This is a genomic window from Thermogemmatispora tikiterensis, from assembly GCF_003268475.1.
Taxonomy (GTDB): Bacteria; Chloroflexota; Ktedonobacteria; order Ktedonobacterales; family Ktedonobacteraceae; genus Thermogemmatispora; species Thermogemmatispora tikiterensis.
Genome location: NZ_MCIF01000002.1, coordinates 1,589,074 through 1,704,416, shown reverse-complemented (window position 1 = coordinate 1,704,416; position 115,343 = coordinate 1,589,074). Strand labels below are relative to the sequence as shown.

Genomic DNA, 115,343 nt, shown 5'->3' with positions numbered 1-115,343 from the left:
TCGATAGACTGAGGCAGATGTTAGGTACTCGCCTGATCGCTAGGGGGGAGGCACGGCTGTTCTATGTCCCGGTGGTCGATTCAACGAATACGCTGGCAATGCTGCGTGCCGTCGAGGCTGTGCCTGGCGAGAGCCTGGAGGGCCTGGTGGTGCTTACAGAAAGTCAGACTGCTGGGCGCGGCAGGCAGGGCCGCCGTTGGGTTGACGTAGCCGGGTGCAATGTCCTCTTGTCGCTGGTGCTCTATCCCCGCTTCCCGCTTCCACTGGTAGCTATGTTCTCCGCACTGGCCGTGCTGGATGCCATCGCTGATACCGCTGGCCTCGTCGCTGGTATCAAGTGGCCCAATGATGTCTTGATTGGCGAACGTAAAGTTGCCGGTATTTTAATCGAGACCAGCTCTGATCGAGCGGGTCGTTTAGTGGCCGTACTAGGCATCGGCGTCAATGTCAATGGACGCAGTGAAGATTTAGCGATTGAGCAGAGTGAGGGCGGATCAGTGCAGTCCTACCCCCAGGCTCCTGCGGCTGCGTCAGCTCCGCTGGTTCAAGCGCCGACGCCGACAACGCTAGAGACCGAGTGCGGTCGCTCATTGAGCCGCGAGGTGTTTATTGCTCAGCTTTTGGAGCATGTAGAGGACTCCTATCTCGCCCTGCAGGAAGAGGTGGGAGCACTCGCTGAACGATCCGCGCTCTTGATGCCCCCTGTCTCGGCGGCGTTCTTCTCGCTGCCGGTAGCCCGGCATATTCGCGAGCGCTGGCGCAGCCGCTTGCAGACGTTAGGGCGCATGGTGCGCATTCAGCAAGGTGCTCGTCAGCTCGAAGGCTGGGCGGAAGAGGTCAATGAGAGCGGAGAGCTGCTGCTGCGCTGCCGCTCGGGCGAGCGGGTGACAGTCACCTGGGGAGATGTAGGGCATCTCTCTCCTGAATGAGCGGCTCTGGCCGTCAGGCCCGCTGCCAGGCGTGAGGAGGCTGTCGTGACATACTTTGTCTGTCTCGCCTGCTCTGCTCCCAAGCGTTTACTCAGGCAAAACCGGCCAGAACACTAGAGACCTGGACCGGCTCTCTCTTGAAGAAGCTGCTTACTCTCTGTTGGCGCTCTCCCCGTATTGTGGCGCGGCAGGTTGTAGGCAGGCTGAGACTCTGGTAGTAGATGAGAGATTTCCTGCAGACAATGGAGGGAAACATAGGATGGAGACACAGGGCGTCTATCTGACCGAGGATGGCCGGCAACGTCTTCTGAATCAACTGGAGTTCCTGCGTACTGTCAAGCGGGCTGAGGTTGCACGCTACCTGCACGATGCCAAGGAGGGGGGCGATGTCAACGACAATGCGGCCTATGAGGAGGCCAAGACGGAGTACGCCCGGCTCGAAGGGAAGATCTATGAGCTAGAGCAGATGCTCGCCACCGCGCGCACGATTCAGAAGGTCCAGAGCGACGAGGTAACGCTGGGATCAGTGGTGCGCGTGCGCAGCAGCGACGGGCGTGAGGCTTGCTATACGATTGTGGGCGCCTATGAGGCGAATCCGAGCGCTGGCCGCATCTCCAACGAGTCTCCGGTCGGGAAAGCCTTACTTGGCCATAAGGTGGGCGATCTGGTCATGGTTTCTACCCCTGGTGGCGTCAAAGAGTACACGGTCCTCGCCATCGAGTGAATGAGCTTCTCCCCCTGCGACGAGAGCATTTCTGCTTCTCCTCCCCGAGTGCTTTCGTCTTCTGATCCAGCCAGGATGGAGTATGCCGCTGTGTCTTTCGGGGCCGCCTTCTCTTGTGCGGCCCTCCTCTTTGCTTGCTCCCAATCAGGGGGAGAGCTGTCACCAGGTCTTTCTCTCTCCCTGCTATCCACTGGCCCGGAATTTTGCTAAAATAGCGGCAAACCATTGTGAGGAGTTTCCAAGAGCGTTATGGCTGATGAAAGAAGTGTGCGGCTCCAGCGCCTGCAGGCTTTGCGTGAGCGCGGCATTAATCCCTATCCCAACCATGTAGAGCGCAGCCATACCATTGCCGAGGTGCTGCAGCACTTCGATGAGTGGCTGGGAGAGGAGCACTCTTTTTGTCTGGTCGGACGCATCCGCTTGCTCCGCGAGATGGGCAAGGTAGCCTTTGCCCATATTGAGGATGGCACTGGCCGTATTCAGGTCTACTTCCGCATTAACGATCTCGGTGAGGAAGCCTATCGCGCAGTCCGGCTGCTGGATATCGGCGACTTTATTCAGGTGCGAGGCTTTCTCTTCCACACGCGCACCGGCGAGCGCACGCTCCACGTTTTGGAGTTTGCTTTGATTGCCAAGGGCTTGCGCCCATTGCCCGAGAAATACCATGGGCTGGAAGATGTGGAGCTGCGCCAGCGGAAGCGCTATCTGGATCTGCTGGCCAACGGGGATGAGGTGAAGCCGATCTTTGTGACGCGCAGCCGCGTGATTCGCGCGATGCGCCGCTTCCTCGATGAGCACGGCTTTCTGGAGGTGGAGACACCGATCTTGCAGCCGATCTACGGCGGTGCTACGGCACGCCCCTTTGTGACCCATCATCATGCTCTAGACCGCGATATGTACCTGCGCATTGCGGTGGAGTTGTATTTGAAGCGCCTGATTGTGGGTGGTTTCGAGCGAGTCTATGAGATCGGGCGCAATTTCCGCAATGAGGGAATCGATCGCACACATAATCCCGAGTTTACGATGATGGAGTGCTATCAGGCGTATGCCGATTATGAGGACATGATGCGCCTGGCGGAGGAGATGATCTATGCGATTGCACTGGAGGCCTGCGGGACGCCCCGCATTCGCTACCAGGGCTACGAGGTGGATCTAACGCCTCCCTGGCCGCGCCTGCCTTTGCTGGCGACGATCGAGGAGTTTACCGGGATTGATGTGAATCGCTATCCCGATCGAGAGAGCCTGGCCGCTGCGATGCAGGCTCGCGGCTATGAGGTCGATCCCGCCTTGGGTCGAGGCCGTTTGATCGATGAACTGAAGAGTGCGATGTTCCGCCAGGGAGCCGAGCCGCTGCGCCGCGCGCTCTTCCTGGTTGATTATCCCCTGGATGTCTCACCGCTGGCCAAGCGTCATCGCTCGCTGCCTGATCTGGTAGAGCGCTTTCAGCCGTTTCTGGGCGGTCTGGAGATCGGCAACGCTTTTACTGAGCTGAATGACCCGCTCGATCAGCGCCAGCGCTTTGAGGATCAGATGCGCCAGCGTGCCCACGGCGATGTGGAGGCGCAAGTGCTCGATGAGGACTTTCTGGAGGCGCTGGAGGTGGGCATGCCGCCCACGGGCGGGCTGGGCATCGGCGTGGATCGCCTGGTCATGTTCCTGACCGATCAGGAGTCCATCCGTGATGTGATTCTCTTCCCCACGATGCGCAAGGCCCCTAACGAGCTATGATGACTGCCAGCTGGCTCCATTCCTGCTTGCTCGTCTGCTGTCGCTCTCGCGTTTGACGCTGCTGCATGCTACCTGCCTTTGCACTCCGAGCGGTGCACCAGACCGCTTATCGTGCCTGCCGCGGCCCCGCGGTCCTGCTCCTCCTCTTCTGTCGGTCGGTAGATGTCGGGAAAGGCCGCGCCGCCGGCGTCTTTAGCTGGCTGATGAGGCCGCGTGCAAGTACGCTCTGGCACTTGCTGCTGATATCCCCTCTCGCTACTTGACAAGCCCCGCTCGGAGTGCTATAGTAGCTATACCAGAGAGCTGGGTGATAGCCAGAGGCCATGGTAAAGCCGGCGGTCACCACGGTTATGAGAAGTAAAGGGCGCTTAGCTCAGTGGGAGAGCGCTTCGTTCACACCGAAGAGGTCACTGGTTCGAGCCCAGTAGCGCCCACTTTTTTTATGCCCGTTTGTGTTCTGTGAGAGGTATTGTAAGCCTGTAAGCCCGCTCTGCATCCTTCCGCGCTGACTGGTGGCCTGGATCACAGGCTTTTCCGCTCATTGCCGGCCTTTAAGAATAAGAAGAGGCAGCAGATTGTTCCCTGCTCTCCTTGACGTCTGTTTCAACAGGCTTTAGACTCTAAATGGGTACCCTCGCGCGTCTCGTCTTGAAGTGTGCAGCTTAGTCTTCGAAGAAGGCTGAGGCTCTGTGAGCCGACCAGTAGCCGAGGGAGGATTATTTGTGCTGACTGCGCTCTTCCTCTGCGCCTCTCCCTGCCTGGGACATGAGTCTCGTATGTCGTGCCTGATAGAGAAGGCCAGGCCTTTTTCCTTCCTCACTCCGTCCTGAAATGCTATGGCTCGTGATCTTGAGACGCAGCGCCGTTCTCTGCTAGAGAGCTTGCGTAGCGCTGGCATCCATGATGAGCGTGTGCTGGCAGCCATTGAGGCGACGCCGCGCGAACTATTCGTTGATCCCCATCATCGTCAGTGGGCCTATGCTGATCAGGCCCTTCCAATTGGCTGCGGTCAGACCATTTCTCAGCCCCTGATTGTGGCAACGATGACCCAGGCTCTGCAGCTGAGCGGTCAGGAGCGTGTCCTGGAGATTGGAACTGGTTCGGGCTATCAGGCGGCTATTCTGGCACGTCTGGCGCGCTTTGTCGTAACGGTGGAACGCTACCAGCAACTAGCTTGTCAGGCGGCCAGGCGGCTGCTGCAGCTGGGCCTGAGCAACGTTGCCGTCTTTGTAGGAGATGGCTCGCTGGGCTGGCCGGATGCTGCGCCCTATGACCGGATCGTGGTCACCGCTGCGGCTCCGCAGATTCCTCAGCAGCTGGTTGCCCAGTTGGTTGAGGGGGGTATCCTGGTGCTCCCTGTTGGCAGCCATGACCATCAGGAGCTGCTGGTCATACGGCGCACGTTTAGCGGGCAAGAGGTGCATTCGCTTGGTGGTTGTGTCTTCGTGCCGCTGGTTGGCAAAGGAGGGTGGGAAGAATAGCGAAGTCCTGTTGTCGGCAGGCATCTCATGGGCGTACAATACAAACAGAGGTTTCTGGTGTCGCTGTTTACGACGTTCGAGGAGGATGAGCATGCCGGGGATACTGGCCAGTATCCAGCTTCGTTCTCTACCGGGCTTGATTGCCTTTGTGCTGCTCTGGCTGCTGCTGGTTGAGGGATCTCATCTGTTGCTGGCGCTCTTGCGGCGCGATCAGCTGATCGGTTGGGCCATTGGTCCGCTGGGGATCACCACCCTGTTTGTGCGTGAGCCGTCGCGCTTTTATATTGTGCTAGAGGCGCTCCTGCCCGCGCTGGTCTCAGGCAGCATGGTCTATATTGGCTTCTTTACGGCGTTCGGCCCGGTTGCTCTTCCCCATCATCTGCTCTTGATGATTGGGGTGACGCTGGTCGGTGTGCTCATCACCAGCACCGGCGATATTGTGAATGCACTCTGTGATTTGCTCTACCCGCTGTGGGGGGAGGCCCGTGTCTTGCGCCATATTCAGATTTTGCGAGCCAGCTGGGCCACCATCCATTTTACTCCGTTCGGTCGCTCTTACCTGCTGGACCGCTTCCAGGCAACGCCAACCGATCTGTTGAAAGCCTTCTAGGAGAGATGCGTGCCGGTTGGCACGGAGTGGCATGGGAGGAGAGGAGTGGGGAACGCGTGAAGAAAAGGTCGCCGCGCTGGCTGCGAAGTTGCTGGTCAAGCGCTAAAGCTCTCTGTCATGCGTGATGCGAGGAAGAAGTGGCTAAGGCCAGGCGCTGAGGCGAGCTGGACTCCCCGTTCGCGGTCAATCAGCGACGTTACCCTTTCTCGGCTGGGTTAGGGATCCGCGGCAGGCTAAAGTAGAAGGTGCTGCCCATCCCGCTCTGATTGCTGGCGTAGCCGATGCGGCCTCCGTGAGCTTCGACGATAGCGCGGGCGACATAGAGACCCAGACCAATCCCCGAATACTGGCGACTGGCAGCGTTGCGGACGCGATAGAAGCGCTCAAAGATATGATCGAGGTATTCAGGACTGACTCCAATGCCTTCGTCGCTGATGCTGATCAGAAACTCTTCTCCTGCGCTCTCCAGCCGCACTATGACATGTCCCCCTTGGGGCGAGTATTTAATGGCGTTGTCCAGAATGTTGCCAACAACCTGAGCAATGCGCTGGCGATCGGCGATTACCTTGCTGTCCTGTACCTGCAGATCGAGCTGGATGATGTGCTGCTCGGTATTGGCCTGGGCCAGGCGCACCTGCTCGGCTAACAGGTCAGCCAGGTAGAAAGGGGTGTATTGTAAATCCAGACGTCCCCATTGCACGCGCGATAGGTCGAGGAGATCACTGACCAGACGCTCCAGATGCTCGGCCTCGCTTTGTACAATGTAGAGGCTGCGTAGATCGTAACTTTCCGGTAGCTCAGATTGGTCGCGGCCCTCACGCGCCTGCTGGCGCAGACGCCGCTCCAGGCGCCGGACCAGGTGCTGGGTGTAGCCCTTGATGGCAGTCAGCGGCGTCCGCAGCTCATGCGAAACCACCGAGACGAACTCGTCTTTAAGCTTCTCGATCTGCTTGCGATCGGTGATGTCGTTGAGGACCACGACGGCGCCACCGGGCAACGGGTGATGGCTATCCTGGCTCAGTGGGGCCGCGCTGATGCTCAAAGTGAGGGGGACGGTCTCGCCACTTTCACCAATGATCAGCTCCTGGTTCTTGATCGTCTGCCCGGTCAGAGCCTGGTCGACGACGTGGGCCAGTTCGCGTAGCCAGGGTACATTGCTGCGAGCAGCAAGCTGACGGAGAGGCACACCGGGTTCGAGACGGGTATCAATCTCAGCCTGCTGGAAGAGCTGCTCGGCAAAGCGATTGAGGGAGACAATGGCTCCCTGGGCATTGGTAATCAGCAGGGCCTCGGCCATGCTGCTGATGATCAGCTCCAGCCGGCGCCGTTCGAACTCGGCTTCTCGCCAGAGTGCCTGCTCGCGCTCACGCAGACGCATATTCTCCAGGGCGATGGCGGCGTAGTCGGCGATGATACGTGTTAGCTGCAGGAGCTGAGTATCAAAGACGCCCTCGCGCTCATGGAAGAGACTGAGCAGGCCAATGATGCGGTCCTCGACGGCCAGCGGCAGGTGGAGGAAGTCACCGATCTCGCTGCTGCCGACGGTGGTTTGTGGCTCCATCAGAGCCAGGTCGTCGGGGGCGTCGAAATAGGCGGCTACGGCCAGCTCCTCGGGCGTCACATGGGGGAAATCGATGATGTTGGCGGCGCGGGCGATACGCTGGATCATCTCTTGGAGAAAGGAGGAGCTGAGTGGATAACGGGGGATGATAGAGAGTTCAAAAGGGTCGCCATGCTGGCCCTTGAGCAGAATAGCACAGGCGGAGAAACTGTATAACTCTTGTAACGTGGCCAGCAAGGCACGATGGACCTGGAAGCGATCGTTGGCAGCGACGAAGCGTTTCCCAATGGTATTGAGATACTCCATCTCATGGCGAAGAACCGCCAGCCGATCTTCCCCCGATCCTCTGGAAGAGCGGTACGCGCCATCTGGGAGTGTCGACTGAGACTGCACGCTGCTCTTCTCCATTGTTCGCTGCTACGCCAGGCCGTTTTCTGTTTACTGTATGATCGACATATGCTGGAGCTGGCGGGTCACCTCATCGTGAAGCGGAGTAACAATCAGGTCGCCAGTGAGTTCCTTCAAGCCCGCAAAACACTCCTCTAGAAGAGCATTCAAGGCTGCCGTCAACTCCTGCGGAGACTGGCCACCAAGCTGCTCCTGGGCAATCGCTGGAGTAACTTCAGTATATGGGATACGCTCAAGAAAGTGAAGAAATGGGTACTTCTCCGCTACTCGCCGGGCCGCGCCCTGAACGAGGACACGCGTGGTCACTTTGCCCAGGAGAGGCGCGACACGGTCGTCAAGCAGGCGAATGACCTCCAGGTAGGCCGCGACGACCGGTTTCCGGGAGTCTGCAGAGCTGGTGTCTGATGAGTACAGCGACAATGTTGTCTCCCTTCGCTATGCTCACACTCTCCTTTATATTATATCACACGCTAACTATCCCAGTCAGCTAACTTTGATTGGAGTCGAAGTAGTTGTATTGACATGTCTTTGCCTTTGATCCAAGGGAGAAGCAGCCCAGCTTTATCAAGTGTTAATGCGTATGCCTGCTCAATGTATTGAGCAAACACTGCTCAAAAGAGGCGATTGTACTCCCAGCGGGCGTCTCTTCGGCGGCCTGCAAGCGTCCAGTCCTCGCATCAAAGGGAGGCGGCGCCTTGATCATCGGGCCTGGTGCCTCTGATGCATGCCCTTAGCTCCTGGATCGGAAAGAGACCGGACGCCGGAGCAAACGAGGGGAGAGGAAAGAGTGCCTCTGGCAGCTCCCTCGGGGATTCTCCCCTCGTGTCCGCTCTGGCTTTCGTGACGTATGCGTTCTTGCCTGAGAGCGGCTGAATTTGCCCGCGTCTCCTTTCAGGCGGCGGGTGGTGGTGAGCCGGTCTGGGAGCGGCGCGGCAGCAGTCCGAGCAGGCGGGCCAGCCAGAGGCGCCAGCCGCGCAGTACTGGTGGCTGGAGGGCGGTCTGTGGAGAAGCATTCCCGAGGCCGCCGTAGCTGGCGGCCAGGTCGAGCAGGCGCTGTCGAGCCTCGTCGCGACGAGTGCGCTCGGCCTCCAGTCTGGCTTGGGACTGATAGCGCTCTTCCTGTTCAGTGATCGCGCGCAGAAAATGTTCGCGGCGGATAGAGAAGCGGCTCTCCTCTCCGCTTGCCTGAGCTGTCTGGGTGGTGGGGCCGACCGTGTTGGGGGCCTTCGACTTCGACTCCTGCGGCTCCTCGCTGATCTGTACGCGGCCTACTTGTTGCAGACGCGGCTCGATCCAGTCGTGCAGGGCCAGCATGGAGGCGCGACGACAGATCGCTTCAATATCGGCGCCGCTCCGTCCTGGGGTCAGTTGGGCCAGCTCTTCCAGACTGACATCGGACGCCAACGGTTTCCCGCGCGTGTGCACGGAGAAGATCGCCTGGCGATCAGCTTCATCGGGATAGGTCAGCTCGACAATCAAATCGAAGCGACCCGGACGCAGCAAGGCTGGATCAATCAATTCGGGCCGGTTGGTGGCAGCCAGCACAATCACGCCCGTACGCCCCTCGATGCCGTCCAGCTCCGTCAGCAGCTGCGCGATCACGCGGTCTCCAACGTGGTTGTCCAGCTCGGCCCCACGGCGCGGCGCCAGGGCATCGATCTCGTCGAAGAAGATGATGCAGGGAGCCGCCTGCTTGGCACGCTTGAAGATCTCGCGCACACCCTTCTCAGATTCGCCTACCCACTTTGAGAGGAGCTCAGGGCCTTTGATGGAGATGAAGCTGGCGTTGCACTGATTGGCCAGGGCGCGCGCCAACAGCGTTTTCCCGGAACCTGGGGGACCGGCCAACAACACGCCGCGGGGTGGTTCAACTTTAGCCTTGCTGTAGATCTCGGGATAGCGCAGCGGCCACTCCACGCCCTCGGTCAGCAGCTGCTTGGCCTGAGTCTGCCCGCCGATGTCATCCCAGGTCGTTTCACTGACCTCAACATAGACCTCGCGGGTCGTCGATGGCTCAATCTCACGCAGGGCGGCCTGGAAATCGGCCATAGTGATGTTGAGATTCACCAGGGTCTCGAACGGAATATAGCCACTCTGATAGTCAATATAGGGCAGCACGCGGCGGAGCGCGATCATGGCTGCCTCCCGACAGAGCGCCTCCAGATCGGCCCCTACAAAGCCAGGTGTCAGTTGAGCCAGGCGAGCGAAATCAACGTCGTCCGCCAGGGCCGCATCGCGTGTATGGATGCGCAGGATCTCCATACGTCCGTGGAGATCAGGTACGCGCAGGGCTATTTCGCGGTCGAAGCGACCTGGGCGGCGCAGCGCCGGGTCGAGGGCGTTGGGCTGATTGGTGGCTCCAATGACGACAACCTGGCCGCGCGAGGCCATGCCGTCCATCAGGGCCAGCAGTTGACCGACAATGCGGCGCTCAACCTCACCCCCCATTTCGGAGCGGCGTGGCGCCAGGGCGTCCAGCTCGTCGATAAAGATGATGCTGGGAGCGCGCCGCTGAGCCTCTTGAAAGACCTCCCGCAGGCGGGACTCACTTTCTCCGTAAAACTTGTTGATGACCTCCGGCCCGTTGATGACGAAGAAGGCGGCGTTCGTCTCCGAGGCGACGGCGCGGGCGATCAGCGTCTTGCCGGTGCCCGGAGGGCCATAGAGCAGTACCCCTTTGGGTGGTTCCACTCCCAGGCGATCAAAGACCGCCGGGTACTTGAGGGGCAGCTCAATCATTTCACGAATGCGCTGCAGCTCCTTGCCCAGCCCTCCAATGTCTTCATAGCTGACGCGCCCTAATCCGCCGGGGCGACCGGCGCCGCGAGCCTGAGCGCGCACAACCGTCCCAGGCTGAACAATAACTGCTTCGACCTCCGCCCGCTCGTTCTGCTCGGCCAAGGGGGCGGTGGCAGTACCCTCTAGTTGCGAGCGGCGAGAGGGATAGCTGGGTGTAGCGGGCACCGTGCTAATAATCAAAAATTCGCGGCTCGCCGTGCCCGGCAGGTTGAGGCGGAGCAGATCGCCCGTGACCACGGGCAGGCCCACCAGGTAGCGCGCGATGTACTGCAAGTCGCTCTCTTGAATGGGGGCCCCGCGGGTTAGGGGGAGCAGCGTGATCTTCTCTGCCCTCTGCACCCGTGCCTTGCGCACCGTGACGCGCTCGCCCAGGCCGGCATCGCTGTTCTGGCGTACCTGGCTATCCATCTGGATGATGCGCTGTCCGCGTTGCTGCGGTACGCCGGGTAACAACCTGGCGGCGGTAGTCCGCGCGCCGGTGATCATGACAATGTCGCCTGGCTGACAACCCAAAGCCTCGATATCGCGTGGATCGAGACGGGCGACGCCACGCCCGACCTGCATGCCCTCGACGACGACGAACTGCAGACCCTCATCCTGGCTCGCTACAGTCTTCGCTCCTTCGTGCTGCTCTGCCGTGCCCGGTCCTGTGCTGGTGCTCGCCGCTGAGATTTCCCCTTCTGGGTCCAGGCGGCTGGTGATTCTTCCAGTCCCCACGTTGCCGGGCCCGCTGCCACTGTGATGCTGAGGCTCCTCCATTGCTCGGTTCCTACTCTTTCGCTGAAAGATTGCGCTGATGCATGCCGCTGGGGAATGACAGGCTCACCGTCACTGACGTTTCCTCATTACATCTACGCTGCGGCTTGGCTCAGGGTTGGAGATCGCTGGCAGGCCGGGCAAGATAGGGGGTGGCCCGCGAGAGAGATCCTCTCCTGCCTGGCCAGTTTCTCCCCTCGGCGCACCTGGCCGGGCATGGAGAGGTCAGCTGACCAGACAGGGAAAGACAGGGTCTAGTGGTTGGTTAACGAGCAGCGCGGGCATGCCAGAGCGTGGTACGGGCATCGCGGCTGGAGCTATGGCCGGCCTCAATGATCGTGCGGCGCAGAAAATAGCCGCCGATCAGGACAAGGAGCGAGAGCAACAGGCCGCCGAAGCGCACACGACTGCGCTCTGACTGTTGGGTTGCTGCTCCTGCCGTGGCTGCCTCTCCATGAGCGCGGCGTGTCAGCAGCAGCCGTGTCTGGAGTAGCCAGGGCAGCAGCAGGCCACCGATAGCCACAAGGCGCCAGAAGCGAGGTCCGTGCTCCGCAGGTCCGCTACCCACCAGGGCGCGGGCGGCCCGTCCAGAGCCGCGCAGGAAAGCCAAGAGAGCGAGCAGCTCGCTCAGGAGCGCACCCCACTCCAGACGCTCCAGTTTGTGCAGAGCAGCGGCAGGTGCAGCACTGAGGCGTAACACGAGAGCAATCAGCGCCGAACTGGTAGAGATGGCTGACGAGATGAAAACTGCGCCGAGCATCTTGCTGCGCGACCAGAGCGGGATGCTAGTGGTAGCCAGGAGAACCCCCGTGTAGCCTCCCAGGAATAGCGCGAGAACCATGCCTGGGAGAGCCAGCAGGCGCTGAGGCAGGCGAGCCAGCCAACGCGCTCCCCACCAGCGACCCAGCCACTGGTCCCGCGCGGCCTGAATCAGGGCGCTCAGCCCGCTGAAGAAAGAGAAGCTCACCAGGCACCAGACGCCCATCGACATGGGTGAGCGCACCTTAAACATACGCAGCATATTCAAAAAGCGCTCAGGACGTCCGAGATCCTTGATCAGCAGCAACGGGCACGGGAGCAGAGCCAGCAACGAGAGATAGTAGCCAGTGCGCCGCGTGGCTCGATCCTCGGCGTTGCCAAAGAGCGCCGCCAGGCTGGCAATGAAATAACAGCCAGCGGCCAGCCCCCCCAAGAAAAAGTACCAGACGATTTCCCAGCGCCAGACTGGCTCTTTAAGGGCGGGATAGTCGTAATATGTTGGCTCTTGCTGCTCGCGCTCAGGGTCAGGATGATACCCTGTACTAAGTGCAGCCAGGCGCTCCATCCAGCCATTGCCGCTAGAGATCTGCCCGAGCCGTTGCGCTAGTGCCTGGCCTGTCGCAAGCCAGGTGGAAAAGCTATGCCTCTCTAACCGCATCGCTCATCATCGCCTCCTAAACGAGAAGATTCCGAACAGACCCAGCACTAACGCCATCAGTGCTGTCCAGAAAGAAGCGGGCAGGACATGCTTACTGGGACGAGACGGGTCTTCGGGCAGATTGTAGACAGCAGGCTCATCGAGCAGCAGGAAGAAAGCGTGAAGGCCGCCTTCCAAAATGGTATCGTCGGCGCCATAGAGACGGGCCTCACGCAGGCCGCGCTCATGCAGCTGGGCCAGGCGAGCCTGAGCCTGTTGGCGTAGCTGATCGACCGGGCCGAAGACGATCGAGTCCGTCGGGCAGACCTTGGCGCAGGCCGGCTCCAGACCATCCTTCAGACGATCGTAGCACAGCGTGCACTTGCGCGCGGTTCCCCCCAAGGCATCGCGGGCAATCACACCAAAAGGACAGGCGACCACGCAATAGCCGCATCCATTGCAGACGTCCTGCTGCACATAGACAGTATCGAATTCGGTGCGAATAATCGCCCCGGTCGGACAGGCTTCGAGGCAGGGAGCGTTGGCGCAATGCTTGCAAACGTCGCTCAGCATCAGCCAGCGATCGGGATTGAAGAAAGGCAACTCTGTGGGGGCTGCAGCCGTTTCCTCAGCGCCGCGTCCATCATGGTCGCCCTCCTCGTGACGCCCGATGCGTTCAATAAAGAGCACGTGACGCCAATTGATGGCGTTCAGCTCGCGCGTATTATCATAGCTGGTACCTGCCCAGACCGGTTCACGAGCAGGAAGCTGGTTCCACTGCTTACAGGCAATTTCACAGGCTTTGCAGCCGATACACAGGCTGGTATCGGTGAAGAAGCCCACCGCTGTCTGTGGGGGCAGCGGTTCCTCCTTGCGCAGCGGCTCCAGCAGGGTGCGCAGCTGCTTGAGCACTCCAGGCAGGGGTCTCGCTGCTTCAACCGCCATGATCTTTTCTCCTTTGTTGCCAACGTGCCAGAGCGGCGGCAGCATCTGGCGCAGAGGCAGACCACTGGCTTTGGGAAAGTTCGCCGTCGGTCTGCCCACACTAGTCACTGAGGCCGGCATGCCGTGCCGCTCTGCGAGCGCTTAGCTTCTGCCTCGCGCTGGACGCACATCGCACAGGAAGGCTTTCGCCTCCTCAATGCTGACGTTGGGTTCAAGCACCATGTGCGTCAGATCGTTCGTGATGCTACCAGTGGCCTTGCCCTGGAAGCCCCAATGGAAAGGCAACCCGATCTGATGGACAATGCGCCCATTGAGACGCAGCGGACGCAGACGGCGCGTCACCAGGGCACGGGCCTGGATCTCGCCGCGGGGAGTGCTGATAATCACCTGGTCGCCGTGGCGAATCTGGCGTTCTGCGGCCAGCTCTGGGCTGATCTCCACAAAGAGAGCCGGCTGGAGGGCGTTCAGCCAGGGCAGCCAGCGCGTCATCGGCCCGCTCAGGTGATGCTCCGTCAAGCGGTAAGTAGTAGCCACGATCGGATAGCGCTCGTCGCCGACCGCCGCCAGTCGGTTGTCGGGTCGGTCGCGGTAGTAGCGAGCCGCAGGATTGCTCTGACGATGGTAGAGCGGGTTGGTGATCGGCGCCTCTGCCGCCTCATAGTGCGTCGGAAGCGGGCCATCCTTGAGGCCAGTCGGTGCAAAAAGCCAGCCCTTGCCGTCAGGCTTCATGATGAAGGGGTCGCTGCCAGAGTGGGCATCGATCCCGGTAGCGCCCGGCGGCGGCGTATAGTCTGGTGGCTTGCGCAGCGGGAAGTCGGGGACATCGTAGCCTGTCCACTGTCTGCGCTCCTCGTCCCACCAGATATACTTTTTGCGCTCCGACCAGGGGCGACCCTGGGGATCAGCCGAGGCCCGGTTGTAGAGGATACGACGGTTAGCCGGCCAGGCAAAGCCCCAATTGGGGAAGGTATAGCCGGAAGGATCGCGGGAAGCTGCGCGGTTTCGCCCCGGCTCTGGGTATACTCCGCTATAGATCCAGGAGCCACAGGCCGTACTCCCATCAGCCTTCAGAACCGTGAAATCAGGCACATGGGGAGCCTCGCGCAGACTATGCTCCTTCCCGTCGGGGGTACGCGCATAATAGCCGTTGATCTCCTTCAGCACCAGCAAGGCATCTGGCTCATCGAGAATACGTGAGCCAGGCTCGGGCGTCTCGCGCTCGTAGTCCCAGGTCAGGGCCTTGATAGGCAGATCGCGCTCGTGGGGACTATCGGCGTAGAGCGCCTTCAGGCGTTTGCCCAGATGGTAAACAAACCACAGATCGGAGCGCGCATCGCCAGGGGGATCAACAGCCTTATCTCGCCACTGCAGCAGGCGCTGCGTATTCGTAAAAGAACCCTCTTTCTCCGTGGAGGCAGCGGCAGGTAACAGGAAAACCTCGGTCTTGATCTGCCTGGGCTCAACCACCTCGCCCTCTGGCCCACGGTACCAGAAAGCCGCCGACTCGACCTCGTAGAGATCGCGGACCACCAGCCAGTCAAGCTGAGCCAGCGCCTTACGCTGCATGCGGGCGTTCGTGCTCCCGGCGGCGGGATTCTGACCGAAGAGGAAGTAACCGCGCACCTTTCCATCGAGCATCTCGTAGCTCGTGGCCAGATGAGAATGGTCACCGATGATCTTGGGCAGGAAGCGGTAGCTGCGCTCCCCCTCTTCCTCGTCGGCATAGGAGCCGTACCAGGCTTTCAACAGGCTGCGGATATAGGCTGGTAGATTGGCCCACCAACCCGTTTTCTGCCCGACCGCGGCGATATATTCGGCCAGCGTCTGCTGCGAAGGACCAACCGGCCTCATCTCCTCGCCGGCAACCGGTGCCTGCACCTCCTCGGACCGCGGGCGCCTGGTTCCCGGTCCAGGAGCGAGCAGCGCCGCAGGTTGTGGCATATAGCCAGAGAGCAGATCGTAGAGAGTCGGCACGTCGGTTGACCCCTGGATCGAGGCATGGCCGCGCAGGGCCATGACCCCACCGCCAGGACGCCCGATATTGCCCAGCAGCAGCTGAAGCATGGCCGCCGTACGGATAATCTGCACGCCTTTCGATTGCTGCGTCCAGCCCACGGCGTAGCAGATGGCGCTCGTGCGCTCGCGCCCTGAATTGGCGATCAAGGTATCGACCACTTGCTGCCAGAGCGCGCGTGGCACTCCACAGACCTGCTCGACCAGCTCAGGAGTATAGCGCGCATAGTGGCGACGCATGATCTGGTAAACGCAGCGCGGATGCTCCAGCGTCGGATCGCTCAGCGGACGGCCATCGGCGTCGCGTTCGTAGTCCCAGCTTGTCGGGTCGTAGGTGCCGGTCTCGGGATCATAGCCAGAGAAGACCCCATCGAGGTCCTCGGCATCGCGAAAATCCTCACGGATCAGGGTCGCAATATTCGTGTAATGCAGTACATATTCCTGGAAGAAAGCCTTCTGCTCCAGCAGGTAGCGAATAATAGCCCCCAGGAAGACGATATCGCTCCCTGCGCGAATGGGCACATAAAGGTTGGCGAGCGCGGACGTACGTGAGAAATGCGGATCGATGTGGATGACCTTGGCGCCGCGCTCTTTCGCCTTGACAACATTAGCGAAGGCCACCGGATGGGCTTCCGCCATGTTGCTGCCCATGATCAAAATGCAGTCGCTATTGACAAGATCTTGTGGGAAGGTCGTGGCCCCGCCACGCCCAAATGTGGTGCCCAGACCGGGCACTGTGGAGCTGTGTCATATACGGGCCTGGTTCTCGATGGAGACGATACCCAGAGCGCCCGTGAAGAGTTTCTTCATCAAATAGTTCTCTTCTACATCGAGCGTGGCACCGCCCAGCGAGGCAATGGCCAGAGTATGATTGACCTCCCGCCCATCGGGGAGACGCTCAACAAAGGTCGCATCGCGCGTCTGCTTAACGCGCAGCGCGATCTGCTCCATCGCCCAATCAAGGGACTTCTCCTCCCAGTGATCGCTGTAGGGGGCACGATAGAGCACGCGCGTCAGGCGGCTAGGATTCACGGTGTACTGGAAGGTAGCTGCCCCTTTGGGGCAGAGCGTCCCGTGGTTGATAGGACTATCTGGGTTCCCTTCAATATCGAGCACCTGGCCATCTTTCACATAGACATTGAGGCCGCAGCCCACAGCGCAATAGGGACAGACGCTGTGAACCACGTGTGCGTCGCGGATGCGAGGCCTCTTCTGGCGGCTCTCTGCGCTGAAGGGTTGGCGCTTGGAGCCGATCTCCAAAGCCTCATCGGCGACCTCTTGGAGCGTCTTTACCAGCAGTGGCAGCGCTGCAGTTGCTTCTTCTGCTTCTTCGCGCTTCCTGGATGACATAGGATCTTTCCTTTCCGTTCCATCTCCCGCGAGTCGTTCGTCGAGCTGCTCAGACACACTGAGTAGTGTGGCACGCTGCTGTCTTCGGCATCTTCAGCGTCGTTGGTGCCTCCGACCCAGGAACAGAATCATTATGACACGGGCCGGGAGCGATTTCCAGTCCCATCAGAAAGAACCTCTCGCGCCGTGCCGGAGGCTGGGTGGCCGGGAAAATAGGCCTGGCCCGATCAGGCCAGATCCGTGGTGGCTGGCCTTCCCCTGGTACAATCAGCTACAGTCTTGCTAAACCGGGCTGTAGCAGGCTATAGTAATCACATATTTGAACCGATCTAAAACACTGAGAGCTACTTTGATATACTCTGGGGCAACATAACCCGCTCTGGAGGTAGATGTTGTAATTAAGGATTTGAAGGATGCATGGATAGGTCTCCTGAGCACAAGCACGAATCATCGTCGAAAAACAAGCGGCGCTTCTCTTTGAGGACTTTCTGGAAGAAGAACCCGTGGCTGCGTTTGCTTCTACCACTTATCTTAGTAGGAGCAACGCTCTTTGTCTTGCTGAGTGTGCGCGTTGTGCGCAGTCCCTTCGGTGGAGCAACCACGCACGAAGTGCCGATCAGCGCTTTGCTCGACATGGCTGACCATCACCTCCTCCGGAGTGCCCTGATCAGTGGTAGCGATGTCTACGCGCGCGATCGGAGCGGTCAGCAATACCATGCCTTGAAGGAAGAGGGGCAGACGCTCACCGACCTCTTGCGACGGGACGGAGTCACCGTGACTGTCGATAATGGGCAGCATACGAGCTGGGAGCAAGGGCTGGCCTATCTCTTCTTTGTGGCTCTCGTTGTGGGAGGAGCCTTTTTCCTCCTGCGCCGTGTTGGTCCTGGGGCCTCGGCCCTGCCTTTCGCCCGCTCGCGTGCACGGCGCTTTCACGAGAGCCGTCCCTCCATTCTCTTCAAAGATGTTGCGGGCGTTGAAGAGGCCAAAGTCGAGCTAGAAGAGATCGTCGAATTTCTCAAGCAGCCCGAGCGCTTCCGGGTCATGGGCGCCCGTACACCGCGTGGAGTCTTGCTCGTGGGCGCGCCTGGCACGGGCAAGACGCTGCTGGCGCGGGCTGTTGCCGGTGAGGCGGGCGTGCCTTTCTATAGCGTCAGCGGCTCTGAGTTTGTCGAGATGTTCGTCGGCGTTGGCGCTGCGCGTGTGCGGGATCTCTTCCGTGAGGCCCGGGCTCATGCTCCCTGCATCATCTTCATTGATGAGATTGACGCCGTTGGTCGCCAGCGTCACGCCTCGGCGGCCAGCGGGAACGATGAACGGGAGCAGACGCTCAATCAGCTGCTCGTCGAAATGGACGGCTTCGAGAAGAACAGCAGCGTGGTAGTGATCGCCGCCACCAACCGGCCCGATGTCCTCGACCCTGCTCTCCTGCGCCCAGGCCGCTTCGATCGGCAGATAGTCCTGGATAAGCCGGATATTCGTGGGCGTCTGGCAATTCTGGAAGTGCATGCTCGTGGTAAGCCCCTGGCGGAGGACGTTGATCTGCAGCGCGTTGCGCGCCAGACGGCAGGGTTCTCAGGGGCCGACCTGGCCAATCTCCTCAATGAGGCTGCCCTACTGGCGGCTCGTCGACACCGTGAAACCATCGGCGATGCCGAGCTAGAGGAGGCGATTCTGCGGGTAATGACGGGGCCGGAGCGTAAGAGCCGCGTGATTACAGAGGCCGAAAAAGCCATCATTGCCTATCACGAGGTAGGCCACGCCATTGTGATGCGCTCGCTGCCCGGCGCTGACCCAGTGCGCAAAGTAACAGCCATTGCCCGTGGTATGGCCCTGGGTATTACTCTCCAGGCCCCGCTGGAGGACCGCTATCTCTTGCGGCGCTCTGAACTGCTGGCGAAGATGGCCGGGGCTATGGGGGGACGTGCCGCTGAGGAGTTGATTTTCGGCGACATCACGACTGGGGCCAGTCAGGATATCGAGTATGTGACGGAGCTGGCCCGGCGCATGGTCTGCGAGTTCGGCATGAGCGCCCTGGGGAATGTGGCCCTCAAGATGAGCGAAGATGGCGCTGCCCTGATTAGCCCCGAGATGGCGGCGCGCATCGATGCCGAGGTCGCGCGCCTGGTGGAGGAAGCTCACCAGACGGCCCTTGAGATTCTCCGCCAGAAGCGTGAGAAGCTGATTGCTATCGCTGAGCGCTTGATCGAGGTTGAGACCATCGATGGTGAGGAGCTGGATGCCATGCTCTTTGCCGCGTGAGGGGAACGATTTCCGGCAATGACACGCACCTTTCTTGCTCTCGATCTGAGTCCAGAGCTACAGAAGTTTCTAGAACGAGCTATCGCGCGTGGCACGCATCTTTTGCCTGCGGCGCGCTGGGTTGAACCAGTCTCGTTGCATGTGACGCTGGCTTTTTTGGGGGAATTGAGCGATGAGCAACTGGCCCAGGCAATTGAGGCCGGGGAAGCCGCGGCGCGTCAGGTGCCCCCTTTTAGCTATCGCCTAACAGGGCTTGGTACTTTTGGGTCCGCGCGGGCCCCGCGCGTCGTCTGGATGGGTCTTGAGGATGCGTCGGGACGGATGCAAGCCTTGCAGCAAGTGCTGATGCGTGAACTGCAGGCGCGAGGGTTCCCGCCCGAGGAGCGACCATTTTCGCCCCATTTAACGCTCGCGCGCCTCAAGAGGCCGCTCTCCCGTGAGGAGCAGCAGGCTTTGCAGCGCTTGCTCTACGAGATCCGTGTGCCGGCTTCGCTGCCAGAGCACACAGTAGAAACCCTGGACGTGATGAAGAGCGAGCTGTCGCGAGCGGGGGCGCGCTATAGCTATCTGTATCGCGCCCGCCTCGCGACGCCAGAGGAGTAGCTAGCAGCAGGGGCTGGGTCGTTCCAGAACTGGCTGGGTGAAGTGTTGGAAAAAGCCGCCTCCACCGCTGGCAACTGGCTAATCTCTACGTTCGTTCCTATCCGGCCTGACCCACTCTTGTGCCTGGTCATCTCTTTGCAGGGGACCGCAGGAGAAGAGGAGGCTGGTCTGTCACCTGGCTGCTGGCCTCTCTCGTCGCTGCCCATAACAGGAAAAAAGAGGTTCCAGGCCAGCCTCCAACCTCCTTTGAAGACGCTCTTGGCTTCTACCAAGAGGGGCAGAAAGTGATTCAGGGGTTGACAAACTCCTGCGAGTGGTGTATCCTCTCAGACAGCAGGACCCGCTACGAAGATGTGGCTCCGAAAGGGTGGTCAGGAGAGAAGGGAAGAAGAGCAGGTACGGGGTTCGCACGACAGCCTGGCAACGGCGCCCGCAGTCAATTACCTCCGAGACGCTGCACATGCTCTTGACGCTCTCTCTTTGTTGCAGGCTGGCCCGGCAGCAAGATAAGAGCCGGCTGACGGTAGAGAAGAGCGAGTAGAGCAGGTTTGAGGCAACGGTTCGCCTCTAGCCCTGAAACGTCTCTTGCAAGCAAGTAGTGATCTCTCTAGACACTGAAAAGGTTGTTTCGCGCGGAGGGTATCTTTCCCTCCTCTAAGCTGAGCAATCGCGCGGAGCGAAAGAAGTACGCATACTGTGCGCAAAGGCAGTGAGATTCTCTGAGAGAAGGAGCCAGTGAGCATGTCAGCAGCGTGTCGCACCGGCAACCAGCGGGCCGAAGCAATGTCCTGGGCTGAACAGTCCGCAATGGGCTGTTGCTCTGCGGCTAGCGCTATGCGCGGCGAGATGGGGCATGCTGCGACTATGACGGCTGCCGCCGCTATGGCCGCTGCTATGATGGCTGGTCACCTCCTCATTCTGAAAATCGGCGTCTTGACGCCGATTTCTTTATTTATTGCTCCTCTAGCTATTGCGATTACCTCCACGCTCCTCCTTGTAGGGCTTGTGCTGCTTATTGGCCTTAGCCTTACCCTTAGCGGGTTGGTAAGCCTTACGGGCCTTAGCCTTAGCCTCGTAACGCTTACCACGGGCCTTACGCCTGGCACGCCGAGAGGAGAGTAGCGGGAGCAACGAAGCAACCCGATCCAGCGCAGGTAACCTAACGAGGGCCTCCCGGCAGGGCGGTTCCTCGTTTTTTATTGCTTGCAGGGCGTTTCGCAGCGATCTCACTTGCATTATCTGGTCTCAAGCGTCTATCACAAGTCGAATCGAGTCTAGCGAGCTATGCAGGGACGCCCCTAGGTTAAGGAGGAAGGTAGTATGACAACAACTGCGACGGTTACTCAGGAGTCAGGAGATGCCCGTAGGGCCAGTACACATGCCACTGATGAGGCACGTGAGCTGGCAGGTAGTCATATTCTCTGCGAGGCCCTGGTGCGTGAGGGCGTAGAGCTGCTCTATGGCTATCCGGGTGGTGCGATCATGCCTTTCTATGACGCGCTTCCTGCCTATCCTCGGCTGCATCATGTACTGGTGCGTCATGAGCAGGCCGCCGCCCATGCCGCCGATGGCTACGCGCGTGCCACCGGCAAGGTGGGCGTCTGCGTGGCTACCAGTGGTCCAGGCGCCACCAATCTGGTGACCGGCCTGGCCACCGCTTACATGGACTCAACGCCGGTGGTCGCCATTACGGGCCAGGTGGGTCGTCCCTTCATCGGACGCGATGCCTTCCAGGAGACCGATGTTCTTGGCCTGACCCTGCCCATCACCAAGCACAACTTCCTGGTCAGGCGTGTCGAAGAGCTGGCTGATGTGGTGCATGAGGCGTTCCAGCTCGCCCGTAGCGGGCGCCCCGGTCCCGTGCTGATCGATGTCCCCAAGGATGTCCAGTTCGCCAAGACCGTCTATCGTCCCGCTGCTTCCGTGCGCTCGATCGAACTCTACCGCGCGACGCGCGTGCCCCAACCAGCCCCCGAGGCCATTCAGCAGGCCGCACGCCTCATCGCTCAGGCCCGCCGCCCAGTCATTATGTCTGGTCATGGCGTCATCCTTTCAAATGCCTATAGCGAGCTGCGCGCCCTGGCCGAGAAGACCAACATTCCGGTGATCACCACCCTGCTCGGTCTAAGCGCCTTTCCTGTCGATCATCCGCTCTTCCTGGGCATGCCAGGGATGCATGGGCCAGCCTTTGTGAACCGCGCGATTGGGGTCACCGACCTGATCATCGGCGTTGGCCTGCGCTTTGACGATCGTGTGACCGGCAAGGTGAGCGAGTTTGCTCCCCAGGCCCAAATCATCCATATCGACATCGATCCGTCGGAGCTGAACAAGGTCAAGCCGGCTATTGTGCCCATTCTGGCCGATGCCAAGGCAGCCCTGGCGGCTCTGGCCGAGGCCGTTGAGCCTGGCGATCACCGCGAGTGGCTCAGCGAGCTGCGCCAGTGGGAGGCTGAGGAGCAGGAGCGTGCTCGCCGCCTGAGCCGTCCTGTGCCCTATCCCACACCGACCGATATCCTGGATGCCATCTACGAGGTCACCGATGGAGAGGCGATCGTGGTCAGCGATGTGGGCCAGCACCAGATGTGGACGGCGCGCTTCTATAAGTGGACCCACCCCAACAGCCATATTACCTCTGGCGGCCTTGGCACGATGGGCTTCGCCCTGCCGGCGGCGATGGGGGTCAAAATGGGGCGACCCGAAGCCACAGTCTGGGTGGTGGCCGGCGACGGTGGCTTCCAGATGAATATCCAGGAGCTGGCGACGCTCCGCGATGAGGGCGTCGAGATCAAGGTGGCCATCATGAACAACGGCTACCTCGGTATGGTGCGCCAGTGGCAGGAGTTTTTCCACCAGCGCAACTACTCTGAAACTCCCATTAGCAGCCCGGATTACGTCAAGCTGGCCGAAGCCTACGGCCTGACCGGTATGCGGGTAGAGCGGCGCGAGGAGGTCCAGGCCGCCGTGCAAAAGGCTATGCAGACGCCTGGTACGGTCATTATCGACTTCGCGATCGAAGCCGAGGCCAACGTCTACCCGATGGTGCCACCTGGAGCCGCCATCACCGATATGATTATCGAGAGTGAATAACCAGCAGGTTGTGAGGATAGACGGAAGGATGGGATTGAACATGACGGAACAGGCTGTCATCTCAGCGCGTGCTGGGCAGGCAGATATTCCCCCAGGAAGCGCGCGCCTCTACACCCTGGTGCTGCTAGTCGACGATCGCCAAGGGGCTATTGATCGGGTGGTCAACGTACTGCGCCGACGACGTGCTAACATGCGTACCCTCGTCGTCGGACCGAGCGAGGAGGCCGGCGTGGCCCGGGTCACCGTGGTCGTCGATGATGCCGAGGTCGGCGTCGAGCACCTCAGCGAACAGTTGCGCAAGATTGTCGACGTTCGTCAGGTGCTCCTCTTCCCGGCGGGGCAGGCTATCGAACGTGAGCTAGCGCTGGTCAAGGTCAGCTGTACCACGGCCAACCGCCGCGAAATCATCGAACTGGGCCAGCACTTTGGCGCGCAGGCGGTCGATCTGGCCCCTGAAACGCTCACATTGCAGGTTACCGGCAGGGGTGAGCAGGTGGAGCAGCTACTGGAGCGGCTCCAGCCCTATGGCATTCGCGAACTGGCGCGTAGCGGTTGTCTGGCAATTGCGCGCGATGAATAGGAGGAGATGCAATCAATGGCGAATATCTACTACGATGCTGATGCCAATCTTGAGCTGATCCAGGGCAAGCGTGTGGCAGTCATTGGCTATGGAAGCCAGGGCCACGCCCACGCTCTCAACATGCGCGACAATGGCTGTAATGTCGTAATTGGCTTGCCGGCAGGCAGCAAGAGTCGGGAGAAAGCCGAGGCCGATGGGCTGCAGGTCATGGCGACCGCTGACGCGGCGGCGCAGGCCGACATCATTATGCTGCTGATCCCCGATCAGTACCATCGCGAGGTCTTTGAGCGCGATATTCGTCCTGGCCTGGCCCCAGGCAAGATGCTGATGGTCGCCCACGGCTTCAGCATCCATTATTCGCAGATCGTACCACCTGCCGATATTGACGTGGCGATGGTTGCCCCCAAAAGCCCCGGGCATATGATGCGCCGCCTCTTCACCGAAGGCGTGGGCGTACCGGCCCTGTGGGCCGTCCATCAGGATGCTACCGGCCAGGCCGAAGCCCTCACGCTGGCTTATGCCCGCGCCGTTGGCTGCACACGTGCCGGCGTATTGCGCACGACCTTCGCCGAGGAGACTGAGACCGATCTCTTTGGCGAGCAGGCTGTGCTCTGTGGCGGCGTGACGGCTCTGATCCGCGCCGGCTTCGAGACGCTGGTGGAGGCCGGCTATCAGCCCGAGGTGGCCTATTTTGAGTGCCTCCATGAGATGAAGCTAATCGTTGACCTGATGTACCAGGGCGGCATGAGTTATATGCGCTACTCGATCAGCGATACTGCCGAGTACGGCGACTACGTCTCTGGTCCACGCATCATTAATGAGCAAGTGCGTAACGAGATGCGCAAGATCTTGCGCGAGATTCAGGATGGCACCTTTGCGACCCGCTGGATTCTGGAGAATCAGGCTGGGCGCCCGGCTTTCCAGGCCATGCGCCGCGCCAACGCGCAGCACCAGATCGAGCAGGTCGGCAGCGAGCTGCGCGCGATGATGCCCTGGCTCAAGCCTGTAGACAAGCGGCCTGAGATCACAGGGCCAACGAAGAAGTGAGGAAAGGAGCAGCCTGAGCTGGCTCGCCGGTGATGAGCCAGCTGGCCTGGCCGCCGGCGCGCTCATCGGCTTGCCTGCACTACGGGTGGCGGGACGCCGACAAATGGCCTCTCGTCGCCCGGTGAATGGTCACAAGGAGGAACAACAACAATGGGAGATCCTTCGGTAATTCGCGTCTTTGACACGACTCTGCGTGACGGTGAACAGTCGCCTGGCGCCACCATGACGACCGAGGAGAAGCTGCAAGTTGCTGAGCAGCTTGTGCGCCTGAACGTCGATATCATCGAAGCTGGCTTTCCGGCTGCTTCACCCGGCGACCTGGCTGCGGTGAAGGCCATCGCTCAGCGTGTGCGTGGCCACGATGTGGCCGTTGCCGGCCTGGCACGCGCCAATACCGAGGATATCGATGCGGCCTGGGAAGCCGTCCGCGAGGCGGACCAGCCGGTGATTCATGTCTTCCTGGCTACCTCTGATATCCACCTGAAGTATAAGCTGAGGATCACGCCCGAGGAGGCCCTGGAGCAGGTCAAGACAATGGTGACCTACGCGCGCAATCTCTGCCCGCGGGTCGAGTTCTCGGCAGAAGATGCCACGCGCAGTGACTGGGACTATCTCTGCCGCGTCTTCGAGCTGGCCATTAAGGCGGGTGCCACGACGATCAATGTGCCCGATACGGTCGGCTACGTGATGCCACATGAGTATGAGATGCTCTTCCGCTACCTGCGCGAGCGCGTGCCGGGCATGGACGAAGTGGTGCTCAGTGCGCACTGCCACGACGATCTTGGCCTGGCTACAGCTAATACCCTGGCGGCGATCCGTGGCGGTGCTCGACAGGTGGAGGTGACCATCAATGGCATCGGTGAGCGTGCCGGTAATACAGCGATGGAGGAAGTGGTGATGGCCCTGCGTACGCGCCCGGATGTCTTCCAGGCCGATACGCGTATCAATGCCCGTGAGTTTGTGGCGGCCAGCCAGCTGGTTAGTCGCCTGACCGGTATCCCGGTGCAGCCGAATAAGGCAATTGTGGGCCAGAATGCCTTTGCTCATGAGGCTGGCATCCATCAGGATGGCGTGCTGAAGAACCGCCTGACCTACGAGATCATGACGCCACAGTCGGTCGGCTGGGATGATACGCGCCTGGTGCTCGGCAAGCATTCCGGGCGCCACGGTCTCGATGCCCGCCTGCGCCAGCTCGGCTACCGCCTGAATGCTGAGCAGCTGAAGAAGGCCTATGCGCGCTTCATCGCGCTGGCCGATGAGAAGAAGTATGTGACCGACGACGATCTGATCTATATCGTCGAAAGCAGCCTGGAGACGCCTTCAGCGATCTGAGATCGCTGCCGCCCTGCCCGGCTGGGAAGAGCACGCTCCGCTCCAGCCCAGCCCTGTCCAGCGCGGGACCAGCAACCAGCAGACCAGGCAGAACCGGCGGTCAAGAGAGAGCTTCTGGCCCGCAAGGGTGTGTCCGTCATGGGTCTCAGCGGCACACCCTTGCGCCTTCTTCCTTTTTACTGTTCTATTCGCTTATTTGCGCGTGGGGCGGTTCTTCCTCCCCACCACTTGGTTGCTATCGATCGAAGGAGTGAGGTCGTGACGCAGACACAGAGTTCTCAGGAAGCCACGCCGCAGAAAGTTTCGATTCAGGACCCGCTGGAGGGCTACGCCTTCTTCGAGGGCCGCGTTGTGCCAATCGCTGAGGCCAAGGTTAGTATTGCTACTCATGCCCTTCAGTACGGCACAGCCTGCTTTGAGGGCATCCGCGCCTACTGGAATCCGAATCATGAGCAGCTCTACGTGCTGAAAATGCGCGAACACTACCAGCGAATGATGCATTCGTGGAACGTGATGCGCTTCAACCTCCCCTATTCAATCGAGGATTTGGAGCGTATCACAATTGAACTGCTGCGCAAGCATAACTATCGACAGGATGTCTATATTCGACCGATCGCCTACAAGGCTTCGTTGACGGTCAAGCCGCGCCTGACTGGTCTCAAAGATGAGTTTGCTATCTATACCTTCGGCATGGGCAACTATGTGGACATCGAATCGGGCTTGCGGGTCTGTACATCGAGCTGGCGACGAGCCAACAGCAACGCTATGCCAGTGAGAGCCAAAGTGACAGGCGGCTATGTCAACAGTGCCCTGGCGACCGAAGATGCACTGGCTAGCGGCTTTGACGAGGCCATTATGCTGACGCACGATGGCTATGTCTCCGAAGGCAGTTCCTGCAATCTCTTCATTTTGCGCAACGGCAAACTGGCTACTCCGGCACCTTCTGAAGATATTCTCGAAGGAATCACGCGCAACACCTTGATTCAGCTGGTGCGCGATGAATTCGGCATGACCGTTGAAGAGCGACGCATTGATCGCACGGAGCTGTATGCCAGCGAAGAGATGTTCCTCTGTGGGACGGGCGTCCAGGTTTCACCGGTCATCAGTGTTGATCACCGCCCGATTGGGAGCGGGCGCCCTGGTCCCTTTACGATGAAGTTGCAAGCCCTCTATCTGGCGGCCTGTCGAGGTGAGAACGACAAGTATCGCCACTGGTTAACGCCGGTCTACGAGTAGGTAAGGAGACGCTACAGAGGGAGCTGAGCAGGGTTGTTCTTCCTGTTCCCGCCTGCGATAGTCACGCTCGCCGACCAGGGGCGTATGGCTTTAGGAGTGGTTGAGGTCTGAGCCGGAGCAGAAGTATAGGGAGGAGGGAAGACGCCTCCTCTCGCTCCCAGGCGTGTTGTGTCGCATTGATATTGGGGCTACTGACGAGTAGCCCGAGAGCGTGATACAATAAAAGCCACTCTTGTCTGCTGACAGAGCAGACAGAAAGGAGATGCTGAGAGCAATGGAAGGTCTTGCAGCTGAAAGACAGGAGGCCCGTGGCGATGGCACCGGTATTTCCTGTCGCTTTTACTGTGCTCGTACCGGCCACCTCGGCTAACCTGGGGCCGGGATTCGATAGCCTTGGTTTGGCCTTGCAGCTCTACAATCGCTTTGAGGTTGTAGAGGGTGGCAATGATCCGCAGCATCCTGTCATCCAGATCGAGGGTAGTCTGGGAGCAGGGCTTCCCACTGGTCCTGAAAATCTCTTCTTCCGCGCTTTCTCCTCAGTTTTTGCTTCGAAAGGAATAGAACCGCCAGCGGTACGCATTCGGATGTTCATTCAGATCCCTGCGGGGGCTGGACTGGGTAGCAGCGCCACTGCAGCCGTTGGCGGCGTTGTGGCGGCCAGCGAATTTCTGCGTCTGCGGGGTCTGATGCTTTCTGAGCAGGAGGTTTTGGAGTTGGCAGTGGCCAACGAGCAAGGGAATCATCCTGACAATGTGGCCCCGGCCCTCCTGGGCGGGCTGGTGGCGACCACGGTCAAGGATGGCAAGATCCATGCGGTCAAGACTCCCTTCCCGGATGCTCTGAAGGCGGTCATTTTCACTCCCTCGTTCTCAATGGATACGCTGGCCGGTCGTAAACTGCTCCCTTCCAGCTATCCCAAGGATGATGTGACCTTCAATACCGGGCGCGTGGCGTTGCTCCTCTCAGCTCTGCAAACGGGACGGTATGAGCTGATTGGAGAGGCAATGCAGGATCGTTTGCATCAGCCCTATCGGCAGGCCCTCTTTCCGGCCATGCCCGATATTATTAAGGCTGCGGTAGCTGCCGGGGCTTACGGCGCCTCTCTTTCCGGCGGCGGTTCTTCTCTGATTGCTCTTGCAAGTTCGCGTTTCCAGGAGATTCTGCGCGCGATGCAGGAGGCCGCGCGTGCCCGCGGCGTGGAAGGAACCGGGATGATTCTGCGGGCTGACAAGCATGGGGCGCGGGTGATCAATCCTCGTCATCATCGAGTGCGCCGTCCGCGTGCTCGCTACTATGAAGATCAATTCTGCTGGTCGCCCGCCCGACCGCTCAAGGAGGGATCGCTTGGACGCTAGAATCGATCATCAAGAGGAGATTCAGCTCGCTGCCGCCGTCCGGCAGGCGCTGGAACAGGTACGCCTGCGCTGCGTGGGGTGCCAGGCACTCTATCCCGTGCTGGAGCCGGGGCGGGCGGCGCGCTATCGTTGCGATTGCGGAGAGGTACTCGATGTGGAGATCCCTCTCCTCTTACCCAGGCCGCTAGCTGCCCAGGCTGGAATGGCTCAACAGGCTTCCGGGGAGGCTGCCGCCTGGCGCCAGCTTTTTGCTGAGCGTGCCATGCTGGTGCCGGGCACGCCTGGGGCCGCTACTGTGCAGCGTAGTGGCGTCTGGCGCTACCGTGAGCTGATTCTGCCCATCCCTGAAGAGGCCGTGATCTCGCGGGCGGAAGGCAATACGACCTTATACGCGGTAGGCAGCGACCAGCAGCAGGAGACGCAGGCCAGTCCTGGTCTGCGCCGCATTGGTGAGTATGCTGGCCTCTCCCAGCTCTATCTTAAGCACGAGGGCGAGAATCCTACGGGGAGCTTCAAGGACCGCGGGATGGTGGTGGGCGTCACAATGGCGCGCCTGATGGGGGCGCGGGCTGTCGCTTGCGCTTCCACCGGCAATACCTCGGCCTCGCTGGCCTCCTATGCCGCTCTGGCGGGCCTGCGGGCGCTGGTCTTTCTCCCCGCTGGCCAGGTTGCTGGGGGCAAGCTAGCGCAGACGCTAGCCTATGGGGCCTCTATGGTCCAGATCAATGGCGATTTTGATGCCGCCATGCAGCTTGTTGAGCAGGTCTGTGACGAATCAGGTATCTATCTGCTCAATTCGCTCAATCCCTTCCGCGTCGAAGGCCAGAAGGCGATCGCCTTTGAATTGCTGCAGCAGCTCAACTGGCAGGCTCCCGACTGGCTGGTGCTGCCGGCTGGCAATCTGGGTAATACTTCAGCGCTGGGTAAGGCTTTCCGTCAGGCACGCGAGCTAGGGTTGATCGGCCATCTGCCGCGCCTGGCTGCTATCCAGGCCGCCGGAGCCAATCCCTTCTACTTGAGCTACCGAGAGGGCTTTGCCCGCCGGCACGCTGTCCAGGCTCAGACAGTGGCGAGCGCCATTAAGATTGGCAACCCTGTCAGTTACGCCCGCGCTCGCCTGGTGATCGAGGAGTGTGCGGGCCTCGTCGAGGAGGTCAGTGATCCAGAAATCCTAGAGGCGAAGACCGTTATTGACCGCGCAGGTATTGGCTGCGAACCTGCTTCCGCGGCAACGCTAGCCGGCATTCGCAAGCTTGTCAGGGCTGGTATAATCAAGCCAAATGAGCGCGTGGTTGCTATCCTCACCGGTAATTTGCTCAAGGATTATCAGACCGGTATCCCACGCGCCGAGACGGTCTGCATTGATCCCGATCTCGCTAGTGTCAGGAGGACACTTGATGCGCTTGGCTCCCTTACCGGCCCACCATCAGGGGAGGGTAGTTCCGCAGCCACCGGGGCGCTCTGAGCGGCGGCGCTCCTGGTGGTCCTGGCTGCTGAATCCTGAAGTCCTGGGCCTGCTGCTACTCGCTGCGGCCTTGCGGCTCTACGGCCTCAATCAGACTGAGTTTGATGATGATCAGGCCACGCTCTTTCGGATGGCCTACGATGCTGTCCATCAGGGCCTGCTGCCAGTGACGAGCAATACTGGCTCGATAGGCTCGCAGCATCCGCCCGGTGTGGTCTACCTGTTAATGCTGCCCGCGGCCTTGAGCGCTAACCCGCTCTGGGCCGCCGTGCTTATTGCTCTCCTTAATGTCCTGGCCGTCTTGCTAACCTATTTCTTCTTATACCGCTATTATGGTCGCCTGGCTGCTACAATCGGGTCTTTTCTCTATGCTTCTGCTGTACTGACAGTCAAATATGCCCGTTTTATCTGGCAGCCAAATATAGCCGCTCCTTTTGTCTTGCTCTTTTTACTGGCACTCTTCCGGGGAGCCGTGGAGCGACGGTCAGGTTGGTTTGGGTGGGCTGTGCTCTGGCTAGCGCTTCTCTACCAGGCCCACGAGGTCAATCTCTTGCTAGCGCTTCCGCTCCTGCTCTGTGTCGTGCTTGTTCCCAGGACAGTGCGCTGGCGCGATGGCCTGCTGGCTGGTCTGATTCTCCTGGTAGTGTTTATGCCATCGCTACTCTGGCTACTGCTCTCGGGCCTGCAGGATTTGCGCTCTACCCTCAGTTTCTCCAATCATCAGACGAGTGGCCTCTCTCTTCAAGCGCTGCGCATCTATCGTCTCTTCATCATTCCATACGATCAACTTCCCAATAGAAGTGATACACTTCTACTGCCGTTGCATCGCCTGTTCTCATGGCTCAAGCTGGCTATGCCTGGCCTGTTGATCCTGGCGGCCTTTTGGCTGCTGGTCGTAATTGGGCGCTGGCGAGTTGGCTCGGTTGAGCAGAGCAGACAGCCTGTGGTGGAAGGGCTTGGCCGCTGGTGGCAGCGGCTGCGTGAAGGTTGGGAGGACTTACGCGCAGATGGCCAGCGTTGTGGAGCGCTGATCTTGCTCGTCTGGCAGCTTATCCCTCTGTTAGTCTTTTTGCACTATGGAGGAGAACTTCATACCCAATACTTGTTGTTCTTGATGCCTGGTCCATTTCTCTTGATCGGTATCGCGGCGGCACGTAGCCTTGATTGGCTGCGCCGGCAAGAGGGCTGGCTGCGGCGTCTACGTTTGGCCGGCTATCTTCTGGTGGGGATGCTCGTGGTGGCTCAGAGTCTGGCCGCGGCTGTGAGCGTTCTTGATACCCTTGAAGGCCATTTCGATGATCGTTCCTTTCCACCCTATCCGTATCATAATGACCTTGCCTCGCTACAGCAGGCCCTCGCTGCTACTGATCAGCTTGCCCAACAGGAGCATCTGTCGCATGCCTACATCACGGTAGATGACGCCACGCGCACCGCTGTCTTCTTCCTCAGTCGCCAGATGCGGACACCCGTCACTCTCTTTGATGCCCACTGTCTGCTCCTGCCAACGGAACGCGCGGTCATGCTCGTAGGGCCTTATGATCCCTGGGTGACGGCTCTGCTGGAACGTTTTGGGCATGCCACGCTGGTGAGCCGACTCCCACGTCCGGGAGGCCTGCCATTTTCCCTCTATGTGGTCGAGCCAGGACCGGAGGCTGCTGCCTCTGCCCTGGCCTCTCCCTGGAAGCTCAACCAGCTACAGGCACTCTCACAGCAGGCTTTGCCTCTCACGCTGGCCAATAGCTCTCAGACTCAGGCTACCACCTGGCTTGTCTCCTCCTGGCAGATCAGACAGAGTGTCTCGCCTGTGCTCAATACTACCTATGCCTATCGCTTCGTAGCTGCTGCCGGGGCCTCGCCTTCTTCTCAAAGTCTGCAGACGACCTGTACTTTTAACCGCTTGCAGGCTGGAGAGAGGCTCCTCGTGACCTTCGCTCTGGCTGATAAGGCAGCGATCCCTGTCAACCTGCTGCTGCGCATCTGGTCCTATCGCACCGTCCTTTATACGCCGTCCTACGGCCCCCTGCATCTAGAGACTTCTATATCGAAAGAGGTGGATGTGAATCTTTTGCAGACGGCGGCGGGGGCGAATCAAATTCTGCTCTTGGTGAACGATGGGACGGGAAGATGATCACCGGGGGCCCGAGCAGGCCTCACTCTGGAAACAAGTGTACTGGAGGCGCAAGTGAGAGGAGCTGGGGCACTGGCGCTGTCGCCTGCTGGCTGTTACAATGATGTCAGCATCAGAGCGGTGCCCCTCTCCTCTTGCTCATCCTTGCTGGCTTGACATAGACAAAGCTGAACTGCCCGTGCTGTTGCTGATCCGGAGGTCGGAGCAGCGCAGGGTCACATGAAAGAAGACAGAACGGACCAGCAGCGCACCTGGCACCGTGAACATGAAAAGAAAAAATCGTCGTTTACAATGGATACCACCCTGGGAAATGCCGGCAGACCCCATCAAGGCGGTCTTCTGGTTCCTCTACTGGCTGCTCCGGGTAGTGGTCCGCTTCTACTGGCTCCCCCTACTCGCTGGTGTCATCTATGAGAGTCTGCTCAACGGCCTGATTGGGGGAGGCATCACCCTGCTTCTCGGATTAGTGCTCTGGGTGGTGCTCTTCGCTGCTCTCAGAGTCGTTGAGCTGCTCCGCGGGGTCGCGCACGTGCTGGCCACCGTCGAGCAGCTCCAGCGAGAATTCAGCCTTGTCGACAATGATCCTCTCCCCCGATCCAGTGAAGGCGAGCCACGCGATGAACCGCGTGTCGTGGAAGGTACCATTGTCTACCTGGATGAGAAGCGGCGCGAGCGAGGAGGCCAGCCTGGGGCCAACTAGATGCCAGCCCGGCGCGCAGGGACAGGCCGGGCATGGTCAGCTCGGACAAACCCGGCCTCGCTCCTCCTTCCTGCCTGGGGAAGGGCCGGGTCACCAGCAAGCGGTCTGTCTGCCTCGCTAACTCAGGCCAGTTCTGGGTTAGCCTCTTTCCAGGCCAACCAGGCCGCGTCATTGGGAGCTGGCACGTAGGAGCGCAACAGCAGTCCATGACCCTCAAGAGAATAGGGACCAAGGGCGGCTGGTAGCACGACGCTCTGACCGCGTGTGAAGGTCAGGTGGAGCTGCTGAGAGGGGCCATAGTGGATCGTCGCCTCAGCGCTCAGCGCCGACAGGATCTGGCAGCTGCCTGTCGTCTGGTCGTGGGCCTCCCCTTTGAGTGCTAACTCGCGCATCACGAAGTAGCGGCAGGCGGCCAAACAGCGCTCCTCGTAGCCCGGTCCGCCGGCCAGGGTCACCGGGCGGACCTTAATGCGCGCTGAGGGACCGTAATGGGCCACGGCCAGTGCGCGCTCGATATGCAGCTCGCGCGGCTTCCCCTCGGCAGTCAGGCGTCCGTAGTCATACATGCGATAAGTAATATCAGAGTACTCCTGAAGTTCATAGAGTAGAATGCCGGCGCCGATGGCATGCACCGTTCCGGCGGGGACGAAAATGACATCTCCTGCCTGAACTGGCTCTTCGTGGAGAAGCTGCTCCAGCTCTACCTTCTCGATAGCTGTGGCCACAGCGGAGCGAGTGGTGGGGGTGGCAAAGCCGTGGACGATAGCCGCGCCTGGCTCTGCGGCCAAAATATACCAGCATTCTGTTTTGCCAAGCTTTCCGCCCTCGTGCTGAGCAGCGTAAGCATCATCGGGATGTACCTGCACAGACAGCTTCTGATGAGCGTCAATGAACTTGGCCAGCAGGGGGAAACGCGGACCGAAGATTGCCTCAGCCTGTGGGCCAAGGAGAGAAGGCCCAAGCTCTATCACCAGCTGACCCAGCGTTTTCCCAGTATAGGGAGGGTTCTGAGCCAGCGTATTCACCTCAGTCTCCCAGGCTTCGCCGATCAGCTTTGCTGGAGGCAGCTTTTTCCAGCCATCCTCCTCCAGGCGCCGCCCTCCCCAAATGGTCTCATGGAGCGAAGCTTCCAGGAGGATCGGATGAACGCTCTCCACAGCGCAAACTCCTCCTTAGACTCATCATAAGGACAACATGCGGATGCTCTTGGAATGTCCCGGCAGCCGGGCCATTGTTCAAACCTGCTGCTGGCCCATAGCCAGACAACCCGCCAGCAAACGCAGTCGAGGTCAGCGACAAAGGGACCTGGCGGCAGAATCCTCACTGCTTCAACTAAGAGAAGCAGTGGCTGACCACCGGCTCCTGGCTTCGTTCAGGAACGAAGGCGCATCGTTGTCAAGGGTAGCACCCTCGCTAGTTGCTGTCAAGGTCAAGATGAGGCCTGGCAAGCCAGTCGGGCATACCTGCGAGTTTGAGCCTGCGCCAGGGTTGAAGAGAGTAAGACCCAAAAGCGGGCGCAGCCAAACCTGCTGATCCCTTCAGGCCCTCCTGCCGGAGGCCGCCGCAGCGAGGGAGGGGAGAGGAGAGGCATTGCAAGAGAGGTGCGCCTGCGGGCTTGGCTCTGCACTCGATCTCAAATCAAATATCGGGCATCTCGGCCCAGCGCATCAGATAGCGCGTAATCGCCTCAATCGCCGGCTCCTCGTAGCCGCGCATTAGATGGCGAGCGCCAGTGATCACCTTAATGCCCTTCGGCCCTTTCTGCTGCTCAACGAACGGCTCCAGCTTATAGAGCGGACAGACCTCGTCGAACTCGCCGGTCACAAAGAGCTTGGGGCGCTCAAACTGACGAGGTAAGCCGCCGATAGCTCGGAAGAGCGGCAGGCTGATCGCCACCACTGTGCGGATACGCGGATCGTAAGGAGCATACTGCAGCGCGATATAGGCGCCGAAGGCGTGACCAATGACGCAGAGCTTGGCTGGATTGACTCCGGGCTGGGCCAAAACAAAGTCGACGGCGCCCGCCAGATCCAGCGGCTCCAGGCGGCCATCGGTCTGTTGCCCCTGGCTACGGCCAACGCCGCGGAAGTTGAAACGCAGGGCGATCATACCTTGTTCGGCCAGGCGTCGCGCCAGGAGCAAAGTCAGCACATCCTGCATATCACTACTGGCCGGCTGAGGGTGGCAGAGCACAGCGGCGGGGGCCTGACGAGCCTGGCCGGGATAATGGAGAATGCCCTCTAGCATAAAAGAAGGCTGTCCCTTGCTGGGGAAAACCACGCTGCGCTCGGTCGGTGCGGAGGATATGGCCATAGGCTCCCCTTCAAGACTGGCTAGATGTTTCTCGCGCCTGGATGGGCGCTTTTATCTTAGCGCAGGCCGAGCAGCACGTCAACTGCAAAACCTGGAAATCCTCTCTCTCCGTGGCAAGCCTTCTGGCTTGTTTGCCCCTGGCTCCACTCGCCGTCTCTGGCCTGACCTGACCGGTCAGCAGGTCGTGGCCGTCCGAAGGCGAAGGCGAAGCCGGGGAAGGACCTGCATGAGCAGGGGGCAAAAAGAGCTGGACTGGCGGCGCCAGCGCTCCAGCTGAGATTAACAACCAGACAGGCTGCGTTACAAGGACATCATGACACTTCTTGGAAGAAGGGATAATCTTACATCTCCTTCTGTATAACATGACAGGAACATTTGTTAGAACTTTCTTTGCGGGTCCATCTGGGGATATTACACTGGATCGTGCAGACAAATGTTGAACTTTCTCGTGCTCAGGTGGATGATGAAAAATTCATCTCTGATGTGTTGACACTGCTTGCTTTATGTGCTAGCGTTTAATATGATGGGGCAAGCAGGTATGGCGCTGTTGCCAGGACCCGTGAGGGGCAGCATGGGTCCAGCTCTGCAGGGCTTCGGGATGTTGACAGCCAGGCCGAGGGGACGAGAAATCGCCGCGGCTGACGTGGGGCTTCCGTCCGTGCTAAAAGTCAGTGCGTTGGCTGGCTGAATGGGCGGTGGAGGAGAAGACATTTGAACTCTACATTATTTGCTCTGTTTGCTCTATGCTCTTGCTCATGCGCGCTGCCTTATCGACGAGGGGAGCAGAGATAGTGGTGGCGGTGCATGAGTCCTAGTCCTCGCCCTGTGCCCGGGGAGCTGCCCGTTTGCCCTGTCGTCAGGGGTCGTCAGTGGCCAGGGTCTACGATCTGTAACAACTGATCCTGCCTGGAGAAAGAAAGGCGGTGAGCAAGCAGGCATGCTCACAGTAGGCATGCATGCTCACCCCGGGCAGCGAACCTAGAGGTCTCTTACACAGATACCTCTGCACCTCTGTCACACCTCATCGCATAGGGCTGTTTTTATTCCTGTGAGGATCAGGTGTGAAAGGTAAAATGTGCTTTCGTTGTGCTAGTGAAGCGTAGAGGCAGGAGCACTTATGGGCAATGTGTTAGTCGTCGAGGACAACAGTCTGATCTCTTGCATCCTTCAGAAACATCTGGAAAGTGATGGAGATCATACGGTCACTGTCCTTCACGGCGAGGATGCTATCCAGTTCGCGCTGCGCAAAATGCCTCAGCTAGTCATTCTCAATATGACAAGCTCCGGCAGCGACGGCGAGCAATTCATTCAGTGCCTGCGCGCGCATGCGCGGACCATGTATATTCCTATCATTGTCGTTGGTGCCGCCAGCGACCCCGGCGCTAAGGTGCGTGCATTCCGTATGGGGGTAGATGATTATATCGCCACTCCCTTTGACTCCGAAGAATTTCTGGAGCGTGTGCGCACGCAGCTACGACATGTACAGCAAGTGATGTTATCGAGGCTGATTGATCTCCCTGGGGCATTCCAGGTTGAGATGACTATCAAGTGCAAGCTTACTGGCCAGGAGCCGTGGAGCCTCCTCTACCTCGACCTCGATAATTTTAAAGCCTTCAACGATACCTACGGTTTCCTTGCTGGCAATGAGTTGATCCGTCTGGTAGGGCGCATCTGCCGTCGCGTGGTCTATGAATATGGCAACCTGGAGGATTTCGTCGGCCATGTTGGAGGCGATGACTTTGTCGTGGTCACCACGCCTGACCGGGCCCGCCTGCTCAGTTGCCGCATCATTGCGGCCTACAAAGAGCTAAGTCAACCATTCTATCGACCTGAAGATCTGAAGCGTGGCACGATCAGCGGCGTTGACCGCAAAGGACGTCCCTATCAGTTCCCGCTCGTCTCTCTCTCGATTGGCATCGTCAACAACCAGCCCTATCTTGCTCACAGTCTGCAGGAAATCAGCTATCTGGTCGCCGAAGCCAAGCGCAACGCTAAGCGTTCCAGCGATAATATTTACTACATCTCATCGTCTCACGACGTTGCCAGCTGTTTCGATCAGCCCCTTGGCTCCGCGCTCCCTCTCTCGGCCAGCACCACTATCCTGCCTTTCTCGGCTCTCAGCTGGGAGTGGGAGTTGAGCAAGCGCGAGCTGGTCCATGCTCTCAGCGGCGAGGAGGCGCGCAGCGACTACGAGCTGCGTCTGCGACCCTAGAAGCGGAAGGAACAAGATCACTCTGACTGACTGGTTGGCTCTGGGCCGCTTCTGGCCGCAGCCTCCCTCTTTGTGCTATCCTCTCTAGGGGAGAGCCTTGAGGGATGGCTCTGGTGAGTTACGATGAGCAGACAGATGATTGGAGATTCGGGGTCGCAGAGGCTGAGCCGCGGAAGGGCGGAGACGCGTCTCACTCGAATCATCCGCTGCTCTCCGATGGAAGAAAGGACGGCTGAGTGCTTCTAGTATGAGTCAGTCGGAAGAGTTAGTTGACGCAGACGCTCAGCGTCAAGCGCGCCGTGAAAACGCGCGGCGCATTATGCGAGAGAGTGATCTTCCCTCGCTCTTGCGCCGTCTCGATCGTGAGTTGCTCAAGGGGCGAGGGCGCTTTGAAGAATACGACACGCTCGTGCTCCTCAAATGGGGTTCAGGTTATACGGGACGCCATATCTGGGTGGAAGTGGTCGACGATACCATTCGCTTCCGCCTGACGCCTCATCGGGTCTGTTCCACCCAGGTGCCCCTCTGTGATGGCGAGTACCATATCTTTACACCCGCCATGTGGCGGGATCGTGCCCTGCTCTGGTCTGAGCTCCAGAAATACTATGCCAGGCCGGTGGCCGAAAGCTCCAGTGACTAGGGAGCTACTGCCGCAGAGACCAAGGCCAGGGGGGCCGCTGACGGCTATCGGGCCAGGCCCGGGCGCGAGCCGGCGCCGACCCGACGGCCTGGCCTCTCACGGGCGTGGGGCCTGGTGCTCCAGGCGCTGCCCTGGCCCTCTCTCCTGCTGGATCGAGGGTAACCGCGAGGAGAAGAGCCAGGGACATCAGGGCTGTTCCAGGGCCAGCATCTGGATGAGTGCCGCCTGGTGCAGCTGCAGGCTGAAATTCTGGTAGCCTGGCTGAGTATAAAACTCCTCCTGCTCAATCTCGCTGGCCCAGGTGAGGAAATTGAGGAAGACTGTCCCCCACCGATAGGCCGGCTCCCGGCTTGCGTTTTCCTGGCCTCCGCTGGCTGGTGTCCCGTTCTCCTCCTCTCCGCGTGCCAGAAATGCCGAGGTCATCAGCAATTCCGCCGCCTGACGATGGAGGCTTTCTAACCAGTGCTGCTCGATTGTCTCGGCCTGCTCTGGATGCACCCGTGCCAGCAGAGCCACGGCCAGAGTTGGACTTACCGCCGGACGCACATAGCCCCAGATATAGCGCATTGCCCACTGCTCTGGCGTGTCCATGAGCTGAGCGCCTGCCATCTCCTGCAGCAGGCGAGCGGGACTGCAGCGGTCGCGCACTTTTTGCCAGACTGCCTCATTCTCCCAGGTGGTGAGCAGCAGGTGATAGCGCCTGTCGCGGCTGGTGTAGCTGCGCACGCCCAGCAAGCCGGGAGTTGGACGCAGGGTCTCGGTCACTTGCCGCACCTGCGTCTGAGCGTCAAGCTCGTAGGCGGGCCTGATATGGGCCAACGTTACAATTAATAGCTCCATTACTCAGCTCCCCACTTATCCTTAAACTCTCGCCTTGCCCCTCAACCTCCCTCCTCTCCTTCCTGATCTTCATCGTCTCCGAGCGTATGGCATTCTTCTCATGTCACCAGGCTGGTCTGATGGCAAGGGGAGACTGGCGCACTCAGTAATCGGGGCCTGGTGAGCCGGCTGATTGGGGCGGGGGCAAGAACGCGGCTGTCCTTTGACCAGGCAAAGTGGCAAATGAAACGGCCAGGACGGAAGAGAAGGAAGCAGAGAGAGGAGAGGGCGACGGCCCCAGCTAAGTGAGCTGAGGCTGACTTGTCGCCCCTGTTCTCTCTTACCAGGCAGTACTGACTGCGGAGGAAAGGGTCGAGGCCCTGCCTGGTCTCGTCTTGTTGCTTCCCGCTACTGAGCAATCTGAATGCTGCCATCCTGTTGCAGCACCAGGATCGCCGGTGCGGCGCGTGTGCTGGTAACCAGCACATTATCCCACAAATGCAGTGCGATAGGGCCACTCACGCCGTTGAAGTTCTGGTTACTGATGCGCTGCACGAGCTGGGCAGGCGTAGGGAAGCCGGGAGAAGCCTGAGCCTGACCCTGGCTGCTCTGGGCCTGTTGCTCTGACTGTTGATCCGGGCCAAGGCTTAAGGCCACCATCTCTACCGCATCACCGAAGAGCAGCGCGCCCTGGTCCAGGGCTGCGGCCCCACTACAGAAGCTACCTGGTGAGGCAAAGAGCGTGCAGAAAGCGGCGTAGAACTGCTTGGGCCAGGGGCTATCTCCGCTGGGAGGGCGAGCGGCGCTACTGACCGTCACATAGATGCGCGGCAGCGTGAGCTGGTTTTGACGCACCCAGGGCACCAGCTTCTGGATGGCCGTCGGCTGGACGAACTCGCCACCGATCAGCAGAATCGGCTGCTGGTTGCGTGGCAGTTGGGCGATTGCCTCCGCCAGTGTCATGACATCGTTAGAGAGCAGCGGCGCAAAGATGAGGTCGGGACGGGGCTGGGCCTGCAGGGCATCCTTGAGGCCGGCCAGCAAATCATCGCGCGAGGCTTGGGGGCGCCCATTGGCATCGAGCAGGCCGCTAGCCACAGCGGTCTCCTGAGCCACGATGCGTGTATGCCGATGAGCGGTGAAGTACTGGCTAAAATAGTGTGCTGAGCTACTGGAGGAAGGATTGCTCGGGTCATAGAAGATCGCCACGTTGCGAGCCCCCAGCTCATTGTAGGCATAATCGGCTCCTGCCCGACTCTGCGCCGAATCGTCCGCCGAGAAGCGAATAAAAGCGAAGCCGGGGGTGCAATGGCGATAGAGGGAGGTCTGAGAGAGCAAGTCAATGATGAAGAGACCCGAAGCGGTCGGGGCAAGCAGAGGAACACCGGCGCGACAGAGTACCGGCAGCACCACCTCTGTCAAACGGCTTGGCGCCAGCCCCAGCACGGCCAAGATGGGCGGACGTCCGGTGACCTGCAGCCCGAAGTCACCAAAGTTCCCCTGCGCGTTTAGCGTCGCCACAGCATTGGCGATCTGCAGCGCACCCTCCTCCTCGCCTGTTGTGTTGGCAAGCACCAGGTACAGCAAAGGGGCGCCAGGAATCTTCATCTGCGCGCTATTGTACTGCTCCTGACTGATATAGGCTCCCACCAGCTCCTGGGTATAGGCGGCGTAGAGAATATGGCGATCGGTACCGCCCTGGGGGTCGGCCACACCGGGACCGCTATCGAAGCTCACCACAATGATGCCATAGGGGTGGCCTGAGAGGCGCACACGCAGGTCCTCTCGATAAATGGCCGCCTCGGCGCTGTTGCACCCCGTGGTATCGCTAATCTCCACCGCTGCCGCGAGCAGGGCATCAGCCTTCTTGCTATTGCCCGCTTGCATCGCCTGAGCGGCCTGTCGCTTATCCTGGTAGCCTGCGGCGTTACAGGCATCAAAGACCTTCAGCCCGTCGCTCAGCCCGATACCGTCCGGTGTCGGCAACAGATGCGTATTGGGGGGATGGTAATAGCGAGCGTCATCCCAGCGAATCGCCAGGAATGCGGTCAGAGAGGTCAGCAATAAAATCAGGATCAAAGTCCCGAAGGCCAGGGCACGCGGGGAGATCGGGACCAATCCGCCGCGGAAAAAGCCGCTCATCTGCCACCACATCACGCGGAACGGATCGCGCACCGGGCGGCGCCGATACTTGCGATTGGCCTTTGCCTCCTGACGGAAGAGGTCTAGCAATACCAGACAGCCGGTGTCGCAGACAAGCAAATGGGCTTGAACCTCTGGATAGAGTAAAGCCACATTCTGCCCGCTATCCATCGCCTCGGCGTACTCGGGCAGCAGTTGACGACACTGCTGACAATCGATCAAGCCATCGCCAGCCGAGGGAGGTGCAATGCGGATTGTCTGCTCAGGTGCCTCGGGACCAGGCGAGGGAGAGGAGAAGCCTGGCCCAGCGGGTGGCTGCGAGACGGGGGGAGCCACCTGGAAAGACTCGGCACTGGCCAGGGCCGGCGCGGCTACTGCCGCCTCATTGCCTTCGGAGGCGGCCAGAGGCTCTACAGGAGAGAGGCGCCGTACCTTCTTTTTTTTGCGCTTGGGGCCGCTCGCTGCCGAGGCTTCCTTGCAACGTGGGCAAGAGGCCATATGCTGCCGGGCTGCCTCGACAGCCTCCTCGGGCACGGCCTCGGGGTCCTGCTCGTACTCAGCCAGGACAGAGACAGCGAAAGCACATGCTGGCGGCAGCAATTCGTCCGTTGCCATCAGCATCCTCCAGAAAATAGGCGTTTTCTGCGAATCCTACCTGCTACAACGACCGTCAGTCAGATCAGAGTTCGCGGGCGAGGGAGCGCAGGGCCAGGGTGATTTGTTCTTCCAGCGTCAGGTTCTGGTCCTGGGGCAGGCGAGCGATGGCCGCCTGGGCGGCAGCGGGACTATAGCCCAAACCGACCAGGGCTTCCAGCACCTCGGAGCGCCGGATACCAGCGGCGGAGGCTGTGCCTGGGGCTACTGCCGGCACCTTGCCCTTCAGCTCCAGCACCAGACGACCGGCAAGCTTCTTGCCCACGCCGGGGGCGCGGGCCAACAGCTGCACATCCTCTTGAGCGATGGCGCGATAGAAGGTGGGTGCGTCGAGCGCCGAGAGCAGTGCCAGGGCTACCTTGGGGCCTACACCGCTGACGCCGATCAACAGCTCGAACATATCGCGCTCGGCCTCCTCGGCGAAGCCATAGAGCGCCAGGCCGTCCTCGCGGACGTGCAGGTGGGTATAGAGCGAGACCTCACTACCGGGAGTACTGAAACGATTGCGTGTCGAGGCTGGCACAAAGACACGCAGCCCGAAACCTCCCACGCGGACGATCAGTTGGTCCTCGCACTGTGCCTCAAGAATGCCATGAATGCTCGCAATCATCCCTGCCTGCCTATCTCTCCCTCTGCTGTCGTATAGGAAGTAACGCCACTGGCGTGATCTGAGTAACGGTTGCTGACTTTTTGGGGAATGATTACCATCCTCCTGATTCTGAGGAGTGGAAGCCCTCTGAAAGGAGACTGGCTTTGATCAGGTGGGAGCTATAGAGGTGACAGATGGCAATAGCTGCCGCATCTGCTGCGTCGTCGGGGCGAGGAATGGAGCGCAGATTGAGCAAAATGCGCACCATCTCCCCGACCTGCGCCTTGTCTGCACTGCCGTAGCCGGTGACTGCCTGTTTCACCTGGCGTGGCGTATACTCTGCAATGGGCAATCCGTGATTGGCCAGCGCCAGCATGGCTACACCACGCGCCTGGCCGACCATCATCGCCGTGCGGGCGTTTTTGGCGAAAAAAAGCTCCTCCATAGCCGCCTCCGCCGGCTGGTGAATGGTGACGATTTCTCCCAGACGCTCATAGATCTGCTGGAGGCGCTGAGGTAAGGGCATGCCGGCGGGCGTAGTAATGACATCGCAGGCGAGCAAGCTAAGCCGGTCGCCCTGGGCCGCTACGACGGCATATCCTACAATGGCCGTCCCTGGATCGATGCCCAGGGCGACCCGCCGCGGCGGAGCCTTCTGAGTCATAGGGTCATGCCGCCTTCCTTGCTGTGCTTCCGGTGAGAGGACAGAGCGGCCACAAGGGTCGCTCTGATCCCTGGCTCGCTGCTGTCACAGGCCCTACTCATAGGAGGCCACCAGTTCGTCAGGAATATCGGCGTTGGAGTAGACGTTCTGGACGTCGTCCAGATCCTCCAGCTTCTCGACCAGCCGCATGAGCTGATGGGCAGTTCTGGCATCGTGCAGTTCGACCCGTGTCTTGGGAACCATCGTGCTCTCAGCTTTCAGAATCTTGTAATTCTTCTCCTGGAGAGCCTGACGTACCTTCTCCAGATTGGCTGGGGTCGTGTAGATCGTCAAGATCTGGTCCTCCTCCGAGGACGTTTCCGCATCTTCGGCGCCCAGATCGATGGCCTCCAGTGAGACCTCATCGGGGTCGTGCCCGTCGAGAGCCAGCTCGATGATCCCGCGCGGCTCAAAGATCCAGGAGACGCTACCCGTCTCGCCCAGGCTTCCGCCGTTGCGGCTGAAGGCGTTGCGAATCTCTGCGACCGTGCGATTGCGGTTTTCGGTCATCGCCTCGATAAGGATGGCCGTCCCGCCGGGGCCATAGCCCTCATAGGTCACTTCTTCCAGGTTGCTGCCCTCTGCGCCGCCAAGGGCCCGCTTGATGGTGCGCTCGATGTTCTCCATTGGCATGTTGGCATCGCGCGCGCGCTGAATAGCCATGCGCAGACGCGGGTTGGCGGCTGGGTCTCCGCTTCCTCCTTCGCGCACAGCAACTGCGATCTCGCGCCCGAGGCGCGTGAACAGTTGTCCCCTGCGCGCATCGTTCACGCTTTTAGCTCGGCGAATCTGTGCCCATTTCGAATGGCCTGACATACCGTTGCCCCCTATCTATCGCAAATGCTCTGTATGAAGAAGGGCCGTTGCTGCCCTGCTTGCTCTATTATTCGTGAGGGAAACCACTGGCTGTATTGTAGCATGAACCAGGGGAAGGCGTCGAGGGGGCTGCTGCCAGCCAGGCAGCGATGACGCGAGCCAGCTCCTCCGGTCGCTCTTGCATCAAGGCATGACCGGCAGCAGGGATGATCTGCAGCGTTGAGCCTGCAATGTGGTTATGAAGATACTGGCTATACTTAACAGGAGTCATCTGGTCTTCTGCGCCTACGACGATCAGGGTTGGCAGCTGGATCTCTCCGAGGCGGGCCATGCAATCGAAGGTGTGGCAGGCCAGCAGGTCACGATAAAGCTGAGCAGCGCCGCTGGCTAGCTCCTGTTGAAAGCGAGTGCGCTGGCTCTCGCTGCTTGTCGAGACCAGGCTCCAGGTGGCCAGCGCTTGCAGCGCCTCGGGTGAGCCTGTCCGAGCGGCTTCCAGTAGATCGGCTCGTACGCGCAGGCGGGCGCCTGTGCCGATCAAGATCAGTCCGGCCAGCTCCTGACCATGCTCCAGGGCCAGGGTCAGGGCAATGGCGCCGCCCATCGAGTGCCCGGCGACAATCGGCCTCTGAAGCTGTAGTTCATGGCTCACAATCTGCCAGACGGCCTGAGCGTAGTCGCTCACGCTCACCTCCGCTGGTAGTGTGTCCGCGCGCTGGCCGTGGCCTGGCAGGTCAATGGCAATAGCGGGACACGAGCCGAGATACTCTAGCAGAGCGCTCCAGCTATGGGCGCTCCCTCCTGCTCCGTGGAGAAAGACAATCGGTTGCTGTACCATCTCTTGACTTACTCCTCTTCTGAGCGTTTCCCCGGGTCGTCTTCGGGAACGCTCCTTGTCTGCTTGCATCTGGCCGCTGTCTAGGCTATCCTTGCAGAGACGGCAAGAGCGCTGCTAGCTCAGCGGTGTTCTCATAGGAAGCATACAACATTGAGAGTGGGGATGGCGTATTACTCTCATGAATTGTCCAGATCACGAGAAGTCTGGTGGACAGGGACGGAAGAGCCTGAGCCGGACCAGGGGCCAGCGCGCCCTTGGTCAAGCTGGCGAGCGCCTGGCAGCTGTCATCCTGCGTCAGCAGGGCTATCATATTCACGAGCACAACTTTCGCTGCCGGGCTGGTGAGATCGACCTTGTGGCCAGCGATGGCGAGGAGCTGGTCTTTATTGAAGTGAAGACGCGCCGCGGCAGCAGCTGGGGCCCTCCCGAGGAGGCCCTGACATGCCAGAAGCGTCGCAAGCTCATTGAGGTGGCCTCTCACTACCTTGAGCTGCACGAGGCCTACGAGCGTCCCTGGCGCATTGATGTGGTGGCTATCCAGCTCAGCAGCGCGGGTCGACTGGAGGCTGTGCGTATCCATCGCGGGGCAGTGGAGAGCGAGGATTAGCTGGCAGTGCCTGGGCCGGGTCTCCAGGTAGCAATCTAGCGCGTCTACCCTTCTACCGGTCAGAACTGCCAGGGAGCCAACGGGGGTGCATGAGTGGGCTAGAAATGGCTGCTCTCGCCGCTCCCACGAGAGAGGCAGGATTACCCTCGTGCCGAGCAGGAGGCCCGACCTGCATTCCCAGCTCACCAGACCAACTGACAAAGGGAAGGAGCACCAATCATGGCGGACTTTGTTGAGTCGGCGAAACATCTTGTCTCCGCGGCTGTCAGCCGCACCACCTGGGAAGCGCAGAAGCAGCTGCGTATGCGAAACAAGCAGGGGGAGATTGATCAGCTGCTCAAGCAGCGTCAGCTCCTGCTGGAGGAGCTGGCCACTGCGGCTATGACCCTCTATCAGCAGGGAGCGCTATCCCAGCCACAGTTAGCGCGTATCTGTGTCAGTATTCAGGAGCTGGATGCCGATCTGCGTAATCGGGAGCAACAGCTGCAGGAGATTAAGAATGAGACCTATCAACCGGAGCAGTTTGCTCCGCAGCCACCGCGCGATTATACTCCGCCTCCAGTGGCGCCAACGGCCTCAACGACGCCACCGGCGCCGGCGGGAATGGGAGGCTTCCCTGGAACGGTAGGAGCGGCTGGTTCAACGGCCAGCAGCGGCCCGCGTGTGGCCGATAAGGTGCCCTGCCCTCACTGTGGCCAGTTAGTCCGCGTGCGGGCGCTCTATTGCTCTAGCTGTGGGAAGAAAATCGGCTGAGGCGAAGCAGGGAGGACTGTGTTATAATAATTTGAGGTTCTCTGGAAAGGCTCAAGAGATACTTGAGCCACGGCTATAGCAGGGGAAAAGGAAGACGGTGTGACTGGTGCTTCTCAAGACGAGGTGAGCTGTACCCTTGATGTGATCAGTCATAGTGCGGCCCAAACTCAGCGGCTTGGTATGCGCTTAGGAGAGCTGCTGCGTGGTGGTGAACTGATCCTGCTGGCCGGCCAGCTAGGGACGGGGAAGACCACCTTTACGCAGGGTCTGGCTCAAGGTCTGGGCATTGCTGAGGTGGTCAGCAGCCCTACCTTTACACTCCTGAAGGAGTACCGTGGTCAGCCGCGCAGGCGCGGAGAAGAGCAGGCAACGCACTCCAGAGGTTTGGCGCTTTACCATTTCGATCTCTATCGCCTGGAGCATCCTGAAGAGATACTTGATCTGGGCTTCGAAGATTACTTTTCTAACCCGGCAGGCGTCTGTGTGGTGGAGTGGGCTGATAAGGCTGCCACGCTCTGGTCTGGCGAGTATCTCCGCATTCGTCTGAAGTTGCTCAGCGAGACGAAGCGTGCGCTCCTCTTCGAGGCCGTTGGATCGTATTATTGTGAGCTGCTACAACAATTCCAGAAAAATACCTATGCTGCTCTTGGCAATTGATTCCTCCACGCGCCAGGCAAGTCTGGCCCTTTGCTCCGAGGAGACGCTCTACGCAGAGGAGACCTGGCTTGTCGAGAACAATCATAGTGTTGAGTTGTTGCCAGCGATCCGTCGGTTACTGACCAGTCGAAACTGGCGTCCGGCGGACCTCTCTGCCCTGGCGGTGGCTTTAGGCCCAGGCTCCTTTAATGGCGTGCGCGTGGCGGTGGCCACGGCCCGTAGCCTGGCTTTTGCCCTGGAGAAGCCACTGATTGGGGTGGGCACCCTGGACATCATCGCTGCCCAGCAGCGCCGCTGGTCGGGGCCGATCTGCGCTGTGCTGGAAGCAGGGCGCTCCGAACTGTATGCTGCCTGCTATCTCAGCACGGAAGGTCAGGATGAGCAGGGGCGGCTTAGGCAGGAGCTGCGTCGGCTTGGAAACTATGTCCTGCTGCCTCCTCAGCAGCTCGTGGCCTATCTCAAGGAACTGGCTGCCACATCTCTGGCAGTGCCGGGCCGGCGCGAGCTGCCTCCTTTTCTCTTCTGTGGGGAGCTGAAAGCGGCCACCTGCGCGACCCTGCGCTCCTCTCTGCCGGAGTGTGCCTTCGCTGAGCCATTGCTGGCCACCAGACGGGCCACCACTCTGGCCGCTCTCGCCTTACCGCGCCTCTTGCGGGGCGAGCATGATGATCCTTTGCGCCTGGAACCGCTTTACTTGCGCCCCCCTGCCATTACGGCCAGTGCACGTAAGCAACCGCTGCTGAACGCGGTGGGTCAGCCGCGCTCACTACCTCAAAGCGAGACAGAGAGGGAAGAACGTGCGTTACAGCATTGAACGCATGACGTTGTCAGACGTACCTCGGGTGATCGAGATTGAGCGTCTGGCCTATCCATCAACCTGGCCTCCTAGTGCCTATCGCAAGGAACTGCAAGACAACCGCTGGGCGCACTATATTGTCCTGCGGGATAAGAAGATTCTAGAGGAGCACGTGGAGCCTTCTGCCTCTGAAGCTGAGAAGCCAAGGCGCTTCTTCCCTCTGTCGCTGTTGCCGGGCCGCTCGTCGACGGCGACAACCTCACCGCAGCTCGCCTCGATCATTGGCTTTGCCGGGCTGTGGCTCATGGTTGACGAAGCGCATATCACCACGATTGCCCTGCATCCTGACTATCGTCGTCAGGGACTCGGCGAGTTCTTGCTCATCAGCCTGATTGATATCGCCTATACCATCGGCGCCAGATGGGTCACGCTTGAGGTACGTGTCTCTAACTACGTTGCCCAAAATCTCTATCGTAAGTATGGCTTCCGTGAGGCCGGTCTGCGCCATCGCTACTACAGCGATAATCAAGAGGACGCTCTGATCATGTGGACTGACGAGATCCACAGCCCGGCCTATCGCCAGAAGTTTCAGGAGCAGAAAGCCGCGCTGTTACGGAAGCTGGAAGCTCGGGGCTAAGAGAGGTCATCCCGACCGATCGACCGACTGCCTGATCTGCGCTGACAGCCTCTGACCCGACTTGGGTGACTGGGTCTGGATGGCCTGGCCGGCAATTGTATGCTGGCTGCCGCCGTTCTGGCCGGGCAGAAGAGCGGGGCAACGCCGGAGCCGGAGCCGGTCAGAGAGATGTGCACCCCAGCTACGCAACTTTTCATTGAATGAGAAAGGGGGTGAGCTATGCTCGTTCTAGGGATCGAAAGCTCTTGTGATGAGACTGGGGCAGCCATTGTCAAAGATGGTCGCTACCTATTGGCTAATGTAGTCGCCTCGCAGACAGAGATTCATGAACGCTACGGAGGAGTAGTGCCAGAGGTCGCCTCGCGTCAGCAGCTGGCCGCTATTCTGCCAGTCATCGAGACGGCTCTGCAGCAGGCTCACTGCCGCTGGGAAGACATCGAGACGGTGGCTGCTACCTATGGTCCTGGCCTTGCTGGCTCGCTGCTCGTTGGCCTGACAGTAGGCAAGACCCTGGCTCTCGCCCGCGATCTACCTTTCCTTGGGGTCAACCATCTGGAAGCCCATATCTACGCCAACTGGCTGCGCCCAACGCCGGACGCTGCAACGCCGGACGCTGATCTCCAGTCGGGCGCGAATGAGACGGAATGCGCCTATCTGCCCGGTGATCCGCTCTTTCCTTTGATCTGCCTGGTCGTTTCCGGCGCTCATAGCGAGCTAGTCCTCATGCGTGATCATACCGACTATCTCCTGTTGGGGCGGACGCGCGACGATGCCGCGGGGGAAGCCTTTGATAAGGTGGCTCGCATTCTGGGGCTTGGCTATCCCGGTGGTCCAGCCATTCAGCGGGCTGCACGCCTGGCGGAAGAGGAGCTACGCCAGCAGCGCCTTCCGGTGCGCAACCCTTATCGGCTGCCGCGGGCCTGGCTACGAGGAACCTATGACTTCAGCTTCAGTGGACTGAAAACAGCCATGCTACACCTGGCCGAAGGACTGGTGGCGGACCAGCAATCGGGTCGCCCACTGCCCAGTGGAGGGCGCCAGGTTAGTCGCTACACCACGATGGGAAGCGAAGCGGCCAGACGCGGTCAAGTCCATATCGGTCTGCTGGCGGCGGGTTTCCAGGAAGCCATTGTTGATGTCCTGGCGGTCAAGACGCGCATGGCCGCCCAGGAATATCACGTGCGGCAGGTCTTGCTGGCCGGTGGCGTTGCGGCCAACGTTGCCTTGCGGGCGCGCCTGGAGGAAGAGCTGACACCGCTAGGCATCCGGTTGCAGTATCCGCCGATCGAATTCTGCACAGACAATGCGGCCATGGTAGCGGCGGCGGCCTTCTTCCATCGCCTGCATGGTGAGGAGCATGATCTTGATCTGGATGTGGAGCCGAATCTGAGCCTCCCCTTTCGGCAGGAGTAAGGGAGAGAAGAGGGACTGAAGCGTGCTCCCCTGGGGCAGGTGGGCGTGCATGCTGCAGGAGCAGCGAGCGTACTCTGCTCAGAGAGCCGTCCCATATCCACACTATCATGAGCAAGCGGTATGAAACAGGCTGTGCGGCCTGTTGCTACCGTTCTGTTTCTCTTGAGGAGAGGACTATGGCCAAGAATCACGCGGGACATCCAGCAGCATCCTATGCTCTTGGCATCGACCTGGGAGGCACCAAGACGCTGGCGGCAGTTATCGATGTCTCCACTGGCGCAGTGATCGCCTCGGCGCGCAAGCGCACAAAAGCGGAGCGAGGGCAGGACTTTGTTGCCCGCCGGGTCGTGGAAGTCGCTCGTGCCGCTCTAGAGGCCGCCGATCTGCGCAACGGGCGCGAGCTGCTCGCGGTAGGCATCGGTGCTGCCGGCCAGATTGATCGTCAGGCCGGCGTGATTCTAGAGGCGCCCAACCTCGGCGTGCGCGATATGCCGGTAGCGGCTCTGCTGAGTGCCGAATTTGAACGCCCAGTTGCAGTTGGCAATGATGTTGAGGTCGCGGCTCTGGGCGAGTACCTCCACGGGGCCGGGCGCACCTACAAAAATTTTGTCTGTGTCTTTATCGGCACCGGCATCGGGGCTGGTATCATTCAAAACGGGCGTCTCTACACAGGTCTCTCCGGTACCGCCGGAGAGATTGGCCATATTACGGTGGAAGCCAGCGGACGCATCTGTGGCTGTGGCGCGCGCGGCTGCCTGGAAGCCTATGCCTCACGCACGGCCATCACGCGGGCCATTCTGGCTGAGATCCATCATGGCCGCAAATCGATGCTGGCCGACGAGGCCCTGCTCCAGCTCAAAGGTGGCGAGACCATCATTCGCTCGGGATTGCTGGCCAGCGCGATTCAGCAGAACGATGAGTTAGTCATAGAGGTAGTCAGCGAAGCTGCGGACTACCTGGGCTATGGCCTGGCTTCGATCATCAATTTTTACAATCCCGAAGCCATCATTCTGGGGGGAGGCGTTATCGAAGCCATCGATCTGCTCTTTGAGCGCGCCGTGCGGCGGGCGCGCACTGTGGCCCTCTCCCTACCTGCACGCCAGACGCCCATTGTGCGCACTCGCCTGGGCGATTTCTCGGGCGTGGTAGGGGCCGCCTGCCTTGCGGCCCAGGCGGCGGGCTATCGTCTTCGGGAGAGCGAAGAGCAGGCGATCGAAGAATAAGGATCAGCCAGGCGGAGCGCCTCCTCCTCCGCCCGGCTGGCACTGGGGGGAAGAGACGCTCCCCAGCGGTGTTGTAGTTCTCTTTTTCCTCTCCTGACTGGCTCGCTCTCTTGTCTGGGCCTGTGGCAGGGCCTGCCGGCAAGGCGATCAGCCCTAGGGCAGCGACTTACTCTCAGTGGAAGAGAGATCAGCAGGCTCCTCCAGCTTGGCGAAGAGCGGCTGGGGTGGTGGCAGCCGTCTGCCAGCGGGCACCGTTTCAAGCTGCCAGCGAGAAGCACTGACATCGCCCTCGAAGCCCAGGTAAGTGTGCAGCTTCTGCGAAGAGAAAGGCAGGTAGGGATAGAGCAACAAGCGCAGACCGCTCAGCACCTGCAGCATCACGTAGAGCGTCGTCCCAGCGGCCTGACGATCCTCTTTGATGCGTTTCCAGGGGGCCTGCTCATCAAGATAGCGATTGGCCACGTGAGCCACAGCCATCGCCGCCTGCAATCCGTCCTTGAAGCGGCAGCGACTGATCAACTCGCCGACTGTCAGAAAGCCCTTCTCCACCTCTGCCAGCATGGCTTCATCAGCGGTGCTCAGTGCCCCGGGCGTGGGAACTGTCCCGCCAAAGCGGCTCTGGACAAAGGTCAAGGTGCGATGGACAGCGTTGCCGTAGGTAGCAACTAGCTCATCGTTGTTGCGCCGTACCAGCTCCTCGAAAGTAAAATCGGTATCGCGTCCCTCGGGAGCGGAGGCTGACAGGTAGTAGCGCAGCGGATCTGCCCCGTAGAGATCGAGCACATCCTTCGTCCAGACCACATTACCCCGGCTGCTGGATGCTTTGCTGCCGCGCATTGTCATGAACTCGTTGGCTGGGACATCGTAGGGCAGATTGCGGTTGCCATAGCCCATCAACATGGCCGGCCAGATAATCGTGTGGAAAGGAATGTTGTCCTTGCCGATAAAGTAGTAGGCTTTCACCGGGGGATTGGTCATGCCAGGGACCCACCATTGCTTCCAGGCCTCGGGATTGCCACTACGCTGCGCCCACTCCACGGTGGCTGAGAAGTAGCCAATCACCGCATCGAACCAGACATAGATGCGCTTTTCATCGTAGCCTTCCAGCGGGATAGGCACGCCCCAATCGAGATCGCGCGTGATCGCGCGCGGGCGCAGGCCCTCCTTCAGCCAATTCATTGTAAAGGCATAAACGTTGGGACGCCAGTGCTCCTTACCCTGAGAGAGCCACTGCAGGATCGGCTCCTGAAGCTTGGGCAGGTCAAGAAAGAAATGCTCGGTATCGCGGATCTCCAGCGGCTGCTCCCTACTGCCGCAGAGACGGCAGTGAGGCTGGATCAGATCGACGGGATCGAGTACTCGACCACAATTGTCGCACTGGTCACCGCGCGCCTGGGGATAGCCACAGTGAGGACAGGTCCCCTCGACGTAGCGATCGGGGAGAAAGCGGCGATCCGTTGGACAATAGGGCGACTGCATTGTATCTTTATAGACATAGCCCTTCTGATAGAGCGTCAGAAAGAAATCCTGCGTGATGCGATAGTGATTCTCCGTACCCGTTTCTGTATAGAGATCCCACGAGATCCCCAGGCGCTCCCAGATCTCGCAGATCTGGCGATGGTAGTAGGAGACAAATTCGCGCGGCGAAATGCCCTGACGCTCAGCTTCGACCAGAATGGGCGTGCCATGCTCATCGCTGCCAGAGATCATCAACACATGGTTACCGGCCAGACGATGATAGCGCGCGAAAGTATCGGCGGGCAGATACGCACCGGCGATCTGCCCAACGTGGGTCGACGTTTTAGCGTAGGGCCAGGCCACGCAGACCAGAATATACTCAGCCATAGAACATGACTCCCTTGCTTGCTGATGGAGGTCAGTCGAGTCGTTCTGTCTCCTTGATTATGAATTGCTTGCTCGCTTGCTGGCGCTGTTGGTTGCGCTGTGCCTCTCAGAAAGACGCTAACGGATGATGAAGTGAAGAGACCACCAGGCGGATTGTGCCTCATTATAGCATAGAGTGGGAGAGGGACAAGACCCCGGCTGGGCAGCGGGGCTGGACCTGCCCGCCTCTGCTGGCAGACCTGGCGCTCCTCCCCAGGCCGGGCCGGGCCGGGCTGGGCCGGGCTGGCGCGGAAATCGGTCACATACCGATGTAACGGGCGTAGAGTGAGCGCGCAACTTGCTCGTTATCGGTGCCCTTGATGATCGCGCGTCCGTCGGAGAAGACCGTCATCTCGTAGCTATCGATAGTGAAGCGCAGCAAGTAGGCGTTGTGCTGGACGGGAACGAGCGCTTCTAGACGCTGAGCCAGAGCCCCCAGATCGACGGGAGTTCCGCGGCGGCTGCTGCGTATCTGAACAGCGTTGCGCCCACAGAGCACGGTTGTCCTGCTCTGGAAGGAGGCGTTCAAGAAATCGAAGCGTCCAAGGGAGCAGGTCGGGCAATCGAGCTGACGAGGCAACTCCAGACGCTCAAACGTATTCTCCCAGAGATCGGCGGCCAGCAAGGCCCGGCTGATCAGAGGACTCTGAAGCAAGATTTTAAGGGCCTCAGTCGCTGCGATGCCGCTAATCATGCTCACAATTCCATTGAGCACCCCGGCAGTATCGCAGGTCGGTGTGCTGCCGGGGGGAGGCATCTCGGGGAAGACACAGCGCAAGCAGGCGGTCTCGCCCGGGAGAATGTTCATCGTCACCCCGTGAGCGGCGATCACCCCGCTGTAGATCCAGGGTCGTCGGTGTTTCACGCAGGCATCATTGAGCAGATAGCGCGTTTCGAAGTTATCGGTGGCGTCCAGCACCAGATCTACGCGCTGGACCAACGACTCGACCTCCTCGGCATCGAGGTCGGCAACCAGGGCTTCGATCCTGACCTCACTGTTGATACGCTCCAGTTTCCTGGCTGCAGCCACCGCTTTGGGCAAATGGGCCTGAACGTCGTCTTCGTCAAAGAGGATCTGCCGCTGCAGGTTACTCAGCTCAACGTAATCGCGGTCGACAATGGTCACTTGCCCGATACCAGCGCGACAAAGGTGGTTAGCAAGCATAGTGCCGAGCGCGCCGCAGCCGATAATGGCCACGGAGGAGGCAAGCAGGCGTTCCTGACCCTGGCGTCCAATAGGACCAAAGAGAGTCTGTCGCGAGTAGCGCTCGAAAGCTACCATCAGCAGAGGCCTCCCCAGAATGGGGCATCCTACAGCCGCCTGACAGCGCCACGCCAGGGCAAAGCTGTCGGCAGCCCGTTGCTATCTGCTTCATTGTACCACAAGGGGACAGGCGGGGAAAAGATGACCGACTGGGATGCCAGCCGCCTGACCGTCCGCCTGGCTAGTACTCCCGAGGGCCTCAGTTGGCAAGGCCAGGCCGGTGTGTTACAATGCAAAGGGGTGGGTCGTCTTTGCTGTTGAGGAGAGATAAAGTGCAGTGCCTGAGCAAGACGGCTTTAAACGGCGGAAAAGACGATGAAGAAAGTGCTGGTCATCGACGATAATCCTACTATTGTAGAGCTTATCAAATATGCCGTGAATCTCCAGGGCTCCTACGAGGTCATCGTCGCTTATGACGGCGTCCAGGGCCTGGAACAGGTCTATGCCCATCACCCCGATTGCGTCATCATCGATGTGAAGATGCCTCGGATGGATGGCTACCAGCTAGTGCGCTGCCTGCGGGGCGATGCACGCACTGCCGATACTCCTATGATCATCCTCAGTGCGATGACGCGCGAGGAGGATCAGCTCACGGGCCTTCTCTCCGGGGTCGATGAGTATCTGACCAAGCCCTTTAAACCTAGCGCCCTCAATGCGGCTATCGAGCGCGTTCTGCGCCTGACTCCCGCTGACCGCCAGCGCCGCATGGATGAATTGATGCGCAGCCAGAGTGAGCAGCAGCAACAGCAACAACGATAAGGACGATGAGTCGGTTGAGCACGATGGGGACCGTGCGCGAACCACTCTGCTTCGCTAAGGGATGCTGCTGCAATGGCTCTTGACCAGATGCGCCACCAAGCAACAGGTCTAAGCCGAACCACGTTTGCTCAAGTGGGTGGCCAGGATCTTTTGTGTCAGGCTTGTCTTGCTGGCAGAGGGCTGTCCACTCATCTTCGTTGAGAAGCAAGGGGACAGCCGCGGGAGAGGCCTCTTGCTTCCCGTCTCCCTCTGTCCATGTCGGTTTTATTTAGCTGCTTGAACACTTATTTCTTGTAAGTGCTGATCGACGATGCTATCTATCCGTCTCATGGCTCGTGAACCAAGAACAGCGCAATTGCCGCGGGTGCTCTTCGTTGATGACGATCCACATACCCAGGGGCGCATTAAACAAGCCCTGGAGCATATGTTTACTGTCCGTTGTGCCTCTTCTTTGGAAGAAGCTCGTCGCTGCTTACTCGAAGAGCCCCCCGACCTGCTGATCTGTGAGATTGTGCTGGGCAACGAGAATGGTCTCGATCTCTGTCGCTTCGTGCGCGATCAGTCTTCATTGCGCCATCTCCCTGTAATGATTCTTAGCTCCCAGATGACGGTACAGGATAAAATCGCTGGATTCGCCGCCGGCGCTGATGACTACGTTGTCAAGCCGGTCGATGCACGCCATCTCGCTGCCCGTCTGCGTCTTCTCTTGCGCATTAAGCAGCTGGAGCTGCGTAACCAGGACTAACAGTGAGAGCCTGCCGTTCACCTCTGGCGGATTCCTGGGGGGCGGCAGGATTCTCTCCGGCCTTGCTCCTGGGTAGATCTTCCCCTTCCACAGTTGCTGGCGAGCCTCTGCGTCTCTGGCGGCTGGCGAGCGGACGAACGAGCGAGGGCGTGCCCGGTGGGAATTGGTGGAGGTTCCGGCCAGCAGTCGTCTGGCTTCTCCTTTGCCTCCAGATCCTGGCAAATAGGCTGAACAGGGGGCAGCGCACCCTTTCTTTTCCACCTCTTCTGACCAGAAGGGCAGTCGTTGGTGGAAGGATGGTTATCGAGGGCCGGCCGTTCTGTTGACAACATGAACAGAAGCAGCGCCGCAGGCTGGCCCGCGGCGCTGCTTTCTAGCTGAATTCCTTCCCTATGCTGCGCACCCTCGATCAGGCCAGAGCTGGCAATCTGATCTGGGAGCGGTGCAAAGCGAGGGGGCAGCCCTTCTTAACCTGGGAAATGACAGGCCACGTAGTGATCTCGCTCCTTCTCTTCAAGGGGAGGCGTCACTTCACGGCAAATCTGTTGTGCTTTCCAACAGCGTGGATGGAAGTTGCAGCCGGGTGGTGGATTGACCGGGCTGGGCACATCACCTTCCAGAATGATACGCTTGCGACGGGCTTCAACCTCGGGGTCCGGGACAGGGATGGCCGAGAGCAGTGCCTGAGTATAGGGATGCAGCGGCAACTCGTAGAGCTTCTCGCTCGCCGCCAGCTCGACGATGCGTCCCAGATACATCACAGCGACGCGATCGCTGATGTGTTTCACCACCGAGAGATTGTGTGCGACGAACAGGTAAGTCAGGCCGAACTCGGCTTGCAGGTCCTGGAGCAGGTTGACGACCTGGGCCTGGATAGAGACATCGAGTGCTGAGACTGGCTCGTCGGCGACGATGAATGAGGGGCGCAGTGCCAGAGCACGGGCAATGCCGATGCGTTGCCGCTGGCCGCCGCTGAACTCGTGGGGGAAGCGGTTCACATAATATGGGTTGAGCCCAACCACTTCTAGCAGGTGGGCCACCTGCTCGCGGATCTCACGGGCATTCCCTCGTTTGAAGTTCTCCAGTGGCTCGGCGATAATCTGCCCTACAGTAAAGCGTGGGTCAAGCGAGCCAAAGGGGTCCTGGAAAATCATCTGCATCTCAGCGCGCTTCTTGCGCAACTCTGCGGGTGGCAGCTTGGTCAGTTCGACCCCATTCAGCTTGACGCTGCCAGCTGTTGGCTTGATAAGCTGTAGAATAGCGCGCCCCGTTGTCGACTTGCCGCAGCCACTCTCACCAACCAGTCCAAGTGTCTCTCCGCGGCGAATTGTCAAATCGACGCCATCAACGGCCTTCACTTGGGCGATAGTGCGATTGAAGAGGCCGCCTTTAATTGGAAAATGGACCTTCAGACCCTTGACCTCGACCAGTGTTGTTCCGGTTGCTGTCGAGGTTGCCATCTGCTGTTGTGCCATAGCGTCTTTCTCTCTCTCTCCCTGGCTAGCTTGGATAGAAGCAAGCGGCGAGCTGCTCACCGCGGCCTACCGGTTTCAACTCTGGCCGTTCTTGACGGCAGCGAGGCTGGACCCGCGGGCAGCGTGGGGCGTAGGGGCAGCCGATAATCTCGCGTGAGAGGTCGGGGGGCTGCCCAGGGATGGGAGTCAGGCGCGTGCCACGCTTCTCGTCCAGGCGAGGGATCGATTGCAGGAGTCCGATGGTATAGGGGTGAGCTGGTGTTTGGAAGATCTGCCGGACTGGGGCCGACTCTACAATATGGCCAGCGTACATCACGATCACATGCTCGCAGGTACCGGCCACCACGCCCAAGTCATGGGTGATTAGCATCAGGGCCGTGCCGAACTCCTTGGCCAGGCCCTTCATCAGTTCGAGAATCTGAGCCTGAATGGTCACATCAAGGGCGGTGGTTGGCTCGTCGGCAATCAACAGTTGCGGATTGCAGGCCAGAGCGATAGCGATCATGACGCGCTGACGCATGCCGCCGCTGAACTCGTGGGGATAGCTCTTCGCTCGCCGGCGTGCATCGGGAATGCGCACCAGATCCAGCATCTCGACTGCCCGCTGCCAGGCCTGGTCGTTCGAGATACCCTTGCGGTGGCGCTTGACCGTCTCGGCGATCTGATAGCCGATGGTGAAGACTGGATTGAGCGAGGTCATCGGGTCCTGGAAGACCATCGAGATCTTACTGCCACGCAGCTCCGTCATCTCGTCGTTATTCTTCTCCAGGATATTCTCGCCGTTGAAGAGAATCTCACCCCCAACGATCTTACCCGGCGGTGAAGCGACCAGACGGATAATGGAGAGCGCGGTCACGCTCTTGCCGCTGCCACTTTCGCCCACCACTCCCAGGGCCTCGCCAGGCCGCATGGTGAAGGAGACATCGTCTACGGCCTTGACAACGCCGCTGCGAGTAAAGAAGTAGGTTTTGAGATTATTCACTTCCAGCAGGTTTTCTGGCATGGGTGTATGCTCCGCTCTTGCATGGTTCGCTTGCTTAGTCTTTGGTGCGAGGATCGAAGGCATCGCGCAGGCCGTCGCCGAGGAAGGAGAAGGCCAGTACCAGGATAGCCAGCGTCAACGAGGGGACCAGCACCTCCCAGGGGTGCGTATCCACCGCGTTACTGGCCTCGGAGATCATCAGGCCAAGGCTGGAACCCGGTTGCTGAACGCCCAGACCCAGCAGGCTGATACTCGCCTCGCCGATGATGGTGTTGGAGATATCGAGAGTGGCGGCCACCACAACGATGCTGAACAGGTTGGGGATAATGTGGCGCCAGATAATCTTGAAGTTGCTGCTACCGGCAGTGCGGGCCGCTTCGATGAACTGCTGTTCCTTGATCTGAAGTGTTTGACCACGCACAAGGCGAGCCATCAGAGGCCAGGAGACGAGGGCCAGGGCTGCTGAAACCAGGAGCAGGCGGGCGTTTCCATTAGGACCAACGATGGGAACGTTGCTCAGGGTAGTATCGGCCCACGTGCCGAAGATTCCGGTGAGCAGGATGATGAAGAGCAACCCCGGGAAGGCGAAGATGATATCCGTCAGGCGAGCCAGAACTTGATCGATCCAGCCCCCGAAGTAGCCGGCCAGGACGCCAACCAGAATACCCATCGTGATGTCGATGACCTCCACCAGGACGGCCACGCTGATAGAAACGAGCAGGCCCTGCATCAGGCGCGCCAGAATATCGCGCCCCAGATCGTCGGTGCCCAGCCAATACTGAGCCGATGGCAGCTCATCCTGGCGGCTCAGCTCCTGATGATAGAAGGTGCGGTAGACTGTCGCCGGAATCGGCCCATTGTCAGGGCTGTCGTAAATACCTCCCAGGTGCTGGTAGACGAAAGGCCCGAACAGCGACAACAGTACCATAAAGATGATCACGCCCAGGCTGACCATCGCGCGCGTATCGCGACGCAGGCGCCGCAACGACTCCCGCAGCGGTGAGACTGGTTTGCGCTCTTTCGGCCCTTCGGTCTCCGGTATCACGCCTGGCGTCTCGACGAGAAGTTCCGGCTCTGCGGGCACCATCAGGTTCGTGTCCGGGGCAATCAGGGGGGAGGCTGGTTGAATCTCTCGATCGCGCATATCCATTATCTACGCCTCCTATTCGAGCTTAATGCGGGGATCGACCAGTGTGTAGGCAATATCCGCCAGCAAGTTGCCCAGCACGACCCCGATGGCCAGCAGTACCGCAGTCGCCTGGATGACCGGGTAGTCGCGATCAAGCACAGATGAGACTGTGATGGTGCCGATACCGGGGATGTTAAAGATGTTCTCGATGAGAAAGGCCCCCGTAATTGTGAAGCCCAGCGTGACGCCTGTCACGGTGATCAAGGGAATGAGCGCGTTGCGCAGCGCGTGTCGGTAGATCACAAGGCGTTCGGGCAGTCCTTTCGCTCGGGCCGTACGGATGTAATCCTGGCGCATCACTTCCAGCATACTGGTGCGAGTGATACGCGCAAAGTAGGCAGCGCCGGCTAGCCCGAAGACCAGCACGGGCGCAAGCTTAAACTGGATGTCGGTCCAGGTGTAGTGCCAGGGTTCACCCCAGTTTGCCACTGGCCAGTTCGCTCCTGTTTCCTGGTCGATGAAGACGATCAACACCTGAACCAGGACGCAGAAGACAAAGATGGGCATCGCATAGAGCACCAGCATGATGCCCATGTTGAGGGTGTCCACCCAGGTATTGGCCTTGAGCGCGGAGATAATCCCCACGGGAACCCCGATGAGCAGATAGATGACCAGGGCCCAGAGGGCCAGCTCCATAGAAACAGGGACGCCGTCCTTGAGAATATCCCAAACCGGTCGCCCCTGCGTCTTGAACGAGTAGCCGAAATCGAAATGTGCCAGGTGGACGAGGAAGTTCCAGTACTGCTCATACCAGGGCAGGTCCAGTCCGTAGGCATGCCTCAGCTGAGCGTAGAGCTGGGGAGAGAAATGCTCACCCAGCATGGTGCGGATTGGATCGCCCGGGGCAAAGTAGCCCATGATGAAGGTGATGAAAGTAACTCCAATCACCACGAAGACTAAGCCTATGAGGCGCTTGATCAGAAACTGTATCATGCTAAGCCCCTTACTGTCCTGTCAGCGCTCACTTGACGAGAAGGAGGCTCATCTCAAGCCTCCCTATCTCCGCTGCTGTCCTCTGCCTCTTGCCTCCTTCGTGGACAAGTGTACTCATGTCACGTTCCGCTAGAGGTGGAAGATCTATGAAATGGCACCCTTTCATAGATGGATCTGGACTGTAGCGGACAACAGACGTTACATGACGGATCTTGTCCCATATTTTAAGGAGCGCTATCAGGCTTGTCAAGCTAGAGGTTATGCTTCTGCCATCATATTATTACGCTCGCCTGCCTGCGTTGTTCACATGCGCGTAGAACAGCTTCCCACCGTCAACTCGCTCGCTGTCTGAGCTGGTGGCCTTCAATTGGCGCTGCACTGGCCTGCTGCGACCGGTCTGACGGTGGTTCCTGGCTGCTGGCTGAATCAAGCAGGGAGGCAGGCTGATGAAGAAGGAAAAACGGACAGACGAACAGACAGGGGCTATTATAAAGAGCAGTCAGAGTAAGGTCAAGGTAAGGGGGATAGCAATGAGAGAAAAAGGTGAAGAGCCTGGGGAGAGGAGTCCTTTGGCTCCTGCTCCGCCAGGCTCTGGTGGTGAAGGATTCGTCTCTCGGCCAGCTCGGTGGGCCAACGCAGCAGATGAGCCGCCTGGCTGACTGGCTGAGTAACCAATCCTCGCGAGCTGCTTCCTGGTACCAGCGCTACCGGAACAAGCCTAAGCCGGTAATTCGTCCTGCTCAGGTGAGACTAGTGTTGCGTGATATAGATCTGGGACCAGTAGTCGGGTGGGATCAGCTGCTGAGGATTGTAGAAGAAGCCGTGGACATAGGTTTTGACCACGTAGGGAGCCTGTACCTGTTCCATCGGCAGCCAGGCCACGTCATTGACGAGCTGCTGCTCGGCCTGGTTGTAGGCCTGGTAGCGAGCTGGGCCGTTGGGCATGGCGTCGGCCTGCTCCATCAGCTTCTGGGTGGCCTGCTGCTGAGCGGCGTCGGGACTATGGTTCTGGCCATAGTTCATGTTGTTGTTCGGCACTCCGGCGTCGAATTGCAGCGTGAGCCAGTCCTGCGGATCGGGGTAATCCGCGATCCAGGCAATGCCCCAGAATTGCAGACCATGCGGGTTGTTGGTGGCGGCGACAATATCGTCCAGCAGCTTGTTGAAGTCCTCGGCGTGGACTTTGACCGTGATCCCAAGGACCCTTTGCCACATCTGGGCCAGGGCTGCAACCTCTCGATCAGCATCGGCGGAGCCGCTTGGGTAAGTCAGAGTGATCGGCGGAAGCTGAGAGACGCTGGTCAGCCCTTCATCTTTGAGGCCGGCCTCCAGATACTGCTTGGCCATTGTGGGATTCCCGGCGGTGCTGGTGGTGCCATCGGGTCCTTTGAGGTTCGGGTCATAGCCTGGCATCCCTTTGGGCACGATATGGTTCGTGGCAATGTAGATGTCCTTCCAGACAGCGTGGACAATTTCATCCTTGTTGATGGCCAGGGCGAAGGCCCGGCGCATGTTGATGCTGTCGAAAGGCTTGACCAGATAGTTCATGGTGTAGTAGTTGATCCACAGCTGAGGGGCCAGGTGGAAGTCGTTCCCTTTCCGCGCCTGATCAACGTACGAGCTAGGTACGCCCGCTATGTCAACCTGGCCAGCGCGGTAGGCCTGATAGGCAGTATCAATCTTCTGATAGAAGGGGAAGATCACCTTCTGCAACTGTGGCTTGGGTCCGTAGTAGTAAGGATTGGGAACAAAGACGATCTGCTTGCTATGCTGGTACGATTGCACCTTGAAGGGGCCTGCGCCGCCGCCTTCGTCAAGATGGTCGGTCCAGTTCTTGCCGTATTTGTCAATCAGCTTCTTTTCCACCACGTAGGAGCAGGAGTAGGTGAGGGCATCCAGGAAGTAAGCGGCCTTCTTTTTAATGGTGATGACTACCGTATTGGGGTCGGGGGTCTGGATGCTGTCGCCGATGATGGTCTTAATCTTCCCTTTCTGCAGCAGGTCAGAGTCTTTGATCAGGGCCAGGTAGATAGGGGCGGTGGTCGAGTGCTCTGCCGGCTGCAAGGCCCGGTCGATGCTGTAGGCTACGTCAGCTGATGTGAGAGGCGTACCATCGCTGAACTTCAGATTGGGTTTCAGATGGAAGGTCCAGGTCAGGCCGTCTGCTGAGGTCTGCCAGGAAGCGGCCAGCTGCGGTTGAACTGTTAGATTGTTGTCGAGCTGCACCAGGCCGGTGAAGACCATGTCGATAGCCTGAATCGAATAGAGATCGGTGGAGAGGCCGGGGTCGAAGGTGGCGATGTCGCTGACCCCCGCTTCTGGATAGACAAGGACTTGTTTGCTGGCTGGGGCTTTCTGCTGCGAGGTCGTTTGTGTTCCTCCGCCGCAGGCAGTCAGCAGGAGAACAAATAGACAGAAAAGAGTGAGGGCTAAGCCCACGGAGTAGGTTCTCTTGCGCGGTGCGGACATGGATCGTGCTCCTAACCATAAGGTGAACGCTAGCCACAGCAACAGCCTGCCAGGATGTGGGCCAGGCCTGCTGGTGGCAGCTCAGCCAACGTTCAAGTTCCCTCTACGCTCCTTTTCCGGGCAGAGGCTGCAGAGGGAGCGATAACCGATCCAAAAAACAGGATACGTGCGGTGTTGCTAGCGAAACACGGCACGCGAAGAGAACTATCCTGAGTTCAGGGCCGGGCGGCAAAGCCGTCCTGTATTGGTTGCGCTGGCACCCTGGTCAGCTGAATCACTGTAGAAATTGCTGAGCTTCAACCCTGTTCAGGTTCAAGACATTATTATGTACGTTGTGTCTGGAGCGGATCTCTCAGCCTGGCTGGCCTGGATATCGGGAGCAGAAGATCTGCGGCGGGCGACACACGGAAGGCTCGGACTTGGGCTTAACAAAAGCGAGCGCAGCCGGGACGCTGCATCTGCTGGTCTCTGATCTGACCGGCAAGCTGCAGGCGCTTGCTGGCTGCGCTGCTCTCGACGTGGGCCTTACCTTTGGCTGGCTGATCGTTCCTAAGCCAGGATGCGCCTCCCCTTAGTGGACGCTGATATAGACCTGGGACCAGTCATCGGGAGGAACCTGCAGCTGGGCATTCAGAACGAAACCCTGCACATAAGGCCTCAGCACATAGGCGTCGCGCACCTGAGTGATGGGCAGCCAGGCTACGTCGTCGACGAGCTGCTGCTCAGCGTTTTGGTAAGCCTGCAGGCGTGCATTAGAGTCTGGCAGAGTATCGGCTACCTCTAGCAGTTTCTGGGTGGCCTGTTGCTGCAGATGGTCGGAAGAATTGTTCTGGCCGTAGTTCACCTGATTATAGGGGGAACCGGCATCGAACTGAAGCGTTGTCCAGTCCTGTGGGTCGGGATAGTCGGCCACCCAACCGATGGCCCACATTTGCAGACCGTGGGGGTTGCCGGCGGTGTTGGATAGCTCATCCAGCATTTTATTGAAATCGATGGCCTCACTCCTGACGGTCACTCCCAGGACGTTCTGCCACATCTGAATGGCTGCCGCTATCTCATTGGCCTGATCCTGATTGCCGGAAGGATAAGTGATGGTGATTGGCGGAAGCTGGGAGGCGCTGGTGAGTCCTTCGTCCTGCAAGCCCTTCTGGAAGTATTGGCGCGCCAGCTGAGCATTTCCGCGAGTGCTGACGGTGTTATCAGGGCCGCGCAAGTTTGGATTGTAGCCTGGCATCCCCAAGGGAATAATATGGTTCGTCGGAATGGGGACATCTTTCCAGATAGCATGCGCCAGTTCGTCTTTATTCAGGGCGAGGGCGAAGGCGCGGCGCATGTTGATACTGTCGAAAGGCTTGACCAGATAGTTCATCCCGTAGTATCTGATCCACAGCTGCGGAATCAGGTGGAACTCCGGCTGATTGCGCACACGGGCAACCTGCTGGCTGGGCACAATAGCGAAGTCGACCTGGCCTGCTTGGTAGGCTTTATAGGCGGTATCAGTGTCCCGATAGAAAGGAAAGATCACCTGCTGCAGCTGGGGCTTCGGACCGTAGTAGTTGGGGTTGGGAACGAAGACGATGCGCTTATTATGCGTATATTCCTTGACTTTGAACGGGCCCGCCCCACCACCTTCTTGGAGATGATCGGTCCACTTTGATCCGTACTTATCGATAAGCTTCTTCTCCACCACGTAGGAGCAGGGGTAAGTCAGCGCATTGAGGAAATAGGTAGCCTTCTGGCGTGCCAGGATGACGACCGTCTCGGGGTCGGGTGTGAGCACGCTGTCGCCAATGATGGTGCGGATCTGTCCTTTAACAAGGCGATCGGCATCCTTGATGAGGCCCAAATAGGTTGGCGCTGTGGACGAGCGTTGAGCTGGCTGCAGGGCACGGTCCAGGCTGTAGGCAACATCCATTGAGGTCAACGGTGTACCGTCGCTGAACTTCAGGTTCGGCTTCAAATGGAAGGTCCAGGTCAGGCCGTTGGGTGAGACCGTCCACGAACTGGCCAGCTGAGGGCGAACAACCAGGTTTTTGTCCAGTGACACCAGGCCCGTGAAGACCATCTGAATCGCCGTCTCCGAAGGTACATCGAAGGTCAAGGCGGGGTCAAAGGTTGACAGATCTTGAATCCCTCGCTCCGGTTCGATGAAGACCTGCTGGCTAGGAGGAGCTTTACGAGCGGAGGTCGTATTGGAGTTGCCTCCTCCGCAGGCGCCCAACAGGATGACCAGAAGAGAAAGCAGCGCTACGAGGCCTGCTCTGCTCACACGTTGCTGGGTAGACATAGGGAGCTTCTCCATCGCTGCTTAAAGCAAGCTGCCATGTTGTTGGCTAGAGATCACTGCTTGATGTGGATAGCTATGCCAGCCAGCCGGACAGAAGACAGTCCCTGATATCGTCGGTCTCGCGATGCTCTTGGCGTAGGTAGGCGACCTGGCCGCGGCTCTGTGTGGTGACAGTGTCAGGACCCGATAAGAGCACCGCGCTGTCGGCGTATAGCTTGCTCTGGGCTGGCGGATCTGTAGGATGGCAAGCGGCATCCGAAGTCTGGCACCACCTCGCTGCTATCATACGGAACCCCTTTGCCGGGAGCAAGCAGAGAAGCAGTGAGTAGGAAAGGAGGACCATCTCTAGAGATGGCCTGATAAGCTGACCACCCGGCTGGCTCACGCTCGGCAAGCGCTGTGACCGGTGTGGCGTCACAGCTATTCGACTCATTCAAAGGAAAGGAGCAACGGCAGAGAGAGGGCTTCTTCTGGTGCTCTGCTCGGCTCCTGCTCTCTGCCGTTCTCCTTCAGCTACAGAGGGAGGAAGACAGTTCTGTCACGACTGACTTTCGACGACATAGATATTGGCCCAATCATCGGGTGGGACCAGATTCATGCCGTTATCCTTGAAACCAACGATCAACGGATTGCGCAGAAAAACCATATCCACCTGCTCCAGCGGCAACCAGGCAACGTCGTTGACAAGCTGCTGTTCGGCCTGCTGGTAGAGACGCAGACGAGTTGCCGTATCTAATGTGCTATCGGCCTCCTGCAGCTGCTTTTGGACGAGCTGTTGCATCGCAGCATCGTTACTGACGTTCTGGCCATAGTTCATGTTATTGTTGGGGACCCCCTGGCCGAACTGGGCCGAGAGCCAGTCCTGCGGGTCTGGATATTCGGCGACCCAGGCCAGGCCCCACATCTGGAGGCCGTTGGGGTTGTTCGTGGCTGCCGTCACGCGCGTCAGCAGCGTATTATAGTCGACTGGATCGGGTGTGACGGTCGCGCCCAGGTTCTGCTGCCACATCGCAATCAGTGCCTTAGCCTCCTGATCCAGAGTGCTCAGCCCGGTGGCATAGGTGAGCTTGATCGGCGGCAGGCTCGACAGATGCTCCTCTTGCAGCCCCTGGGCCAAGAGCTGGCGGGCCTTCGCTGGATTGCCTGTCAGGTTTTGTGTGCCGTCGGGGCCAGTCAGGCTGGCGTTGTAGCCAGGCATACCCTGGGGCACGATATGATTCGTTGGCTGCACCGTGCCTTTCCAGACCTGCTCAGCAATGGTAACCTTATTAATCGCCAGGGCGAAAGCCTGCCGGATATGGATGTTATCGAAGGGTTTCACCAGATAGTTCATTGTATAATAGTTGATCCATAGCTGAGGGACCTGGTGAAAGTCTGGGCGCTTCTTATCGCTGGCATAGCTGGCCAGAGGGACGCTGGTCAGATCAACCTGGCCGCTTTGGTAGGCATGATAGGCATCGCTTGCCTGGCGGTAGAAGGGAAAGACAATGCGGCTCAGTTGGGGTTTGGCTCCATAGTAGTAGGTATTAGGAACAAAGTCAATTTCCTGGCCGTGGACATAGCGAGCCACTTTGAAAGGGCCGGCGCCGCCGCCTTCCGTCAGATGATCACTGAAGTCTCCGTGATATTTTTCGACCAGGCTTCGCTCAACCACGAAGGAGCAGGGATTAGTGAGCATGGCCAGGAAATAAGGAGCTTTCTGGCGTGTAATCAGGACCAAGGTCTGCTTGTCTCGTACGAGGATGCTATCGTTAATCAGGGTCGGAATGGTACCAGCCAGGAGCTTATCAGCATCGCGCAATAGCGCCAGGTAGAGGGGAGCGGTCGTCGAGCGCGTCGACGGTTGCAGCGCGCGATCCAGGCTGTAAGCCACGTCTTGGGCAGTCAGCGGAGTGCCGTCGCTGAATCTCAGGTTTGGCTTCAGGTGGAAGGTCCAGCTCAAGCCATCGCTAGAGACGGTCCATGAGCTGGCGAGCTGGGGACGGACCTGGAGCTGGTCGTCAAGCTGGACCAGTCCGGTAAAGACCAGCTCAACGGCGCGGATCGCTGAAGGGTCGGTGACTAGAGCCGGGTCAAGGGTCGTGTAGTCGGCAAGGCCAATCTGCGGCTCGCGATATACCTGCTTGCTGGCTGGCGCTTTCACCAGATGTGGTTGCTGGTTGCCAATCTGACAGGCGGCCAGCGTTAGCATGAGAGCCAGCAGGGAGACCACCGCGGCCAAACTCCGCTGAGGGCGCCTGGTCCTCTTCTTCTGTGGATCGATCTGACTCATCATCGTATTTATGCTCCTGCAAAATCCTTGCGCCGAAGGGTACCAGAGTGAAGAACGCAGAAGAGTGGGAAAAGCATCTGCTGGAAATTGCCTCGTCTGCCAGCATTGTCGCTGCTGTTTCTTCTTCCCAGGGGAGAGCCAGGAGCGTGCGAGCAGAGGCGAGAAGCCGGGACCCAGAGCAGTACTGCCCGGCTCACCCTTCGGTGCCCCCGTCTGTCTATCTCGTCTGCCAGCCGTGCAGCTACAGCTGTTGGTGTCCCGGCTTCTCGCTTCACAGTTGCAATGGCCAACGATCTCGCACCAGGCTCCTACTGGAGCCTGGGCGATCCCATCTGCTTCTGTGCTCTATGGCTCTAGTCTCTCCCCTAGAGCGCTGATGCCAGCGTATTGCGTGGAGCCAGGGCTGCGGCTCGCAGCGCAGCACGCAGGAAAACGCTCAGGTCAGTCTCCGTCAGATCGCGAGGCCATCCCATGAACTCCTCACCTGCCGCCTGTACAATTTGTAACGTATGGCCCTGATCAGCGGCTGCATCCGCCTGGGCCGCGACCAGCCCAATCGTCGCAAAGAGCGGCTTTGGCTCGTAGCCGAGGTTCAGGTAACGGCGAGCGGCCAGATAGGCCCCTTCAAGATCGCGGGCCTCCAGCTCGCCCTGGAGCGTCTCCAGCAAAGCGGGAGCCAGCAGACCGCCGCCAACGTGCAAGTGATGAGTGCTCTGGTGAAGCTGGCCGCTGGCCAATCCCAGACGCTTGCGCAGCTCATTGACGAAGACTGCCGAAGTGAAGAGCAGGGGAACCACCTCGATATCCTGGACCTGGGCAAAGACCAGGCGCACGGCGGCGGCGTAAAGAAGACCGTGAGCTGCCTCAACGAAAGCTGCCCGATCCTCATCGCCGATCTGGTTCAGAATGTCGGCGGCAGCAAGGGCGATAACCGAGCCAACCGCGCGCGGCGAAGCCTCGCCCTGGATCAGCGCCTCGTGGACAGCCTGACAAATCTGGGCTGGTCCGGCATCGCTCAGCAGCAGCGTGCGCAGAGGAAGTGCGCGCTCATTCTTGGGTGGGGAGATGCGCCGACGGATCACTTCGAAGTCCCCTGAATGCTGAGCAATGAAATCGCGCACTGCCCCGATCCAGGCCGGCTCCTCGCTGCGGACAGGCAGATGAGGAGCCAGCCAATGGATAATATTGGGGGCCCGATCTCCCCACTCCACGGGATCGAGCAGCTGGTAGCCGCGTACCGCAAACATCAGCGGGTGGCCAGCCTGGTGGAAGGTCATAGCCAACCCCTCGTAGGTGCGAGACTGCAGTGTGCGATAGTCGGCCCCGGTGGCGTAGAGGCCGAAGAGGAGCCGCTCGGCCAGCTCGGCCTGGTTCTGGTAGATGGCCTCACGCATGAGAGCGCCAACGCTCTTTCCCTCTGGCAGCTCGCCGGGATAGTAAGGCCGCGGATAGGTCGGCTGCTTGCCACGCCCCACGCGCACCGCTGCGCTTGCTGTGCACAGAGCCTGGACCAGCAGTGGCAGGGGACGCAGACGATTCTCCACGCTCTCGCCTACCAGGTGATCGTAGGCGTGGAGCCAGCGGCTCAGGACGCTTGCGGCTGTGAGCGTCAAGATTACGTGCCCTTCGGGGTCGCCATGAGCGGCGATCATACCAACGCGCCCGATCAACACATCGATATCTGCCTTGCTGTGAACCAGCTCCCGGGTCAGACTGGCCAGACGCGACGCATCAGCCGCTGCCGCGGCCTCGACCAGCTCCGAGAGATCAACCCTCATGCCGACTGATGCCATAAAATATCTCCGTTACCTTTATGTATTGTCATAATCTCGTAATCAAGCGAACAGGTATAGAAAAGAGGGAGGCAAAGCCACAGAGGGAGGAGACGGATCAGCTGCTGACCGTTGACTCTGCGGCGCTGGGGGCACTGGCTCGCAGGCTGGAAAAGCCCGGGGCGGAAGAGAGATAGGCGCACTTCAAGCAGATTGCTGCAGCTCGCGGATCGCCTGTTCGATGCGTGGGATGTCCGCGTATTCCTCATCGAGAAGCTTATAAGCCCGTTCCAGGTACAGCTCGGCGATGCGAGCGGAGTGCTTGCCTGCATCGCAGGCTGCCGTGATCAGAGCGTTTCCTTTGTACTTCTCGGGAAGGAGGCGGACGATGCGCTGCATCTTCTGCCGTGTCTCCTGCAGGAGATGCGTGTCGTTGCCTTCGAGGGCGTAGCGAGCGACCCCAACCAGTTTCCCCAGCTCCGCCAGGCGCTGCCGGTCAGTCATGGTCTGAAAGAGCAGCTCTTCGGGGTCCAGGTCATCGAGGGCCGGCAGCCCCTCCCTGCTAGAGGAGCTGCTGGCGGCTTGCTCGAAAGAAGCGCTGTAGTTCAGATAGAGCTGGCCGTACTCCTGGCAGGCCTGAGCTGCCAATTGCATCTTTGCCGCTTCATCGCGCGGATGAATAGCCCCCAGTTCGCAGAGGTCATCATCGCGGTAGCGGGCCAGGACCTGCAGATAATCGAGGCCTTTCTCCCCCTCCAGCTCCTCCAGCATTGGAGGGATTGGCATCACCTGCACATTTGGCTCATCCATTGGCAAGTGAGCGGCCAGGATTGAGGGCAGGTATCTGGCCAGTGACAGCGGGAGAGGCGGCACCACGCAGTAGGTATAGAAGATGTGCCGCTCATCCTCGCTGCTGCGGGCGAAAAAGATCGCATGTCCTTTGGGTGCCTGGGGGTCACCACGCAAGAAGCGCAAATCCATAGTCTCCTCCCGTTGCTCGTGGCCTGTTCGACTCTTGTCTTGCTAGCTAGATAATACGGCGTTTGGGGCCTACTGGCAAGGTGTCAAGCCTGGCCTCCCGCTCTATCCGTTTCCTGTTTTTCCCCAGCTTGTAACCGGTTGAGCCTGATCCCGGCTTTGCCGCCGAAAGGTCAGCTTGCCGTGCCAGTGGTCGGGGCGGGCCTTCGCTATGAGGCCAGCCCCCTTCGTAGCTGGCGGAGGCGTTTCAGCAGATCCTTATTGGCGCTGATAGCCTCCTCGCTCAAATGCTCTCCCCCAGTAGGAATGCTCTCTTCATAGGCTTTAAGCTGCTCCAGTAGCTCGTGTGGACCAGCCAGGCGCACATAGGCCTCCAGCAAGGCACGGGCCTGCTGCTCCCGATTACGGCGCACCTCTGTAATGGCCGCCTGTGCGTAGAGCGCGGCATATTGGCGCATAAAGGGGGCCGTCCATTGCTCAGGGGCGGGGAGCGTCTGACGCACCTGCTCCACGAGAGCGATCGCTCGCTGCAGCTCGTCCGCTGCCTCATCGAGCCGTCCTTGGGCCAGCAGCACGCCGGCGCGCTCGTAGCGAGCATCCGACTCGCCCAGAGGCTGACCCTGTTGCTGATAGAGCCGTAGAGCGGCCTCCAGGCTGGCCCAGGCCTCGTCAAGCTGCTCCCTATTGCGGTGAGCCAGGCCGAGCGCCAGCAGTGTCTCGGCCTGGCCGGTGAGATCCTCATTCTGCCCGAAGCGCGTCAGAGCGGCTTCGCAGCGCTCGATTGCCTCTGACCAGCGCTGCTGACCGATCATGACCTGGGCACTTCCCAGGGTAGCGGCAGCCGTACCGACGGGATTTTCCAACTGCTGGAACTGCCGTTCGGCCTCGGTGTAGGTCAGCAATGCGGCCTCCAACTCGCTGCGAGCGAGGTAGGTGCGGGCCAGAGCCAGCAGTGCCTCGGCGGCCAGCAACGGCTCTTGAAGCATCTCGGCCCGCTGGCGCGCCTCGCTAAAGCGGCCCTCGGCGCGTGCCGGCTCGCCCAGCGTCAGGTACCACTCTCCCTCAGCCAGAGCCAGCAGCGGGGCAAGACGCGCATGCTGAGAAGAGCCTGACTCGACGTGAGGGCGAGCTGTATTGAGCTGCTCCCAGGCAACCTTGAGCGAGCCACCGGCAATCGCCAGTCGTGCCTGGCGCAGGATGGCCTCTGCCAGGCCATAGGAGCGGAATGGCTCGGCCAGCTGCGCTGCCTGTGTGGCAGCCTCCTCATAGACTTCATGGGCGCGGGCTATCTGGCCGCGCTGGCGATAGATATCACCAAGGCCCAGCAGCGCCTGACTTGGCAACAGGGCATTCGCGGAAAGGTGGGCCTGCTCGTGGGCCGCGCTGAACGTTTCCACTGCTCGCTCCAGCAGGCCACGCCGTCGCAGAATCTCGGCCAGGCAGAGTTGAGCCTCTGCCGTACCGGGGAGGCGAGCAAGCGCCTGATACGTACGCAAGGCGCGCTGCACCTGCGAAGTAGCATAAGCCAGCTGCCCACGGCGGAGATTAATCTCGCCCAGCAGACGTAGCGCCTGCGCGAGTCCCAGGGCATTGCGCTGGTCCTCATAGACCTGCTGAGCGCGCTGAGCGCTGGCCAGCGCCTGTTCAAGCTGATTATTGGCCAGGGCCACGGCGGCCAGTCCAAGGTTGCCATCGGCCTGCCCCAGCTCGTACTCTAACTCCAGTGAGCGCCGGATCACCTCACCGAAGAGATCGGCAGCCTCAGCGAGTCGCCACTGCTCCAGGCAGATCTGGGCCAGGCCGCTCAAAGCATCGACAGCGCCGTAGTAGTCCCGCTGGGCCTCATAGACTGCCAGAGCCTGCCTGTAGGCTTCCTCGGCAGGAGCGAACTGCTGCTCAAGACGACGAGTATCACCGTAGCTGCGACGAGCATCAGCCTCTGTAATTGCTTCACCGGCCTCCTGAAAAGCAACGATGGCTCGCTGGTAATAGGTAGCAGCCTCTGCAATATGGCCACGCTGCAGCTCCAGGTGTCCCAAAGCGAGCCAGACATTGCCCTGCCCTCTAACAGAGTGCTGCTGCTGGTAGAGCGCGCCAGCCTCTTCGTAAGCCTGTTGAGCCAGATCGAGATGGGCCCGCTGGCGCTCTAAATGTCCCAGGGCCATCGTGGCGCCAGCCTCGCTCAGCGGCTGCTCAGCCTGACGGTAATAATTGCGCGCGCGCGAGTAACTGATAATAGCACTATCAATCAGATTATTCTGTTGCTGAACCTCAGCGAGCAGCATGCGACTATCGCCAGCATGGCGATAATCGCCAGCCAGACGGAAGCGCACCTCGGCGTCGCTGAAAGCCTCGGCGGCCTTATCGAGTTTTCCCTCGTTGAGGGCGTCGACTCCCTCACGGAGCCGCTGATGGGCCACTGAGATATCTTGTGTTGTCATGGCTCTCTGATCTCTCTAGCGAGTGGCTCGGGCCTAGGTTTCTCTTATCTGGATAGTCGATCAGTCGTCTCACTTATTGTAGTGCGTCGCCGTCAGAAAGTCAAAAAGGAGACAGGGCTGAGCTACTGTGATACAATACTGCCAGGCCAGAACGATGGAAGCGTGGCAGGCGTCTGCTCGGGTAGCGAGCCGATTTTGCATGAGGAGCCATTCACAATGTATGAGGACATACTAAAGAAGGTGAGCTTATTTTCGGGCTTGAGCGACAGAGAGCTTAAAGAGATTGCCAGAAGCGCTCAGGAGCGGCACTATAGCGCCGGCACTGCGCTGTTTCATCAGGGCGATACGGGAACTGGCCTGTACATTATCACGGCAGGGCGGGTGCGTATTATCCAGGCCAACGATCCTGATCGGGCGGAGGAGGTGATTGGTACAGCTGGACCGGGGGAAGTGCTGGGGGAAATGGCCCTGCTGGATGATCTTCCTCGTTCGGCCAGCGTTATCGCTGAAGAAGAGACTACGGCTATCCTTCTGCCGATCTGGGAGTTTCGCGCTGTCCTGCGACAGCAGCCGGAGATACCCCTCAAGTTGCTAAGCGTGCTCAGCCGTCGCTTGAGAAAGGCAGAGGGACGGCTCGCGGAGCATTAGTGAGCCGGGGGCAGAGAACCGGCGCGGGGTTGGAGGTAGGGTTGAGGTCGGGGGGAAGGTGGAAGAAGATGACCCGGCAGCCCACAGCCCCCTGGTCCCCCCGATCTGCCAGCTCGACAGGTGTAGCCAGCGCGGGGGTGTAGGAGACAAAGATAGCCAGGTCCTGACATGGAGAGGAGATCATGGTGGTGGTTAGGAAGAGAGCACAGATCTTCCTGCCGTAGTGGCCAGAGGACGGCTCTGCTCGGGTCGTGAGGGAGGCGGGATAAGCGTGACGACGGGCTTATTCTGCCTTCTCGCGATTGAGCAGCTGCTGGATCTCCTCGAACATTGTTTCCACATCACCGAAGGAGCGGTAGACGCTCGCGAAGCGGATATAGGCGATCTTATCCATGCGGCGCAGGCGCTCCATCACCAGCTCGCCGATCACGCTGCTGGGTACCTCCTGCCGGCCCATGCGATAAAGCTCCTGTTCAATCTCGTCGATCGCGCTTTCGATCTCGCCAACGGGGAGGGGCCGCTTCTCACAGGCTTTGCGAATGCCGATATAGAGCTTCTGGCGGTCGAAAGGCTCGCGGCGCTGATCACGCTTAATGACCATCAGATGAGAAGGTTCGACTCGCTCATAGGTACTGAAGCGCCCCTTGCAGCGTTCGCATTCACGTCTCCTGTGGATTGCATCTCCGATGTCACGCGAGTCTTTGACGCGTGACTCGGTGCCGCCACAATATGGACATTTCATCCCGCAGCTCCCAACTCTGGGTAGAATACTGTCGAGATGATTCTATCACAGAAGCAGAAGTGGCGACAGTCATGTCACCCTGCCTTCAGGCGGGGAAGGACTGGCTACCACCAGGGGAGAGCAATGCGATGCGTCCCTGGCTGGGGCTAGTTGTGTTCTGTCATCGAGGAATCTGCCAGATCCTGGTTGGCGGGTCCGTGTGGCCAGCCAGAGCAACCCTGACTGGCCTCCTCGTACCCCACGGGAGACGTTGGCGGTGGCAGTGGCTGTTCCTGCTCCCTAAGCTGCTGAGCTGACCCTCTTTGGGCTGGTCCGGTCAGCTCAGGGCGGCTAATAGAGGCAAGCATGTATTTCCCCGGCGTGCCTGCCGTTCAGAGCGTCCCCCGCCCGAGTGTCGCTTCCTCTCCCGCCCTGGGAGCTTGTCACCCTCCGGTCGCTCCTTACCGACGTAGCCTGAGCGCAGCCGTGACCCCTCGCGCCAGTAGGCGTACCAGTAGGGGCCGTGTCCCTGACCGTCGCGGCAGGTGCTGCAGGTCGGTTTCCCACACTTGCGGTACTGGAGCTGATAGGTAATGTGGTGATCGCTCGGAATCTGCGCCATGAAAGCCACTCCCCTTCCTTCATTCCACTGTACAGATTTGCTGCAACGCTATCATTAGCTTAGCAGCAATAGATGAACATTTTATGAATCCAGGACCTCTATAAATGAAAATTTGTTCATCTTTTGGGCCTGCATCTGTTGACGGAACGTCGCTGTTACATAACACCTTTTTCATGAAAGCCTGGGAGGCTGGTGGTCCAAGCTGTTGCCTGCGCTAGAGACGGGGTGGAGCTGGTCGTGGCAGTCCGAGGGATGGTATAATGAGCAAGACCCAACTGCGCCCACGGTTAGGGTTCGCTCTCCTGCGTTCAGCCAGACGCCTGCAGGTCTGCCTGGACCGACCGGTGTTGTGGCCTTGGAAAGAGGGAGTCAGAAGCTATGCAGATCATCATCAAAGGCAAGCAGATGGAGGTCATGCCTCGTCTGCGGCAGCACATTGAGCGCAAGGCCCACAAACTAACACGCCTCATCTCTCCTCGCAACAGTACTGCTCGTCTGCAGATTACCATCGCAGAGGAGCACACGCGCAGTGCTCAGGACCGCTACACGGTCCAGATCCTGCTGATGGGAACCTCGCCTACACTACGTAGTGAGGTGAGTGCTCCCAATGCCACCGTGGCCTTTGACCAGGCTCTTGGCAAGCTGCTTGCCCAGTTCTGCCGGCAGAAGGATCGACTGACCACCGCGCGTCGTCATCAACGCCTGCCCATCAGGGTTCTGGCGCTGGCGCGCTCGGGGCAGCTCTCGGTGCTTGGAGGGGAAGAGGCGTCGGTTGTCACAGCGGCGAGGGAGGGGGCTGAGGAAGTGGAGGATCTGCCTGTTCCCACCAGCCTGAGCGAGGAGCAGAATGAAACCGTATGGGCCAGGATTAGAGAGATCCGCAGCCTTCCCACCAAGCCTATGAGCGACAAAGAAGCGATCCTACAAATGGAGGCCCTTGGTCTTCCCTTCTACCCCTTTGTGAACGAGGCCACCAACAGCGTGAATGTCATGTATCGCCTGGAGAAAGGTGGCTATGGCCTGTTGATCCCCGCTCTGGAGTAGTCTCCGTCTGTCTGTCCGGTTGGCCTGGTTGCTATGCCAGGGATGTTCTTTGGTCTATCCTCCGCCAGGGGGAATAGTCACAATTGCCGGCGCAGGAGCTGCCAGGAGAGCCTTAAAACCGAGAGGGCAAACGCTCCGGGTCTATTAACCGACGTGGGGAAGTTGGTCAGTAAGGAGGGAGCAAGAATGAGCCAATCAGGCCGAGCCTGATTGGTTGACATGATGGCTGAGGTGCAGCGGGCGGCAGCAAGGCCGTACATCTCAGCCATCTGTTTCTCTAGGGTCATACTGCTTGCTCTGCGGGTCTGTCCCTTTCCCTGCTGCTTCTCCGCGGAGGAAGTGGCTAGAGTGTGATTTCGAACTGCCACGGACGTGGAGGAGGGTCCTCGAACTGGCCGAGCGGGTCGGCAGCGCGAATAGTCAGCCGGTGGGCCTCTGGAGAGGGCAAAGGGCGGAAGCGGGCCCGTCCCTGGTAGACGGCATGGTTCGGGTCACTGGCCAGCTCGGGCCGGGCCAGTAGCATTCCACCCTGGTCTCCGCTCCATTGCTGGCCCAGGTTATCCTTCAGGAAGAAGATCAGTCGTGGCACAAAGGCGAAGCCAGGTGTGAGCGGTGGCCTGATCCACAGGTAGTGTAGATCAAAGTAGTGAGCGTAGAACTGGATCTGATAGAGCATCAGCGTCATGTCTTGCTGCTTCTGCTCCAGCTCCAGGGTCAGCGTACGCAGGGCCTCGCGCGGAGCTGGCTGCTCTTCCTGGCTGCTGGCGGGGGGTTCTAGGGGGGCGGCGACGACCACGGGGGGACGCGAGGCCAGCTCCAGGGCCTTGGGAGAGAACGGCCTTGGATCTTGTAAGATCTCATTGCACGTCTGAAGGCAGGCTTCGCAGATATAGGCGGCGCCTGGCCCGGCTATCATCCGTCTGACTTCGGGTGGGCGCCGACCGCAGAAAGAGCAGCGAGCCAGTGTTCGATCAAAGCTCATAATGGCCCAATCCTCGATGCTAGAGCAAGCAAAGCAATCCTCTACGCTGCCTCGGCGCGCCGCAGAGCGGCAGCGGCCTCCTCGTAAAGCCCCAGGCGTTCCAGGATGGCTGCATGAGCCTGCCACTCCAGGCGGTCATCCAGGGGCCGCAGCAGGGTGGTCGGATCATCCACGGGAGTGAGCTGGGCGGGCGTAGAGCCATTCAAGATCTCGCCTGGCGGCATACTCAAGCTTGTCAGCCGCCGGAGGCCGTACTTGCGCTGCAGCGCCAGGCCGATCAGATAGTCAGCAAAGTGCGGATTCTTCGGCAGGAGCGAGCCATGCAGGTAGGTCCCGTAGGCGTTACGATAGACCGCCCCTTCGGTGCCATCCTCGGCATTATTGCCGTGGCCTTTGAGGACCTTGCCCAGCGGGCGAGCGGTCCCCAGGTAAGTTCGTCCGCCGTGATTCTCGAAGCCGACTACTGTCATGCCATTCCAGCTGATGACCACGTCGCCGATGCAGCGCGGCGTCCGTGGCCCCTTATGGACTGTCCAGGCATCGAAGACTCCCAGACCCTTCATATCGGGGCCTTCCGCCGGGCGATAATAGTGGGCCAGCAACTGATAGCCGCCGCAGACTGCCAGCACGGGCATATCATCCTCAATAGCGGCCCACAGGCCGATGCCCTTCGTCTCAAAGAGGTCCTGAGCCACGGGAGCCTGCTCCTTATCCTGACCACCGCCGATGAAGAGCAGATCGTACTCGTCGGGTGCCAGAGCATCGCCGATGCCCAGTCCTACAACGCGCAGTTCGATGCCACGCAGCTCGCAGCGACGCTTCAACGTCAGAATATTGCCGCGATCCCCATATAGATTGAGCTGATCAGGATAGAGATGCCCAAGTGTGAGCGTCAGCCGGGCCTCGTTCCTACCGTGCATCTAATCTCGTCCCTCCCAATAGTGAGGCGTCAGCCCGCGCCGTTCTAGCTCGCGATGAAGCTCCAGCAGCCCCGTATAGGTTGGCACAATAAACAACGTCTCCCCAACTGGGGTCTGCTCGATGGCCCGCTCCAGCGCTGTTGCCAGCCCGTAGCCTGGGAAGGGAGTAGCTGTCTCTCGCGGGCTGGTAGCTCCCTCCTCTGCAACAGGCGAGGCCTGGATGCTGGTCTTCGCAGCACCAGCACCAGGCTGGTACTGCTGGTGTCTTGCCCTGCCGCGTTCCCTCCCTTTCCGGCCTCTCGGCTGAGAACCGATCAGCTCTTCGAGGGCCCGCAGCGGTGTCGACGGGATGATCGTCATCTCCTCAGGAGCGAAGCCGGCATATTTGAGGCGCAGGGCCAGATCGAAAGCGCGCGTGCCGGCTACCGTCAGACTAGCGGTCAGACCCTGGGCGCGTTCGAAGTCGACGTCCCAGATCCACGAGACGTCTCGGCCATCGGCAATATTATCATTGAGTACAAAAAGGATATGACGCGGTGTGCCCTCGCTGAAGAGGGTACGCAACACCTCATTCAGGCCGGTAGGATTCTTCGCCAGCAGCAGGCGCAGGGTGCGGCCCGCTACCTGCACGCGCTCACCCCGTCCAAAGGCGGGCTTAAATTGCTCGATCCCTGAGACAATTGGCTCCCAACTGATTCCCAGGGCCTGAGCGACGGCGATCGCAGCCAGGGCATTATAGACATTATACAGCCCGGGTAGAGGGATCACAATCTCTCCCAGCTGTGTCGGTGTCTCAACCGTCACACGCAAACGATCAAAGGTATCCTGGCGCACCTGGAGCGCGCGTACGGCAGGAGCAGGGCGCTCCAGGCCGCAGTGAGGGCACTGATAGTGGCCCATGTGACTATAAAAGCGAGCACTGTAGCGATAGTCGCTGCCACAGCGTACGCAACTGCGACTGTCCACGGCTTGGTAGGTGCCTGCAGTTCCCTGGCCATCCTGACCGCTCAAATCGAGCGTCAGATCCTCTAGACCAAAATAGAGGACGGGGCCGCGGGCCAGCTCACCCAGACTGGCCGTTGTTGGATCATCGGCGTTGAGAACCAGCGTGGTTGTCTCTGGCAGCCCTTTGACCATTTGCCGCCAGAGGGCGGCCACGCTTTCCACCTCTCCGTAGCGATCGAGCTGATCGCGGAACAGATTCACGAAGACTGCGGCGCGCGGTTCTAGCAGGCGGACGGCCTGGGGCATAACTGCCTCATCGATCTCGAAGACCGAGATAGCCTGACCCGCGCGGCGCAGATTGCCGCTGGGGAGGGCGCGCACCACCAGGGCCCCGGCAACGCCGCGCAAGAGATTCGCCCCCTCGCGGTTGCGCCAGACGCGCAGGCCAGCATCGCGCAAAATCGCGGCCAGGAAGCCGCTTGTGGTCGTCTTACCGTTGGTGCCTGTAACCAGGACGCTGCCATGTTCCAGTTGGGCGGCCAGATGGCGAATGATATCCGGGTAGAGGCGTTGAGCCACCAGGCCCACGATGCTGGTGCCGCCGCCGAGGCGGAGACGACGACTTAAGGCTCCTGCGGCGCGCCCGCTGATCACCGCCAGGGCTGCTCTCAGCGAGAGGCGTCGCCTCCGCGAGCGCTGGCCGGCTCTTGCCGCTCCGGTAACTGATCCTGGCTTGGCTGCTGGGCGGCCTTTCTTCGGGCGAAGCCATCTGCTCCCTCTGGAATCACTTTGCTTAGGTCCCTGAGAGATCACGGGAGATGGCCGATGTTGCTGCATGCTTCTCCTCCGAACCAGCGCCTATGTCAATAGTTGTATCTATTTTTCTCATTGCCTAGTTGCAGCATAGCATGCGCGCGTGAAGCGGTCAAGACCGCGAGCCAGGGATAGATCTTCTGGTTGCCAGTTGCCCTGGCCCCTCCCTCCGAGGATCGCGGGCCTCGACCGTCAGCCGTGGATCGCTGCTTGCCTGGCCGGAGCCTTGACCTGGCCTTACCTCAGGCTCAAGAGCCAGCGGGGCCTGTGTGGCTACCGCTGTACCACTGATGTAGTACCTCGCTCGCCTTCTGGCCCCGGATCGAGAAGCGCGCTACTCTATCCCAACCCCAGAAGAAGATGCCGGCGATGTGCTCATCGCTCATAACGTTGGTGAGCGCGGCGTTGTAAGCGTCGGCCTGCTCCTGGGGATCTGCTGGGGCTGTCGAAGTGGGTGACCAGACCTGGTAGAGGGCGTCAGCGCTATTGCGATAACCGATTTCAGTAATGACGATGCGCCGGTTCAGTTGCTCAGCCAGCTGGTCGAGCCGTGTCTTGATTTGCTCACGCCAAAGTTCAATCATGGTCTGGGCATCCAGGCGCACGGGGGCGTCGCTGAGGGAGATGTACTCAGAGACGCCGATGAAGGTGAGGCGCGGATCACGCAGCCAGGCCGGCGGCTGATCCATAGTGGACCAGTTGATGTCGTAGGTCAGGTTACCTGTATAAATGCTGCGCACGCGCTCGATGAGCTGGCGCCAGAGCGCGCTGGGGGCGTTGCTCTGCAGCCACTCCATTTCAGTGGCCAGGGCAATCTGCTCAACGCCATTAGCCTCGGCTGCCTCGACATAGGGCCGCAGGGCCTGCCAGTAATGGTCAAACCAGCGCTGCTGGCTCTCAGGAGCCGGCATGACTAACGCGGCCCAGCCGCCTGGCTGGCGTACGGTCAGCAGCGGGGCGAGAAAGACTTTGAAGCCAACCTCATGAGCTTTGCGCACTCCTGCCACAAAGGAGGCTACGCTAGGCGCCGCCTGGTCGACACTGATGTCGACGGCGTCAGGGGTCGATTGGGAGAAAAGTACTGGCATCTCCAGCCACTCGGCAGCGGTGCTGCGCCTGATCTCTTGCAGGCTCTCCTGCCAGCGCCGATCGCTAAGACCGTAGGCACTCCGACTCCAACCGGGGTAGACAATCCCTTTTTGAAAGCCATACTGCTCCACTGGCCGGGGAACCGGGGTCGGGGTCGGTGTCGGGCTGACGGTTGCTCGTTTGGGAGCACTGCCTGTTTGCTCAATAGCTGGTCCTGTGCCAGTTCTGCCGAACGGCTCGCAGGCGCTGCTAAGCAACAGGAGAGCAAGGGTGAGGCCCCAGAGCAAGAGCGACTGGAGCAGGTTCAGCAGCCAGTGAGACCAGGAACGTTGCGTCCTCCCATGAGCGCGGTCAAGGCGCTGTTCACGGCGCGCAAAGGTACCAGACATCTATCAACCCTCCCATCCATCTTCTGCCCGCGCTCTCCTTCCGCGCTCTTACGCTCGTCTCGTGAGGTAGAGAGCCAGAGCTACCCTTGTAGAGGAAGAGCGGCGGAAGGGCGGATTCTCCACTATTGTACTCCTGGCGGGAAAGATGGCCAGCGCGCGCAGGAAACTGAGGTCACTCGCTCTGGCGGTTGGGGGAAGATCGGGGGGCTGTCTTGTGTTATCTCACTCAGAAAGGATACGTAATGAGAGGAGAGAGAAGTGGCAGGCTCTGGAAGCCGTTGACCGGTAGTCCGGTTTGTCACCCCTCTTGTCAACGTGTGCTATCCTATCCTGTGAGATTGAACGGCTCACCTGGCGTTCAACAGGACAACATCTGCAAATCAGGTACAGGTTGATTAATGGCAAAGAAGCTTGTCATTGTTGAGTCTCCGGCAAAAGCCAAGACCATTGAGAAGTTCCTCGGGCGCGATTTCGAGGTGCGCGCCTCTATGGGGCATATTATCGATCTGCCCAAGAAGGGCCTTGGCGTCAACACGCGCAAGGATTTTGCGCCACAGTATGAAATTATCGAGGAGCGAAAGGGCGTCATTGCCGAGCTGAAGGCGGCGTCGAAGAAGGCCGAGGAAGTCTATCTGGCCCCCGACCCTGATCGCGAAGGGGAGTTTATCGCCTGGTCCCTGATGCAGACCCTGGGACTCAAGAATCCGCGCCGCGCTGTCTTTAATGAGATTACGCGGAAAGCTGTACAAGAGGCGATCCAGAAGCCGCGGGCTATTAATGAAGATCTATTCAATGCACAGCAGGCGCGTCGAGTGCTTGATCGTCTGGTGGGCTACAAGATTAGTCCCCTCCTATGGAGACGCGTGCAATCGGGCACCAGCGCTGGGCGGGTGCAGTCGGTCGCCTTGCGCCTGATCTGCGATCGTGAGCGGCAGATTCGGGACTTTGTGCCCCAGGAGTATTGGACGATTACCGCTCTGCTAAGCAAGCAAGGCGAGCAGGAACGCTTTGAGGCGACGCTAGTGGCGCGCCTCAATGAGCTGGCGGGTCACCAGCCAATGGAAGGAGAGGAAGAGGGGGCAGCCGAGAGCGAGGAGGGCGAAGGATCAGCGGAGGGGGAGAACGAGCGTCGCTCTGAGGAGACGCGGAGACGCTTGCATATCGCCAATCAGCAAGAGGCCGAAGCCATTCTGGCCGAGCTAGGTGGGGCGAGCTTCTCGGTTTGGCGCCTGATCCAGCGTGAGGTGCGTCGTCAGCCGCCACTCCCCTATACGACCAGCACCATGCAGCAGGATGCTTCGTCGCGCCTCTACTTTAAGCCCAAGAAGACGATGAGTCTGGCTCAGCAGCTCTACGAAGGTATTGAGCTGGGACCACGTGGCTCACAGGGACTGATTACCTACATGCGCACCGACTCGACGCGTGTCTCCGATGAAGCGAAGGCAAGTGTGCGTCGCTTTATTGAGCAAAGCTATGGCCAGCCCTTTGTCGGATCGGGGCGCGTTGGCAAACTCAAGGCCACGGCTCAGGATGCCCACGAGGCGATTCGTCCGACGGATGTGACGCTCACGCCTGAGCAGGTGCGAGAATATCTGACGCCTGACCAATACAAGCTTTATAGTCTGATTTGGCGCCGCTTTGTAGCCAGCTTTATGACGCCGGCGCTCTTTGACACAGTGCGCGCCGATATCGTGGCAGGCCAGTACGTCTTTCGGGCCAGCGGCTCCCATCTTCGCTTCCCTGGTTTCTACGCCGTCTGGCCACGCGATGAGGAAGAGCGTCTACTGCCGCTGCTCGCCGTCGACGAAGTGCTGGCCCTTCATGAACTGCAGCCGCAGCAGCACTTTACGCAGCCGCCGCCGCGCTATACAGAGGCTAGCTTGATCAAAGAGCTAGAGGAACTGGGCATCGGACGCCCCAGTACCTATGTGCCCATCATCTCAACCATTCAGGAGCGCGGGTACGTCACCCAGGAGCAGCGTCGTTTTGTGCCAACCTGGCTGGGCGAAACCATCAACGAGCTGCTCAATAAGCACTTCCCCGAGATCGTTGATGTCGGCTTTACTGCCGATATGGAGCAGAAGCTGGACAATGTTGAGGAGGGGCGCCAGTCCTGGACCGAGTTTCTGCGCGATTTCTATGAGACCTTCAAGGAGATGGTGGCCAGAGCCGAGGCTGAGATGAATCGCGTGCAGAAGCCGGTCGAGGAGCTGGACGAGTTGTGTCCCGAGTGTGGCCGGAAGCTGGTGATCCGCAGCGGGCGCTTCGGTCGTTTTATCTCCTGCTCGGGCTTCCCGGAGTGCCGCTATGGGCGCTCTTTCGTCAACAAGACCGGGGCCCTCTGTCCGCAGTGCGGTGGCGATCTGGTCGAGCGTAAGACGCGCCAGACCAAGCGCACGTTCTATGGTTGCAGCAACTACCCGACCTGTAATTTCGCCATTTGGGAGCGCCCGGTACCGGAGCCGTGCCCTCGCTGCGGTGGATTGATGGTGATCCCGCGCGGCGGCCAGGAGCCGGTCTGCTACGAGGAAGTCGTGCTGCCGCAGCAAAATCCTGAGGAACAGCCCCAGCAGAATGGTCTGGCCTCCTCCCGGCGAAGCACCGGGTCCAGACGCAGAAAGGCCCAGAAGAGTACGGAGTCAGGCGCGGAGGCCAGTCCCTCTCTGAATGGAGCGACGGAGACGACAGAGGCGCCTTCGGCAGCCGGGGAGCTGCCCCTCTCCACAACCGTCAGAGCTAAGAGCAGGCGGACCCGTTCAGCCTCTCATGCTACCTCCAATGGGAATGCCAGGAGCAGCGGGCAGAGACGGAGCACAACTAAAGCTGCGACTGGTAAAAGCGAGAGTAAGGGAACTGATAAGCAGAAAAAGAAGCAAAGAATCTGCGAAGAATAGCAAAGGCAGCAATAAACGGACAGCTAAGGCAACAGAGGCAACAACTGCCAGGGCCACCAAGGCGGCGAGTGCATCGTTGGCTGCCACGCCTGCTGAGTCGGATCAGCGCTAAGGGCATTCCCTTGCTCTTCCCATACCTCCAGGGCGCCCGTTCCCGCTCAGTCCTGCCTGGTAGCACAGGTGGGCTTACGGCTGGCACTCGTGCTATAATCTCTACATGATTGCTCAACCTCTTTGCTACGAACAAACTCTGCAGTTCTGGAGGACTTCATGCCGCATGCGGTAACCCTCATCCCTGGAGATGGGACCGGACCGGAGATCACCACGGCAACCCGCCGCGTGCTGGAGGCGACGGGGGTAGAGTTCCGCTGGGAGGTCTGCCAGGCGGGCATGGAAACCCTGGAGAAACAGGGCACGATCCTGCCCGAAGACGTTATTGAATCGATCAAGCGCACCAAGGTAGCTCTCAAGGGACCGATTACCACGCCTGTTGGCAAGGGAGTGCGCAGCGCCAACGTCACACTACGCAAGAAGCTGGATTTGTATGCCAACGTCCGCCCCGCCAAGACCTACCCAGGGCTCCGCTCCCGCTATGAGCATGTTGACCTGATCATTGTGCGCGAGAATACTGAGGATCTCTATGCTGGCATTGAATTTCAGCGTGGCTCGTCCGAGCTGGCGGAGCTGATTGAGCTGGTAGAGCGCACAACTGGGACGCGCCTGGACCCCGAATCGGCGATCAGCCTCAAGTATATTTCGGTGGCCGCCAGTCGCCGCATTGTTCGCTTTGCCTTTAACTATGCCCGTGAGCATGGTCGTCGCAAGGTCACGGCTATTCATAAAGCGAATATTATGAAGTTCTCCGATGGCCTCTTTCTCGCCACTGCCCAGGAGGTGGCCCGCGAGTATCCCGATATCCAGTTTGAAGATCGCATTGTTGACAATATTTGTATGCAGCTCGTACAGAAACCAGAGCAATACGATGTCCTGGTGCTTCCCAATCTCTACGGAGATATCGTCTCCGATCTGTCGGCGGGTCTGATTGGTGGGCTAGGTGTGGCGCCCGGGGCCAACATTGGCAACCAGTACGCTGTCTTTGAGCCGGTGCATGGCAGTGCCCCAAAGTATGCCGGTCAGAATAAGGTCAATCCGATGGCCATGATGTTTTCCGGTGTACTGATGCTGCGTCATTTGGGTGAGAAGGAAGCGGCCAATCGACTAGAGAGGGCCATTGCTCAAGTGATCGCTGAAGGAAAAAACGTTACCTACGACCTGAAGCCGCGCCCCGATGATCCGACAGCGGTCGGTACTTCCCAGGTAGCTGATGCGGTGATCGAGAAGCTCCAGCGCCTCTGAGCGGAGAGGCCGGCCCGGCCCATCGCTCCGTCCACTCGAGATCGAGAGACAGGCATTTGCAAGCGCTCGCTGCCCTCATGAGATGGACGCTGCCAGGTGGCTGATGAGGCTCGCTTCTGAACGCCGTTCTTCGCTTCGTCAGTGGCTGGCATCTCCTCCACTGTTGAGGCGGGAGCTTGAAACGAGCCCCTGGCTTCCTTACTCGTGGCGCCTGTCTCCGCTTCTCGGTGGCTCGGCTCCCCTTGCCCGCTCGCGCGGCTCGTCAGGCGGTCACGATGATGGTGGCTGTCATGTAGGTATGAATGCTGCAGTGGTACTGATAGGTCCCCGCTGTGGTGAAGAGCAAGGTGAAGGTCGCACCCTCCCCAATGGTGCCAGAGGCGGAGAAGGCTCCATTATTGCTCGTGACGGTATGCGGCGCATCCGATTTGTTGAGCCATGCGACCCGTGTCCCTTTCTTGATGGCCAGTGTCTGTGGTGAGAACTGGTAGCGATCGTTCTGCTCAATAATCTGCACTTGCACGGTAGCAGCAGTGCCGGAGGCTGACTGAGTGGTTTGGGGCGTCGTGGTCGGGGATGGGCTGGACGTGGGCTGACTGCTGCTGGCTGTCGGAGTGATCCCGCTGCCAGTGGAGGGACTTCCGTTGCCGCAAGCTGCCACGAGCAAGGTGACAAGAACGGCCATCCCGAGCAAGAGAAGCCAGGCTCCGGCTCGCTGGCGCTGCCTGCCTGAGCCGTGCTCATCGTCATGAAGTGCCAGTATCTGGCGCAGAGGTTTGAAAAGCATATTGTGCTCCTTATTCCGCTTAATGAATGATATTAGTGAAGGGATACACCTCGCCTGTGAGCAGGCGAGGCGGCTCCGTCTCTTGGCCTGTCTCTCTAGGGACAATACGCCGGGAGGTTACATACAGGCAAGGGCTGGAGGGGGCCAGGAGGTGCCTGTAGCGAGGGGGCAGCGCCCCCATTCCACTCGCCTGCTTGTTGAGACGATAAGTTGACTGAAGGTCAGTCGTGGGCGGGAGAGGGCGAGAGTTGAAGGAATGGGGAGCGCTGCTCTGCAGCGCATCAGGGGTGAGAGCGCTGGCTAGCGTGCTGTCTGAGCTTGAGAAGCGCCCAGGCCACGGCGCCACTTATGGCGTGCCTGGATATAGCGCACGGTGCCAGAGCGCGAGCGCATCATAATAGAGGAGGTGCGAGCGCCCCAGCCGAAGTACTGGACGCCATCGAGCAGCTCGCCGCTGGTAATGCCCGTGGCCGCAAATGAGACATCGTTACTGTGCACCAGATCATCGATGGTCAAGACCTGATCGAGGTCGATGCCTTCGGCTTTGAATTTCTCACGCTCCTCATCTGAGCGTGGCCACACCTTGCACTGCATCGCGCCGCCCAGGCACTTAATAGCAGCTGCGGCCAGCACGGCCTCCGGAGCGCCGCCAATTCCCATTAAGACATCGACGCCGCGGTAGTCTTCCATAGCGGCCAGAATCGCCGCGGCCACGTCGCCATCGCTGATCAGGCGGATGCGAGCCCCTGCCTGGCGAATCTGGCGGATGATCTCCTGATGGCGCGGTCGATCCAGAATGATCACCGTCAAGTCGTCGATCTGAGCGTCCTTAGCCCGGGCGATTCGCTCCAGGTTCACGGCCACTGGGGCGTTGATGTCGATGACATCCTTAGCCGCGGGACCGACGGCGATTTTCTCCATATAGAAGACTCCGGGCGGTGCAGAGTACATGGTGCCGCGCTCAGCGGTAGCAACGACCGCCAGCGCGCCTGGCAGGCCCAGGGAGAGCAGGCGTGTGCCATCGATCGGATCGACCGCGACATCCACTTGCGGTGGAGAGCCGTTTCCGACGCGCTCTCCGATATAGAGCATGGGCGCCTCGTCCTTCTCGCCTTCACCGATGACGACGACGCCATCCATGTCCACGCCATCAAGGGCCTGGCGCATGGCGTCCACGGCGGCCTGATCGGCCTTCTCCTTATCTCCCCGCCCCATCCAGCGGCCTGCGCTCAGGGCTGCTGCCTCGGTAACACGTACCAGCTCCATTGCTAAGTTACGCTCTTTGGTACCGGATTGCTCAAAACGTATATTCATCATACGGCCTCCTCTCAAACGTCTGAAGCTGCCTTAGAGTTCTACATAACGCGGTTGGACTCGGCAATGTTCAGCGATCATAATCGCCCGAACCTGCTCGACCGCCTGGGCAAGCTGGCCCTCGCGGTTAATGACCAGATAATCGTACCAGTGGTACTGGGCCAGCTCGTTGGCCGCATCGGCGAGACGCCGGCGGAATTGCTCCGCGTTTTCGGTCTGTCGCCGGCTCAAGCGCTGAGCCAGCTCTTCCTGCGTCTCGGGGGCCAGGAAGATAAGGATGGCCTGGGGAATCTTGCGCCGAATGGTGGCGGCACCCTGCACATCAACCTTGAGCAGGACATCGCGACCTGCTGCCAGGTTTTCCTTAATCTGGCGTCGGGGCTGCCCGTACCAGTTGCCATGAACATTGGCATACTCGATCAGCTCGTCGTTGACCACAAGCTGCTGAAATTCCTCGTAGCTGATAAAATGATAAGGATGGCCCTCGCTCTCCCCAGGTCGGGGAGCGCGAGTTGTCACCGAGGTCACCACATGAAAGTCCATACCTTGCCGCTTCAACGCCTCGATGACGCTATCCTTGCCTGTCCCCGAGGGTGCGGACAACACAAAGAGCAGTCCTTGCTTCTCCGCTGGCCGGAGTGTGGTGCTCTCTCTCTCGGCTGTAGGCTCCATCTCAAGGTGCATGCTGCTTTTCCCGCTCGGCTGTGCTATGCTCCGCTGTGCTGCTGTCCCAAGGTGTATCCCTGGCAGGTCGCCTGAGCTGATCCGCTTCTCCCACGCAGTGCAGGGCCAGCAATGCAGAGAAGAGGCTCCTCCTTCCCTGGAGAGTGACCTGACTAGTGGGTTGTGATGGACGTCCCTGTCTGCTGGTGTATTGGCGTTTGTGATTGCTCATGGCCTGCGCAGGCGGGTGGCTGAGATCCCCTGCCTGACAACTGCCGCTCGGAGGGGGCTGACAAAGTGAGCCCCTGGCCGCTCGGGCAACCGAGCCGACCAGATAAAGCGATCGCTCAACTGGCTACGCGGGCATCGCGACGCGCAGATGAGGCTTCCCGGGAGCACAACGCTTGCGAAGAAGGCTGCGCGAAGGAGGGGCCGCTCTGCTCTCCCTGGCGCCTGCCCGGCGTAAGGGATGAACCAGGACTGCTATAATTGTACAATATCCCGAAACGCTATAGCCACCGGTGAGGTTTCTCGCATGTATGTCGACGCCATCACCCTTGCTGCTGTCGCTGATGAGTTGCGCGTGCTCTTAACTGGTGCGCGTGTTGAGACAATTATCCCGCCTACAGAACATTCCATTGCTATCGAGTGCTACTGTCCGCCGCGGGCAGGCGAGGACGAGAAAGGGCAGAAGCGCTGGCTCTATCTGTCTGCCCATCCGCAGCTGGCGCGCTTGCATCTGACGCTGCGCAAACCGCCGCGCGCAGTACCGGAGCCCCCACCCTTTGTGATGCTGCTACGCAAATATCTAGAGGGGGCGCGCCTTGAGGCCGTCGAGCAGCCGCGCTGGGAGCGTGTGCTTCATCTGATCTTTCGGGCGCGGGTCTGGCGTGACAATGAAGATAAAGCGCCTGCCGTGGAGGCGGAGGAGCAGGCTGAGCACGCCAGACAGGGGCCAACGGTCAGCTATCAGCGACTGCGCCTGATTGCTGAGATCATGGGACGCACCAGTAATATCGTGCTGTGCAATGAAGCGGGCTTGATTCTCGGCTGTCATAAGCGCATTGGGGCAGACATTAACCGTTATCGCGTGATCATGCCGAACGTTCCCTATGTACCGCCGCCTCCTCAGCAGCGTGCCTTTGCCGGTCAACTCCTGCCGCGTCTGGAGCCGACGACTGTCACCGCGGCCCAGCTGTCCATCATTCCCGGCAATGAGGGAGGGGAGTCAGCCTCCGTGGAAGGAGGAGAGGGCGTCAAGACTGCCCCGCGACGCAAGGAGGCGGCTCCGAGGCTCTGGCAGCTTCTCGTTCGTCACCTCCTTGGTTTCAGCCCCTTGCTTGCGCGGGAGGCGGTCTATCGCGCGCTGGGCGACAGCGAGGCCGGGCTGGAGCTTAGTCAAGAACAATGGGAAGAACTGGCCTGGAATATTCGTGAGCTGGCTGCCCTCTATGATACCCACCGCTGGCGTCCACAGCTTGTGGAGCGTCTAGAGCCGGCCTCTGTGGCGGCAGTAGAATCAGAGGCGCGAGGGACGCCGCTGGCCTTTGCCCCCTATGTGCTGGAGCAGTATAGCGCGATGGAGGGGGTGCGCATTCGCGAATCGCCGTCGATCAACGTGCTGATCGACGACTTCTATGCCCGTAACGAGTGGCTCGATGCTCTTGAGAGCCGACGAGCGCCACTACGCAGGTTGCTCCAGACCCAGATAGAACGCTGCCGGCGGCGCGCTGCCACACTGGAAGAAGAGCAGCGCGCGCTTGCTGAAGCGGAGAACTATCGTCGGCAGGGTGAACTGTTGCTAACCTTTCAACGCGAGATAGAGCGAGGGCAGAGGCAGGTTCGCCTGCCCGATCTCTTTGCCGCCGACGTAGCCCAGGACAATCCTCCCGAGGTCGCTATCGAACTTGATCCGCGTCTTGATGCTGTGGGCAACGCCAACCGACTTTTTGCCAGATATCAGAAGATGCGCCGGGCGGCGGCGCTTCTGCCCGAGCAAATAGAACGCAACCGAGCGGAGCTGGCCACGCTAGAGCAGCTGCTTACCGACTTGCAGCTGGCCGAGACGCCGGATGAGATCGAGCTGGTCAAAGCCGAGATCCAGGCTGCTGGCTATCTGCATGAGAAAAAAGGTTCTGAGGCACAGGCGAAGGCGGGGAAAAAGAAGGCGGGCCGCGGAAAAGCTGTACCTCCTGGAGGAGGTGTCCCGCTCTACATCCAGAGTCGCGATGGCTTCACTATTCTGGTGGGGCGTAACAGCCGGCAGAATGAGGAGGTTACCTTCCACCAGGCGAGTGGCAATGATATCTGGTTGCACGCTCGCGGCGTGCCGGGTGCCCATGTCATTATCAAAGCGGCGGGCCGCCAGGTGCCACAGAGTACTCTTGAGCAGGCGGCCCGCCTGGCGGCCTATTACAGTCAGGCCCGTGATAACAGCAGCGTACCCGTTGACTACACGCTCCAGCGTCACGTGCGTCATATGAAAGGAGGTGGCCCGGGCCTGGTCGTCTACGACCATGAGCGGACCATCCACGTGCGTCCCTCAGCGTTCACGTGAGGAGCCGATGCCCATCTCCTCGCGGTACTTGGTCACGGTACGGCGGGCCAGATGGATCCCGCGCTCGGCCAGCAAGCGGCGCAGCTCCTCATCGCTCAGGCGTCGCTGAGGTGCCTCCTGCTGAATGATCTCACGCAGAATATCCTTGACGCCAAGCGAGCTATCAAAAAAGTCGGAGAAGGGGATCAGGCGTCCGTTGGGCAGCAGAGCGTACTTGTTCGCGGTGGCGCGGCTCACCGTGCCCTCGTCGAGGCCGAGACGCGCCGCCACCTCGGCCCGAGTCAACGGGCGCAGGTAGCGAATCCCTTTCTCTAGAAAATCGCGCTGCTGTTCGACGACGACCTCCGCCACTCGTTTCAGGGTGCGCCAGCGGCGCTGAACACAGTCGATAAAAAAGCGTGCCCGGTCGCTCTGTTGGGAGAAATAGCGCTGCAGGGTGAGACTTGCGCTCTCGCCCTCCGCTGCCTGATAGCTGTGGTTGACCGTGAAGTGATAGCGCTTCTCCTCGATGAGTTCGATCTCGAAGCCGTTATCGCCACGGCGGATAATGACGTCTGGGCGCACGTACATGGCGCTGCTCTCGCGTTGGGTGGCCTGGCTATCCAGGCGGTAGGTGTGGGCGGGGAAGGGGTACAAACGGCTGCGGATGTAAGCACTTGCGGCGCGGACTTCCTGTTCGGGCACCTTCAGCTCGCGCGCAATCTCCTGGTACTGACTGCGCCCCAGGCGGTCGAGATAGCGCTCGATCAACGTACGAGCCAGCGGATGCGGGGTCTCCTGTTCAGTCAGTGCTTCCAGCTGGATCATCAAGCACTCGCGTAGATCGCGGGCGCCGATGCCTACTGGTTCCAGGGTCTGGAGTTGCTTGAGGACATACTCGACTCGCTCTAGCGGGACATCGAGGTAGCGGCTGATCTCTGCCGTGCTGATTTCCAGATATCCCCGCTCGTTCAAGTTCCCAACCAGGTGCTCGGCAATAGGGGCCTCTTCGGGAGGAATAAGGGCTTCCAGCTGTTGAAGTAGGCGTTCAGCTAGAGATTCGGGCGTCGCGATTCGCGCCAGAGGATCATCCTCAGCCTCGGCATCGGCCTCGACGAAACCATAATTGTCCATATCGTAGAAAGGCTGGAGGAAGCGCTCCCAGGCGACGCCAGCGCCATTTTCGACGGGGGGCGTAGCGCTGCCCTCTGGGACCCCGACTGTCACATAGTGACCGCACGAGGCGCAGGCACTGCCGCTACCGCGGAGCAAGCTCCCGCAGAAGAGGCAGACGCGCTGCTCCTGAACCTCCAGGGCCGGATTCTCGGTCTGCTCTTGAGTAATGCAGCGCTCCAACTCATCGGAAGACAAATGCAGGATCGTACTCGCTGTGATCAGCCGCGCGCTGACTCGCAGGGTCTGCTCTGGACGCGGCGTTGGCTCCAGTCGCATGCGTTCTCCTCCTCCCTATCCTGCTAACCAACCAACCCTTTCTTCCCGAAAGAGTAAGCATCGTGCTTTGCAACAAGCTTTTGAAGGCGCACGGAGCTGCCTGACTACAGCCAGCCGCGGCTATCCAGTGCCGCGTGGGCGGCTTCCTGCTCGGCTGCCTGTTTATTACGTCCCTGGCCCCGACCAATGACCCGCTCGCCGAGGAGCACCTCGACTGTGAACTCACGGTTGTGAGAGGGACCTTCCTGGCTGACCAGGCGATAAGAGGGAGTAATACCCTCGCGAGCCTGGGCCAGTTCCTGGAGCAGAGATTTGCTATCCTTAAAGAGGCGCTTCTCAACAATAGTGCGGGCTAATGGCTCCACGCGGGGGATAATCACACCACGCACCGCCTCCAGCCCTTGATCAAGGTAGATCGCTCCCAACAGAGCCTCGAACGCCGAGGCGAGCACGCGCTGGCTGCCCCCGCTCTGCTGCTCGCCCTTTCCGAGGAGCAGGAACGAACGCAAATTCAAGTCACGTGCAAACTGTGCGAGGGTCTCCGTCTTCACCAAAGCGGCACGCAAATTGCTCAGCTCGCCCTCATTGAGCTGAGGAAACGTGCGGTAAAGGAAATCAGCGCAGACAAAAGCCAGGATCGAATCGCCGAGGAACTCCAAGCGTTCGTTCGACTCGCGCCCGGCGCCGGGTGTTTCATAGATATAGGAGCGATGGGTGAGGGCCAGTTGCAACAGTGCAGGGTCGCGAAATTCGATACCCAAGGCCTCTTCCAGTGCTCTATATCCTGCTGCCATTGTCGTTAATACACCTCCAGTGACACCTGTGCCTCCTCAGTATGTCTGGTTGTTACCTCGCCGATGAGCCAGAACGGAACAGAGGACTCCAGAGCGGCCAGACGGGGCCACAGCTCTGGTGCGATCGCTGCCAACAGACCGCCCGATGTCTGCGGGTCCCAGAGAATCGCCTCCGCCACAGCGTCCAGTTCCTGACCCAAACGGACATGGGGGCCAAAATAGGCCCGGTTGCGGCTCGTCCCGCCGGGGGTGCAACCGCGCGCCGCGTATTCCGCCGCATGGGGCAACAGTGGCAGCGCGGAAAACGCCAGGCGTATGCTTGTCAGGCTCTGAGAGGCCATTTCCCAGGCGTGACCGAGCAAGCCGAACCCCGTCACATCGGTCACGGCGTGGACACCTCCACTGGTGGCCGCCAGCTCTGCCAGAGCGCGGCTGGCTTCGCGATTGAGGCGCGTCATCGAGGCCACGGCAGCCGCCAGATCCTCCTCAGTGACCTGATTGCGCTTGTGGGCTGTGGTAATCAGACCCGTGCCGAGTGGTTTGCTCAGGACCAGCAAGTCGCCGGGTTGGGCGCCGCCTTTTGTAAAGATGCGTTGCGGGTGAACGCTGCCGGTGACGGCCAGCCCATACTTTGGCTCGCGGTCGCTGACTGTATGCCCTCCAGCGATGACGGCCTGGGCGCGGGCCACCGTCTCGGCCCCGCCGCGCAGAATCTCGCTCAACAGCTCCATTTCTAGATCATCGGGCCAGGCGACCAAATTGATGGCCATCAAGACCTCGCCGCCCATAGCGTAGACATCGCTCATAGCGTTGGCGGCAGCAATCGCGCCAAAAGCATAAGGATCATCTACCACGGGCGGGAAGAAGTCCGCCGTGCTAATGATCGCCTGCTGCTCGTTGATCTGGTAGACTGCCGCGTCATCGGCAGCGCTCAAACCTACGAGCAGGGGGGGCGGGACGCTCTGGGCTTTCAGGGGACGCAGAACCTGCGCCAGGGCCTCCGGGCCCATTTTGGCCGCTCAACCGGCACAGCTGGCGAGCGAGGTTAAGCGAATATGCCGACTGGTGCTCATAGCTGGAATGTTCCGTGCTTGTAACCCGTTTGAATTAGGTGCAAGGTCATTGTAACGCCTTGGGATAAGGCTCGTCAACGTTGTAGACGGACCGTTCTCACTGTGCTACTCTATATTCAGCTGTGCGGGCCTGAGCAGGCCAGGCAATCGCGGGTCATGTCAGCTGAACGTTTCGGCCTGTCCGGCCTTCCAGCCTTGCGAACAGGCGGGCCGGAGAGGGGGGGCGGCAGGCTGCTGGCCCGAGGAAAGTCCGAACTCCATAGAGCAGGATGCTGGCTAACGGCCAGTGGGGGTGACCCCAAGGAAAGTGCCACAGAAACGATACCGCCCGCCGGCCTGGAGGCCGTTGCGGGTAAGGGTGAAATGGCGGGGTAAGAGCCCACCGGCAGGCGGGTGACCGTCTGGCCGGGCAAACCCCATCCGGAGCAAGACCGAGTAGAGGGAGTGGCATTCCCCCTGGTGAGCTGCGCTGGAGGCCACGAGCTGGGAATGCTCGCAGGTTGCTCGCCTGTTACCCCTCGGGTTGGTCGCTAGAGGCGACGGGTAACCGTCGTCCCAGAGAGATGATTGCCGCCCGGGTCACCGCAAGGTGGCACGGGAACAGAATTCGGCTTATGGCCTGCTCAGACCCGTGCAGCAGGCTTTGCTTCTAACCACACTTCTCCTGCTATCTCTCTTGCCTGAACTTTGCTGCTTCTGGCTTCCCCTTTCTCTTTTTCTCCCTGCTGGTTAACAGTCTCCCGCTACGAGGACACCTGGAGTCCTCTTGGCTGAGAGGTGATCAGCCTCCCCTCACTTCATCTGCAGTACTGCGACGAATTTTTTGCTCCGGTATATATTGAAATGAGATGATCATGGATGATATTCTTTTACTAAACAGGAATGTTCTAGTGTATCTAGCTATCTCCCCTGGAAGCATCCCGGGCTGGCCATATCTGGCAAGGAGCACTTAGCTATGGGGCACATGCTCACAAAGATCAGTCGGGCCTATCGCTTTTTCTTACAGGCTGAGCAAGAGAACCGCGTTATTCAGGATAGTGAGATTCAGGCAGCAACGGGCTATACTCAGGGAACGGCACACGTCTATATCCAAAAAAAGTGGTGGTGGTTTCTCTCTCCCTGCCCAGGTGGTGGCTATCGTGTTCAGGGATTGCGCTCGTATTCCTTTGAAGAATTTCTTGATCTTCATCGACAAAAGAGAGCACCTCTTCGACAAGATTCCCTGTATTCCCCTTCCTCTACTGAAAGGCTGACTATCTCCTTCCCACCACATCTTGCTTCCTGGCTACGCTCCTATGCCTTGCAGAAGCGTCGGAGCGTTCATGAGGTGGTGATTGAGCTGATTGAGCAAGCCTTCCAGAGCAGGGGACCGGGTTTGCTATCTCATTAGACAGTGGTCCTTTGGGGCGTAGTCGAGAATCTTGCCGCTCGCCAGCTCGGATGAAAGGGGAGCAGAGGCAAGGCGCTTGCGTCAGGAAAAGCGGGCTTCTATTGACACCCTTCCAACGAGATCGCCGAGAGCTTGTTGCTTTGCTGCCTGCCTGGTCTCTGGGGGTGAATAGCTAAGCAAGCCTGTGGTCAGCCTGTCCTGGGACCTCCTTGTTGCCAGGGTGGCTCCGGGTCCGTGTGCACTAGCGGTCGTGGCGGCCTTTCTTGCTGGTCCCTTGCTGCCTTGTAGAAGCAGATCGGCAGCGGGCCAGTAGGGTGGCGGAAAAGCAAAAAGCGGCAGGCCCTTGACCTGCCGCTCTGTTCTGCTTTCTGGCTTAATCTATCTGCATTACCTGCTGATCCGATCGTGCTCGATCAGCCAGCGGATAAAGTTAAGTCGACGGCTTTCCTCTAGAATTTCGCGATATTCGACTTGCTCATCGACATGGTCTCGCAGATAGAGAAGCCGCTTGGCTTCGCTTTCTGTGAATCCCAGTGACAGCAGGCGTTCGAAGTCTGCGTTATCGGTCGCGTAGAGACGGTCCGGCATGATAACGGCGCTCCCTCTATTCTGGACTACCAACGGATTGAGCAAGCGTCTCCTATTATCGCTCTGCTTAATTATAGAGACGCTTGAAACCGTTCACAGGATACAACATCTTTTCGCCCTTCCAATATTTCTCAGCTGGAGAGTTGGAAGTGGCAATCAAGAGGTGGTGACCCTGTTTTCCCGTATCCTGCCTGGTCGGCTAGTGGAATTTTGCCAGTTGCCAGAGTGCCCGGGCGGGATGCTTGCCCAGGGACACATAGGCGGGCAGACAGGTAGGGCGCGGCGGTTTCTTCACGTCTCCGACCTTGAGAGTAATTCCCTTTAGTATAGACGAATTATATCGCTCCAAAGTAAAGCCTTCAAGGGGGGGGCAGGCGTTGGCCCAGCAACAGTAAGCGTGCAGCTCGTTCGCTGGCATCGGCCAGCAGAGAAGCGGCCTGGGTCATGGCCTCGTTCAGCGAGAGGGGGGCGGGCAGCAAGGGCATAACCGCCTCGACCCCCAGAGAATAGACTACCTGGTACTCCTCTCCCAGACTGCCAGCCAAGGCAAGGACAGGGACACCGCAGCGCTGGGCCAGGGCAGCCACGGCGCCTACACTCTTACCGTAGGCGGTCTGGCGATCGATCTGTCCCTCGGCCGTCACGAGCAGACTGGCTCCCTGCAGGCGCTCTGCCAGGGCTACGGCTTCCAGCACGAGGCTGGCCCCTGGGCGGAGGGTGGCCTGAAGGAAGGCCAGCAGACCGGCCCCCAGTCCGCCGGCGGCTCCTGCTCCGGGAATATCGCGCACGTCCCGGCCCAGGTCGCGTCGAATGATCCTGGCGTAGTGATCAAGGGCCGCATCCAGCTGGGCAACCATCTCGCGAGTGGCCCCCTTCTGAGGACCGTAGACCGCCGAGGCCCCCTGGGATCCACAGAGAGGATTGGTCACATCGCAGGCGACCTCGATCTGGCACTCTCGCAGGCGTGGGTCAAGTCCATCGGACACGATGCGGGCCAGGCGCGCCAGAGCAGCCCCGCCATAGGGAAGGTCCTGCCCCTCGGCGTCGAGCAAACGAACCCCAAGAGCCTGAGCCATGCCGGCCCCGCCGTCATTCGTCGCGCTGCCGCCGATGCCGATAATCAAATGACGGCAACCGCGATCCAGGGCGGCGCGAATCAACTCACCTACTCCGTACGTTGTTGTCAGGCGAGGATCACGTCGCTCTGGGGGAACCAGTGGCAACCCAGCGCAGGCGGCCATCTCAATCACCGCAGTTTGCCCGTCCCCGAGCAGCCCGAAGGTTGCTTCCACTGGCTCACCCAGCGGCCCTGTGACCCGCTCATGTAAGATCTGCCCGCCAGTAGCGCTGACCAGGGCTTCGACGGTGCCCTCGCCTCCGTCAGCGATAGGAACGAGGTCTAACTCAGCAGTTGGCAGCGCTCTCTCAAAGCCGTGAGCAATGGCACGAGCGGCCTCGGGAGCCGTCAAGCTTCCCTTGAGGGCCTGGGGAGCGATCACAATACGCATGGCTGGCTTCCTTCCTCTCTGCTCTTTGCCTGTTTCTATTTCTCCCAGGTGCAGGACAGTTGCAGCGCGTAGCGCAAGCGGCGCTCGTATGCGCGTCGAGGGATCTCGCTGGCCCCCAGGCTTGCCAGGTGAGGGGTCAGAAACTGGACATCGTGAAGGATATAGCCGCGGCTTTTAAGGTGCTCAACGAGCGCCACCAGACAGACCTTCGAGGCATCTGGAGCGCGTGAGAACATACTTTCTCCCATAAAGGCCCCGCCCAGGGCTACCCCATAGAGACCCCCCACGAGCTGGCCAGCGCGCCAGGCCTCGACACTGTGGGCCAGGCCGAGACGGTGTAGCTCGGTGTAGGTTTGAATAAAAGTCTCACTAATCCAGGTCTCCTCACGAGCCGCGCAGGCACGCATCACCTCGGTGAAGGCGGTATCCATGCGGATCTCATAAAGGCCCTTGCGTAGGGTAGCACGTAGCGAGCGGGAGACATGCAGCCGCTCGTGTTCGAGGATAGCACGCGGGTCTGGGGCATACCAGTGGATCTGTCCCTGGGAGTCAGCCATAGGAAAGATGCCCCGCGTGTAGGCATAAAGGACAGTCGCGACATCAAGCTGGTCCGCCATCTGGTTGGCCCTCCATCCTGAAGCTGGAGCTGGAGCGCGAGCATTGTGGCAGGCTTGAGCCTGACCTCTTCTCTTGTTGGGGGGCCTTGCAATTTATTGTAGCATAGCAGGCCCACTAGCTTCTGACAAGCCGCCCAGCCGCCGTCGTTTTGCGCCCCACAGCGGGAACGAGCTGGCCAGCCTGTGCCAGCCCATAGGGAGGCATATTGTTATAGATGCATTCGTAGGCCCCGGCCTCGACACAATAGGTTTCGTGCCAGATACCAACTGCGCCGCTGCTTCCCACCCGCCGGTTAAATGCGACCCAGGCCGGCCAGTGCTGGGCATTGTGCTGTCCAGCATAAGCAGCGAGCTGCTCGAAAGAACGCCAGTACTGGACGACCATGCTGATGGGGAAGCCGACGTGAAGGTGATAACCGAGCAAGCCAAGCTCGGGCTTGCTCTGAAGCTCCTTGAGCATGCGTGGCATGGCCATAAAGACCGGAAGCCATTTGTGAAGCTGCCAGGGCCGATTGATACGGATGCCGATTAAGAACACAACAAAGCTGCCCTCGATCTGAGCGGTCATACGTTGCTTGATGATAGAATGTGCCATTGACTCTCTCCTTTGTCTGGTGACAACGGCAAGCTGTATCTTTTCCATACAGCTCTCAAAAAATCGAACGTTGTTCGGTATTGAAAAGAACAAAAAAAATCAGGGCTGCTGCAGGACGGTGATCAGGCCCCGGAGGACCCGCTCATGCAGATCCTCAAGATCCTGACCTTCGCTGCTGAGCAGCGTGAGGCGTAGCATAGCCATCCCGTGGACCACGGCCCAGCAGTGGTACGTCATTTCTGCAAGGCTGTAGTCAGGGCGGGGAAGGAAGACGCCCTGGTCGATGCCATCGGCAATGATCTGGCGCAAGAGACTATATGCGCGACTGGCTTCAACGAGACGCAAAGGATCTTGCTCGCCTCTGCTGCTACTAAAGGTGAGCAGATACTGCTGAGGGAAGGCACGGGCAAAGCCTAGATAGGCCAGTCCTGCTCTAAGCAAGCGCTCGGCGGGTGGCAGCTGGGGCGGAATCTCGCTGAGCGTCTCGGCGAGACCTATCAATGTCTTTTCACAGAGAGCTGTCACGATCTCTTCCTTGCTGCCAAAGTATTCATAAAGCGCGGCTGGACTGTATTCGAGGCGGCTGGCCAGCTCGCGCATTGATAAAGCCTCTGGCCCCTTCTCGCAAAGAATCTCTTCCGCTGCGCTCACAATACGCTGCCTGGTGCGAGCGCGCCGTCGCTCTCGTGTCCTACCTGGATGCTGCTTTTCCATAACTCTAACATCGTTTGAAAAACGAACACTGTACGGATAGGGTACACGAGTCCAGTGCTTCTGTCAAGAGGAAGCGGAGGTAGAGAGGGAGAAAGGGGCCAGCAAGGGCAGGGAGCTTCTCTACAGCCCCTGCCCCTGCTGGCTGCTCTCAGGCCGACTGCAGGCACTGGAGGAGGGCGAAGAAGTTGGGGGAGCCCCAGCCTGTAACGTAGTCCCAGCCGGGGGTAGCGCGGTAGAAGCCGTTGTCACCGCTCACAACATCGTTGAGCAGTTGGGAGCGACCGGGATGGTTGGCCAGCCAGTAGAGGGTCGGCGTGCTGCCGAAGAGAGGCTTTTGGAGTTGGCGCAGACCCTGATCGACCAGAGCCAGGCCAGCGGCCCAGATGGGAGCGGCGGCGCTGGTGCCACCGGCTCTCACCCAACGCCCATGCCAGAAGATGGCAATATTATCGGCGGCGGCTGCCACATCGGGGACCTGGCGCAGACCATTGGGGGCCTGCACTGGCGTGAGATCTGGAGTCAGAATCAGACCAGCCGTCCCATCGTAGTGGCTATTCAAGCCAGGGCCGGTCTGCCATGATGGTCGTTTGAAGAGAGAGGACTGGGTGACGCCTCCGCCGCTGCCCCAGTCATTCTGGCAGAACGATCCGGCGCCTGCCATGCGTCCCCAGGCTGTTTCATTGGTGCGCTCATTGTGGACATTGACCTGCAGGGTCGTGCCTCCTACGGCGATAGCGTAGGGGATAGCGCTGGGCATTTCCACCAGGGCGATATTGGGTAGACGCTCTGAGAAGGCCCCGCAGTCGCCACTGCTCACAAGAACAGAGATTCCTTCTGTGGCCATCATGCGCAGCGCTCGTGCCAGGCTGAGCTGTTCGTTGTCGCTGAGAGCATCCTCTGGGGCACCATAGCTGACGCTAAACGCTGCCAGGCGATTCTCTGCGGCGACACGCTGAAAAATTGCCAGCATGTCCTGAGTCGAGGCCTTCTGGGCCTGGTAAACCACCAGATGGGCTTGCGGGGCCAAACTGCCGGCCAGCTCGAGGTCGAGAGCGGCCTCGCCCTGACCGGGCCCGGGTGCTACCTTCCCCACGACGTTCTCAACCTCGATGGAAGGTGGCTGCACTCCTGCGCAGGCGAAGTACTGAGCAACATCCTGCAAGTCGAATGGCTCGTTCAACTCGAGAATACCGATGCTTATGCCCTGGCCCTGCAGGCCATGCCGGTAGAGCTGGTCAAACTGGTAGGCGGCGGCCAGCTGAGCGTGCGTCAGAGTCTGCCTGGCTCCATACTGATGGCAGTCTCCTGACTTAGCCGCCGCTGCTGGACCCGGCTGCTGGGATCGCAGCTCTGGCTGGAAGATCCCGAAAGTACTGAGGCCGATGATCGACTGGACCAGGGAGGCAATGTGAGCCGGCAGACGGGGCTGGCCCGTGGGCAGATAGAATTTCTGACTGGATGGTCCATTTTGCTGAATATACTGCTGAAGCTGCAGGTGCAGACTGTGTTCGATGGTGCCCACCGAGGCTTCTACCCGTAGCGAGGTGGCCAGGCTGTCGACTGCCAGGATGCGATAACCCTGGCTGCTGAACCACTGGCGCACGTTTTGAATCTGCTCATCGCTGGGACCGAAGGCCTGACGGATCTGTTGTGGCGTCAAATAGTGCCTGTAGAGCGGTGAGCCGGGCGTATAGATCTGGTCGAGCGTGCGCTCCAGGGCCGTATCGTTATACAGCAGGTCAATGGTCAGAGGCAGGACGAGGTCTTGAGGCACAGCTTGACCGGGGGGGAGATTATGGATGATGGGTCGGTCGACAATGACGTGATTGTCAGGAAGTAGAGTTGGGGCCTGTCGAGAAACGACTGTTGCTGCTGGAGTGGCATGACGATCAGCCTCTGGAGAACCAGGGCCGGGGAAGAGGCAGGCGCTCAGTAGGAGCACCAGAAGTAAGCTGGCCAGGAAAGCTCCTCTGTACCTGGGCAGAGAGACTCCAGCTCGAAAAGGGTCACTGCTGCTCATCGGTTGATTCCCTCCTCCTAATTGATCGAGACTGACCAGTGTCTCTCTGCGAGACAAGTGGACCCGACTGGAATGACCGAGACCTGGCCACTGCGCGAATCCGTCTCACTCAACGTCGGTCATACCGGGGAAACGTGAGGCCACGAACAAGCGACACATACCAACTGAAACAGCTAGCAGTGTTCTGCTGGTTAACCAGGCGGTGACACTCATCAGTGTAGCTGAGAGAAGACAGAGCCTGCAGTGAAGTGGCTAACACTGCGGTTGTGAGCCTGGTCTGTTCCCAGGAAACGAAACAGAGCAGGATCTCTGACAGCGCCGGCGCGAAGACCCGTTGTGCAGCCAGGAGCAGCCACCCCTGTCGTCTGCAGCCGCGAGCGTGTGCATCTCTGACCGGTCTCCGGGGGCCATCCCTCCCTCTGGACATTCGCACCAATCTGTGGTATACTTGGTCTTACCAGGACGGTGCAGAGTTTCAACGGGGAAGATATCAATTACGAGGGTTGCCGCCTATGCACTCAGAGAAAGAGGATGCACGGGTTACGTCGCGGAAGGCAGGCGTGTCAGCCCATACTGCCAACGGCTAGCATGCATACACACTGGGGAGGTTCGACCCTGGTGTTTTTTATTTCTCTTGTCACGGTCAACATGCACTCATCACCAGGCTCTACACAGATTCTTCACATGATGGCGTTGCTGGGGTGTCTCCCAGGCGCAGGTGGCCTCCGTATCTGATTGCGAAGAGGAGTGAGTGGGCCAGTGTTGGTGGCTGTTCGTCCCTCTGCTCCGGGGGCGAGACTTCGCGTGAAAGGAGGGTGAGACACGCTCTCGGGCCTTCAGCCCCTTGCACATTGAGAACATTGCTGATGGGATGGGATAGGCCACACCTATTGGCATGAGCTGTTGTCCACGCCTCGTGAGACAGTTGCCGTTGATCTGTATGTGAAGTGGTGCTTGCTTGCTACACCTGAAGGAGAGTACCGACCGTGAATTCAAGCATGATCAGCAAAATCGCTAAAGCCAAGCGTTATGCGGAAGAGCCGGAGCGTATCCAGTTTACGCGCTTCGAGGCCAAGTTCCGTGGTGAGAACGATGTCCATACTACCAATTATGATCATGGAGTCTGGAACTGCACCTGCCGTTTCTTCCAGGACTGGGGGCATTGTTCGCACACCATGGCCATGCAGCGCGTGCTGGGCGTAACGATCCCGGCTGAACATCGCCAGGGTATTTCTGCCGGGCTGAATACTGGACCCCTGATGCACTAGTGCCAGGCAGGATAGGAGACAGAGCAGCGCGAGCCTTGCAAGGCTCTCTCCTCGTTCGCTTGTCTGGCTTTAGACCGCTGTGCGGCCTCTAGGCAAGCCATCCAGGATGAGAGATCCTCGGCGACACTGAAGGAGAAGAAAAAGAAGAAGCACTGAGGGAAAGAGGAGTAGCCTCGGTGCTTCTGTTCTTTTCTTTCCTTTCCTGTTCTTTGGCTCTGGAAAGCTGGCTGGATCTATCTATGCGAGCCTTGTCCTGGAGAGAAGAAACAGCTTCCCTGCCGCATTCGCTACCCGGTTTGCTGGGCGGTGGGTGCGCACTGGATGGAAGGCAGCGCTGCTGTGCTAGCCGCCGAGAGCTGGCACGAAATGAAGAACGATCAGTGTTGCGAACATGATAGCTGCCAGGATCATAATGATCACCAGGTCTCGGCGGACATACGCGTAGTGCTCTGGGGTAACTAAAGCGGCGCTGCGCTGGGCAGTCCGGCCCGCCTGACGGCGAGCAGCCAGCTTGCTGGCCGCGCTGGTCGGACGAGAAGTTTCAGCAGGAAGCGCCGAGCGTTCCCGCTCGCGTGTTTCCTCGGGACGAGCCTGGGCGGCGGTGCTAGAGGTATGCTGTTGGCTCTGCGAGGCCGGGCTATCTTCCAGGGTAGAAACTCTGCTATGTTCCCCCTGCCCTACCTGGCGAACCAGCTCGATGTGCTTCTGCGCACGGGCCTTCTGCCGTGTCCCGCTGCGTGCACCTGCTTTCTTTGCCATTGCTGACTCACTCCTGCTTACACGGGCCCGCTGCCGCAGCCCTGGGTCTCTCTGCGCGTGCTGACAGGGTCTGCTGCGGTCGGCGCGGCGCCGCAAGATCTTCGCCTCAGCCAAGGCGGCTGCTCTTCCGTTGCTCACCAGCTCAGCTTTACTAAGCGCGACGAGGGTGACTCGATCCGCTCTCCTGCCGCTGAGTCGAGCTTGCGTGGGTATCGGCCTCCGGCAGCCAATAGCTGTCAGGCCTGTTGACGTTGCGCCTATTATACACGATAACAGCCTTCTCGTCGAGAGGTAGCTCAATCAAACAGGACTGACCGAAGCACGGCAGGGAACGGCTCCATCGGTTTGACAAGGACGGCAACCTGTGCTACACTGAGCGAAAGTACAATTCATAGAGCACTCAAAGTGCGTCGACCACGCTTGCAGAGGGGCCGATTCGGGCGAGGGTACTGAAAGAAAGAAGGAAGGAAAGACAGAGAGAAAGAGGCTAGCCAGGCGGTGGGCTAGTCTTTTTTCGCTCACTTGGGCCGTGCGCGCTCAAGGACAGCCTGTCCCAGTCGATCCTGGTGAGGATACTGAGAGAAAGGCAAGAAGGGAAAGAAAATAGACGAGTGAAAATAGCGGGAAGGAAGCAGCAGTATGGCAAGAGTTGTCGTTGCCATGAGTGGCGGCGTGGATAGCTCGGTAGCGGCTGCCCTTCTCAAGGAACAGGGGCATGAGGTAATCGGCATCATGCTGCGCCTCTGGGCTGAGCCAGGCAGCGAGGAGGATGACAGCGTTGAGCGCGTGGTGCAGAACAAGTGTTGCTCGCTGGAGGCGGTTGACGATGCGCGGCGCGTAGCTCGCCTGCTTGACATTCCCTTTTATCTGATGAATGTCGAGCAAGAATTTAAGGATCAGGTCGTTGACTACTTTTATCGGGAGTATGTGGCTGGTCGCACTCCCAATCCCTGTCTGGTCTGTAACCGCTTTATTCGCTTCACAGTGCTCTTGAAGCGAGCGCTGGCGCTAGAGGCGGACTATCTGGCCACTGGCCATTATGCGCGCGTTGAGCGTGATCCCCTGACAGGGAAATATCGCTTGCTAAGAGCGGTTGATCGGCAGAAGGATCAGTCCTATGTGCTGCACGTGCTGAACCAGGAGCAGCTTGCCCGTGCCTGGTTCCCATTGGGAGCCTATACTAAGGAGCAGGTGCGGGCAATGGCGGCGGAGCGCGGTCTGCCTGTGGCCAGCAAGCCCGAGAGCCAGGAAATCTGTTTTGTGGCCCGCGACGACTATCGCGGTTTCATCCAGCGTTATGCGGCCAGCGAGGTCGCCGCTGAGGTCGCTGTTGGTCAGCGCAGCACCATCCTGCCGGTCCCGCGTCCTGGCCCGATCTATGATCGCGAAGGCAACCTGCTCGGACAGCATCGAGGTCTGGCTTTCTACACCATTGGACAGCGGCGCGGCCTCGGATTGACCTCGTCCCATCCACTCCATGTGCTCAAGATTGACACGGAGCGGAACGCCCTGATTGTTGGCCCGGCAGATGCGCTGGAGCGTACCAGCTTTACCGTCCACTCCATGCACTATATCAGCGGCGATGTTCCGACAGAACCATTTGAAGCGGCGGTCCGCATCCGTTACAAAGCCAGCGAGCAGCGAGCATGGGTGACGCCGCTAGAGGGTCGCCGCGCTCTTGTCACGCTGGAGCAGCCGGTGCGAGCTGTTACGCCAGGGCAGGGCGCGGTCTTCTACGGCGGCGCTGATGGCGATGAAGTGTTGTGCGGAGGCATCATTGAAGCATGACGGATCAAGCCCATATTCGCAACTTCTGCATCATCGCGCACATCGATCATGGCAAATCGACCCTGGCCGACCGCCTTCTGGAATACACAGGCACCATTTCCAGCCGCGAGATGACCGAGCAAGTGCTGGACCAGATGGAGCTAGAGCGGGAGCGGGGCATTACCATCAAGGCTCAGGCTGTGCGCATGCTCTATACGGCGCGCAACGGTGAACAGTATGAACTGAATCTAATCGATACTCCAGGACACGTCGACTTCACGTACGAGGTCTCGCGTAGCCTCGCTGCCTGTGAGGGGGCCTTACTGGTCATCGATGCCACGCAGGGGATCGAAGCCCAGACCCTGGCCAATCTCTATCTGGCCCTGGAGGCAGACCTCACCATTATTCCGGTGATCAATAAGATTGACCTGCCGAGTGCCGACCCTGAGCGGGTGCGCCAAGAAGTTGAAGACGTCATTGGCCTGCCTGCGAGCGAGTGTCTCCTGGCTTCGGCCAAGGAAGGAATCGGCGTCAGCGAGATTCTGGAGGCCATTGTCGAGCGCATTCCACCGCCACATGGCAACCTGGGGCGTCCCTTGCGTGCGCTGGTCTTCGATTCGCACTATGACAGCTACAAAGGAGTGATCGCCTACGTTCGCATCGTGGACGGAAGTGTGCGCGTTGGTGATCGCATTGCCATGATGGCCACTGGTAGTGTCACCGAAGTCATCGAAGCTGGCTACTTCCAGCCACGCATGGTCTCGACGCAGATCCTCAGCGCTGGAGAGGTAGGCTATCTGGCAACGGGCTTCAAAAACGTCAAAGATTGTCGGGTTGGCGATACGGCGACCGTTCCCGAGGTCCTCGGTCAGATCGAGCCGCTGCCAGGTTATAAACCGGCCAAGCCGATGGTTTTCGCCGGCTTCTACCCGGTCGATAGCGATGACTATCCGCTGCTGCGCGAAGCTCTGGAACGGTTGCAGCTCAATGACGCTTCGCTCTCCTTCGAGCCGGAGACCTCCGCGGCCCTCGGTTTCGGGTTCCGCTGTGGATTCCTGGGTCTGCTCCATATGGAGATCATTCAGGAGCGGCTGGAGCGCGAGTATGGCCTGCGCATTCTGGCCACAGCACCTAACGTAGAATATTACGTCACGAAGCGCAACGGGGAAGTGGTCAAAGTCGATAACCCTTCGGCCTTCCCCCCACCTGGCGAGATCGAAAAGATTGAAGAACCGTGGGTGGAACTGTCAATTTTCTCCCCGGCCCGCTATATTGGCCCGATTATGGAGCTGGTGACGGCGCGGCGCGGCGTCTTCAAGGAGATGAAATATATTGAGGCCGATCGCGTGCTGCTGACATACCGTATGCCGCTAGCCGAGTTGATTGTGGACTTCCACGATCAGCTCAAATCACGCACACAGGGCTATGCCTCTCTGGACTACAGCTTTGCCGGTTACCGCGAGGCCGATCTGGTGAAGCTGGATATTCTGGTCAACGGGCAGCCGGTCGACGCGCTCTCCATCATTGTTCATCGCAGTGAAGCTTATCGCCGCGGGCGGGCGCTGGTTGAAAAACTACACAAACTGATCCCTCGTCAACTCTTCGAAGTGCCCATCCAGGCAGCTATTGGTTCGCGCGTCATAGCACGTGAGACCATCAAGGCTCTGCGCAAAGATGTCCTGGCCAAATGCTACGGGGGCGATGTCACGCGCAAGAAGAAGCTGCTGGAGAAGCAGAAGGAGGGTAAGAAGCGTATGAAGATGGTAGGCAGCGTGGAGATTCCTCAGGAGGCCTTTATGGCAGTGCTCTCCCTCAAGGAAGACGGAGAATAGCGCGATCCCCAAAAACAAAAAAACAAAAGGACGGGGCATAAATAGGTCTTACGTATGCCCCGCATGCCCTCTGTTTACGCCTGCCAGGATCCGACGGTCACCCCGTCGTCGCGACCGCCCATAAACCTCTCAGTTGCAGCGGTTGTCAGATCGATGGCGCAGCGCTCAGAGGCTTGGAGTGCCCGCTTTTACGGGCGCTCCTAGTCAATTTGGAACACCATCCCTAAGAGGCGTATCGGTTTCTTCATCTGCATACAACCTCCTTTCGGGATTCCAAGCAAAGCCTGCGCCTTGTGCCAGGGTCGTTCCCTGGAAATGTTCCCTGCCAGGAACACTTAAAGTATACCATCCTGTTTCACGGAAGTCAAGGAGGACCCGGGCAAGAAAGGTAGCTTGTTGAAAATTTGCAAAATCAATGTCAGGCTTCTTGTGGCAGTCCTGCTACTCAAGAAGCCTGAAAAGCTGAAGAAAGATGGTGATGGTGAAGCCGGTTAGGCCGACTGCTCCTGTAGCATCTGTCTGTGCTGCTGACGGGGCCTATGCCTGTCAGGTGGAAAGTTGAGGGCTTGCCTGCTGTCCATCAGGAGCTGCGGCAGCTGGGGTGGAGAACGAGAGAAACGCGAGCATGGCGAGTGGGATGCCAGCATCTGCAGTTGAGCTAATAGATCAGGTAAATACCCGACGCAATATCGGGTATTTGCCGGATTTGCAGAGGCTGCGGGTCGCCGTATTATATCCTCGAAAGCAGGAAGAGCCGAGAGACAGAGAGAGCGTTACTTGTAGCTCTGCTAGCCAGGGGCTACAGCGCTCTGTCGTGCGTGCAGATTGTTCTGCTTTCGGCATCGGCTAGGATTGAGAGGCTACAAGGTTGCTATGGAGCAGAAACCTCTACGCTTGCTGTGGCTGGTGTTGACAGCGCTGGCGCTGGTGAGCCTGCTGTTGGTGGCCTGTACACGGCCTGGGACAACCAGCTCGACTGCGGCCAATGCAAGCAGCAGCAGCGGTAGTTCTTCTTCGGCGAGCAGCGCCAGCGGGGGGAACACAGTGAAGATGGACGCCACGAACTTCGAGGTGTCCTCTATCACCATCCAAAAGGGTGAATCGATTACGCTGGTCGATACTGTCGCTGTGCCGCACATTATTCAAAACGGCTCTTGGGTCAATGGGACTGCCAAGCCTGCGATTGAGCCGGGAGCTCCAAAGGTCGATGTGCAGTTCAGTGGCAACGATACGAAGCAGATTGGCCCTTTCACTACCGCTGGTACATTTAAACTCTACTGTACGATCCACCAAGGGATGAACTTGACGGTGATCGTCAAGTAGACGGGCCTTACGTTAAGGGAGGAGGTTGCGGGTGGCAGGAGACACGAGGAGATGAGGCTGCCTCCCAAGCCCTCCTCTCGAAAAGAGCTGGCAGTTTAGAATTTTTGCAGATAGGAATGTTGGTAGCCCCTTTATACCGTTTTTGGCGCCAGACGTATCATAGAAATGGAGACTATGAATGAAGTCGGTGGTGGTGCGGGGGCTGCAACCTGTTTCGGTGTTCAGGCGTATTCTGTTGAGGAGCGAGAATCTCCATCTGGGTAGCCCCCGATGGTCCCGCTCTTCTGTCATCCTCGCTAGCCTGCTGGGATAGCTTGAGACTGGAGTGCGCCGCGCCGGTCTTTATTTCATGGCTGGTGATGGACTTGCTTGCTGTCAGACTCAGTTCTTGATCGAGAGGTGACACGCCATGTCAATGGTAGCTGCAACTGAAGATCCCAGGCTCCATCGTGCCCTGGAACTGCTTGGCGGCTCGATCGATCCCGAAATCGAGCAGTCCTTCTCTTCCCTGGAGGAACGCATTCTAGCCCAGGCTCTGGAGAATGTGGAACGGGCTGAGTGGCGCTTGCGTGAGATCCAGCGTCTGGTAGGGGAACGCGACGGCGTTCTGGCCTAAGTGAGCACCTGCGATTGCCCTCTCTCCCAGGTCTCCAGAGGCCACGCCTCGCCCTTTTCCCCGCTACCTGGCTGAAGCTGCCGGGCCTGCTTCGACGGGCGAGGAAAGACGGAGGTTTTTGTCTCTGGGCCTTGTCTCGTTGTTGCGTGAGCCTCGCCCTCTCCTTCCTCTGTTCTTCATTCTTCTCCAACTGTGGAGATAGTCTATGTTTACCTGTCCGCCGTCGCGATGCCGGCCCATTTGCCTCTGCCTCGCATCGACACGCCGGGCCGGCATCGCTGAAGGCTTTTTCCTCTTTTTTAGACTCCCTGTCTGAAACGAACCGCTCCCTGGATCAGCGTCGCGAACTGGTCCAAAGGTCGGCGATCGTCGTCCGCCTGCCAGCCATCGGGATGAGGCTGCAGATGACGCCTCATGAAGAGTTGGGCAAGGAGCAGCTGCCGTTCGCCAACGGCCTGCGAGCTACTGAGGCTGGTGGCTGCCTGCTCTAGCAAAAGCGTGGCGATGGTGACTTGGGCTAGACGCTCAACCAGGCCACGTAGGGGCAGCTGGGCACTTTCGGGATCAAGCGTCGTCAGGGCCTCGAAGCGAGCTGCGACTTGCTTCAGGCTGAGCTGGAGATCGTGAACACTCTCCGCCAGCTCAGGGCGTTGGAGAGCACGCAGTCGCTCCTCTAACCAGGCGAAGAGCTGTAGGTGGCTACCCTCACGGCTCATGGCCCGCGCGACGTCGAGAACGATCACGTTGCTGGCTCCTTCCCAGATGGCGTTGACAATGGCGTCCCGTAGGAGGCGCGGATTCACCCAATCTTCCACGTAGCCATTGCCTCCCCGCATCTCCAGCGCTTCCAAGGTAACGTACTCGCCTCGCTTGGGGATGTAGTATTTGCAGAGAGGTGTCAAGATGCGCAGCAAGCGGCGATCTTCCTCGCGCCCGTAGCGGTCAACCCGCTCCAGAACTGCTGTTGTCTCGAAGGCCAGTGCTGCGCAGCCTTCGACTTCGAGGAGGAGATCAACTAGTTGACGCCGCATGAGGGGATGGTCACAGAGGCGACGCCCGAAGACGGTGCGTCCGTGGGTGTGCACTGTGGCCTCTAGCAGGCTGCGCCGCATGGCGGCCAGGGAGCCGATGGCTGCCCAGATGCGAGTCAGGTTGATCATCTCGGTCATCTGGACGAAGCCCCGTTCCAAGGCTCCCACCTGGTAGGCCAGGGCGCCCTCCAGGGTTACTTCACCTGTGGCCAGCGAGCGAGTGCCCAGTTTCTCCTTTAAGCGGTTAATGGTGTAGGCGTTGCGTCTTCCGTCTGGCAGACGACGGGGTACCAGGAAAAGGCCCAGGCCCCGTGTTCCGGCTGGAGCGCCGCTGGGACGTGCCAGGGTGAGAATCAGGTCGGCAGAGACGTTAGAGCAAAACCATTTCTCTCCCCAGAGCTGCCACTGGGGCCAGAACTCAGTCTTGTCCTCGCCGCCCTCGCGTCGACGGGCTATGGTGGCTGTCTGACCGACGTCTGAGCCACCTTGCTTCTCGGTTAAGAACATAGCCCCCTGCTGGAGCTGATCCAGGCTGAGGGCGGTCAGATGAGGAAGAAAGCGCTGCTTGAGTGCTTCATCGCCATAGCGCTCCAAAACGCGAGCCAGGGCGTCGGTCATGGAAACAGGACAGAAGACGCCTGCTTCGGCTTGCATGCCGAGGTAGGCCAGGGCAAATTTAACAGGCTGAGGGACGCGTCCGGGCCAGCCTAGGGCACCCTCACGGTGGGAGCAGGCGGCGATGGCAAAGTCCTGGTAGGCGATGCGTTCAAGTTCGTGATAGGCCGGATGAAAGATTACTTCGTCGATGCGCTGACCACGTCGATCGTATTGGCGCAGCACCGGCCCGTGTCGGTCGGCAATGGCGGCCAACTCATCCATGCGCTCGGAGGCAACTGCCCCCATGTGCAGAAGCAGGGGGCGTGCGCGCTCGTAGTCGTCGGGGGAAAGATGACGCTGGAGCAATTGCTCCAGGATGGGATCGGCTTCATAAAAGTTTATGCCCTCTGTGCCAGGCATCAGGCTCTGCTCGTCCAGGGCAGGCACTCGTGGCCTCCTTTCCGCTTCTCTGCTTGTGATGGGTGGGCAAGGTGCTTCGCTTTCTCCAACCTCCCATAGGCAGTGTAGCATATCTTCAGAGCTTCGGGGAGTGAAGCTAAGCTGTGCCTGTTGCCTGACTGCCGAGGCTATGGTATCCTTTACAGAGAGAGCAGCGATGCTGCCATTTTGCGGAAGGAGTCCGACTATGTCCACCAGCATCTCCCCTCGGCTTCCGGTGCTGCCCGAGGCTCTCGCTTTGATCGCTGGCTATCGATGTTCTGAGACCCCGCCATCTGTGGTCGGGCCCTCTCTCTTGACCACTGCAGGCAATCCTCCTATACTAAAGGCCACAACCACAGGAAAAAGACGATAGCTTGCTGTAGTAGGCAGCCGTGGCGATAGATGGTTCATCTTTGCTTGAGTAGAGACGACAGAGGCGCTCCGTGAAGCTTGTTATTCGCTGGCGTCCACTCGCACTGATCGCCTTGACAGTGCTTGGCTTAGCGCTTCGCCTCTATGGCCTGAATTGGGATGATGGTAATAGCTTCCATCCCGATGAGCGCGAGATTCTCTTTCACGTCGTGGCGATTGCTCGGCCCACAAGCTGGGCCCAGTTCCTGGACGCAGCTCACTCTCCATTGAATCCACAATTCTTTGCTTACGGCTCGTTCCCGATTTATTTGCTGGCTGCAGTGGGCGCGGTCTTGAAGCCTTTCTTCCCCGCCCTGGGCAACTTTGCCACTCTCACGCTGCTGGGCCGCGCGATTTCAGCCCTCTTTGATAGTGGAACGATTGCGCTCACGGCTCTCTTGGCGCTCTTGTTGGTGGAAGACGAGCAGCCTGGCCGACCTCGCGCCTGGGCAGTGGCTCTGCTGGCCGCCGCCCTGGTGGTGTTCACCCCCCTGCAATTACAGCTCTCACATTTTTACGCAGTCGATACCATTCTGGTCTTTTTCATCACGCTCACGGTGCTGGCCTGTGTGGCCCTGGTCAAAAGTGAGCATCCGCTCCGCTGGGCACTCCTGGCCGGTCTGGGCTATGGCCTGGCGCTGGCGACCAAGTTTAGTGCAGCTCCCCTGATCGTTCCACTGGGGCTGGCTTTTGGCCTGCGCTGGTGGCGTCAAGACTCCCTGCATGGCTGGGGGCTGTTCGTCCTCTCGCTGGTCACAACCGGGCTGGTCTTCTTTGTAGCCATGCCCTATGCTTTTCTCGATGCGCGAGACTTTATCCAGCAGGTCTCATTCCAGGGGGACCTGGCCCGCGGCCTGATCGATCTGCCCTACGTGCGCCAGTTCGCTGGTACGATTCCTTATCTTTACGAGCTGCAGAATATGGTTCTCTGGGGCCAGGGCCTGACATTGGGCTTGACCGCCCTGGCTGGCTTGCTCTGGCTCTGTTGGTATCTGCTCAGACGACGCCTGCTCTCTGCCTGGCTAGTTCCGCTCTCCTGGGTGGTGGTCTATGGAGCCATTACAGGCAGTTTCTATGTCAAGTTTATGCGCTATATGCTGCCGCTCTATCCCTTCCTGACCTTGCTTGCTGCGTTCCTGCTGCTGCAGATTCTGGTCTGGCTGGAGCGGTGGCTAACGCGTAGGAGGGGGCAGGTTGAGGGTAAAATCGGAGCGAGCCGCGGCCCCCTGGCGCGCGCTATCGGCTATGGGCTGGTGGGGGTGGTTTTGGCCGGCACGGCCTTTCAAGGTCTGGCTTTACTGAATGTATATAGCGAGCCAAATACGCGAGTGATGGCTTCACGCTGGATCTATGCCCATCTACCGCCGGGCAGCGTGCTGACCTACGAGCAGTGGGATGATCCGTTGCCTGTGCCAGTCGATGGCCATGACCCCAGCATCTACCGTCAGGCAACCTATTTGAACGCTGCTGGCCAGCCTCAAACAGGATTGGATCTCTATGGGGATGATACCCCGCAGAAAGCCTGCACTCTGGCCAAGCTCTTGCCGACTGTCGATGCCATTACTATGCCTACTGATCGCCTCGATAAGTCGATCCCGCGCCTGCCCGCACGCTATCCGCTGACGATTCACTATTATCAACTCCTGTTTAGTGGACAGCTGGGCTTCCATCTAGCTGCTCAGTTTGTGGTGCGTCCGCATCTCTTTGGTATTACGCTCGACGACAGCGGAGCCGATGAGAGCTATTCGGTCTTTGATCATCCGGTCGCCCGCATCTTTGTGCGTGATACTCCCTATCCTTACACGCCGCAGCAGCTTTTTGAGAAGCTCGTGACTGGCGTGCACTGGCCTCAGCCTGTCAATTCGCTAAGCTGTGCCTTCTCGGCCCCTTAGTCAGTGTCGAGTTCTCTTTCCTCCCAGGATGAGGCTGCTTGCGGGACAGAAGGGGCGCCAGATTCGTTGGTAATTGGAGATGGTGGGAGGTACTGCAGGGCAGTAGCTCCGAGTCAGCTGCTCCCTAAGATGCGCTGTGCTGCTGGCCACTTGCTGGTAAGCAGCTCTGTGCTTCGATTCACTGGCGTGCTGGCTGGGGCCGGGCTGATCATGGCTTCTGGGCTTCTGCCTGGCAGGTGACCCATGTGCACAGGGGGCTGTGACACGGTGGCTCAGGAGCTGAGAAATCTATGGTGGTACTGATCGAGTATTCCTATGCTTGACTTGCTCTTGATATGGGCTTTGGTGGAGCTGCTGGGCCTGCTCTGCCTGCCGCTGACTGTGACAGTCTTGCGCAATCTCCCCGACCGCGGCTGGGCCTTTAGTAAAACCCTGGCGCTAGCGCTCTTCGCCTTCTGTGTATGGTTGCCTTTGATGTGCGTCCAGTCCTGGCCGTTCAGCCGCGCTTTTATTGCCGGGGTCTTCGTGGTGCTTCTGATTCCTGCTCTTGCGGGCCTGCTGCTGGTGCGCGCGACGCTGTTCAAGTTGCTGCGTGCGAATGCGATCTATCTGGTCAGTTGCGAGCTGGTTTTCCTGGGTATGGTCTTTTTGCTCGGGTGGATTCGCTCCTATGGCCCTGATATCCGCGGCTTTGAGATGTTTATGGATGAGGGCTTTATTGCAGCAATTATGCGCAGTCCTCATCTGCCGCCGAATGATATGTGGTATGCCGGCTATCCGATCAATTACTATTACTACGCTCACTTTACGATCGTGGTGCTGGCAAAGCTTCTGGGGCAATCTCCTTCCATCGCTTTTAATACTGGAATCTGTATCTTTTTCGGGCTGACGGCGGTTAATCTCTTCGGCGTGACCTGCAATGTGATTGCCTGGGCCAAGCATGTCCGCGCTGCTGGCTCTCCTCCTGATGATGGACGCGCTGAGGCGCCGGCTTTGGCTTTCCCGCGCTTAACAGCAGCTATGCCCTACGGACTCCTGACGATGGCGCTCGGTTTGATTCTGGGCAATCTGGCCGCGACGCAGCAGTGGTGGCGCGATCACGGTGACCTTAATCAGTTCGATTGGTTTGCGCCCTCGCGGGTGGTTGATAAGACGATCAATGAATTCCCCGCTTTCAGCTTTCTGCTCTCCTGTTTCCATGCCCATGTGCTGGCTCTGGCCTTCACTATCCTGGCCATTGCTTTGGCCTTTAATCTCTTGCTGGCGCGCGAGGGTCAGGGGATCTTCATCTTTGGTCGCGGCTGGCGCCTCCCGCTGACCCTGGGCGTAACGGCGCTGGTGATCGGCGCGCTCTTTACGATGAACGGTTGGGATTATCCGACTTATCTGGGCCTGGCTGTGGTCTGTATTGCCCTGCAGCAGTGGTTACTTCATGGGCGTCGCTTCCAGGGGGCGCTCCTGGTGGATATTGCCGCGGCAGCAGTTCCGCTGGTCATTCTCTCGCTGGCCTTCTACCTGCCTTTCTATTTAAGCTTTGTATCGCCATCTCAGGGAATCGGGGTGGTTGGCCCTGCTGATCGCTCGTCCCCTGGCCAGGAGATTCTGATCTATGGTCTGTTTGCTTTCGTCTTTCTCTCCCTGTTGGTGGCGAGCGTGGCCAGGTTACCTGCCTTTGCTGAGGAGGAGGCTGCCACTGAGAAGGAGGATGACCCGGCTGTTCCTACTCCTGGCTGGCTCAAGTGGCTCGTGCGCTTCAGCGCTCAGTGGTTGAGCTTCTGGGTGATCGCTTTGCTGGGCCTGGCGACTCTGCTCCTCATGCGCAACAGCGGTACATTTGTGGCGGCAGGCGCTCTGGCGGCGGTGGGTGCGGTGTTGGTTCTCTCTCACTTGCGCGATCGGGCCCTGGCTTTTACGCTGTTGCTTGGATCGCTGGCTTTTGCCCTGGTAGCAGGCTGCGAGGTATTCTATCTGCGCGATGTTTTTGCCGACAGCTACCCACGTATGAATACGGTCTTTAAGTTCTATTTCCAGTCGTGGGCTCAGCTCTCGATCGCCTGTGGGGCTGCTCTCTTCTTTATTCTAGAGGCCCTACGTCCTGGGGAGATGGTGGCGCCACTACAGCGCCTTCTGCAGGAAGGTTTGCAGGTGGTGTGGACGGCGGCCCTCTGTCTCTTGCTGCTGGCCGGAGCGGTCTATCCGGTGGCAGGGAGCTATACCCGCACGGATCATTTCGCACAACGGAGCAATAGCCTGGATGGGCTGACTTATCTGTCCCAGACTGATCCCGGCGATTATGCGGCGATTCGCTGGCTCAATGCCCATGTCGACGGCGATCCTGTTATCGTGGAGGCGGTTGGCCCGGACTATAGCGACTACGCTCGGATCTCGGCTTTTACTGGCTTGCCGACCATTATGGGCTGGGTCGGCCATGAGTATCAGTGGCGTGTGAATTGGCTGAATAATGTGGCCTACGCTGCTGATTTTAATCGGCGAGCCAGCGACGTGGCAACGATCTATACCAGTCCTCAAGCCAACGTGGTACGCTCGCTGCTGGCTCTTTATCATGTGACGTATGTCTACGTGGGACCGCTGGAGTTGGCGAAATATCAGACGATTAATTTGGGCCATTTCCCTTCGTTCTTGCGGGTGGTCTACTCCGCCGAAGGGGTGACAATTTATAAGGTTGGGCTGTCATAGGTATGACCTCCGCTCTTCCGGTGAAGGTTGTATGAGGAGTTGGGCCTTGAATTTGAAGAGGTTTGAGCATCAGCCTGTAGATAGTCGGTCGGATCAGGGTGAGCTGCTAGCTGGAGCAGTGGCTGAGCAGCCAGACTCGCTTGAGCAGGAGAAGGTTTTTGCTCAGGCTAAAGACTGGCACTCTAGAGGCGCTCTGCGCCGTCAAAGGCCGTCCCGCAGCCAGGTCCTGGAGTGGGTAGCCTATGGGGTGGTGTTGGTGGCGGCGGCGGTGTTGCGCTTCTGGGACCTGGGGGTGCGCCCGCTGCATCACGATGAGAGTCTCCATGCCTACTTCTCCTTGCAGCTGTCGCTGAATATTTTGAGTTATCACTATGACCCGCTCTTGCATGGGCCGTTTCAGTTTCATGCGATGGCGTTGGTCTACAAGCTGGCCCAGCTGGTGGGAGTGCCCGATCAGGGAGTGAATACGACCACGGTGCGGCTG

General features: G+C 59.5%; 86 protein-coding genes, 1 tRNA gene, 1 other RNA gene and 2 pseudogenes. 44 read left to right on the top strand and 46 right to left on the bottom strand.

From position 1 onward, the window contains the following. Nucleotides 1–17: 17 nt before the first annotated feature. The 6 genes from A4R35_RS06875 to A4R35_RS06850 all read left to right on the top strand — a co-directional run bounded on the left by A4R35_RS06875 (nt 18) and on the right by A4R35_RS06850 (nt 5,472). A complete protein-coding gene (locus A4R35_RS06875) occupies nt 18–929 on the top strand; it encodes a biotin--[acetyl-CoA-carboxylase] ligase (protein WP_189361431.1) in 912 nt (303 codons plus the stop codon). A gap of 259 nt (nt 930–1,188) precedes the next feature. Further along, complete coding sequence (gene greA, locus A4R35_RS06870) at nt 1,189–1,653, top strand: transcription elongation factor GreA (RefSeq protein ID WP_052888503.1); 465 nt, start codon at nt 1,189–1,191, stop codon at nt 1,651–1,653. A 249-nt stretch (nt 1,654–1,902) separates the two neighbouring features. Next, nucleotides 1,903–3,381: a lysine--tRNA ligase gene (gene lysS, locus A4R35_RS06865; protein ID WP_112427789.1), complete on the top strand. Its 1,479-nt coding sequence runs from the start codon at nt 1,903–1,905 to the stop codon at nt 3,379–3,381. A gap of 362 nt (nt 3,382–3,743) precedes the next feature. Beyond that, nucleotides 3,744–3,815, top strand: a tRNA-Val gene (locus A4R35_RS06860). Between the two features lie 402 nt (nt 3,816–4,217). After that, the gene (locus A4R35_RS06855) at nt 4,218–4,862 is read left to right on the top strand and encodes a protein-L-isoaspartate(D-aspartate) O-methyltransferase (protein ID WP_112427787.1); all 645 of its coding nucleotides are present in this window, start codon (nt 4,218–4,220) and stop codon (nt 4,860–4,862) included. 91 nt (nt 4,863–4,953) lie between these two features. Further along, nucleotides 4,954–5,472, top strand: a complete 519-nt coding sequence (locus A4R35_RS06850; RefSeq protein ID WP_112427785.1) for a hypothetical protein — start codon at nt 4,954–4,956, stop codon at nt 5,470–5,472. Nucleotides 5,473–5,668: 196 nt separating this feature from the next. On the opposite strand, the gene A4R35_RS06845 is transcribed toward A4R35_RS06850, so the two are convergent. The 6 genes from A4R35_RS06845 to A4R35_RS06820 form a co-directional block, all read right to left on the bottom strand. Further along, on the bottom strand, nt 5,669–7,339 hold the full coding sequence (locus A4R35_RS06845; RefSeq protein WP_189361429.1) for an ATP-binding protein: 1,671 nt from the start codon (nt 7,337–7,339) through the stop codon (nt 5,669–5,671). Nucleotides 7,340–7,471: 132 nt separating this feature from the next. Further along, complete coding sequence (locus tag A4R35_RS06840; protein WP_112427781.1) at nt 7,472–7,861, bottom strand: hypothetical protein; 390 nt, start codon at nt 7,859–7,861, stop codon at nt 7,472–7,474. A 471-nt stretch (nt 7,862–8,332) separates the two neighbouring features. Then, nucleotides 8,333–10,999, bottom strand: a complete 2,667-nt coding sequence (locus A4R35_RS06835) for a CDC48 family AAA ATPase (protein ID WP_112427779.1) — start codon at nt 10,997–10,999, stop codon at nt 8,333–8,335. Nucleotides 11,000–11,261: 262 nt separating this feature from the next. Beyond that, nucleotides 11,262–12,413 carry an NrfD/PsrC family molybdoenzyme membrane anchor subunit gene (gene nrfD / locus A4R35_RS06830; protein WP_112427777.1) on the bottom strand — a complete coding sequence of 384 codons (1,152 nt, stop codon included), beginning with the start codon at nt 12,411–12,413 and terminating at the stop codon, nt 11,262–11,264. Nucleotides 12,414–12,419: 6 nt separating this feature from the next. Further along, on the bottom strand, nt 12,420–13,337 hold the full coding sequence (locus A4R35_RS06825) for a 4Fe-4S dicluster domain-containing protein (protein ID WP_112434062.1): 918 nt from the start codon (nt 13,335–13,337) through the stop codon (nt 12,420–12,422). Between the two features lie 141 nt (nt 13,338–13,478). Next, nucleotides 13,479–16,610, bottom strand: a complete 3,132-nt coding sequence (locus A4R35_RS06820; protein ID WP_399358695.1) for a molybdopterin-dependent oxidoreductase — start codon at nt 16,608–16,610, stop codon at nt 13,479–13,481. Between the two features lie 507 nt (nt 16,611–17,117). Here A4R35_RS06820 and ftsH point away from each other — a divergent pair. From ftsH to A4R35_RS06760, 12 genes are all read left to right on the top strand, one after another. Further along, nucleotides 17,118–18,959, top strand: coding sequence for an ATP-dependent zinc metalloprotease FtsH (ftsH, locus tag A4R35_RS06815; RefSeq protein ID WP_317615967.1), 1,842 nt, complete (start codon nt 17,118–17,120; stop codon nt 18,957–18,959). Nucleotides 18,960–18,977: 18 nt separating this feature from the next. Beyond that, on the top strand, nt 18,978–19,562 hold the full coding sequence (gene thpR, locus A4R35_RS06810) for an RNA 2',3'-cyclic phosphodiesterase (RefSeq protein ID WP_112427773.1): 585 nt from the start codon (nt 18,978–18,980) through the stop codon (nt 19,560–19,562). A gap of 741 nt (nt 19,563–20,303) precedes the next feature. Continuing rightward, nucleotides 20,304–20,684, top strand: coding sequence for a hypothetical protein (locus A4R35_RS06805; RefSeq protein ID WP_112427771.1), 381 nt, complete (start codon nt 20,304–20,306; stop codon nt 20,682–20,684). A 198-nt stretch (nt 20,685–20,882) separates the two neighbouring features. Then, entirely contained in the window at nt 20,883–22,649 is a 1,767-nt protein-coding gene (gene ilvB / locus A4R35_RS06800; protein ID WP_112427769.1) for a biosynthetic-type acetolactate synthase large subunit, read from the top strand. A 40-nt stretch (nt 22,650–22,689) separates the two neighbouring features. After that, the gene (gene ilvN, locus A4R35_RS06795; RefSeq protein ID WP_189361426.1) at nt 22,690–23,229 is read left to right on the top strand and encodes an acetolactate synthase small subunit; all 540 of its coding nucleotides are present in this window, start codon (nt 22,690–22,692) and stop codon (nt 23,227–23,229) included. A gap of 15 nt (nt 23,230–23,244) precedes the next feature. Then, nucleotides 23,245–24,276, top strand: coding sequence for a ketol-acid reductoisomerase (gene ilvC, locus A4R35_RS06790; protein WP_112427765.1), 1,032 nt, complete (start codon nt 23,245–23,247; stop codon nt 24,274–24,276). A 150-nt stretch (nt 24,277–24,426) separates the two neighbouring features. Next, nucleotides 24,427–25,608 (top strand): 2-isopropylmalate synthase, encoded by a 1,182-nt coding sequence (locus tag A4R35_RS06785; protein ID WP_112427763.1) that lies wholly within the window; start codon nt 24,427–24,429, stop codon nt 25,606–25,608. A gap of 258 nt (nt 25,609–25,866) precedes the next feature. Next, entirely contained in the window at nt 25,867–26,844 is a 978-nt protein-coding gene (locus A4R35_RS06780) for a branched-chain amino acid transaminase (RefSeq protein ID WP_223258235.1), read from the top strand. 314 nt (nt 26,845–27,158) lie between these two features. Then, the gene (gene thrB / locus A4R35_RS06775) at nt 27,159–28,199 is read left to right on the top strand and encodes a homoserine kinase (protein ID WP_112427759.1); all 1,041 of its coding nucleotides are present in this window, start codon (nt 27,159–27,161) and stop codon (nt 28,197–28,199) included. Next, the gene (thrC, locus tag A4R35_RS06770; protein ID WP_223258234.1) at nt 28,189–29,664 is read left to right on the top strand and encodes a threonine synthase; all 1,476 of its coding nucleotides are present in this window, start codon (nt 28,189–28,191) and stop codon (nt 29,662–29,664) included. Before thrB ends, thrC begins: the two co-directional genes overlap by 11 nt. Beyond that, nucleotides 29,597–31,792, top strand: a complete 2,196-nt coding sequence (locus A4R35_RS06765) for a glycosyltransferase family 39 protein (protein WP_112427757.1) — start codon at nt 29,597–29,599, stop codon at nt 31,790–31,792. Before thrC ends, A4R35_RS06765 begins: the two co-directional genes overlap by 68 nt. Nucleotides 31,793–32,057: 265 nt before the next feature. Continuing rightward, complete coding sequence (locus A4R35_RS06760; RefSeq protein WP_146747132.1) at nt 32,058–32,492, top strand: hypothetical protein; 435 nt, start codon at nt 32,058–32,060, stop codon at nt 32,490–32,492. Nucleotides 32,493–32,614: 122 nt separating this feature from the next. On the opposite strand, the gene A4R35_RS06755 is transcribed toward A4R35_RS06760, so the two are convergent. Both A4R35_RS06755 and A4R35_RS06750 read right to left on the bottom strand, forming a co-directional pair. Further along, entirely contained in the window at nt 32,615–33,649 is a 1,035-nt protein-coding gene (locus A4R35_RS06755) for a type I phosphomannose isomerase catalytic subunit (protein ID WP_112427753.1), read from the bottom strand. 481 nt (nt 33,650–34,130) lie between these two features. Then, a complete protein-coding gene (locus tag A4R35_RS06750) occupies nt 34,131–34,805 on the bottom strand; it encodes an alpha/beta hydrolase (RefSeq protein WP_112427751.1) in 675 nt (224 codons plus the stop codon). Nucleotides 34,806–35,922: 1,117 nt separating this feature from the next. Here A4R35_RS06750 and A4R35_RS06745 point away from each other — a divergent pair. Continuing rightward, nucleotides 35,923–37,017, top strand: a complete 1,095-nt coding sequence (locus A4R35_RS06745; RefSeq protein ID WP_112427749.1) for a GGDEF domain-containing response regulator — start codon at nt 35,923–35,925, stop codon at nt 37,015–37,017. 247 nt (nt 37,018–37,264) lie between these two features. Next, nucleotides 37,265–37,657, top strand: coding sequence for a hypothetical protein (locus tag A4R35_RS06740; protein ID WP_112427747.1), 393 nt, complete (start codon nt 37,265–37,267; stop codon nt 37,655–37,657). A gap of 186 nt (nt 37,658–37,843) precedes the next feature. Here the strand turns inward: A4R35_RS06740 and A4R35_RS06735 are convergent, their stop codons facing one another. The 6 genes from A4R35_RS06735 to A4R35_RS06710 form a co-directional block, all read right to left on the bottom strand. Then, nucleotides 37,844–38,497, bottom strand: coding sequence for a hypothetical protein (locus tag A4R35_RS06735; RefSeq protein WP_112427745.1), 654 nt, complete (start codon nt 38,495–38,497; stop codon nt 37,844–37,846). Nucleotides 38,498–38,884: 387 nt separating this feature from the next. After that, on the bottom strand, nt 38,885–41,233 hold the full coding sequence (locus A4R35_RS06730; protein ID WP_189361418.1) for an ABC transporter substrate-binding protein: 2,349 nt from the start codon (nt 41,231–41,233) through the stop codon (nt 38,885–38,887). Between the two features lie 64 nt (nt 41,234–41,297). Then, nucleotides 41,298–41,882, bottom strand: a complete 585-nt coding sequence (ruvA, locus tag A4R35_RS06725; RefSeq protein WP_112427741.1) for a Holliday junction branch migration protein RuvA — start codon at nt 41,880–41,882, stop codon at nt 41,298–41,300. Between the two features lie 91 nt (nt 41,883–41,973). Continuing rightward, nucleotides 41,974–42,525 (bottom strand): crossover junction endodeoxyribonuclease RuvC, encoded by a 552-nt coding sequence (ruvC, locus tag A4R35_RS06720; protein ID WP_112427739.1) that lies wholly within the window; start codon nt 42,523–42,525, stop codon nt 41,974–41,976. Between the two features lie 93 nt (nt 42,526–42,618). Next, the gene (locus A4R35_RS06715) at nt 42,619–43,380 is read right to left on the bottom strand and encodes a YebC/PmpR family DNA-binding transcriptional regulator (protein ID WP_112427737.1); all 762 of its coding nucleotides are present in this window, start codon (nt 43,378–43,380) and stop codon (nt 42,619–42,621) included. 67 nt (nt 43,381–43,447) lie between these two features. Beyond that, nucleotides 43,448–44,215, bottom strand: coding sequence for an alpha/beta fold hydrolase (locus tag A4R35_RS06710; RefSeq protein ID WP_189361415.1), 768 nt, complete (start codon nt 44,213–44,215; stop codon nt 43,448–43,450). Nucleotides 44,216–44,393: 178 nt separating this feature from the next. On the opposite strand from A4R35_RS06710, the gene A4R35_RS06705 reads away from it, so the two are divergent. The 7 genes from A4R35_RS06705 (at nt 44,394) to A4R35_RS06675 (ending at nt 50,301) form a co-directional block, all read left to right on the top strand. Beyond that, nucleotides 44,394–44,822, top strand: a complete 429-nt coding sequence (locus A4R35_RS06705; protein ID WP_112427733.1) for a YraN family protein — start codon at nt 44,394–44,396, stop codon at nt 44,820–44,822. A 219-nt stretch (nt 44,823–45,041) separates the two neighbouring features. Next, entirely contained in the window at nt 45,042–45,575 is a 534-nt protein-coding gene (locus A4R35_RS06700) for a zinc ribbon domain-containing protein (protein ID WP_112427731.1), read from the top strand. A gap of 99 nt (nt 45,576–45,674) precedes the next feature. Continuing rightward, nucleotides 45,675–46,232: a tRNA (adenosine(37)-N6)-threonylcarbamoyltransferase complex ATPase subunit type 1 TsaE gene (gene tsaE, locus A4R35_RS06695; protein WP_112427729.1), complete on the top strand. Its 558-nt coding sequence runs from the start codon at nt 45,675–45,677 to the stop codon at nt 46,230–46,232. Then, nucleotides 46,213–47,046 (top strand): tRNA (adenosine(37)-N6)-threonylcarbamoyltransferase complex dimerization subunit type 1 TsaB, encoded by an 834-nt coding sequence (gene tsaB, locus A4R35_RS06690; protein WP_112427727.1) that lies wholly within the window; start codon nt 46,213–46,215, stop codon nt 47,044–47,046. Before tsaE ends, tsaB begins: the two co-directional genes overlap by 20 nt. Then, nucleotides 47,030–47,665, top strand: coding sequence for a ribosomal protein S18-alanine N-acetyltransferase (gene rimI, locus A4R35_RS06685; RefSeq protein WP_112427725.1), 636 nt, complete (start codon nt 47,030–47,032; stop codon nt 47,663–47,665). Before tsaB ends, rimI begins: the two co-directional genes overlap by 17 nt. 219 nt (nt 47,666–47,884) lie before the next feature. After that, entirely contained in the window at nt 47,885–49,078 is a 1,194-nt protein-coding gene (locus A4R35_RS06680; RefSeq protein ID WP_112427723.1) for a tRNA (adenosine(37)-N6)-threonylcarbamoyltransferase complex transferase subunit TsaD, read from the top strand. 176 nt (nt 49,079–49,254) lie between these two features. Beyond that, on the top strand, nt 49,255–50,301 hold the full coding sequence (locus A4R35_RS06675) for an ROK family protein (RefSeq protein WP_189361413.1): 1,047 nt from the start codon (nt 49,255–49,257) through the stop codon (nt 50,299–50,301). Nucleotides 50,302–50,454: 153 nt separating this feature from the next. Here the strand turns inward: A4R35_RS06675 and metG are convergent. Both metG and A4R35_RS06665 read right to left on the bottom strand, forming a co-directional pair. Then, nucleotides 50,455–52,167, bottom strand: a pseudogene (gene metG / locus A4R35_RS06670) (methionine--tRNA ligase); the annotation flags it as partial. Nucleotides 52,168–52,444: 277 nt separating this feature from the next. Continuing rightward, nucleotides 52,445–53,467, bottom strand: coding sequence for a ThiF family adenylyltransferase (locus A4R35_RS06665; protein WP_112427717.1), 1,023 nt, complete (start codon nt 53,465–53,467; stop codon nt 52,445–52,447). Between the two features lie 297 nt (nt 53,468–53,764). On the opposite strand from A4R35_RS06665, the gene A4R35_RS06660 reads away from it, so the two are divergent. Then, entirely contained in the window at nt 53,765–54,208 is a 444-nt protein-coding gene (locus tag A4R35_RS06660; RefSeq protein WP_069805134.1) for a response regulator transcription factor, read from the top strand. Nucleotides 54,209–54,518: 310 nt separating this feature from the next. Beyond that, on the top strand, nt 54,519–54,953 hold the full coding sequence (locus A4R35_RS06655; protein WP_112427714.1) for a response regulator: 435 nt from the start codon (nt 54,519–54,521) through the stop codon (nt 54,951–54,953). Nucleotides 54,954–55,420: 467 nt separating this feature from the next. Here A4R35_RS06655 and A4R35_RS06650 read toward each other — a convergent pair whose 3' ends face one another. The 10 genes from A4R35_RS06650 to A4R35_RS06595 all read right to left on the bottom strand — a co-directional run bounded on the left by A4R35_RS06650 (nt 55,421) and on the right by A4R35_RS06595 (nt 71,751). Next, nucleotides 55,421–56,428: an ABC transporter ATP-binding protein gene (locus A4R35_RS06650; protein ID WP_112427712.1), complete on the bottom strand. Its 1,008-nt coding sequence runs from the start codon at nt 56,426–56,428 to the stop codon at nt 55,421–55,423. A gap of 25 nt (nt 56,429–56,453) precedes the next feature. Next, nucleotides 56,454–57,431, bottom strand: coding sequence for an ABC transporter ATP-binding protein (locus A4R35_RS06645; protein WP_112427710.1), 978 nt, complete (start codon nt 57,429–57,431; stop codon nt 56,454–56,456). A gap of 34 nt (nt 57,432–57,465) precedes the next feature. Next, nucleotides 57,466–58,560 carry an ABC transporter permease gene (locus A4R35_RS06640; protein ID WP_223258233.1) on the bottom strand — a complete coding sequence of 365 codons (1,095 nt, stop codon included), beginning with the start codon at nt 58,558–58,560 and terminating at the stop codon, nt 57,466–57,468. Nucleotides 58,561–58,572: 12 nt separating this feature from the next. Then, nucleotides 58,573–59,532 (bottom strand): ABC transporter permease, encoded by a 960-nt coding sequence (locus A4R35_RS06635; protein WP_112427708.1) that lies wholly within the window; start codon nt 59,530–59,532, stop codon nt 58,573–58,575. Nucleotides 59,533–60,282: 750 nt separating this feature from the next. Continuing rightward, on the bottom strand, nt 60,283–62,001 hold the full coding sequence (locus tag A4R35_RS06630) for a peptide ABC transporter substrate-binding protein (RefSeq protein WP_112427706.1): 1,719 nt from the start codon (nt 61,999–62,001) through the stop codon (nt 60,283–60,285). A gap of 571 nt (nt 62,002–62,572) precedes the next feature. Continuing rightward, nucleotides 62,573–64,288 (bottom strand): peptide ABC transporter substrate-binding protein, encoded by a 1,716-nt coding sequence (locus A4R35_RS06620; protein ID WP_112427703.1) that lies wholly within the window; start codon nt 64,286–64,288, stop codon nt 62,573–62,575. Nucleotides 64,289–64,826: 538 nt separating this feature from the next. Beyond that, entirely contained in the window at nt 64,827–66,563 is a 1,737-nt protein-coding gene (locus tag A4R35_RS06610; protein ID WP_112427699.1) for a peptide ABC transporter substrate-binding protein, read from the bottom strand. A 362-nt stretch (nt 66,564–66,925) separates the two neighbouring features. Further along, the gene (locus A4R35_RS06605) at nt 66,926–68,353 is read right to left on the bottom strand and encodes a hypothetical protein (RefSeq protein ID WP_112427697.1); all 1,428 of its coding nucleotides are present in this window, start codon (nt 68,351–68,353) and stop codon (nt 66,926–66,928) included. A 183-nt stretch (nt 68,354–68,536) separates the two neighbouring features. Continuing rightward, the gene (locus tag A4R35_RS06600) at nt 68,537–69,313 is read right to left on the bottom strand and encodes a hypothetical protein (RefSeq protein ID WP_112427695.1); all 777 of its coding nucleotides are present in this window, start codon (nt 69,311–69,313) and stop codon (nt 68,537–68,539) included. A 206-nt stretch (nt 69,314–69,519) separates the two neighbouring features. Next, nucleotides 69,520–71,751 (bottom strand): tetratricopeptide repeat protein, encoded by a 2,232-nt coding sequence (locus tag A4R35_RS06595; protein ID WP_112427693.1) that lies wholly within the window; start codon nt 71,749–71,751, stop codon nt 69,520–69,522. A gap of 216 nt (nt 71,752–71,967) precedes the next feature. Here A4R35_RS06595 and A4R35_RS06590 point away from each other — a divergent pair, with 216 nt between their 5' ends. Further along, nucleotides 71,968–72,399, top strand: a complete 432-nt coding sequence (locus tag A4R35_RS06590) for a cyclic nucleotide-binding domain-containing protein (RefSeq protein ID WP_112427691.1) — start codon at nt 71,968–71,970, stop codon at nt 72,397–72,399. A gap of 283 nt (nt 72,400–72,682) precedes the next feature. On the opposite strand, the gene nrdR is transcribed toward A4R35_RS06590, so the two are convergent. Next, nucleotides 72,683–73,141, bottom strand: coding sequence for a transcriptional regulator NrdR (gene nrdR, locus A4R35_RS06585; protein WP_052888556.1), 459 nt, complete (start codon nt 73,139–73,141; stop codon nt 72,683–72,685). A 316-nt stretch (nt 73,142–73,457) separates the two neighbouring features. Next, complete coding sequence (locus tag A4R35_RS06580; RefSeq protein ID WP_112427689.1) at nt 73,458–73,742, bottom strand: DUF6788 family protein; 285 nt, start codon at nt 73,740–73,742, stop codon at nt 73,458–73,460. 378 nt (nt 73,743–74,120) lie between these two features. Between A4R35_RS06580 and hpf the strand changes: the two genes are divergently transcribed. After that, nucleotides 74,121–74,786 carry a ribosome hibernation-promoting factor, HPF/YfiA family gene (hpf, locus tag A4R35_RS06575; RefSeq protein ID WP_112427686.1) on the top strand — a complete coding sequence of 222 codons (666 nt, stop codon included), beginning with the start codon at nt 74,121–74,123 and terminating at the stop codon, nt 74,784–74,786. Nucleotides 74,787–75,129: 343 nt separating this feature from the next. Here the strand turns inward: hpf and A4R35_RS06565 are convergent, their stop codons facing one another. The 4 genes from A4R35_RS06565 to A4R35_RS06550 all read right to left on the bottom strand — a co-directional run bounded on the left by A4R35_RS06565 (nt 75,130) and on the right by A4R35_RS06550 (nt 79,924). Beyond that, nucleotides 75,130–75,768: a ClpX C4-type zinc finger protein gene (locus A4R35_RS06565; protein WP_112427682.1), complete on the bottom strand. Its 639-nt coding sequence runs from the start codon at nt 75,766–75,768 to the stop codon at nt 75,130–75,132. A gap of 41 nt (nt 75,769–75,809) precedes the next feature. Further along, the gene (locus tag A4R35_RS06560) at nt 75,810–76,664 is read right to left on the bottom strand and encodes a type 1 glutamine amidotransferase (RefSeq protein WP_112434054.1); all 855 of its coding nucleotides are present in this window, start codon (nt 76,662–76,664) and stop codon (nt 75,810–75,812) included. Between the two features lie 24 nt (nt 76,665–76,688). Continuing rightward, nucleotides 76,689–78,287, bottom strand: coding sequence for a Mur ligase family protein (locus A4R35_RS06555; protein WP_189361411.1), 1,599 nt, complete (start codon nt 78,285–78,287; stop codon nt 76,689–76,691). Nucleotides 78,288–78,694: 407 nt separating this feature from the next. Next, a complete protein-coding gene (locus A4R35_RS06550) occupies nt 78,695–79,924 on the bottom strand; it encodes a glycoside hydrolase family 113 (protein ID WP_112427677.1) in 1,230 nt (409 codons plus the stop codon). Between the two features lie 398 nt (nt 79,925–80,322). Here A4R35_RS06550 and topA point away from each other — a divergent pair, with 398 nt between their 5' ends. After that, on the top strand, nt 80,323–82,818 hold the full coding sequence (gene topA, locus A4R35_RS06545; RefSeq protein ID WP_112427675.1) for a type I DNA topoisomerase: 2,496 nt from the start codon (nt 80,323–80,325) through the stop codon (nt 82,816–82,818). Between the two features lie 270 nt (nt 82,819–83,088). Continuing rightward, complete coding sequence (locus tag A4R35_RS06540) at nt 83,089–84,174, top strand: isocitrate/isopropylmalate dehydrogenase family protein (protein WP_112427673.1); 1,086 nt, start codon at nt 83,089–83,091, stop codon at nt 84,172–84,174. Nucleotides 84,175–84,436: 262 nt separating this feature from the next. On the opposite strand, the gene A4R35_RS06535 is transcribed toward A4R35_RS06540, so the two are convergent. The 3 genes from A4R35_RS06535 to gmk all read right to left on the bottom strand — a co-directional run bounded on the left by A4R35_RS06535 (nt 84,437) and on the right by gmk (nt 86,947). Next, on the bottom strand, nt 84,437–84,961 hold the full coding sequence (locus A4R35_RS06535) for a plastocyanin/azurin family copper-binding protein (protein ID WP_112427671.1): 525 nt from the start codon (nt 84,959–84,961) through the stop codon (nt 84,437–84,439). Between the two features lie 300 nt (nt 84,962–85,261). Then, nucleotides 85,262–86,275 carry a class II fructose-bisphosphatase gene (gene glpX / locus A4R35_RS06530; RefSeq protein ID WP_112427668.1) on the bottom strand — a complete coding sequence of 338 codons (1,014 nt, stop codon included), beginning with the start codon at nt 86,273–86,275 and terminating at the stop codon, nt 85,262–85,264. A 33-nt stretch (nt 86,276–86,308) separates the two neighbouring features. Then, nucleotides 86,309–86,947 (bottom strand): guanylate kinase, encoded by a 639-nt coding sequence (gene gmk, locus A4R35_RS06525; RefSeq protein WP_189361409.1) that lies wholly within the window; start codon nt 86,945–86,947, stop codon nt 86,309–86,311. 526 nt (nt 86,948–87,473) lie between these two features. Between gmk and A4R35_RS06520 the strand changes: the two genes are divergently transcribed. After that, nucleotides 87,474–89,495 carry an Rqc2 family fibronectin-binding protein gene (locus A4R35_RS06520; protein WP_189361406.1) on the top strand — a complete coding sequence of 674 codons (2,022 nt, stop codon included), beginning with the start codon at nt 87,474–87,476 and terminating at the stop codon, nt 89,493–89,495. On the opposite strand, the gene rpoN is transcribed toward A4R35_RS06520, so the two are convergent. The 3 genes from rpoN to selD form a co-directional block, all read right to left on the bottom strand. Next, nucleotides 89,481–90,926 carry an RNA polymerase factor sigma-54 gene (gene rpoN / locus A4R35_RS06515; protein ID WP_112427662.1) on the bottom strand — a complete coding sequence of 482 codons (1,446 nt, stop codon included), beginning with the start codon at nt 90,924–90,926 and terminating at the stop codon, nt 89,481–89,483. The genes A4R35_RS06520 and rpoN overlap by 15 nt on opposite strands. A 104-nt stretch (nt 90,927–91,030) precedes the next feature. Then, nucleotides 91,031–91,720: a ribonuclease III gene (gene rnc / locus A4R35_RS06510; protein WP_112427660.1), complete on the bottom strand. Its 690-nt coding sequence runs from the start codon at nt 91,718–91,720 to the stop codon at nt 91,031–91,033. Nucleotides 91,721–91,725: 5 nt separating this feature from the next. Beyond that, a complete protein-coding gene (gene selD, locus A4R35_RS06505) occupies nt 91,726–92,793 on the bottom strand; it encodes a selenide, water dikinase SelD (protein WP_112427658.1) in 1,068 nt (355 codons plus the stop codon). A gap of 211 nt (nt 92,794–93,004) precedes the next feature. Between selD and rnpB the strand changes: the two genes are divergently transcribed. Both rnpB and A4R35_RS06495 read left to right on the top strand, forming a co-directional pair. After that, nucleotides 93,005–93,424, top strand: an RNA gene (rnpB, locus tag A4R35_RS06500) — RNase P RNA component class A. A gap of 324 nt (nt 93,425–93,748) precedes the next feature. Continuing rightward, entirely contained in the window at nt 93,749–94,183 is a 435-nt protein-coding gene (locus tag A4R35_RS06495) for a hypothetical protein (RefSeq protein ID WP_112427656.1), read from the top strand. A 387-nt stretch (nt 94,184–94,570) separates the two neighbouring features. Here the strand turns inward: A4R35_RS06495 and A4R35_RS06490 are convergent, their stop codons facing one another. From A4R35_RS06490 to A4R35_RS06465, 6 genes are all read right to left on the bottom strand, one after another. Beyond that, on the bottom strand, nt 94,571–94,771 hold the full coding sequence (locus A4R35_RS06490; RefSeq protein ID WP_052888571.1) for a hypothetical protein: 201 nt from the start codon (nt 94,769–94,771) through the stop codon (nt 94,571–94,573). 359 nt (nt 94,772–95,130) lie between these two features. Beyond that, nucleotides 95,131–96,279 (bottom strand): glycerate kinase, encoded by a 1,149-nt coding sequence (locus A4R35_RS06485; RefSeq protein WP_112427654.1) that lies wholly within the window; start codon nt 96,277–96,279, stop codon nt 95,131–95,133. A 35-nt stretch (nt 96,280–96,314) separates the two neighbouring features. Beyond that, complete coding sequence (gene aat, locus A4R35_RS06480; RefSeq protein WP_112427652.1) at nt 96,315–96,896, bottom strand: leucyl/phenylalanyl-tRNA--protein transferase; 582 nt, start codon at nt 96,894–96,896, stop codon at nt 96,315–96,317. Nucleotides 96,897–97,011: 115 nt separating this feature from the next. Continuing rightward, nucleotides 97,012–97,491, bottom strand: a complete 480-nt coding sequence (locus A4R35_RS06475; protein ID WP_112427650.1) for a DUF4188 domain-containing protein — start codon at nt 97,489–97,491, stop codon at nt 97,012–97,014. A 99-nt stretch (nt 97,492–97,590) separates the two neighbouring features. Further along, the gene (locus tag A4R35_RS06470; protein ID WP_112427648.1) at nt 97,591–98,205 is read right to left on the bottom strand and encodes a TetR/AcrR family transcriptional regulator; all 615 of its coding nucleotides are present in this window, start codon (nt 98,203–98,205) and stop codon (nt 97,591–97,593) included. A gap of 148 nt (nt 98,206–98,353) precedes the next feature. After that, nucleotides 98,354–100,225 carry a S53 family peptidase gene (locus A4R35_RS06465; protein ID WP_112427646.1) on the bottom strand — a complete coding sequence of 624 codons (1,872 nt, stop codon included), beginning with the start codon at nt 100,223–100,225 and terminating at the stop codon, nt 98,354–98,356. 986 nt (nt 100,226–101,211) lie between these two features. Here A4R35_RS06465 and A4R35_RS06460 point away from each other — a divergent pair. Continuing rightward, nucleotides 101,212–101,493, top strand: coding sequence for a hypothetical protein (locus A4R35_RS06460; protein WP_052888578.1), 282 nt, complete (start codon nt 101,212–101,214; stop codon nt 101,491–101,493). A 342-nt stretch (nt 101,494–101,835) separates the two neighbouring features. Here A4R35_RS06460 and A4R35_RS06455 read toward each other — a convergent pair whose 3' ends face one another. After that, nucleotides 101,836–102,252, bottom strand: coding sequence for a hypothetical protein (locus A4R35_RS06455; RefSeq protein ID WP_112427644.1), 417 nt, complete (start codon nt 102,250–102,252; stop codon nt 101,836–101,838). A 639-nt stretch (nt 102,253–102,891) separates the two neighbouring features. On the opposite strand from A4R35_RS06455, the gene mnmA reads away from it, so the two are divergent. From mnmA to A4R35_RS06435, 4 genes are all read left to right on the top strand, one after another. After that, nucleotides 102,892–104,040, top strand: coding sequence for a tRNA 2-thiouridine(34) synthase MnmA (gene mnmA, locus A4R35_RS06450; RefSeq protein ID WP_112427642.1), 1,149 nt, complete (start codon nt 102,892–102,894; stop codon nt 104,038–104,040). Next, entirely contained in the window at nt 104,037–105,851 is a 1,815-nt protein-coding gene (gene lepA, locus A4R35_RS06445; protein WP_112427640.1) for a translation elongation factor 4, read from the top strand. The genes mnmA and lepA overlap by 4 nt, the downstream gene beginning before the upstream one ends. 873 nt (nt 105,852–106,724) lie before the next feature. Beyond that, nucleotides 106,725–107,174: a cupredoxin domain-containing protein gene (locus A4R35_RS06440; protein ID WP_112427638.1), complete on the top strand. Its 450-nt coding sequence runs from the start codon at nt 106,725–106,727 to the stop codon at nt 107,172–107,174. A gap of 409 nt (nt 107,175–107,583) precedes the next feature. Continuing rightward, nucleotides 107,584–107,790 carry a hypothetical protein gene (locus A4R35_RS06435; protein WP_146747131.1) on the top strand — a complete coding sequence of 69 codons (207 nt, stop codon included), beginning with the start codon at nt 107,584–107,586 and terminating at the stop codon, nt 107,788–107,790. 299 nt (nt 107,791–108,089) lie between these two features. On the opposite strand, the gene A4R35_RS06430 is transcribed toward A4R35_RS06435, so the two are convergent. After that, entirely contained in the window at nt 108,090–109,865 is a 1,776-nt protein-coding gene (locus A4R35_RS06430) for an acyl-CoA dehydrogenase family protein (protein WP_189361404.1), read from the bottom strand. Between the two features lie 437 nt (nt 109,866–110,302). On the opposite strand from A4R35_RS06430, the gene A4R35_RS06425 reads away from it, so the two are divergent. The 3 genes and pseudogenes from A4R35_RS06425 to A4R35_RS24190 all read left to right on the top strand — a co-directional run. Continuing rightward, a complete protein-coding gene (locus tag A4R35_RS06425; RefSeq protein ID WP_112427632.1) occupies nt 110,303–112,162 on the top strand; it encodes a phospholipid carrier-dependent glycosyltransferase in 1,860 nt (619 codons plus the stop codon). Nucleotides 112,163–112,477: 315 nt separating this feature from the next. Continuing rightward, entirely contained in the window at nt 112,478–114,859 is a 2,382-nt protein-coding gene (locus tag A4R35_RS06420) for a DUF2298 domain-containing protein (RefSeq protein ID WP_112427630.1), read from the top strand. A 46-nt stretch (nt 114,860–114,905) separates the two neighbouring features. Continuing rightward, nucleotides 114,906–115,343: pseudogene (locus A4R35_RS24190) on the top strand (hypothetical protein); the annotation flags it as partial.

Excerpts from the sequence above, each read along its gene's own strand:
- A4R35_RS06875 (WP_189361431.1), top strand. The coding sequence starts at position 18 with ATGTTAGGTACTCGCCTGATCGCTAGGGGGGAGGCACGGCTGTTCTAT.
- greA (WP_052888503.1), top strand. The coding sequence starts at position 1,189 with ATGGAGACACAGGGCGTCTATCTGACCGAGGATGGCCGGCAACGTCTT.
- lysS (WP_112427789.1), top strand. The coding sequence starts at position 1,903 with ATGGCTGATGAAAGAAGTGTGCGGCTCCAGCGCCTGCAGGCTTTGCGT.
- A4R35_RS06855 (WP_112427787.1), top strand. The coding sequence starts at position 4,218 with ATGGCTCGTGATCTTGAGACGCAGCGCCGTTCTCTGCTAGAGAGCTTG.
- A4R35_RS06850 (WP_112427785.1), top strand. The coding sequence starts at position 4,954 with ATGCCGGGGATACTGGCCAGTATCCAGCTTCGTTCTCTACCGGGCTTG.
- A4R35_RS06845 (WP_189361429.1), bottom strand. The coding sequence starts at position 7,339 with ATGGAGTATCTCAATACCATTGGGAAACGCTTCGTCGCTGCCAACGAT.
- A4R35_RS06835 (WP_112427779.1), bottom strand. The coding sequence starts at position 10,999 with ATGGAGGAGCCTCAGCATCACAGTGGCAGCGGGCCCGGCAACGTGGGG.
- nrfD (WP_112427777.1), bottom strand. The coding sequence starts at position 12,413 with ATGCGGTTAGAGAGGCATAGCTTTTCCACCTGGCTTGCGACAGGCCAG.
- A4R35_RS06825 (WP_112434062.1), bottom strand. The coding sequence starts at position 13,337 with ATGGCGGTTGAAGCAGCGAGACCCCTGCCTGGAGTGCTCAAGCAGCTG.
- ftsH (WP_317615967.1), top strand. The coding sequence starts at position 17,118 with ATGGATAGGTCTCCTGAGCACAAGCACGAATCATCGTCGAAAAACAAG.
- thpR (WP_112427773.1), top strand. The coding sequence starts at position 18,978 with ATGACACGCACCTTTCTTGCTCTCGATCTGAGTCCAGAGCTACAGAAG.
- A4R35_RS06805 (WP_112427771.1), top strand. The coding sequence starts at position 20,304 with ATGTCAGCAGCGTGTCGCACCGGCAACCAGCGGGCCGAAGCAATGTCC.
- ilvB (WP_112427769.1), top strand. The coding sequence starts at position 20,883 with ATGACAACAACTGCGACGGTTACTCAGGAGTCAGGAGATGCCCGTAGG.
- ilvN (WP_189361426.1), top strand. The coding sequence starts at position 22,690 with ATGACGGAACAGGCTGTCATCTCAGCGCGTGCTGGGCAGGCAGATATT.
- ilvC (WP_112427765.1), top strand. The coding sequence starts at position 23,245 with ATGGCGAATATCTACTACGATGCTGATGCCAATCTTGAGCTGATCCAG.
- A4R35_RS06785 (WP_112427763.1), top strand. The coding sequence starts at position 24,427 with ATGGGAGATCCTTCGGTAATTCGCGTCTTTGACACGACTCTGCGTGAC.
- thrB (WP_112427759.1), top strand. The coding sequence starts at position 27,159 with ATGGCACCGGTATTTCCTGTCGCTTTTACTGTGCTCGTACCGGCCACC.
- A4R35_RS06765 (WP_112427757.1), top strand. The coding sequence starts at position 29,597 with ATGCGCTTGGCTCCCTTACCGGCCCACCATCAGGGGAGGGTAGTTCCG.
- A4R35_RS06760 (WP_146747132.1), top strand. The coding sequence starts at position 32,058 with ATGAAAAGAAAAAATCGTCGTTTACAATGGATACCACCCTGGGAAATG.
- A4R35_RS06750 (WP_112427751.1), bottom strand. The coding sequence starts at position 34,805 with ATGGCCATATCCTCCGCACCGACCGAGCGCAGCGTGGTTTTCCCCAGC.
- A4R35_RS06745 (WP_112427749.1), top strand. The coding sequence starts at position 35,923 with ATGGGCAATGTGTTAGTCGTCGAGGACAACAGTCTGATCTCTTGCATC.
- A4R35_RS06740 (WP_112427747.1), top strand. The coding sequence starts at position 37,265 with ATGAGTCAGTCGGAAGAGTTAGTTGACGCAGACGCTCAGCGTCAAGCG.
- A4R35_RS06735 (WP_112427745.1), bottom strand. The coding sequence starts at position 38,497 with ATGGAGCTATTAATTGTAACGTTGGCCCATATCAGGCCCGCCTACGAG.
- A4R35_RS06730 (WP_189361418.1), bottom strand. The coding sequence starts at position 41,233 with ATGGCAACGGACGAATTGCTGCCGCCAGCATGTGCTTTCGCTGTCTCT.
- ruvA (WP_112427741.1), bottom strand. The coding sequence starts at position 41,882 with ATGATTGCGAGCATTCATGGCATTCTTGAGGCACAGTGCGAGGACCAA.
- ruvC (WP_112427739.1), bottom strand. The coding sequence starts at position 42,525 with ATGACTCAGAAGGCTCCGCCGCGGCGGGTCGCCCTGGGCATCGATCCA.
- A4R35_RS06715 (WP_112427737.1), bottom strand. The coding sequence starts at position 43,380 with ATGTCAGGCCATTCGAAATGGGCACAGATTCGCCGAGCTAAAAGCGTG.
- A4R35_RS06710 (WP_189361415.1), bottom strand. The coding sequence starts at position 44,215 with ATGGTACAGCAACCGATTGTCTTTCTCCACGGAGCAGGAGGGAGCGCC.
- A4R35_RS06705 (WP_112427733.1), top strand. The coding sequence starts at position 44,394 with ATGAATTGTCCAGATCACGAGAAGTCTGGTGGACAGGGACGGAAGAGC.
- A4R35_RS06700 (WP_112427731.1), top strand. The coding sequence starts at position 45,042 with ATGGCGGACTTTGTTGAGTCGGCGAAACATCTTGTCTCCGCGGCTGTC.
- tsaB (WP_112427727.1), top strand. The coding sequence starts at position 46,213 with ATGCTGCTCTTGGCAATTGATTCCTCCACGCGCCAGGCAAGTCTGGCC.
- A4R35_RS06680 (WP_112427723.1), top strand. The coding sequence starts at position 47,885 with ATGCTCGTTCTAGGGATCGAAAGCTCTTGTGATGAGACTGGGGCAGCC.
- A4R35_RS06675 (WP_189361413.1), top strand. The coding sequence starts at position 49,255 with ATGGCCAAGAATCACGCGGGACATCCAGCAGCATCCTATGCTCTTGGC.
- A4R35_RS06665 (WP_112427717.1), bottom strand. The coding sequence starts at position 53,467 with ATGGTAGCTTTCGAGCGCTACTCGCGACAGACTCTCTTTGGTCCTATT.
- A4R35_RS06660 (WP_069805134.1), top strand. The coding sequence starts at position 53,765 with ATGAAGAAAGTGCTGGTCATCGACGATAATCCTACTATTGTAGAGCTT.
- A4R35_RS06655 (WP_112427714.1), top strand. The coding sequence starts at position 54,519 with ATGCTATCTATCCGTCTCATGGCTCGTGAACCAAGAACAGCGCAATTG.
- A4R35_RS06650 (WP_112427712.1), bottom strand. The coding sequence starts at position 56,428 with ATGGCACAACAGCAGATGGCAACCTCGACAGCAACCGGAACAACACTG.
- A4R35_RS06645 (WP_112427710.1), bottom strand. The coding sequence starts at position 57,431 with ATGCCAGAAAACCTGCTGGAAGTGAATAATCTCAAAACCTACTTCTTT.
- A4R35_RS06640 (WP_223258233.1), bottom strand. The coding sequence starts at position 58,560 with ATGGATATGCGCGATCGAGAGATTCAACCAGCCTCCCCCCTGATTGCC.
- A4R35_RS06635 (WP_112427708.1), bottom strand. The coding sequence starts at position 59,532 with ATGATACAGTTTCTGATCAAGCGCCTCATAGGCTTAGTCTTCGTGGTG.
- A4R35_RS06630 (WP_112427706.1), bottom strand. The coding sequence starts at position 62,001 with ATGTCCGCACCGCGCAAGAGAACCTACTCCGTGGGCTTAGCCCTCACT.
- A4R35_RS06620 (WP_112427703.1), bottom strand. The coding sequence starts at position 64,288 with ATGTCTACCCAGCAACGTGTGAGCAGAGCAGGCCTCGTAGCGCTGCTT.
- A4R35_RS06610 (WP_112427699.1), bottom strand. The coding sequence starts at position 66,563 with ATGATGAGTCAGATCGATCCACAGAAGAAGAGGACCAGGCGCCCTCAG.
- A4R35_RS06605 (WP_112427697.1), bottom strand. The coding sequence starts at position 68,353 with ATGGCATCAGTCGGCATGAGGGTTGATCTCTCGGAGCTGGTCGAGGCC.
- A4R35_RS06600 (WP_112427695.1), bottom strand. The coding sequence starts at position 69,313 with ATGGATTTGCGCTTCTTGCGTGGTGACCCCCAGGCACCCAAAGGACAT.
- A4R35_RS06595 (WP_112427693.1), bottom strand. The coding sequence starts at position 71,751 with ATGACAACACAAGATATCTCAGTGGCCCATCAGCGGCTCCGTGAGGGA.
- A4R35_RS06590 (WP_112427691.1), top strand. The coding sequence starts at position 71,968 with ATGTATGAGGACATACTAAAGAAGGTGAGCTTATTTTCGGGCTTGAGC.
- nrdR (WP_052888556.1), bottom strand. The coding sequence starts at position 73,141 with ATGAAATGTCCATATTGTGGCGGCACCGAGTCACGCGTCAAAGACTCG.
- A4R35_RS06580 (WP_112427689.1), bottom strand. The coding sequence starts at position 73,742 with ATGGCGCAGATTCCGAGCGATCACCACATTACCTATCAGCTCCAGTAC.
- hpf (WP_112427686.1), top strand. The coding sequence starts at position 74,121 with ATGCAGATCATCATCAAAGGCAAGCAGATGGAGGTCATGCCTCGTCTG.
- A4R35_RS06565 (WP_112427682.1), bottom strand. The coding sequence starts at position 75,768 with ATGAGCTTTGATCGAACACTGGCTCGCTGCTCTTTCTGCGGTCGGCGC.
- A4R35_RS06550 (WP_112427677.1), bottom strand. The coding sequence starts at position 79,924 with ATGTCTGGTACCTTTGCGCGCCGTGAACAGCGCCTTGACCGCGCTCAT.
- topA (WP_112427675.1), top strand. The coding sequence starts at position 80,323 with ATGGCAAAGAAGCTTGTCATTGTTGAGTCTCCGGCAAAAGCCAAGACC.
- A4R35_RS06540 (WP_112427673.1), top strand. The coding sequence starts at position 83,089 with ATGCCGCATGCGGTAACCCTCATCCCTGGAGATGGGACCGGACCGGAG.
- A4R35_RS06535 (WP_112427671.1), bottom strand. The coding sequence starts at position 84,961 with ATGCTTTTCAAACCTCTGCGCCAGATACTGGCACTTCATGACGATGAG.
- glpX (WP_112427668.1), bottom strand. The coding sequence starts at position 86,275 with ATGAATATACGTTTTGAGCAATCCGGTACCAAAGAGCGTAACTTAGCA.
- gmk (WP_189361409.1), bottom strand. The coding sequence starts at position 86,947 with ATGGAGCCTACAGCCGAGAGAGAGAGCACCACACTCCGGCCAGCGGAG.
- A4R35_RS06520 (WP_189361406.1), top strand. The coding sequence starts at position 87,474 with ATGTATGTCGACGCCATCACCCTTGCTGCTGTCGCTGATGAGTTGCGC.
- rpoN (WP_112427662.1), bottom strand. The coding sequence starts at position 90,926 with ATGCGACTGGAGCCAACGCCGCGTCCAGAGCAGACCCTGCGAGTCAGC.
- rnc (WP_112427660.1), bottom strand. The coding sequence starts at position 91,720 with ATGGCAGCAGGATATAGAGCACTGGAAGAGGCCTTGGGTATCGAATTT.
- A4R35_RS06495 (WP_112427656.1), top strand. The coding sequence starts at position 93,749 with ATGGGGCACATGCTCACAAAGATCAGTCGGGCCTATCGCTTTTTCTTA.
- A4R35_RS06490 (WP_052888571.1), bottom strand. The coding sequence starts at position 94,771 with ATGCCGGACCGTCTCTACGCGACCGATAACGCAGACTTCGAACGCCTG.
- A4R35_RS06485 (WP_112427654.1), bottom strand. The coding sequence starts at position 96,279 with ATGCGTATTGTGATCGCTCCCCAGGCCCTCAAGGGAAGCTTGACGGCT.
- aat (WP_112427652.1), bottom strand. The coding sequence starts at position 96,896 with ATGGCGGACCAGCTTGATGTCGCGACTGTCCTTTATGCCTACACGCGG.
- A4R35_RS06475 (WP_112427650.1), bottom strand. The coding sequence starts at position 97,491 with ATGGCACATTCTATCATCAAGCAACGTATGACCGCTCAGATCGAGGGC.
- A4R35_RS06470 (WP_112427648.1), bottom strand. The coding sequence starts at position 98,205 with ATGGAAAAGCAGCATCCAGGTAGGACACGAGAGCGACGGCGCGCTCGC.
- A4R35_RS06465 (WP_112427646.1), bottom strand. The coding sequence starts at position 100,225 with ATGAGCAGCAGTGACCCTTTTCGAGCTGGAGTCTCTCTGCCCAGGTAC.
- A4R35_RS06455 (WP_112427644.1), bottom strand. The coding sequence starts at position 102,252 with ATGGCAAAGAAAGCAGGTGCACGCAGCGGGACACGGCAGAAGGCCCGT.
- mnmA (WP_112427642.1), top strand. The coding sequence starts at position 102,892 with ATGGCAAGAGTTGTCGTTGCCATGAGTGGCGGCGTGGATAGCTCGGTA.
- lepA (WP_112427640.1), top strand. The coding sequence starts at position 104,037 with ATGACGGATCAAGCCCATATTCGCAACTTCTGCATCATCGCGCACATC.
- A4R35_RS06440 (WP_112427638.1), top strand. The coding sequence starts at position 106,725 with ATGGAGCAGAAACCTCTACGCTTGCTGTGGCTGGTGTTGACAGCGCTG.
- A4R35_RS06435 (WP_146747131.1), top strand. The coding sequence starts at position 107,584 with ATGTCAATGGTAGCTGCAACTGAAGATCCCAGGCTCCATCGTGCCCTG.
- A4R35_RS06420 (WP_112427630.1), top strand. The coding sequence starts at position 112,478 with ATGCTTGACTTGCTCTTGATATGGGCTTTGGTGGAGCTGCTGGGCCTG.